Source organism: Paraburkholderia sediminicola, from assembly GCF_046026855.1.
GTDB classification, from domain to species: domain Bacteria; phylum Pseudomonadota; class Gammaproteobacteria; order Burkholderiales; family Burkholderiaceae; genus Paraburkholderia; species Paraburkholderia sediminicola_A.
In genome coordinates this window covers 1-115,343 of sequence record NZ_JAQQET010000014.1, presented here as the reverse complement: position 1 = coordinate 115,343, position 115,343 = coordinate 1, and the positions used below count along the sequence as shown (strand labels likewise).

Here is a 115,343-nt window from a genome sequence, read left to right as displayed (position 1 = left end):
GGGTCGAGCCGGAATTGCGCGTCGAAATAGCCGATGTCGACGTCGATCAGATGCACATGGTTCACGGTGACGTCGCACGACACCGGCAAGCCCTCGGCCTTGGCCTCGCGCATCAACGCAATGCCCGCCGCCGACGACACATGCGACAGATGCACCCGCGCGCCCGTCACACGGACCAGTTCGAAGATCGTGTGCAGTGCGATCGTCTCAGCCGACACCGGTACGCCAGACAAACCGAGCCGCGATGCCAGTGCACCGCTCGCGGCCACGCCGCCCTTGCCGAGATACGCATCGACCGGACGCAGCCACACGGTATAGTCATAGGTCTTCGCGTACTGCAACGCGCGCATCAATATCTGCGTGTCCACTACCGGCACGTCGGCCTGCGAAAAACCGATACAGCCCGCTTCGGTCAGCTCGACCATCTCGGTGATGACCTGGCCTTTCAGGCCAACAGTCAACGCGCCGAGCGGATACACATGCGCCTGGTTCAGATTGCGCGCACGGAACTTGAGCATCTCGACGAGGCCCGGTTCATCGAGCGTCGGATCGGTATCCGGCGGACAGACCAAACTCGTCACGCCGCCCGCAAGCGCCGCGGCCATTTCGGATTCGAGCGTCGCCTTGTGTTCGTAGCCTGGTTCGCGCAGGCGCGCGGACAGGTCGACCAGGCCTGGCGCGATATGCAGGCCTTTAGCGTCGATCGTCTTCGCTGCGTTGAAATCAGCGGGCGCGTTGCCGATGGCGACGATCTTGCCCGCTGCGATAAAAATGTCCTGCTGTTGTTCGGTGCCCGCTGCCGGATCGATCAGCGTGCCGCCTTGAATATGAATCTTCATGCGCTGCCTTATTGTGTAGCCAAGCGTGTGTAGCCAAGCGGTTTAGTCGTGATTGCCCGCGACGATCCCCATCACCGCCATGCGCACCGCGATACCGAACGTGACCTGGTTCAGAATCACCGATTGCGGACCGTCGGCCACCTGCGAATCGATTTCGACGCCACGATTCATCGGGCCCGGGTGCATCACGATCGCATCAGGTTTGGCGAGCGCGAGGCGCTCCGGCGTCAAACCCCAGCTCTTGAAGTACTCCTGCGCCGACGGCAGCAGCGCGCCGCTCATCCGCTCGTTTTGCAGACGCAGCATGATGATCACGTCGACGTCTTTCAGGCCTTCGTCGAGGTTATGAAATACGCGTACGCCCATTTGCTCGAGACCGCCTGGCAGCAGCGTGCGCGGACCGATCGCGCGCACCTCCGGCACACCGAGCGTGGTCAGTGCATGAATGTCCGAGCGCGCGACCCGCGAATGCAGAATGTCGCCGACGATCGCCACGCGCAGATTCGTGAAGTCCTTCTTGTAGTGGCGGATCGTGTACATGTCGAGCAGACCCTGGGTCGGGTGTGCGTGACGGCCGTCGCCGGCATTGATCACGTGCACATGCGGCGCGCAGTGCTGGGCGATCAGATACGGTGCGCCGCTCGATGCATGGCGCACGACGAACATATCGGCATGCATCGCCGAGAGATTGTTGATCGTGTCGAGCAGCGACTCACCCTTGCTCGTCGACGAAGCATTGATGTTCAGATTCAGCACGTCCGCCGAAAGACGCGTCGCGGCAATTTCGAAAGTGGTACGGGTGCGCGTCGAGTTCTCGAAGAACAGGTTGAACACCGACTTGCCGCGCAACAGCGGCACCTTCTTCACTTCGCGATCGGTCACGCTGACGAACTGGTCGGCGGTATCGAGAATGTGATTGACGATCGCCTTCGGCAAGCCCTCGATCGACAACAGATGTTTGAGCTCGCCGTTTTTCGTGAGCTGCGGATTGCCCTTCAGGAAGCCATAACGGAAGCGCTCGGTGGCACTGTCGGCTGAATCCTGGGAGGCCTGGGTGGCGGTGTTCATGGTGTACCTGCTTCAAATACGGGCTTCAACGTGTACGGCGTCGATGCTGACTGCGTGTGACGGCTCAATCTGCGCGTTCAGTGCCGCAGCGCGTGAACCCGCTTTGCTGGATATGCGGAGTCGCGTTCAATCAACGCGTGCTTCAGTGTGGAACGTGAAATGCGGGTTGCCATCGACTCCACCTTGTTCGCGGGCAAGAACAAGCGTCGCATCGGCGGGCACCTGCACCACGCCGCCGACGAATCGCGCCGCCACCGGCAGTTCGCGTCCACCGCGATCGGCCAGCACCGCCAGTTCGACCGATGCCGGACGGCCGTAGTCGTACAGTTCGTTCAACGCCGCGCGAATCGTGCGGCCGGTGTACAGCACGTCGTCCACCAGCACGATGCGGCGCTTGTCCACGGAAAACGGCAACGAGGTTGGGCTCGCCTGCGAGTGCAGGCCTTTTTTCGCGTAGTCGTCGCGATGCAGCGCGACATTCACCACGCCGAAGCTCGGAACCTGCAGGTCGCGCGCGAGGCGCTCGGCAAGCCACGCACCGCCGCTGTAGATACCGGCCAGCACAGCGCCTTCGGCATCGTCTTGCCCGGCGCAGAGTTTGTCACCATAAGCGGCACGAATCTGTTCGAGCAAAGCGCCGTAGAGCGCTTCGGCATCAATGGAACTCATGATCGTCGGAAAGTCCGTCTAGATATTGCTGGAGGATAATGCTGGCGGCCTGGGCGTCGAGCATGTCGGCGCGGCCGTTGCCGGCGCGGATTTCCGCCTTTGCCTCGACCGACGAGTAGCGCTCGTCGATCCACGTAACCGGCAAATTGAAGCGGCCATTCAGCTGATTACCGAAGCGCTTCGCGAGTTGGGTCATTTCGTGCGGCGTACCGTCTGGATGCATCGGCAAGCCGACAATCAGCGCGTCCGGCTTCCACTCAGCAATCAACTTGCCGACCGCCTCGAAGCGGTATTCGCGGCTGCGGTTCTGCACGATCACGAGCGGCCGTGCGCTACGGGTGAGCGAATTGCCCACCGCCACGCCGATCCGCTTTTCACCATAGTCGAACGCAAGCAGCGTCGCCTCACGTCCGGCCGGCAGGCTCATGCGTGACCTGCTTCGCCCGACAGCATCGACAGTGAAATGCCGAGCAGCGCGAGCGCCGCTTCCAGGCGCTCTTCCGCGGGCACGTCGAAAACGATTTTCGGGTCGGCTTCAACGGTGAGCCAGCCGTTCTTCGAAATCTCTTCTTCGAGCTGACCCGCGCCCCAGCCGGCATGGCCAAGCGTGAGCAGGAAGCGCTCCGGACCGGTGCCGCTCGCGACGGCTTCGAGCACGTCTTTCGACGTGGTCATCTCAAGCCCGCCTGGCACCGACATTGACGACGTATAGGCATTGCCGTCTTTCGGATCGTGCAGCACGAAGCCACGCTCGGTTTGCACCGGGCCGCCGAAATACACGGGCACATGAAGAAGGGGTTCGATCTCGAGCTTGAGATCGATGCGACTGAAGAGCGCTTCCAGGTCGATATCGGTCGGCCGGTTGATCACGAGGCCGAGCGCGCCGCGCTCACTATGATCGCAAAGGTAGACCACCGTTCCTGAAAACGTGGGATCGGCCATGCTCGGCATGGCGATCAGGAACTGGTTAGTCAGATTGATGCGATCGGTACTCTTGGACATAGTTCGGATTTTAGCAAAGACGATGCAGGATGGCGGGCTTTGAGCGCGGGACCGCGATGTGTGCGATGAAGTGCGCCGCGAGCCATCGACGGCGAATCAAGTTCCACTCTATCACGCACGCAGGCCTTGTCCACGGTGCGGGTTAGCGGTGTTTTACGACACGCATATCGCGTGCCTCCGGATTCCATCGTTGCTGCTCCTTGCTGCCGGCATGAGGATGCTTACCGGCGCATAGGACGTGATGCTGATATCGCAGCGGCTCAGGCGCCGCCCTCTTCGATCGAACGCGTCAATGCGGCCAGCGCAGCGCTGCTGCCTGTCGGCGCGACGCCCGCAGCCACTTTGTGCAGCATCGCACGCAAAGCTTCGGCAGCCTGCTCGAGCGTGCTCGCCGCCGGCGCGCCCACGATGACGTGGGAACGCACCGCCGGCGTGAATACGCCGGCGTGTGCGCGGCGGCGCCACGCAAGCCCCAGCGCATCGGCGACCAGCGCGATGTGACCGAGGCCCAGCGCGCATGCGGAGGCACCGAGCCGGTAAGCGGCGTCGCCCGCCTGCAGCGCCTCGCTCGGATCGGCTTTCTCGGGCTGATCGGCCGCGCGGGCATGCTCGGTCAGCGCCGAAATCGAGGCATCCGCCGTCTGCAGGAAATCTTCATACGCGTGCGCGTTGACGGTCAACACGCCCAGCTCGCGCGTCAGCGCGCTGCGGGTTGCACTGATCGCCTGTGCCTGCACGGCGCCAGCTTCCCAGAGCATTTCCGATGCCTGGGTGCCCGCCACGTGCCAATCGACCGTCAGGCCGTAGTCGTGCAGCACTTCGACATGATCGGCGTCTTCCGCCGCAGCGCCGAACAACGCGTAATCGCGCCACAGCAACGCCAGCGTCGCGCGCACCAGCGAACGCGGCGCGCGCTCGATACCGCGCGCGTGATCGGCCAGCGCGAGGTTGCAGCGCGCATAGAAACGCCGTGCGTCGGCTTCTCCGCTGGCGCGGCCGCCAACGCGCAGCGCCTTGGCACAGGCTTTGGCGAGACGCCAGAAATCGTAGGGGTCCGGACCGGTGAGTTCCGTGAGGACCGCGTCCAGTTCGTCGAGCGCCGCGTTTGTGAAAGCGAGCGCTGCGCCGCTGCTATCGGGCTGCGAGCGCAACACGGGCAGCAGCGCGCGTTCATAGCGCGCCCGCAAATGGGCCAGTTGATCCGCCGACTGGGCGTGCAGCGATGCAGGCGGCACGGGGCGCGCGCTCAGCGCGAGATCTTCGAAAGCGACAGTCGAACCGGGCGTGTGCTCCGACAAATGGGTACAGAGCCCGCGATAGTGATTGAACAGTGTGGGCGAGCAGGACAGCTCGCGCAGATTGTGGCGCTCAAGCGCTGCGCGGAAATCGTGCAACGCGGCGCCGAACACGGCCCGTGCGCTGTCCGCATCAGCCAGATCGCCCTCGCTCTCGGCCAAAGGCGAAAGCCGCACCAGCGCGTCTGCGAAACGTTGCGCGCTCAGCCAGCCGGCTTCGCGCAATGCGTGCGACGCACACAGCAGCGCCGAGGTGCTTTCGCTGTGTTGTTCGAACGCTAGCAACGCCTCGGCCAGCGCCAACTCGGCGGAACGGACTGCGCCGCCGCGCGGATTCGGCAAGGCATCGAAGGAATCGGGTGCAGCGGATCGAAGAGTCATGGGCAGGCGACAGAAAGCTGACGGGCCGCCGCTCAGCGTCGCACGAGAGACTGATCGGCTAACGCGCGAACTGGCGACAGGACAATGACAGACTACCGCTGCGACACGGTGCAACCGGAGACATTCCGCGTCGACGCGTTGGGGCTATGTTCCGAGCGCGTGAACCGCGTTCGATCCGGCCGACGCTGCCTGCAAAACGCCGCGCCGCAGTCACGCGGCGTGGCACTCCGCCGGACACCGCCACTTGCCCCGGACCTCAGATCTGGACCATCTCGAAGTCCTCCTTGCGCGCTCCGCATTCCGGGCAGGTCCAGTTGATGGGAACGTCCTCCCAGCGGGTGCCCGGCGCAATGCCTTCGTCCGGCAAACCGGCTTCTTCGTCGTAAATCCAGCCGCAAATCAGGCACATCCAGCTTTGATATTCCATTCTTGTGTCGCGTCGTAGAGTCCGTGGAAACGGGAGCCATGATGGTACCGTGTTGCCGCCCCAATGCCTAGCAATCAGAAACGCCCAATCGCAGTGTGCGACGGCCTTTGGCTAGAGGTTTGCGTCGGTTCGCTCCGCGCTTGCGGCGTAGTGTCGCTGCGTGGCTGCCGCTTACATCGCCTCCTGCTTGCCACAACATGCCGAAGAATGCGAAAAACCGCCTTCACAACGGTTTAGGCCGCATAATTGAGTCGATTGCGCACTCTCTGCGCCTAAATACAGCTCCTTTTGTAAATTTTCATGCCCAGCGACACACCCCCGATCGTCCTCACCTTCGGCCTTTCCGATCCCACCGGTGGCTCCGGACTGCAAGCCGACCTGATGACCCTTGCAAGCATGGGCTGCCATGGTGTTTCCGTGCTCACGGGCTATACCGTACGCGACTCGGCAAGCTGCGATGAAGTCACCGGGCTCGACCCCGAAGTAGTCGCGACCCAGGCCCGGATGCTGCTCGAAGACATGCCGATTGCCGCGTTCAAGGTCGGCGCATGTACGCGCGCGGAAGTCGTAAGCGCAATTGCGGAGGTCGTGGCCGATTACGACGACATCCCGCTGATCCTCGCACCCGACTTCACGCTCGACGACGAACATGTGCTCGCCGCCGACGAACTACGCGAAGCGATCGCCGACCTGCTGGCGCCGCAAACCACCTTGCTGGTCGCCGATTCGGCCACGCTGCTCGCCCTCGCCCAGCCGGACGGCGACGCCGAAGCGCCGAGCCTCGATGCGGCGATCTCGCATCTGCTGTCGCAGGGCTGCGAGTACATTCTGTCGACGGAAACCGGCACGCACCGGCTCGTCAACACGCTGTTCAGCGAAGACGGCCAGCTGCGTCAGGATATGTGGGACCGCGGCAGCCACCGGATCATGGGCATCACGGATACTCTCGGTGCTGCGATTGCCGCCTTGCTGGCCAACGGCCAGGAGCCGGCGGAGGCCGTGCGCGAGGCGCAGGAGTATCTGTATCAGGCGATGCGCAATGCATTCCGGCCAGGAATGGGCGCGTATCTGCCGGACCGCTTCTTCTGGGCCCGCAGCAGCGACGACGAAACGCCACCCGCGGCCGGTAAGGACGCGGCGCCGGGCGAAGCACGGCATTAAGAACCGACGCGAAGCGTCTGCTGCATGAGCGGCGGGCGCCCAGCAAGTTGTTCCGCGTTGGCCTTAGCAAGGTTTCAGCAGAACAGCACCCATAAAAAAACCCGCATCTCTGCGGGTTTTTTCATTTGGGAAGCACGCCTCACGGCGCACTTCCCCATGTGTTTCCAACTGAGCCTCAAACGAGGCCCAATGGAAATTACATGTCCATGCCCATACCGCCCATGCCGCCGGGCATACCACCGCCCATCGGACCATCTTCCTTCGGCAGTTCGCAAACAGCTGCGTCGGTGGTCAACAGCAGGCCAGCGACCGAAGCTGCGTTTTGCAGCGCCGTGCGCGTCACCTTCGTCGGGTCCACGACACCTGCGTCAACCAGGTCGACGTACTCGCCGGTTGCTGCGTTGTAGCCGTAGTTGCCCGTGCCGGCTGCAACAGCTGCCACCACGACGCTGGCTTCTTCGCCACCGTTCGTGACGATCTGGCGCAGCGGCTCTTCCATCGCGCGCAGCACGATCTTGATACCTGCGTCCTGATCAGCGTTAGCGCCCTTCAGACCAACGATAGCCGAACGTGCGCGGATCAACGCGACGCCGCCGCCAGCAACGATGCCTTCTTCCACAGCTGCGCGCGTTGCGTGCAGTGCGTCTTCGACACGCGCCTTCTTTTCCTTCATTTCGACTTCGGTCGCAGCACCGACCTTGATCACTGCAACACCGCCAGCCAGCTTGGCGACGCGTTCCTGCAGCTTTTCACGGTCGTAGTCCGACGTAGCTTCTTCGATTTGCGTGCGAACTTGCTTCACACGTGCTTCGATGGTTGCAGCTTCGCCAGCGCCGTCGATGATCGTCGTGTTTTCCTTGCCCACTTCGATACGCTTCGCTTGACCCAGTTCAGCCAGCGATGCCTTTTCGAGCGTCAGGCCAGTTTCTTCAGCGATGACTTGACCGCCGGTCAGGACAGCGATGTCTTCCAGCATGGCCTTACGACGATCGCCGAAGCCCGGAGCCTTGACAGCAACAGTCTTCAGGATGCCGCGGATGTTGTTCACAACCAGCGTAGCCAGCGCTTCGCCTTCGACGTCTTCTGCGATGATCAGCAGCGGACGGCCAGCCTTGGCAACTTGTTCCAGTACCGGCAGCAGATCACGGATGTTCGAAACCTTCTTGTCGTGCAGCAGCACGAACGGGTTTTCGAGCACAGCAACTTGCTTGTCCGGATTGTTGATGAAGTACGGCGACAGGTAGCCGCGGTCGAATTGCATACCTTCGACAACGTCCAGCTCGTCTTGCAGCGACTTGCCGTCTTCAACCGTGATCACGCCTTCCTTGCCGACCTTGTCCATCGCTTCAGCGATGCGGTCGCCGATCGACGAGTCGCTGTTTGCCGAAATCGCGCCAACTTGAGCGATTTCCTTGTTGGTAGTGCACGGCTTGCTGATCTTGCGCAGTTCTTCGATAGCGGCCGTCACAGCCTTGTCGATACCGCGCTTCAGGTCCATCGGGTTCATGCCCGATGCAACGTACTTCATGCCTTCGCGGACGATCGACTGAGCCAGAACCGTTGCGGTCGTGGTGCCGTCACCTGCGTTGTCGCTGGTCCTGGAAGCCACTTCCTTGACCATTTGCGCGCCCATGTTCTGGAGCTTGTCTTTCAGTTCGATCTCTTTCGCGACCGAAACACCGTCCTTCGTGATCGTCGGGCCGCCGAAGCTGCGCTCCAGGACAACGTTGCGACCCTTCGGGCCCAGCGTGACCTTCACAGCGTTCGCGAGGATGTTCACGCCTTCAACCATCTTGGCACGGGCGGAATCACCGAATACGACGTCTTTAGCTGCCATCTTCTAACTCCTTGAATTCTTGGGATATAGCCGGGGAAGTAGCGACCAGCGCTTACTTCTGCACCACGGCCATGATGTCTTCTTCACGCATCACGAGCAGTTCGTTGCCGTCGACCTTGACGGTCTGGCCTGCGTATTTGCCGAACAGGACGCGGTCACCAACTTTCACGTCGAGTGCGATTTGTGCACCCTTGTCGTCGCGCTTGCCCGGGCCGACTGCCAGAATTTCGCCTTGATCCGGCTTTTCTGCTGCGGCTTCGGGGATCACGATGCCCGACGCAGTCTTGGTTTCTTGATCCAGACGTTTGACGATCACGCGATCATGCAAAGGACGAAGGTTCATACATACTCCTCTCTTGATTGAGACTGAAGAACGCTGAGAAAACCCGGCTGGCTGAGCCAACCGGCGATGTTGTTAGCACTCTCGTGCAGCGAGTGCTAATTATATGGACGGGTGGTGACAAATTCAAGAAGGGATGTCGAGATGTCGAGATTCGCTTAACTTTGAACTTTGTTCACTTAAGTCTGAACCTTGCACGGCAGCAGCCCCCTGACGGATTGCAATAATCCCCTTTCAAAACAGAGGTCTACCCTAGATCCTTGGCGCCGCCAAACGGACATCGATTACTCGCAAACAGGCTGCTTGACGACCGAATCGCTCAAATTTTTCTTTGCGATCGTTCGCCCCAGGGAAATCCCTTAACCCGCTGGCAGACGAGAATACTCCGTCCAACTTGGACACGATGGCCTACGGTTGGAAGAAGGAGAAGACCATGACTCTGAGCCGTGACGGCTTCCTATCCACGCACATTAACGCCCTCCCGGATGAGGCGTTGCGGGACTACTGCCCCTGCCACGCGGCGCTCGTAGAGCAGATCAACCGCTTCGCCATCGCCCTGCTGATCGTGCCGCGCGACATCCAACAGCGTGACGCCGACCTGTTCGCCGTCACCCTTTTGGGGCGAGCCGTTCAGGACTTCGAGGGCGCTGTGCTCCTGGGCGCCAGGGGACTGCGTGCGCAGTCGCGCGCCATGGTGCGATCGACCTTCGAAACTGCGCTGTACTGCGTGGCCGCCTCGCACGACATGGTGCTGTCGCAGGGCGCCAAAATCAAGCCCAAGAAGGGCGAAGCGCCTACGACGCGATTCGTCGACGCGTTCGATGCCGGGCACCAGCGATTCCGCGGACAGGTCGCGGCCGAGTTGCGGGATATGCCAGAGGTGCCAGCCGAAACGGAAGCGGCGCTCGACGCGTTGCTCGACGAGATCGGCACGCCGGGGAAGCACCAGGACATTGACCTTCACGGCTTGGCAGAGGACCTAGGCCTGTCCAATCTTTATACAGTCGTCTATCGATCTCTCTCTCAGGACGCCCACCCGTCCGCCACATCTCTTCAGCACCACGTTGAGGTGAGCGCCAAAGGGAAGATAACCGGTCTGCACATCGGCCCCGACTACTTACAGTTTGCCGATACCTTGGCTCTCGCGGCCTGCTCCTTGTTGGTCGCGTTAGACGGGTTTGTGGACCGCTTCGGCACACCGGAAGAGCAGGAGGCCCTGCCGGCGCTTGTGAATGCCTATCGAAAACTCCACGAGCCCCTTGGCGTCCAACCTGATAGTCCAATCGCAACCGCCGTGTAGGTCGCATTTCAAGCACCGCATCAATGCCGTGACGACCGTGGGGCGGGACCTGAACGCCGGAGAGGAGACGGTCTCGACCGACCGGTCATGAGCGAACTCGGTCCGACATCGAATTAGCGAAGTAAGCCGTCACGATCGGTCTCCGCAGGACAGAAGTCGACCCGGGCATTCGCTATGCCGCCACAAATGTCCGGTTTGCAGTGATGCTGTTGAAAAGGTCGCTATTCGTCTCTGTCGCGAGGTTTTCGGGGGGGTCTTACCCTTGACGACTGTTCGCGAGCGGTTTGCAGGCCGATCTGAGAAGTCGATTTTCTTGCGAGCGAATTGAAAAAGCGACGCAGCGACTTTTTCAACAGTATCCAGTGCTAGCAGCCATTGCGCAGGCCGGTCGCGTAGGATGGGTCAGGATTCCGTGCAAATCAACAGATGGGGGCCTAATTTGGGCCACAGATGAACGCCGTCGTTTCTCGGCCCTTTGCGCGGAATTTAGAACTTGGTCCGCAAGCCAATGCGCAAGGCGAGTTGATTCTGACTCGTCGAATACCCCACATTGGTCGCTGGATTCACAATCAGAAAGAGCCCCGCCGGTTGAGCGGCGGAGTTACTGTGAGCAAAATTGGCACTGACGTAGACGTCAGTTCGCTTCGACAACAGGTAGTGCAGCGCCGCGCTCATCTGCCCAAACTGGACTTTCGGATAGTGGTCGTACATGCACGCAATACCTCCGTACAGATCCGGCGCGAAGAAATAATCGAAACCGCCCTCCACCACACTGACTAACAGTTTGCCCGTGCCTGGCACGCCGCTCACGCGATTGTTCGTATAGTTGCCGAATATCGTCAACGATCCAAACCGATAGCGCGCACCCACGCCGATGTTACGAATGGATGTGCCGAGCAACGCGGCTTCGGCCACCGAGGCGCCCGTGCCATTGGCGTTGGTATAAGCCGCACCGATCGCAAACGGACCACCGTTGTCGTAATTCAGGCCGAAACTCGTGAAGCGTGGCGCACCGGACGTTCCACCAAACGAACCTGCCACGTTGCTAAAGCCATACATCGCCCCAGCACTGAAGCCGGCCACATTACCGGTCACGTACTTCACCGAATTGTTGACCTGTTCTCCTGCAAGGCGGTCGATGTCCAGCAGGTGCGTAGCGTACACGCCACCGAATCGCGCGATAGCCGTGTCGAATACGATGTTATCAAGCATGAAATCGTACTGACGTCCCAGCGTCAATGTGCCGAACCGTCCAGTCAGTCCAACGGCAGCCGTGCGTCCGAACATTGCGCCGCCCTGACCGAGCGTGCCGTTGCCGAGCGTGAAACCGTTCTCCAGCGTGAAGATCGCTTTCATGCCGCCACCGAGATCTTCGGATCCAAGCAAGCCCCAGCGATTCGCCTGGGCGATACCCGTATCTTCGATGACGGCACTGTGGCCTCTCTGATTGCTCACGTAGGTAATGCCCGCATCGAGAATACCGTACAGCGTGACCGAACTTTGTGCGTGAACGGACGAAATGCAGGCTATCGCGAGCGCGATATCCGTCAGTACTTTTTTCATGGCGTCTCCAGACCAGTCTGTATTTTTTTTGTTTGTGCAGCGGCGATTTGATTCGCTAACGTGCGTCGGCCAAACGATCGACGCACCAGTCCGCCGTGTGTCGCATCGCTTTGCGCGCTAGCGGCGTGTCGAATTTAGTGAAACCGTGTGGCATGGTTTCGTAGAGATTCAGCGCGACGCGTGCACCAGCGCGTTCTGCGTGATCGGCGAAACGCTCGACGTCGCTCAACATCACTTCGTTCGCGCCCACGCACAGCAGCACGTTCGCGTTCGCGTCATAGGGCGTGTTCAACGGTGCCGCGAGTGGATCGCTCTTGTCCGCGTCGTCGATATAGAGATCGAGCATGCGTTCGCCCATTTCACGCGTGGCGATATCGCGCGCGGCATTCACGTGCCATGAGGCACCGTGCATCCGCAAATCGGCCATGGGACACAGGCCTGCCATGCCGGCTGGCAACGGACATTCGCCGCGCATGACGCGCGTCGGCAGGGTCAGCGCGAGACACCCGCCCGCCGATTCGCCGACGAACACGATCGCCCGGCTCTCGTGACCTTGCGCGAGCAATGCGCGATAGACGTGGAGAACGTCCAGACTTGCTGCGGGAAAGCGATGCTCAGGCGCCTGCCGGAAGCCGATCGCGAGCACCGGGCGCTTTGATAACGCCGCCAGTTCGATCGCGCTTCGGCGGCCCAGTTCGAGACTGCCACGCACGAAGCCGCCACCGTGCAGAAACACAATGAGCCCGTTGGCGTCTGCATCGCTCGTGGAAATTTTTTCGCACGGCACGCCGGCGACTTCGCAAGACGTGACGACAACGCCCGGCGCATCGACTGCATATGCCGTCGATTGCAGGATGGACCGCGTTGCATCGCGCATATCGCCTGCCGACTGCGGGCTCGCGTAGACCTGTGTAAACCCACCGTCGCCAAGCAATGCGGCGGCGAAGCGGCGATCTTCATCGCTCGCGGAGAAGTATTGGATGTTCATCAGGCAATATCGGTGGAGTGGGAAATCGGAAGGGACGCCGGCGCGGTCTCGCGAACCAGCTGTCTGAGTGCGCGTTTCATTGAAAAGTAAGCTGCACACGCGCAGACGAGCAGTACGACGGCGAGCGACACGGAGAGCGCATGCGCGTCGACGGGACCAACGGCGAGACGGTCACTCGCCGCACCTACCAGGAGCGGTCCAGCGCCGGTACCGATAACATTGACGCCAAAGATGAAGAGGCCGATCACGCGGCCGCGCATGCGGTTGGGTACGCCCACCTGCAGCGGAATCGGCATGAGGGACGTCAACATACTGATCACGAAGATCGTCACCGCGTAACCGGCTGCGGACCATACAAGCGCCCTGCCAAATGCCATTAGCACTATCGCAGGAATCAGCATCAGACTGAATCGCGCCGCCAGGCGAATTACACGACCGACGATTTCCGTGTCCGCAACACGCCCAACGAATCCCTGGCCACTCAGCGAACCGGCCAGTCCACACACCAGAAACACGACGCCGAGCACAGGTCCGAGCGACACCGCAGTTCCGAACTGGCTGCGAATCGCGAAGGTCGGATACCACGTAATCAGCGAGAAAAAGGCCGCGAGAATGCACGCGTAGCCGCAAAAGTAGCCACGCAGATGGGCTGCATCGCGAGTTATGAAGCGCATTACGTCACGCAGGCTGGCGCTATCTTTCTTCTGTTCAGCGTTCTCGCCGCGTTGGGGTTCGCGCACGCCGAACAGGATGAGCAACGCGAGCAACAAGCCAGGCACGCCGACAACTACAAAGACCGCCTGCCAAGGTTGCAAATGTCCGATCCAGGGCACGTTCATGCCCCCCGTGCGGCCGAAGTAATTCAATAGATAGCCGCCCGCGACGAGCGATGCACTTCCGCCGATGTACGGTGCCGCGGTATAGATTGCCGTTGCGCGTGGCAGCATCCGGGGTGGAAAAAGATCTGCGAAGATCGACAGAGCGGCCGGCGAACAACCAGCCTCTGACAACGCCGTGACCGAGCGCACGGCCAACAGTTGCGCGTATCCGGCCGCGAGTCCCGATGACGCCGTTGCGATACTCCACAGTGCGACACAACTCGACGCAACCCGCACACGATTGCGGTTATCGACCAGCCAGCCGAGCGGCAAACCGCCGATCGCGAAACATAGCGCGAACGCCAGACCCTGCAGCAATCCCACCTGTGTATCGTTCAAGCCTAGGCTATGCTGGATCGGATCGATCAGCAGTGTGAGAACCTGGCGGTCGAGGTAAGCGAGCGCGAAGGCCGCCGCAAATACTATGACGACCATCCAACGGTGAGCGCGGCCGCGCGGCTCGCGGTTCGGTACATCGGTTGAATCCATGACATCTCCTGAAGAGAAGCTTGGTTACGCTTCTCATTTGGTTTCATTTGAAACTAGTATCGCTTTGTTTGAAACTATTTTCAACGGCGATTCGCTCGGGGTTTACGCGCGCTGTCTACCCAAGCGGGCCGTCTGCGCAGACAGCAGAGCCTGATGGCCGACGGCTATACTGTCGGTCGAGGACATCGGGAGTGAGATTTTGAAGACACGGGTGCAAAGCGAGGAATTACGCCAGGCACGGGCGTTCCTGAATCGGCTGTCGGGTGAAAAAAGCGCGGCGGAGGGTGGGCCGTTTCCGCAAGAACGCTACCGGTATGATCTGTCGCAGGTGCAGATCCTGTCGACGCTGCTGGAGCGCCTCTACACGAAACAAATGCTGCCCTTGCACGAATTGCCGCTGCTGGAGTGGCGTCTGCTCGAGGCAATCGGAAACTCGCCTGGCATTACGGCGGCGGAATTCTCGCGCTACTGGGTCTACGACAAGGTCACGGTGAGCCGCGCGCTGCGCACGCTAAAAGCCCGCGACCTGGTTGAATCGGCTCCCCATGCAACCGACGGTCGCCGTGCCGAGTTGCGTCTCACAACAGCAGGGTACGGTGCTTTCAATGATCAGCTGGGCGCCAAACATCGTCTTCTCGAAGCACTGTCTTCCGTGCTGAGCGACAAGGAGATGACGGAATTTACGCGCGTCTCGCACAAACTCATTGATCATTTCAGGCGAGTGGACGAAGAGACTCGTCCTTAGAATTGGCTGTCGTAACTGCATTCGGTGAAGTCAGTAACGGATGCTCGCTAGCGCCATTCAGTGAATGGCCGGCCTAAACCAACTAGCGAGTTCGCCCACGTCGATACACGGACATCGACTCAGGCCGATGAAGTGATGTGTCTCGTTGAAACAATGAGTCGTGGTTTTATGAGCGAAGCTGGCGTTTGAATGTCCGAGCCACGGTTCAGATGAATGACGCCTCGTGGCCGGACAGTGTCCCCTTACTGTCCGGCCGATCGTGGCTTAAGCCTCCGTCTGTTCTGCCATCTTGAGCGCATCGTTGACCTCGATACCGAGATATAACACCGTACTTTCCAATTTCGTGTGGCCAAGTAGCAGCTGTACCGCCCGCAAGTTTTTCGTGCGGCGGTAAATCAGCGACGCTTTGGTTCGCCGCATGGTGTGCGTCCCGTATGCCGTATCGTCAAGCCCGATCGACCCTATCCAGCGATGCACCATGCGAGCGTATTGACGCGTCGAAAGGTGCGGCGATCCGTGAATGCGACTCGGGAACAGAAAATCGGAAGGCGACAGTCTCGCTAACTTGATCCAAACTTCGGCGCTATCTCGGGATAGCTCGGTGATTTCGAACTGAACCGGCCGTTGCGTCTTCTGCTGCATGACCGTTGCCCGCGAAGCAACGCGCTGACCAAGGCAGATATCACGCACTCGCAGTTTGGTCAGATCGCACGCTCTCATGTCCGCGTGGGTCCTGAAGACGACCTGTATTACGGACCAGGAGAGTTCGCGACCAACGTGCAGTTGGTCGAGCGGATCGCACGTCTCGTGCGCGAAATGGGTTACGAGCCTGCCACACCGGCCGAAGCACGAGAGATCATGTGGCTATCGCGAAAGGGCTGTCCGCGTCCTGACTTTGCACTAGGATAGCCGTTACTCGGAGGGCGGATATGTAGCAATGGCAACTGCTCGTGCCAGGCAGGCGACAGGCTTATAGGCTGATCAGTTGACTCCGCCTGCGCCACGATCGCGCGATGAGCGGAGCCAAACATACCCCCGATCGCCGGTGAGAATTTCGCTCGAGCATGCAGTCGCCCCCTGGACTGGTCCGCAACCGGGGGAAACTGCCTTCGCCATCTCGAACGGTTACGCTGGCGTAACGGGTTCGTCCGCCCGCCCTGCGCGCACAGAATTATGACGTCGCGTTCAATTGCTTAAGCAAACCCAAAGTGTCTGCAACGGCCCAGTGGCTGATATATTTACCATCGCGCAACGTGATTATTTCAATGACCTCAAAGCTGACTACCTTGCCAGTGGCAGGAATTCCCATAAACTCTCCCTTATGGGTACCTTCGTAACTTTTTCGCGTAACAACCTTATCGCCCTCCGCAACTTGATCATGAATGATCACCTTTGCATCTGGAAACGCGGGGCGGAATATTTTAGTAAAGAAAAAATATGGATCTGGCCCTGCGCCTCCGCCACTGCCATCGTGGAATTCGGTCGAAACCAGTTCTTCATATATGGAGTCGTTTTTATTTTCAATGAATTCCCTGTTAAATTTTTTAACCACTAACTTATTTTCTTCCTGGAGGTTATGCATATTCGGCATCCTTTTCATGTCACATCGATTCTGTTTTCTGGAGCACAAGGGGCACCTGTTCAGATTGTGATTCTGCCAGGAGCGGCGGTAAACTTGCCCGACGTTAAACCTTGCAAACTCGCATGGCGCACCGCAATTATTTTCGTGCTTTATGTCTTGAAATTTTTCACATCTCCTTGATTTAAAAAATGAGGCAGCAAGTAAAGACGTTTACTCAAACGCTCTTCGCGAATTAGTCGAGCCTGAACAATTCGTTTTTCGTGCCACCGGTGTCACACTGCCACGTTGGCGACAACGCAGCGGTTGAGCAAAGCAGCGAGAACAAAGACGCAAAAAAACCGCAGCTTCCTCAGGATCATCCTGAGGTTGTGGCCAGCGCCGCACAACACCGCGTGCATCGCATCGCCCAGCGCACCTTTGAGCCAGTTCCTGCCGAGTTTTCCGTCTGTCTTCATGTGACCGATGGCTGGTTCGATCGCGCTGCGCCGTCTGATCATTGCGCGTAGTCCGCGTGTGATACCTCGGCGCAACCCCGGGTGGTAGATCTTCACGCCGTCGACGGCGACACCCTTGTAGCCGCGGTCGACGATGGCGACTTCCGGCGTGGCGTCGCACAGGATTGCCGCCTGCTCCAGCGCTTCAGCGAGCGTGTGACCGTCGTACGGATTGCCCGGCATCGAGCGCATCCCAACCACGAGGCCTTCCTTGTGGGTCGTCGTGATCGACACCTTCACGCCGAATTCGTATGGTGTGCGGACTTTGCCCTTCGCCAGACATTCAACTTCCGGTGCGTGCAGCGCGTAGAGCTTGTTCTTGTCCTTCGGCTTTTGCGCCAGGATGCGCTTCGTGCGGCTAATCAACTCCATTAATGCCGCGCGGCCTGGGTCTGCTACCTGGGCGACCTGCCGCTCCACATCGCGCATCACCCGTCCAACGCGCGAGCGTAGCGTGCGCAATGCCTTCCTCATGCGTTTGTACTGCTTCGCGTGAGCGTAGCGGCCAATCTGCAGCCCCAGACGTGGCGCCTCGCGGTTGTAGTTCTGCCTCAGCTTCAGCCCGTGCCGCGCCGCGGCCTTCACCAGATGTTCGCGACACCGCTCCAGCAATCGCGAATCGGTTGGATGGGCGATCGCCTTCTCCATGACGGTGGTGTCTACAATCACGCGCTTCATGCTCGAGGCCTTGATCACGCCGGCACGCTTTGCTGCTTCGATCGTCTCGGCCAGCAACTCTTCAACGCCGGCTTCGCCCAGTCGCTTACGCCAGCGTGTCAGGCTCGACGGGTCGATCGGCGGCTCGGTCTGCAGGTACGTTTCGCCCGTGAAGATCTGCCAGTACGGGTTCTCCACCCATTGCCAGACGACCTCTTCGTCGGACAGATCGAACGCATGCTGCAAATACAGCAGCCCCGCAATCAGGCGCGGCGACGTCGCTGGCCGACCCTTGCGTGATACGAAACTCTCGCTCATCGATGCGCCCAATCGATCCCAGTTGATCAGGTCGGCCAAACCGACCAACGGGTGCCTCAGGTTGATCTGTTCGCGCAGCGGTTGCCGGAAGAAATCTCCCTCCGTCACAGGCGTCTTCGGACCCATCTGCACCTCGTCGAAAAATGCAGGATTCACGCCTCAATATGCCAGGTCCCTGCAATTCCCACAACCGCATTTCCGGCTCAAAACCTTACACCGAAAGGCTTTGAAGATTGTTCAGGCTCGACGAATTAGCCGGTTGAGGTTTCGGTTAAACCGTTCCGTGTTGGTGACCGGGCGCAATGCAGTGGTATCCGAAAACGTGCACTTCAATCCACTGTCCACGCCTACGCTTTCGATCGACCAGACAAATCCGTTAATCGAGATCGGAAGTCGCCGAATCGAATTGTATTGAACTCCGAAGCATCTCCAGCATAACGAGGATGAGTTAGATTGTCAGGCGCTACAGCATGGACAACTGTTGTGCTGTTTTATATATTCGGCTGGTGTTGACGCCGTGAGATTCTGCATTCCTATGTGCGCTCGACAACTGTTGTAGATTCAGTGGCACCGGGGGAGATATGCTGGTCAGATCCGGCCCAAGCTATTGTGCTCAGTGAGCTATTCAATGCTGCCCGAATCGCCAACACCTGGGGCAATGGATGAGATTACGATGCGCGAGCGTTACAACCTGCTGAAATCGAATCTCACCTTGACCACTTGCAGTCCGGCGCGATTTGTCCGGGAGCGCAGGTTGAGGAGTGAAGGCGCAACTCGCCGCCTTGGCGATGAGCCGGGATGATGTCGAAGATGTTTCAGGCGTCAGGCCTCGTCGAGGCTGCTGTGATGCCCAACGGTAGCCTGCGAGGCGCATATATGATGCTGGTTCTCGGTATACCCTCGCAGCCCCGCTTTCCATACGGGTTCATTTCGAAATGGCGGACACGGCTAGCTCGGAATCCGCAATCGGTAACACATTTTCGCATCGGCGTGGATCGTCGATCAATCGTTCAATCGATCGGCGACTGGTCCAAAAGCGCGCGGCGCCGTGTAGTCCGCGGCCGGAATGCTGAGCAATCTCGGCGCGTTGAAGGTCGCCGGTACATTGAGCACTGAGAAAGTCTATGAGCAATCTGACAGCTGGCAGCAAACCATGACGCGAAGGATACACGGCTTGGAGTTCGGTGACTGGAGCGGTGAATTCCGGTAAAACAACATCAAGTGCACCGCCACGAATATCATCGAGACATAATGACAACGGAAGTAACGCGACTCCTACACCTTGCAACGCGGCTTGTCGGATAACCACAAAATCTTCGGCGGTCAGTATTGGTTGATGTCTAACCTGTATCTCGCATTTTTCGGGACTTATCAATGTCCATACATGTGGCCCCTGCGGGGAGGAGTAACTAACAGTAGGCATTTGCAAGAGTTCTTCCAGCGACTTGGGCCGCCCAAAGAGGTCAAGAAATTCCCGACTAGCGAGTAGAACCGGCTGAAATATCCCAAGAGGCCGAGCCATCAAACTGGAGTCTTCGTACGGTAAAAACCGGATGCGGATTGAGAGATCAAAATTTTCTTCGAGACTGACATCTCTCTCAGTTGTATCAACGCTAATACGAATATTCGGATTATTTTTTAAGAACAGGGGGAGTAGAGGGCCAATTACGAATTGAGCTAGCATGGTGGGACAGCTCATTCGAACGAGGCCAGCCGGCTTCTCTTGCGCCTGGACAGTCTTTTCTACGGCGGCGTCCGCCTCTGCGATCATCTTCAGGCAATGTCGATTAAACTCCATTCCGAGTTCAGTTACGGCGAAATGACGAGTTGACCGTTGAATCAACCGGACGTTCAAGCTCGTTTCCAGTGCCGCAACGCGCCTCGAAATTCGAGAATGCACCATTCCCAGCGCTTTGGCCGCCCCACTGATTCCTTTGTGCTCAACGACTTTAGAAAATAAAAACATATCGTTGAAATTAACCATGTCCCCTCCTTCTCTGCCTAGCTCGCTAGTACTCGGGCGAATAAGTAAAGTATACGGGGATTGTCAACTTGTTGATGTTAGGACAAACGAGACAATCGTTCAGCCCGTGGCCACGCCTTACGCGGCACGGGCCCATATTACCGGGTGGGTACTGTCGTTTCCAAACATCGAGAACTTGGGTGCCCGCCTCTCGTTTCTCTTGGGTGTTCGGATCGTAGCGGCAATCCATGAGCACGTTCTGGACCTTGCGCACACCCTGAAGAAAGTCCCTCCGGAAGCACAGTTTGTGCTTTGTGCCATTGATCGCGACGACGACTTCGTTGCGCTCCTATTTGCCCCAACGGGTCCACGCGATGGAGCGGGTGCGCCGGGCAATCCTCAGCCCGAACGTCAGCGGCCGGCGCCGCACACTCCCATCCGCGGGCGGGTTTTCGGAGTGTACGTCACGTCGATGCAGCGCGCGGCCAGCTATTCTTCGAGCGTCCGCAGGCTCAGCAGAAAGCGGTAGGACAGCCAGATCGCGAAACCGATCACGTCAGGTAGAAAGCGCTACCCGATATAGGAAATCTCCCCGTGCTGGTTGCAGATACGTTGGGCTGAACGGCGAGCGATTTCACGATCGCCGTTCTCGGTCGCCGACAGGTTGGCAATACGAGGCTGTTCATGCCGCGCGAACGTACAAAATGGCACAACAGTTTTCCATCTCATGTCGGCTGACGAGCTAATCCACCCATCGTTACTGATGGCGCTGGGCGTCAAGACCTCGGAGGCCCGGCGGATCGCCACGCAGGCTGTCGATTTCGACGCCTTGTGCCGCGTGCTTGCAGAGACGTAAGGCGCGCATCCTCGCTTGGCTTGAAATTCTGTTGCTCCCCTCGCCCACGATGGGCTCAGGGCGGATGCATATCCCGCAGTGTCATGCCCCGATGGAAGCGTGGACCGTGGGCAATTTTCCTCTGAACGCCTTGGGAGGGCAGTGGTTATATGGCCCCTCCCAATACGTCGCACCTGTGTGTTCCGCGGTCTTTTCATATTGACGAACAAGGTCAATTTGACATTATCGTTCAATTGACGGTATCGTCCACCCTGTATGTGAGAAAACTATCGCGAATAGCATGAGAGGAGGATGAGATGGAAGCACTTCGCAACATTTGGTACGTGGCCGCGTGGCCCTCTGAGATCGGGACCACTCCGCTGCGGCGTACCCTGCTCGAGGAACAGATCGTGTTCTTCCGCCAAACGGATGGAACGCCGGTGGCTTTGGGAAACATCTGTCCGCACCGCTTCGCTCCGCTCCACCGCGGCAAGATTGTCGAAGACACCATTGAATGCCCTTATCACGGGCTTCGCTTCAATGGGCAAGGTCACTGTGTATTCAATCCCGATCTCAATGGCGCGGTTCCAGCCACCGCACGTGTGCGCAGCTACCCACTGGTTGAGCGAGGTGGTCTGTGCTGGATCTGGATGGGCGATCCGACGCTGGCCGACGAAGGCTTGATAGTGGACTTCCCCTTCTTTCAAAGCGGCAGTGGTTATCGTCCCGTCACCGGTTATCTGCATGTACGCGCCAACTATCGCTATATGATCGATAATCTGGTCGATGTATCCCATGTTCTGATCGTGCATCACGACATGCTGGCTTGCCCAGGGCTGGCCACCGGCAAGCAGACCATCGAACGCGATGGCAACGGCATCTGGGTCAAGCGCTTCGCTGAGCAGACCACTCCGCCGAAGATTTTCGACATGATGTGGCGGCGCAGCCGCGGCGATTACGATGCGCCTATGGATCATTGGGCTGAGTCCAAGTGGAACCCACCATCCCTGATCTCTCAGAATACGGGGGTCCAACTGAGCGGCCTCCCGCGTGATGGAGGGTTGGAGACTAAGAATTTCCATTTGGTGACACCGGAGTCTGAGACCTCTTCTCATTACTTCTGGGCCATCTGCCGCAACTTCGAAACCGACAACGACGCGCTGGATGTGGACGTGCGCGCCGGCACCGAGTACGCCTTCGTCGAGCAAGACGAAAAGCTCTTGGAGGCCCTGCAGGAGAACATGAACGGTCGGGAGTTCTGGTCCATGAAACCAGCGCTGCTGGTGGGCGATGTCGGCGCGGTGCAGGTACGCCGGGAGACTGATCGCCTGCTCGCAGCGGAGCAGGCCGCCCACGCCCCGGTTCCAGTCAACCCATCCTCATCGGCGGTCGCCTAAACCTGCGGATACTTGTCTCGTCACACACGTGCACCCAGATTCCGAGCGTTATGCGCGGGGGCGCGTAGGAGACCCATGTCGCCACAGGCGCAGCTCTTTGTCTGGAAGACCGCCTCCCCAGACTTAACCTGGGAATTCGGCGTGACAAAGCGTGATGACATTTGTCGACGTCACGCCTTTGCTAGTCACAAACCGGAACCTTCTCGGTTTCTGTGCCTTGGGTACCACCTAAATATAGAACAGGTAATCGCATGTCAATTGACAGTCCTGACGTTACCGAATATCCGTCAGTCCCCGATCAAGGTGTTGTAACCGGCATCGGTTATGTCCGAATCCCTGCTCCTGACCTTCATGGGCTCGCGGAATTCTATAAATCGACATTCGGCATGCAGCAGATTGGCGCCCTTCTCGATCATGCCATCATACTCAACGTCGGAAAAACTCTCGAAGAGGCGATCGCCAACCGCGCGCCTCGTCTTATCCTCGACAGACGTATGAAGTCCAACCAGCAATATGCCCCCAATGATAATAATTGCTGGACATTCATGACGAGAGGGATAGAACACGTTGTTCAGCGGGCGCAAAAAAATGGAGCCACGATCACGATGCAGCCCTATTCGACAGTCCCACAAACGGGAATGGTGGCGGGAAAGTTTCGTGATCCGGCCGGAAACCACATCGACCTAATCGAAATAGGCACCGACACGCCGGAAAGACTCAACCTCACGGCGCCCGGCAAGTAACTGCGGCCAACTGCGCCGTTCGAAGGTTAGTGTGCGTAGTCACCCAACAACACATCCTGCGCTTTCCTGGCCAGCGGTAACTGGTGAGGCTCGTCTGTGCCATTAGTCCTGTCGCCAGGCGAAAGAGAGTGCACAAAGAATTGAGAGGATCATGCGAATGTCAGTTGGAAGTTTCACGGAAAATTCTGAAGAACAAACTTTCGAAGTGATCGTTGTTGGAGCCGGACCAGTGGGCTTGGTGTCGGCGATCCAGTTGGGTCGTGCTGGCATCAAGACGCTGTTGCTCGAAAGACGCGCGAAATTTTCAACGCATCCCAAGGCGGGCGGTATACACGCCAGGACGATGGAGATCTATCGGGAACTTGGTCTGTCCAAGCTGATTTTGGAGAGTGGCGTAAACCGCAACGGCGCGTTAACCATCGGTTGGATGACGAGCTTGACAGGAATAGAGATTGGTACGATCTCCATCGGAGCGACCGAGGAAGAAAGGGAGAGATTCCACTTGTGGTCGCCTGAAACGATGGTCTCTTGCAGTCAGGATATCTACGAGCCCCTCCTCGCGGAGGCAGTGAGGCAATACCCATCGGTTGAGTTGCGCTTGGCCTGCGAAGCCACATCTATAGAGCAAAGCGATGATTGGGTTGATATTGGATATTCGAGCGCGGGTGGTCAGAAAGCCGCCCGGGCCCGGTACCTGATTGGAACAGACGGAGTGCGCAGCCCGACACGTCAGCGGCTGGGGATAGATGAGTCCGGGGTAGAACCGTTCGGCAACTCTATCAACGTTCTTTTCAATGCTGAACTCGAACCCTATCGCGCCGGACGTGACTATGGCCTGTTTTGGGTTCTGAACGCGAAGACGCAAGGGGCTTTCGCTTGGAAGCGCGGAAATTACTGGTCGTACAATTTCACGGTCCCTCCAGGGGAGGATCCGGCGAGCTATTCACCGGAACGATGCATCGAACTCATTCGAGCGGGTGTCGGTGTGCCCGACGTCTCTATCAATGTTGTCAGCATCTTGCATTGGAAGCTGGAACAGGCCGTGACCGACCAGTGGCGAGCAGGCCGCGTCTTTTTGGCCGGGGACGCTTCGCACCGCTTTCCCCCTCATGGGGGATTTGGAATGAATAGCGGCGTTCAGGATAGCCAAAATCTGATCTGGAAGCTCGTCGCACGGCTGCGCTGGAGCGCGGGAGACAAACTCCTCGACAGCTATGAGCCTGAACGCAAGCCGATTGCGCAATACAATGGCGAGCAATGTTTGCTTAATACGCGACGCATGGCCGCGATGGGCGGCCCGCAGAAGAACCTTAGCGAGCTTGCAAAGATCGAGACTCCCGAAGGAGAGGCGCTTCGCGAAAAGATTCGCAGTTCGGTGCCAGCGCAGCGGGAACAGATCCTTTCGCAGGGACAGCAATTTGGTCAGATGTATAGTTCGAGCGCGATGATCGACGACGGCACACCGAGCGAAGAGTCCACCGTCTCGGTCTATCGGCCGACGGGTCACCCGGGTGCTCGCGCCCCGCATGTGTGGCTGGAAGACGGAGAGAACGGTCGCCGTTCGACTATCGACTTCTACAATGGCGGCTTTATTTTGTTGGTGGCGCGTGACGGGGATCGGTGGCTTGCGGCGGCGGATTCTGCAGCCGAATCGACCGATGCCCCGCTGTCGGCCTTTCGCATCGGCGGACCAGACTGCATGCAGCGGTCCGGAGACCCGCGATGGGAAGAAATAGTCGGAGTTGATCCTACTGGTGCCTTGCTGATTCGGCCAGACGGATACGTCGCGGCGCGGTGGCGCTCTCTGCCGGAGAGCCCCGTTTCCGCATTGACGCACGCACTACAAACCGTTCTCGATATCCAGATCAGCTGATGCTGATGTTGGACAATGGTTGAAACAGGGCGTTTCGGAAACGACGCCTTGAGTGCGAGCGCCGACCCTCGCGCATAAACAGCAGTATCGTGCTGACGAGTGCAGCCATCACGATACTGCTGTGCGGGCCGTGAAATCTGGGGTGGGACTAGGCTTGCGGCACAGCCTCAATTGTCGTCGGCAACGAGGAGTTCGTCCAGACTGGTGTCAAGATCAGCCAGTTGCGACTCCGAGACCCCCGTTCTGAATTGGATCATCTGGCGGGCGATGCGAACGTCTTGCGGGCGATTGACGGCCAGCGCGGCGGTCACGCGACCATCGCGCAGGAAGAACGCAGAGAAAGCTCGTTCGGCCAGGTCGCCGCGTACCACAAGATGTCCACTCGGATCGGGAAGCCCGACAACCTGAAGATTGTGCTCATACTGGTCGGACCACACCCAGGGAACTTCATGAAACGGCTTGGCTTGACCCAGCATGTTGCGCGCTGCAGCGGCGCCCTGATGCTGAGCGTTTTGCCAATGCTCGACCCTAATATGGCGTCCGAGGAAGCGATTGGGGTGATGGGCGATGTCGCCCGCGGCAAAGATGTCGGCGGCCTCGGTTCGGCATAGTTCGTCGACCTCGATTCCATTGTGGGCAGGAATTCCAGACCGCAAGGCGAGGCCTATATCGGGGACTTGCCCGATCCCAATGACTACTACCGCTGCTTCGTGGATCTGGCCGTCACTGGCTACGACCCGCTGGACGCGCCCATTGCCCTCAATACGGTCGACGCCAATGCCGGTCCTCAGGATTACGCCACGCTCCCGGTGCAGATCGGCGTAGACCTGGCCGATCCTGGGACCGAGAACGCGCCCCAGCGGAATTGGCGAAGTCTCCAGTATCGTCACCTGGCAGCCAAGCTTGCGGACACTCGCAGCGACTTCCGCGCCGATGAACCCGGCCCCGATCACAACGACTGGGGTCCCGGGCATGAGGAGATCGTGGAGCGCCACCGATTCTTCAAGTTTGGTCAGAAAGAACACGCCGGGAAGATTCACTCCGGGAATGTCCAAAGTCCGAGGTATTCCGCCGGTCGCGATCAGCAGCTTGTCGTAGGTAAGGCGCTCGCCGTTCGCCATCTCGACCTCGTGCGCGCCAGGGTCGACGGCGACCGCTCGAACGCCGAGTTGAAGCTCGATTTCTTTGCTTGCATACCATTCAGGCGGCCGCAGCCACGTCTGCTTCGGAGTCTTTTCGCCGCGAAGCACATCCTTGGACAGAGGCGGGCGCGAATAGGGCGGATGGCGCTCATCGCCGACAATCACCACTCGTCCGTCGAAGCCCTCCGCTCGCAACGTCGCGGCGGCCGTCGCGCTTGCAAGCCCCCCTCCTAAAAGCATGAATATGGGCTTTCTCAAACGTATCCTCTCTCTTTGTCGCCCCCAGGAGGAACCGCTTTGACCGGGATTCTCCTGGGCGTCATCAGAAACCTGAATTGTCTTGGGCTTTGTTGGAAGTCAGTCAGTCGTTGGGCAGGACTTCGCCCACGTAGATCGCCTTTTCGGGACAGGCCGCAGCGCCCTCCCGCGCCTTGGCCTCGAGGCCTGCTGGCACGACATCGCTTTCAACAAAGGCAAACCCCTGTGCGTCGAGCTTATACAGCTCCGGGCAGACATCTGCACAGGTTGTGTAGCCGCAGCACTTTGCGGCATTCACCCTCACATAGAGAGGCTTACTTTGGTCACTCATAGGCCACCCTACATGAACACGTTGATGTAGACGGTACCCAGCGCACTTTGGTCGACCTGGATGAGGCGGCGAGCGAGCTTGAGCGTGCCATTGGCCTCTCGGCGAATGATGTCTTCGCGCTTCGCCGTCAGCATGTCGTAACTGGGGGCCTCAAAGCGATTACGCATCAGGAGCAGGTAGGTCGTCGCTGCATATTCGTCCGGAACACCAGTTTCATGCACCACCAGATTTGTCACTAACCGCTTGATTCTAGGCGCAGGATCGCGATCGGGCGCTGAGGGGACCTCAAGCGTGCGCTGGACGCGCATCGCGAGAGTCTGGCGGTTGTCGTTCAAGTGATAACCCTGCTCGTCGAAGCCCTTGCCATCGCGACGACGCAAAGTCTTGCGAACCGGCATCGTGTAAACGACGTCGTCCGCAAGGCTGTTCAGCCACTCGGCATGGCGATCATCGTCGAGCATGGCCGCATCGTCGATCAGAAAGTCGAGAATGTCGCCATAGATGGGGGTGGATGCCTTCACCCGGGCCCCCGTCTTTGCTGGTATTTCCATGGTAGTTGTACTCATCGTTTGAATCCGTCCATTCAGGAGGCACGCTTGCCGCCGCTAATTACGACGGAACGGCAACAAGTCGAACTTATTCGTCAGCCGATAGGATCAAGCCTGGCGAAGGTCGTCGGTCATAAGCTGGAACCATCGGCGCCAGAAATACCACTGGCCATCATCCTTCAAGGGCGCGGCAAAGACAGCGCCCGGACCAGGCCAATCCTTCCGCTTCAAATGCTCCCCTTTGGCAAAATAGCGCATCGGTTGTTGCTGGCCGACCCCGCCGCTGGAACATCGTTGCTGTGAAGCGTTAGCTTCGAAGTCGTCAAGCGCGATGATGTTGCCAGCGGTTTGCGCCCGCTCCAACTCAAACGCCTCTTCGGGAGCGTCGCGATCGATCAAGTACTGCGTCGAGAATATGTACGAGTCAGGCCCATTGGGGACAATCTGCGTAAGGGTGCCAGTGGTGTAGCTCGTACCGTTCGGCAGGGTCTTGGCAATCAGACCCCACACAACGGTTTGCGGAAACACCGACGTCACGAAGACACGGTTCTTGAAGGCAAGGAAGCCTTCCGAATTCACATCGAAACTCTTAATGTGCGGGAAGCCTTCCGCGAACGCCAAGGTGTTGTTGCCCTGGTCGTTGGTGGCCAGGACATTGTTCATGCTGGCCAGCGTGGAACGGTTTCCAGGCGAACCCGGTAGACTGACGAGCCCCATCTCGGCTACGCCGCGGTGCAGGGTCACCGGGTGGTAGTCATCCCCGGCGGCGGTGTCCATGAAAGTCTTCCAGTTCGCATTCACATAGAACCGGGTTGGTGGACCGAGGGGGACCCGCTTATCGTTGCCACAAAGATCGAGATACCATCCCGCCGATCCCAGCCAATCATCCAGGGTGGCGTCCGACGTGTCGAAGGTAGCGTAGATGATGCCATCGCGCACCTCGACCCGAGCACGTCGCAGGCCGTATTGGGACTTGTCCCAGTCACCATAAAACTCCTTGTCGAGCGGCGCACCCAGTAGTTTCCCGCAGGTGTCGAAAGCCCAGCCGTGATAAGGACATTTGAACGAGGTAGCGTTGCCTTGGTCGGCCTGGCAAACCTCGAAGCCGCGGTGCGAGCAGACATTGAGCAGGACCGCGATCTCGCCCTCCGGTGTCCGGGTGACGATAACCCGATCCTCGCCCATATGCCGTAGAACGAAGTCCCCGCTGTTGGGAATTTCGCCAATGTGGGCGATCCCCATCCATGCTCGGCCGAAGATTTGTTGCATCTCCAGACGGTGGATTTCCGGATCTGACAGCACTCGCATGGCCACTTCCCGGCGCTCCAGGTCGACCAGGTCGCCGATAGTCGCGCCGTCACGCAGAACCGGGCCGACCCGGCCAGTCAGGACGTCATGCGCCATCTCGTTCATTTTCACTCCTCCTATTTATCGTGGGCTGAGCCCAGCCTTTGCACTTGTCGAGTGTCGATTGTCTTTAATCATTTTGTACAGGTCAAGTCAAAATGACTATACCGTATAAAATGAATTAAGGCGAGGCGAGGCGAGGCGAGGCGAGGCGAGGCGAGGCGAGGCGAGGCGAGATGAGATGAGATGAGGGGTTGGGTTGCAGTCCATTCCATGGCACGACACACCGTGGATCACATGAATTCGACCCTCGTGGGCGCCTGCCACGTGCCGCCGGCCAAGGCAATCTACGTCCCGGAGTCTTGCCTGGAGTCTGAATCACACTCGACGATCGTCGCCTCCGTGTCGAAGAGGATGTCTCTCTTGGGCTGCGCGAGCTTCCACATGGCGACCGCAGACGCGCCTATAGAATTGAATTAATGCGGACGATCAAGCTGCCATATCGGTGGCCACCCCACGGAGCTACGTTCGAGCCGTGGTCTCGGCGAGCAAGCGGGACAAGGCGTCGAAATCAACAGGCTGCCTGGCGATCCGCCGGGCCTCGGAGGTCTTGACGCCGAGCGCCATCAGCAGCGTCTCAGCGGCCTCGGCAATGTGATCATCGTCGCACTTGGTGGTCACCGCCCGGCGGATCGTCATCATCAGCATGCCGAAAGCAAGGTCCGCCAGAATCGTCGGTGAAACGGCGCGAAAGCGGCCCGCCTCCACTCCCTCGGCGAACTCCTGCTCGACGCGCTCGCGCATCTGCGCGTTGGCCAAGCCGGTCAGCGGCATGGTGCGCAACAAGATCCATCCGCGGCTCTCGTCGCTGACGGCGAAATGGATAAAGATGCGAAAGGACAGCGCCGCGCGCACAGCGGGATCAGGCTCGTTGCTCAGCAAGGGCATCACCATTCGGTTGATCCCGGTGGCGATGTCGTCCGCGACGGCCTTAAAGACGTCGTCCCGGGTCTGGAAGTGGTTGTAGAAGCTGCCGCGCGCAACTCCAGCGGCTTCGATGACGTCGTCTATGGTCGACACCTCTGCTCCGCGCATGGCGAACAACTTATAAGCCGCGGATAGGATCTTCGCCCGGGTGAGCATCCTGCGCTCCTCCCCAATCTCCGACCGCCGCTGCAGCTGTTCTGGACTGAGTCTGGTCTGTGCTCGCTTTCTCATGGTTGGGTTCTCTGCGTAGTTTTCCACTTACTTACTTGCTCCATTTTCACTCGAAATGACGAAAACGTCGTATTGACAAGTATGTCCATATTGGAATAGGGTTTAAATAAGGCTGCGGAGAGAAGCCGCGGCGTGAGGTTCTCAAGAGACTACTGGAGGAGCGGAATGAAGGCACTAAAAAACGGTTGGTACGTGGCAGCCTGGTCGAATGAAATCACTGCGGCGCCACGCAAGCGCGTCATCCTCGAGCAGTCGATTGTATTTTATCGCACCGCCGACGGCTCACCGGTCGCGCTGTCCAGTACGTGCCCCCACCGGTTTGCACCGTTGGATTACGGCAAGGTCGTCGAGGACACGATCCAATGCCCGTATCACGGGCTACGCTTCGACAAGACGGGTGCCTGCGTGGCGAATCCCGACGGCGCCGGCATCGTGCCCAAGGCGGCGCGGATCAGGAGCTATCCATTGACTGAGCGCTATGGCGCGACCTGGATCTGGATGGGCGATACCGAGCGCGCTGACGTGTCCCTGATCCCTAATTATCCATTCATGGAACCCGGCGGAAACTGGCGCCTGGTGTCGGGATACCTGACGGTCGGGGCCAATTATCGTTACATTATCGACAACCTCGTTGATGTCGCCCATGTGGGTATCCTTCATGGTGACCTGTTCAACTGTCCGGCGATGTCGAAGGCCGAGACGGTGGTTGAGCGTGAAGATAATGCCATCTGGGCTAAGCGGGAGGCGCTTGATACACCGCCTCCAGGGTTGTTCGACATAATGTGGCGTCAGTCGCGCGGCGACTATGAAGGCACCATGCACACATGGGCCGATTCGCGCTGGGACGCGCCGTCGCTGATTTCGCAAAACACCGGCGCGGCTTTGACCGGGATGCCGCGGGAAACCGGGTTGGAAACCAAGAACTGTCATTGGGTGACACCCGAAACCGGGACGTCGTCGCATTATTTCTGGGTGATCGCCCGCAATTTCCTGCTCGACAATGATGCGCTCGACAATGAGATTCGTGTCCAGTCGGAACGCCTGTTTGTGGAGCAAGATCAGTGGCTGCTCGAAGCGCTGCAGGCAACCGTCGGTGATCGGGAATTCTGGTCGATGAAACCGATGCTGCTGCAAGGCGATGCCGGTACTGTGACGGTGCGGCGCGCTTACGATCGGTTGCTTGCTGATGAGGAGGTTGCGGCCAATGCGCCGTCCGCAACGAACGCTTAGATAAATCCGTTTGCTAGACACGGCTTAATGGAGCGTCAGGCTGGAAGATCTGCTCCGATCGATTAGTGGAAAGACTAAGCACAGGAGACCCAATGATCGTACGCGCACGCAGTGCTGCTTCACGCGTGCTGGGTGGCGCTGGATCTTCGCGCTCGCGTGATCTCCCTTGTGTCCGGAGCGAATTCCATCAATCGCGGCGAAGGTTTTCTTCTACGGTATGCAAGTGCGCGTCAAAGAGCGCCAAGACGAGGGCTTCCTTGCGATCCTTCAGTGCATTGATAATCTCATCGTGCTCACCTACACCCTCGCTACGATACCGCGCGCGGACGGCCGTTCTTCGAGCATGCGCAGGCTCAGCAGAAAGCGGTAGGACAGCCACATCGCGAAACCGATCACATCAGGGAGAAAGCGCCACCCGATATAGGAAATCTCCCCGTGCTGGTTGCAGATACATTGGGCTGAACGGCGGGCGATTTCACGATCGCCGTTCTCGGTCGCCGACAGGTTGGCAATACCCAGGCTGTTCATGCCGCGTGAATGTACAAAATGGCACAACAGTTTTCCATCTCATGGCGACTGACAAGCTAATCCACCCTCGTTATGCTTGCGATGCCTCAGAGTTCAATTCAATGCGATGCGAGAGCATCCAGATCGGGTTGATGAATTGTATGGGCGGTCCAATTTCGACCCGGCGCCTGTGGCTTGGCCCCGTTCACAGTCAATCGGTTCGATGAGTTTACGCCTAGAAAAAAAGGAAGTTTCAACTAGAGATAATTTGTAGGACACCATAATAATAACGATGGCTGATTGAAAGGGAGCCAATTAATGCTCCCGCCTAGAGGCCAGACGGCTTGCATCGAATCGACACGCAAAGAATCATATAACGGAGACGATTTATCAAGCTGTCGAAGTCCCTCGTCAAATGCAGACGCCGAGTCCTTCATTCTTGATGATGGAAACAGGCATAGCTGCCATAAACATATAAGACAAATTGGAGATGACATGAGGTATGCCAAGTTCAGACTCGCCACGCTTGTCGGTGTCGCGATCCCACTATCTATTTCTTGCACCGCGTTCGCTCAATCCCAGGAGGCGCAAGCCGGTTCTAACGTCGCCCAGGCGCAGAGCACGACGCCACCGGTGGCACCATCGGGTTCACCGTCGCCGATGCCGCCCGGGATGTCGTCGTTCACGCCTGACTGCCTGGCATTCGACAACCTTAACCCACGCTCCGAACCGGCTGCCTTGCCTCCGTCATCGTGCGAAACGCTCTCGCCGCATCTCGGTGGTGTACGGGACGCCCTTGCCGACAACGGAATCGGCTTTGGCGCGCAGGCGAGGGTTATGTTCTCATACGACCTTTTCCGGCGCAACGCGAATCCCCAGCTATATGCCGGTCAAGATCCGACATGGGGTATCACCACGGCCGCGTTCGTTACCTATGACCTAAACAGAATCGGATTCACGCCTGGCGCCCAGTTGACTGTGGATGGGGAGTGGCAGAACTCTAATTTCCCGGAGTCAATGCCGAATCTGGCAACGGTGGTCATCCTGGCGGTTAATCAGCCGCTCCTGAACGGGCAACTCGAACTTCAGTATGGATATTACCCGCTCCTGACGGAGTTCTACGGCCTGTTCTTCGGGGGGACCCCTTCAAAGAGCACGCTTGGCCCAGTCAGCATTATCCCATCCGAAGTGGGTATGAGCCTGGAGGAGCCCACGCCCTCGTTTGATGTGACCGTGCGTAGCCCAAATCATCACTTTTACAACCACTTCGCCGTCGCGAGAAGCCAGAGTCCAGAGGGTTTTGCCGCCGATGTCGCCGAGAATCCGACTGGACTCCGGCTGACTGTTCCTGGTGCGCGGGCTGTATTCGTCGATGAACTCGGCTATAAGACTGAGGCATCCGAAGGACGAGCAATTAACCTTCGCGTCGGTGGCATATACAACACCAGCCACTATTCGAGATTTACTTCGCTGGAGTCAGCGACGAGCAACTACGGAGCCTACGTCGCCGGGACCTACCAATTGACGCAACCCCACCCTGGTATGCCGAACGGTTTGTATCTGGACATCAAGGCCGACTATGCACCGCCTGACCGCAACCTGTTTACCTCTGACTTTCAAATCTCTCTGTTCGATATCGGTCCAATCTATGGGCGTCCGCTGGACATGATATCTGTCGGTTTTTCGAAAACCTTCTTTAGTTCGGACGCGCGAGCCGTATCCGCGGCCTTCGCGTCCACGGCGGCCGCCGCCAACTCGACTGGTTACTCCATTTCATACGCGGCAAGGATCATGCGCGGGGTGTATTGGATCAATTCTTTAACGTACACCCAAAACCCAACATTCGCACCGAAGAGCGCCGATTCCCTGATTTTTAATTCGGGACTCAGTCTGGCATTTTGATGTTTTGGTGGTGTTTCGAAGCCCGGTATTGTGTCCCGGGTTTCGATAGCCACTGATCCCGTCCTTATCGAACCCGTCCGTCGCCTACCGTGACAGAGGCAACGTACAGTTTGACGTTTACCCATGCTCACGAAGCTGCGATTTTAGAGTTGCACAGTTTCGACGAGTGCCGATTTACGTCCGCGGACGGCGACACGCGTCGCACTTGAAGCCGTTTCTTAGGCGGCGAGGCGATCGCTCGGTACGTCACGCTACCTGATATCGAGGACTTGTTGCAGGGCGACCTTGAGAGCACCAGGCGCATTGTCGGGGAGTGCATCCCAACGGACGCTCACATGCCCATCGGGTCTCACGAGCACTGCACCGGTATGACCGACCCCGACCATTGTTTCCCACGGTGTGTCGCCGGGACGCTGGACATAACCGGGACTTCCCAGGCGAAACGCAGTCAACGGAACGCTCAAGACTCCAGCGACGTCCGAAGCTGCGGAAAGCCACGCGCCGCCATCCGATGCGGCGAACAGGACGAAACCACCATCATAAAGATCGATTGTCGAGAAGGACTGTCCGTCGTCGCCTTGTAGCCAGACATGGGGCGCGCGCGCGCCCGGATGCCCGGTCGGCCTGTAGGTCGAGATGTCGGATTCCTCGACCGGTGTGTCGTCGTCAATGACCGCAGTCGACTGATAGATGCGGCCGAATTGCTGTCCCTGCGAGAACAGTTGCTCTCGTTGTTTGGGGATGCCAGCGATGATCTTTTGTCGAAGCGCCTCTCCTTCGGGAGTTTCTATGGCCGCTAGCCCCCGCGCATCTTTAAGCAGCCAGCCGGTTTCGGCCATGCGCCGCGTATTGAGGACACACTGGTCACCATTGAACTGGGCGACCGGTTTACGTTCCGCCTGATAGCTGTCGAGCAGACGATTGCCGGCTCCCCAACGCAGGCACGCGATCAGTTTCCAAGCCAGATTCTGACTGTCCTGCACACCGCTGTTCATGCCGAAGCCACCATGCGGCGGAAAGCGATGGGCGGCATCGCCCGCCAGAAACACGCGGCCAGAGCGCCATTCGTTGGTTACCGATTGATCGTGCTGCCAATGCAGTATGCTGACAATGTTCACGACGAGATCCGGCACGCCTGCCGCAGCCCGAATCACTTGGGTGCAATGTTCAGCCGTATATATCGAAGGGTCTTCGCCCTCCGCCACTTCGAAGTTGTACGACCACAGATTGCCGCGCCGTCGCCATCCGAACGCGCCTTGCGTATCGCCATTGATGATCCAGAAAAGACCATACTCGCGGCCGGCGCGATAAGGTTCCATGTCTGCCTCGAACAGGACGTTGAGGGAGGAGCCAAATGACGGAATGGCATCCTCAGTAATGCCGAGCCAATTTCGGGTGTGACTTCTGACGCCATCCGCGCCGATAACGTATTGAGCCCTGACTTTACCTGGACCCCGTTCACCCGATGTATATGCTACCGTCACACCGCTTTCGTCCTGAGCAATACTTGTGGCGGGCGAATTTAAACGCAGTTCGACGGACGGATAGTCCTTGAGCACTTCTGCGAATAGTGGCTCGTAAATGTCCTGACTGCAAAGCGTCATCGTTTCCGGTGACCAGCTGGAAAACAGATCTCTCTCAGCCTGAGTGGCTCCAAGTGTGAGCTTGCCGAGCTCAATCCCGTTCATCCGTGTCATCCAGCCGAACGAAAAGGCATTTCCCGATGTCTCGCCCTGTTGTCGGACGATGGTGGCCAGCCCGAGTTGCCGATAGATTTCCATGGTGCGGGCATGGATGCCGGAAGCCTTGGTGTGGACGGAAAAGGTTAAACGCCGTTCCAATAGAAGCGTTTTGATCCCCGCTCGGCCGAGCTGAATGGCAGAGACGAGACCGACCGGCCCTCCACCGATGATAAGAACTTCAACGTCCGTAATATCGGATGACATGTGTACCTCTGAGTAATGCTGAAAAAATCAAAACTGATGTAGGAGAAGCGTCAAAGAAAGCACGCGTGCACGGTTCCGGGGTGGTACAAAGCGCGACGTGGGGCTACATGCTGACGCATGGCCGCAGCCGGAACATGTCATACCAGGCCCGCAGGCGCCCACAGCGTTCAGGGAGTTCATAGCCGAAGCCTGGATAAATCGCCTCCATCAAGGCAAAGAGCGTGCAATCCGCGATCGTTGGCGTTGCACCTGCCAGGAATGTCTGATCGCCTATGCGTTGTTCCAACTGGTCGAGCAACTGATCGAGCAGGGGCTGCAGGGCGGTGCCAACATCTGGCATCTGACGGAGGCCAGGATGTATCTGCAGTGCGACCGGCGAGGTATGCATCAATATTTGACTGAGCAGGACGAATACCTCGCTTGCGACCCTATCCGTGGCGCGAACCTGGGCTCGCTCTTCGGCCGTGCGGCCTATCATCGGCGGTGTTGGGTATAGCTCTTCGAGATACTCGATGATCGCTGCAGACTCCGGCAGGTAACTGTCGTTATCGAGTTCAAGGAGAGGAACTTTTCCGGCCGGATTTTTCGCCCGGAATTCAGGGCTTTGGTTCTCCAGGCGATGCAGATCAACTTCCTGCCTGTCTAAGGTGATTCCTTTCTCATTCAGATATAGCGTAACGCGTCGCGGATAGGGGGCCATGCTGGTAAGGAAAAGCTTCATCTATGTCTCCGCTGATTTTGTATCATCGGTTGGCCGTCGAGCGTCACGCTCTTTTAGTTGAAACTTGCCGATTTCATCGGTCAGGCGGCTGTCGCAGTCGCCGCATTCATCTAAGCCTTTCTTATAACAACCTGAGAGAATCTCATGAAGACCTTCATTGACAGATTCCTGCCGCATTGAATTTTTCAGGCTACCGATATTTCTGATTTCGATCTTGACGCGGTTAACAGAGCGAAATTGCACCCTGCACGCTCAGCGGAAGCATAAGTTCGTTCTGGAGCATTTTGAATCTTTGGGTATAGAAAACACATTTGCAAATTTAGACGCCTGGACGGGGCTTGGGCATCATTTAGCGGGCGAGTATTTCACGCTGGGCGGTCAATCCCGTCACGCCTTTCGGCACATGTCTGAACAAGGTTGCTTTGCGTCCATGATGGACCAAGGGGGAACCCCGCTATCTTGCGCAGGGAAGCCGAACGCTACGCCGCCATACAGTATTCATGAAGGGAGCCCACCTCGGTCCCTGAGGCAATTTCCCCTGCCGCAGTGCTAAAAAAGCACGACAGTTGTGCGGGATTGCACGCTCCCAATGCCTCGCCGGGCCGTTACAGTTGACAACAACTTCAAATCGCTTCAGCAATGCCGGTTTGCTCCGGTCGAGGGCAAAGGGCGCAATAGATATATTCGGAGACGAATTGAGATGAAAAATGTGCTTGTGATCGAGAGCAGCCCGCGTCTGACGGAGTCTGTTAGTCGCGCGTTGACAGAGCGTGCGGTTCAGATGCTGGAGTCGCGGTATCCCGGAGTCAGCGTCGTTCGCCGGGACCTCGGGCGGAACCCGGTGGGTCATCTGGATGAGCCTACTATCGTGGCTTTGCGAACGCCGACAGAACTCCTTACGAGTGAGCAGTCGGCACAGTTGCAACTATCGGACAGTCTCGTCGATGAGGTCTTGTCTGCGGACCAGCTGGTGATCGGTGTCCCGATGTACAACTTCGGCATTCCTTCGGGACTGAAAGCCTATGTAGACCATATAGCCCGGGCGGGCAGGACATTCCGCTATGGCGCAGACGGTCGGCCGGAGGGGGTACTCGGCGGTAAGCCGGCGTTGATCCTCGGTGCCCGAGGCGGCGTCTACACTGAGGGACCGTTGCAGTCGTTCGATTTTCAGGAACGTTATTTGGGCGCGGTCTTGACCTTCCTTGGGATGGAGTGCGAGTTCGTTCGGGTCGAGGGAGTGGCCTTTGGACCGGAGTTTCTCGCCGCGGCGCAGAAGAAAGCCGACGTGGCCCTGCTCGAGACGGCCGCCTTGCGCGGCGCGACGATCAACCTTCAGGAATAGAAAAGGCAAGTTGATGGAACAGACAATTGACGCTTTAGCATTCGCACGGCAACTGGAGCCGGAGGTCGTCGGGTTAAGTTATGTGCGCATCGCCTCGCCGGACCTCGCTCGACAAACTGCCTTCTATCGCCAGACTTTCGGACTGGAACAAATCGGCGGCATCCTTGAGCATGCCGTCATGCTGAACGTCGGTGCGAGTGTCGAGCAGGCGAGGTCCAACCCTGCAGTTCGGGTGATTCTCGACAGCAGGATGCATCCCAATGCTGAAAACCCCTTTGTTTTTACCGTTCGCGGAATATTCGGCATCATGCAGCGGGCAGTGAACAACGGCGCGGGAACGAAAATGGAACCGCTGATTGCGCGCAATGGTTTCATAGTCGCAAAATTCACCGATCCGGCAGGAAACCTGATTGAACTCCTCGAGGAGGGAACGGATCGTCCAGAAGGTTTATTGCTGCGCGATGATTCTGCATCGACACATCCGTCGCCGGGACCGGCTGGGTAAGGTAATTAATCTGTTGCCCGCAAGCTCATTAGGGTTTCGGCGCAATTTGTGCAACAGGTTGTTGCACAAGGATTTCCCTCTGGAGAATGAAAGGCCCCCCATCTCGCTGGTGTTGATGAGCGTTCAAAACTTCATCGTGGCATGTCGACGCCGACTCGTGGCTTCCGCCGCAGCCTTGGAACGGGGAAGTTCATTTCTTTCTCCAGAGATAAGCACGGCCGACCCGAAGGATACCCATCGACCGAGATCGACTTGATCGCCGAGAGCTGATCGGCTGCTGACGATCCGCACCAGACACTGCGCATCGTGAATACGTCGAAGACGGTCGTGATAGATCTGTGGATCATCTACGTGCTGCTCTCCAGGCATGTGGATATGATGCTGGCTCCGGAACTTCGACAACCAACGGCCCAATCGGCGGTTGGATGGAATCGCCGGCGGATCGTCAAGAAAGTTCAAAGTTAAATGAACTAGACGTCGGATAGTTCAAACTTAAGTGACCCAAGGGTTCAGAGTTACCTGAGCAGCAAGTTCGGGGAGCCTTATCGTAGCGGCATGCTCAGTTCAAAGTTAAATGAATCTCGACAGTAATGCTTTGCGGCTTGCTCGTCCACGAGACGACAGACGTCCGTAGCGGACGTCTATTGCGCAATGATCGGATTCCCCATCAAGCTAGAACACGAATCGACCAGGCGAAACGATGCCGTCAAAGACCCGATCGGACCTGCTGAAGCGGAACTTGCACTGATGCTCCTGCATCCAGGATGCAGGAGCATCAGTACTTGCGATCAAGTTCCGTGAATATCGATGTCGAAGTACTTCTGCTCAATGCGCTTGTACGTGCCGTCTTTCAGCATCGAATCAATTGCCTGATCGACTTTCTGGCGCAGTGCAGAGTCGCCCTTGCGAAAGCCAATACCCGCCCCTTTGCCGAGTGTTTTCGGATCGCTAACACCTTGACCGGCAAAACCGTAACCGCTGCCCTGCGGTGTCTTTAGAAAGCCGTTGATGCCTGCAAGCGCATCCGTGAAGGTCGCATCGATGCGACCGGAGCGCAGATCCGGATATACCTGTTCCTGATTCGCGTACGACACCACGTTGATGCCCACTGTCGCCCAGTTCGCCTTCGCGTACGCTTCCTGTGTCGAACCTTGAGCGACGCCAACGGCCTTGCCCCGTAACGACTGAACGGTTGGTTGCAAACCGGAACCATCTTTAGCAATCAGGCGGCTCGGCGTGTTGAAAAGCGGCTGGGAGAAAGCAACCTGCTCTTCGCGCCTCGGCGTAATCGACATCGCCGACAGGATTGCGTCGAATTTTCTGCCTTGCAGAGCAGGAATGATGCCGTCGAAGCCTGTTTCAACCCATACGCAATGCATCTGCAAGCGCTTGCAGATTTCGTTGCCCAGGTCGATCTCAAAGCCGACGAGTTGCCCAGAAGGCGATTTCGATTCAAACGGTGCATAGGTCGGGTCGACGCCAAAGCGTAACTCCGTCATATCCTTCGCCTGTGTGGCCAGCGCGGCAATTGCCAGCACGGCACCCAGAATGATGCGTCTCATATGCGCTCCCGTTCGTGTGTTACACCGTGGACGTTTGCCGCCGGTGGGTAGGGTGAAAGAACCGTGTCGCGCGAAAGTCTTCGCGGACTACATCTTCGTCAGTGCGTCGAGTGCCCGCTGCCAGATCTGCCGCGTGCGCAGCGCGATCAAGTCGCGCCAGTCGGCGTCAGCGGGATAGAAGTGTTCTAGCAGCGCGGCCTTGATCCGGCGCCCCGTCGCATCGAAAGGATCGCCGTGCAGATGCAGCCAGTGGTCGTCGCGCAGCAAGGTGTGTCCGCGCGCGCCGTCGTATGTACCGCATTCGATCACGAGTGGCATGAGATCCACGTCGGTAAGCTGGTCGATCAGTGCCTGCGAGGTATAACCGGTCGCCGTCGCTGCGACGCCGCTATCAGACGACGCGTCCGCCGCAGTGAGGATCGTGTACAGCCAGGGCCCATACAGCGATTGCGCGGTGTCGTGCGCGGACACCTTGCGCTCGGCAATTGTCATCAGCATCGGATGTCCGTACGCGCCCGCACCGGTGTGCAGATCGAAGGCAATGGCAGTTCGCGCACCCGCGACATGTGCCTGCATGATCTGACGCACCGTGCGGTTCGTCCACGTCTGCTGTGTGCCGCCAAAGAAGATGCCGTCCGGATGCCGGTACTGTCCCGCTTCGATGATATTGCGCACGCGTGCTTCCCCGAGATTGCGCATGTGCAAGGCGAGTTGCTCATCCGCGCGCTGACGCTGCGGTCCGTCGAGATCGCGGCATAGATAGATCTCGTGCAGCGTTTCATATGCCGTATTCGCCGGTGGTGCGTGCGTAAAGTCGATGTAGTTGCGGTTGACGTCAGCGTTGTCTTCATTCACCCGACGCAGCCACGCCGTGCCCCACGGGTTGACGAGATGCACGAGCACGACACAGGTGTCTTCAGGTAAGGCGCGATCTTGCAGATTTTCGAGCAACGCGATCTGACTGTCGGAGCCGTAATAACCCTCCACGCCATGAGTTCCCGACAGCAGCACGAGGCGCTTTTGCGCACCGGCGGGGCCGACGATAGCGACGTCCGTGGAGAGCGCCTCGCCGCGCGGCCCGTACATCGGGTGAGGATAGGCGACATGAGTGGCCTTGACGCGCGCAGCGGCCTCAAGAAAGCGCTCGCGCTGATTGGCGAAATTCGTCGAGAGATTCATCGCATCACCTCGCCTGTTGATCTGTTGCCGGAGTTGGCAAGCGCACAAGCGGCGCAGGTTCCGACGCCACATGCTCGGCATCGATTAACCGCTGCACACCGCGACGGAACCTGAGTGGACCAGCGTCGATTCCAAGGTCGAGATTCGGCGTGCGCCGGTTTGCCATGCCTTCATGCACGGCTTCAAGGATGGCGCGGTCCTCGTCGAACGCGTGGCGCACGTCCTCATTGAATTGTCGCGATACCGCTTCGTCTTGCTGATCGAAATTGCGCATCTGAAACCAGAAGTAGCGCGTATGCGATTCGTCGATCGGCGTCATGAAATTGTATGAGTTCATCAGGAACACGTGATCGTGCTGCGAGCCGTCGTCGGTACCCGTACCCGCCGGCGTGAAGACCGCCTTGATGATCGCGTGCGAGGGAAACCGAACCTCATAGTGCTGCTTGCGGTCGCAGCGTCCGGAGAATTTGACGAACTTCGCATAAAACGGTGCGACATCGACGTCATGCATCCAGCGTGAAACGGTCACGCCGCCATCGTTTGCAACGGTTTTCAAGGGCTCGGCTTCGCACGCGGCGTTGCCGAACGAGCCCGGATGTACCCACGCGACGTGTGACGGATCAAGCAGGTTGTCCGTCACGTAGAGATAGTTGCAAGCTACCGTCATCGCGTCGCCTTCGTTCACGCCCCATGCCGGATCGCCCCATTCTGGAACATCGAAAATCTGGGCCGTATCGGCGAGTCTGGCCTCGCCCATCCAGATCCAGACGAGACCATAACGCTCCTCGATAGGATAGCTGCGTACCTGCGCCGCCCGCGGAATGCGCGACAGGGCCGGTGCGCGCACGCATGCCCCGGCGCAGTCAAAGGTCAGGCCGTGATATCCGCATTCGATTCGATCGCCAAGCAATCGACCCATCGACAACGGCAGCTTGCGATGCGGACACGCGTCTTCGAGCGCGACCACCGCCCCATCCGGGGTGCGAAATAGCACGACCCGTTCGCCGAGCAGTTTCAACGGCATGAGGCACTGCTGGACTTCGGCGCTGCGCGCCGCGACGTACCACGCGTTTCTGACGAACATCGCTGCTTCCTCTGTTTTCATTGCCACCGGCCCTGCGCGCTATCCCACACAGCCTTTGCATCGACTGTAGAAAGTCAAAATAGAAAAGAACAGCACTTGGAAAGTGCGATTTACTTTAGAATTTCTAAACTGTCTTTGTCGGCCAAACTCGATATGAACACGCTCGCACCGCTTCGCGCGATCCAGATTTTCGAAACACTTGGCCGCTGCGACGGCCTTGTCGAGACTGCGCGCAGACTCGATATCTCTCCCGGTGCGGTCAGTCAGCAAATCAAGCTGCTCGAAAACGCGCTCGGCGTGAAGCTCGTCACTAAAGAAGGCAAGCGGATGCGCTTGACCGCCACGGGCCGCCGATATCATGAGAGTTGCCTCGCGGCGTTCGAAACTTTGCGCATCGCGCAGGACGACATCGAGCGCTCAAAGAACATGCGCAGCCTCAATGTCAGCGCCTTGCCTTCGCTGCTATCGAAGTGGCTCGCGCCGCGCATCAATGCCTGGCAAAAGGCGCATCCAGACATCAGCGTCTACCTGGATGGCTCGCATGCGGAGCCGTCGCCGGATGTCTACGAGATCGACTTTCGAATCAGCTACGGCGATCGTATCGACGACGCAGGCACCTCCATCGAACTGTTCCGCGATAGCGTCGTGCCGGTATGCAGCCCGCAGATCCTGCCACGCAAGGGCAAAGTCGCGCTTAAGCCTGCTGATCTCGCCGCGTTCGAGTTGATCGCGGTTGACTGGCTGCCAAAGTTCGCTTCGCCGCCGTCCTGGCGCGACTGGTTCGCCGCGAACGGTGTCGAGACAGTCACACTGCGCGAACCGCATCAGGTGCATTCCCTGTCGAGCGTGGCGATTCAGGCTGCGATCGACGGCCATGGTTTCGTGCTCGCCCAGTGCTCGATGGTCGCAGACGATCTGGCGGCGGGGCGGCTCTCGATGCCCGTTGTTTCGGCCATTCCGTTGCCGTGGCCGTATTTTCTTACCTGGCGCGAAAGTACGTTCGATCGTCCTCAGTGCCGCGCCTTCCATCGCTGGTTGCTCGCGAGGGCAAGGGAACAGCAGCGCAGTATCGATCTGTTAGCGCTTTCTTTCCGCCAAGTCCAACAGCCTGCGAATTAACTTGCATTCCGGCCGAATACTGTATAAATTTACAGTACTGTTTTTATATACAGGATCGGTCATGAACCAACTCATCCGCATCTTGAACGACGGTGATCGCGAAACGCTTGCGTGGTTGCGCAAGCACGTCGGAGACGTGCGTGTGGCTGTCGCTGCGCGGCATCTGGGCGGCAACGGCAAACCATATTTGTCCGCGGTGTGCCGCTATCTCGGCGTACGTCCGCCAACGCCTCATCAACATATCCGACCTGTTGGCGACTGTACGGTTGGCGATAACTACCTTGCCCAGATCCGCCAGTTGTTGGCACAGCGAAGCCAAACGTTGTTGAAGCATCAACTTTGATGCTGGGAATTGCCGCGAGTCTTCAGGAAGATAACCGTATGACTAACAACTCCGCTCTTGATATGGATGTCCACGATATCAATCCTGTCAGCCTCGAACGCGCACTTCGCAGCGCGTCGCTCGACCTCCAGCAGATCATTGCCACGGTCGCAGGTCGTTACCTTGCCAATGGCCGTCGCCGTTACTCAAGCAGCGCACAATTGCCGACCTGGCGCACGCTGCTGACAATCGACGAACAGGTCTTTGAGAATCGGGGCTTCCTGGCGAAGCACGATGAGACAGTACGCTCGACGTTTGTCCGGTTTGAGGAAAGTCGTTTGTCCGGGATGGATCTCGACGAACCTGTCGACTGGCGACGTGACGACGACAACTTGCCAGCCGTGTATTTGCTCGTGCGCGCACTGGTACAGGCCGACGCCACCGATGTGGCCACTCGGGACTAATACGCCGATATCGGTCGCTGACCCTTGGAGTTTTGGAAGCGCTCCAGAAAGTTCAAAGTTAAGCGAACCGCTGGTTCAGAGTTGGCTGAGCAGCACGCCCCGAGAACCTCATCCAAGCGGCATGACCAGTTCAAAGTTAAATGAGCCTCGACACCTGGCGTCACATACCCAGGATGCCCTCTATCTCCGCAACAGCTGTCGCCGTTCCGGTTTCCTGCGCCATTTGTTTTCCTAATGCCGCAGCCCGCTGTCTGGTCTCAGCACGCTGCGCAAATCTGATCGCCTGTTTAAGCTTGTCCCGGTCCAGCTTGCGCGTTGACACTGCACGGTCCGCTACGCCCAGGCGGTTCAGTTGATGCGCCCAGAACGACTGGTCTCCGGCAAAAGGCAACACGACCGATGGCACGCCAGCACGGCACGCAGAATGGGTCGTGCCACTACCGCCGTGATGTATAACCAGCGACGTGCGTGGAAATAGCCATTGATGTGGTGTTTCTTCGACGATGAAGAAATTTTCGGGCAGCACCATGTCTGGAATACCGGACCAGCCCGGGTACAAGAGCACCCGGAGCCCTTCTGCTGCACCTATGAAAATGTTAAGCACTGCTTCCCGGTCGAATCCAACCATGCTACCGAATCCCAGATAAACCGGTGGTTCGCCCGCATCCAGAAATGTTTTAAGTGCAGCCGGCGGTGCCCAGGAATCCGCTGGGGCCAGCCATTGCCCGCACAGCCTGGTGTGCGCGGGCCAATCCCGCGGTTCGGGCACCAGAGCTGGCGAAAGGCCATACAGCATAGGGTGCGCCGTCCATTGCTTCTGGCGCGGTGGCAGCCCTAGCACGCTCCGTCTTGCCTGATTTGTCGCTTTACGGAAGGCGTGCCATAGCAGCCCATTCACAGCCTGATGGCTTGTCCGGTTTAACACTGCGGGGACCCAGCGAGGAGGAAGGAACGGCGAGGGGAATGCATGTGTCGGGGAGATGGGTATCAGACCCGCGCCGATCACTCGTATGCCAAGATACTCGGCCACCGATAAGCCCACGAAAGCGGCCAGGCCCGATACGATCAGCCCGTCGCAGCCGGCCGCAGCTTCGGCGGTCTGTTGCATCCAGCTGTGCGCCTGGGCGTTTGCGATACGCGCCAAACCCGCCGCCGTGGCGTTAACGCCTTTACCGCTGGACACCAGGACAGCCAACTCGTCTCTCATGTTTCCGCTCAACGCCGCATAGGGAACCCCCAGGGCGCTAGCGCTCCCGAGCGTTGCCCCATCGGCAAGCAGCGTCACTTCGTGTCCTGCATCCATCAAGGCGCGGCACAACACAGCCAGAGGTCGCGTGTCACCTTCGGTGCCGTAGGTCAATGCCAGGAGTTTCATCTGGGTCCCTCTTATTGTCGGTTCGGCATCCGCGCGCTGCCCTGCAGGAAGACATCGATCGCCAAAGCGAACTCATGGCGCAATTCAAGATCGGGCAGTGCGAGCCAACGCATCAGCGCGCCCGGGCCGCGCGCGCTGATCGGAAGTGACCACACAGAAGGCTCCGCTGAACGAAGCTAGGATGCGCCTCTGGCGCACGCATTCATGCCAACGAAGTCGAGCCCGCTTAATGAGCGTGTGATCTCCGTGGGCAACCATGCATTATTTTAATTCATTGCCTCACGCGCAAAGCGAGATTAAATTGCTACTTAATGAGTGCCTGGAATCAAGATGCGCAAGTTCAAGATACCTAACATGGGCGCGTTGCTCGCGTTCGAAGCAGCCGCCCGCCACGAAAGTTTCACGCACGCGGCAAAGGAACTCTTCCTGACGGAGAGCGCAGTGTCGCGCCAGATCGCAACGCTCGAAGCGAATCTCGGCGTACATCTATTCGTGCGCGCGAAGCAGCGCGTCGTGCTCACGCGAGCCGGCCGCATCTACGGAACGCAGGTACGCCGCTCGCTTGAACATCTGGACCGTGACACGCTGTCGATCATCGCGCACGGCGGCGGGGGTGGCTACCTGGAACTGGCCGTGCTGCCCACGTTCGCGTCGCAATGGCTCATCCCGCGCCTGAAAAATTTCTACGACCGCACACCGGATGTCCGCGTGAACATGGGCGTGCGAACCGACACCTTTTCGTTCGAGGAATCGCACTTCGAAGCCGCGATCCATTACGGCAAGCCCACCTGGCCGGGCACGTCGTGGGACTATCTGTTCGGCGAGGAAGTCGTGCCGGTCTGCGCGCCATCGCTGCTCGACAAGCCCATCGAGAAAGCACACGAACTGCTCGCCTATCCATTGCTGCATTCCACCACGCGCCCCGACGGCTGGGCACACTGGTTTTCGAGTCTCGGCGTCGAGGACAGCAGCACCATGCAGGGCGTGCGCTACGAATTGCACAGCATGCTGATCAGCGCTGCGGCGGCAGGGCTCGGCATCGCACTGGTGCCGAAATTCTTCGTCGGCAACCAGTTGAAGCAGCTCGGCCTCGTGATCCCGTTCGATAGCGCCACCACGGTCGATTCCGCGTACTACCTCGTCTACCCCACCGAACTGAGCCATGGCAAACCGCTGGAGCTTTTCCGGACATGGCTGCTCGAACAGGCGAGCGCGTATAGCGCGGAAACGGCCTGACCACACTGCTGAAAGCGTTGTGAGCGTAAGCGGCTACGACGCGGTGTCAAGCCGCCCTTGCCGACGTCTATACGCGCGCTGTACAAACCGTTCCAGACGGCAACCGCCGGATAACGTCGACAAGCAAAACCAAACTCGGGGCCTTCCCCCGCGACAACTATTATTCGAAACAAAACGCAAAGCCTTAACGCCCATGCTCTGCCAGACGCGCAACCCTGCGCACCTGACGCGGCAATACGACGTACATTCCCCAGACAACGAAGAGCAGCACGCGAAGCACATCGGCGACACGATCGGGGAAAGGAACGACTACGCTGGCGATCATGAGGCTGCCGGGCAAAGACCACACAAACGTGGTCAAGCCGAGCAGCGTCGCGCGGCTGACATTAAACCGCTTAGGCCCGGGCAGTGCGTGCGAGGCAAGTCCACTCTGTACCGCGTATCCCACGAACGGCAGGCTCAGCAGCATGTAGATCAAAGCGGCCAGGATGATCGGCATCGCTCCGATCGCAAGAGCCAGCATGACCGAAATCATTCCCGCGCCTGGTTTGATCAGGCCCGCCGACAGTTTCACGATAGGCGCGGCTGCTTTCCGATATAGAAACAGGAAAGCCATGAGACCGATGATGGCGAGCAGAATATTCGCAAGGCACTGCCGCCAGGCGCAGGACCACCATACATACAGACGCTGCCCGAAAGTCATTCGTATAGCGAACCTGAAGACAGCCCAGCGATCACGGAAAGCAGCGACGCATACCAGCACCACGAACAGAGCAACGGGAAGAACGAACGCGTAGGGATTCCACAAGAAAATTGCCAGGTGATGCCCAGCAGCGATCGAGGTGGAGGCTGGAGCCGGCGAGGACGGGGCGAAATTCTGCAAATGCTGCGCGACGTAGTCCGAAGGATTCATCGCACCCGAAGGTGCATGCGTTGCCGTATCCACTGAGTAAGGCCCTATCGCCACGAATGCTCAACAGAAACTCGCAAAAGAAGAAATGCAGTCTAGGCGATTATTTTCTGTTTCGCGAGCACGGATGGCACACCCGGGCCGAAGAGCAGATTGCCTCTCCAGTCGTGCAACAACTAACGCCGGGCATCGATGAGTTCGGCGGCGGACTCGCGGTGCACAGTGTGGGAATCCTTCATGCGAGCGGCGTCTCCTGGTCGCCTATAGAACGCCCCGGGCTATGACGGGCGCGTTGGTGGCTGATGTAGGGCAGCGCAAACAGGTAGAGCCCCGTGAGCAGCAAGAGGGCCAGCGGCAGCAGCGGCGCGTAGGTGATCCAGGGCGGCGGCGGGCCGCTTCTCAGGGCCATGGCGACGAAGTTGGCGATAACCGTCAGCGTGAACGCGATGGATACCCACCGGTGAAATCGGCGAATCCAGGTGCTGGTGTTCATGCCGTGCTCTTTGACGCCTGGATCATCTTCCAGCCGTTGCCGGCAGGGTCCCGAAAACCGGCATCGACGCTGCCGAAGCGGTCTATCGGCTCCTGGGTGAATTCCACGCCGCGGGCTTTCAGCTCGGCGTAGCTGGCACGACAGTCGGTCACGGAGAGGACCAGAGGCGGCATGGCCCCCTTGGCGACCATAGCGCGCAGGGTTTGCGCGGTAGCCTCGTCGTGGATGGGCGGGCCGGGTGTGAACAGGCCGAGCTGGAACGAGGGCTGATCCGGATGCTGGACGGTGAGCCAGCGGTAGGGACCGTTGCGCACATCTGTGTGGACGCGGAATCCGAGCTTGTCGACGTAGAAGCTGAGCGCCTCGTCCTGGTTATCGACGTACAAGCCCACCACATTGATACCCTGGTTCATGACACCTCCTTGGTTGATGGCCGGAATTTATCCTTGGCCACGCGGCGGCGCTTCTCCAAAACTGCGATGTTGAGATCGGGGCGCTGTGCGGCCTTCAGGACGCAGGCCGGCACGCGATCGAGTTGAGGCATGTTGGCCTGGGCCTCACGGCGCATGGCGGTGGGGCTTTGCCCGGTGATGTCGCGGAAGATGCGGCCGAAGGTGCCCAGGCTCTCCCAGCCGGTGGCGAAGGCAATTTCCGTGACGCCGAGCTCGGTGTCGCGCAGCAGAGTGGTGGCCTGCTCGATGCGCCGTGTCAGCAGGTAGCGGTGCGGTGGCAGGCCGAAGGCCCGTTTGAAGGAGCGCGCGAAATGGGCTTCGGAGACGCCACTGACTTCGGCCAGGCGCTTGACCGGCCAGGCCTCGTGCGAGGCGGCGTCCATGCGGTCTTTGGCGCGTAGCAGGCGGCGCAGCAGGGCTGGGTCTTGCAATGCCTCGGCGCCGACCGGCGTGGAGGACGAGGCAAGCGGCTGACCTTTATGGTCTTCGCGAGGGGGCATAAAATCCCAAGGGACTGGCAATATGCGGGTAGTTTAGGCTCAACACCGTTACCCGCATAGCGGCGCACTGGCGCTCACCGAAGTGATAGTACGTGTTCGCTAACAGCCAGATCCGGCGCCCATCCTTCCTGATGGAGGCCTCAGGAAGGACGGGAAACTGCGGGTACTTTCGTTACCTTAAGCCGTAGTCGACACCAGGCTCCCAACCGTTTGCATATGCGAGTGCCCCTTAAGATTATTCGCGAGCGTCTGCACAAACGACTGCAACGACGTCCCCGAACTGCTATCGCCGAGTGAGCTCAACAGCGCCTGGAAATCCGTCTGCAGCGTCGACGTCTGCGAAGAAGACGAAGAAGCATCGCTACTTGTTCCCGCAGTAGCGGACGCCGCACTCGAACTCGTCGTGCTGCCGGACCCGAGTTCCTGTGCGAGCGCATTCAGCGCCCCGCCAATATCTCCATAGGAAGACGTCGCGACCGAATTCGTCGAACCGCTCGTGCTAGTAGACGTGGAGGCGTCACTGTTGCCCGATTGCTGAAGCGACCCTAGCGTCTGAAACAGCGCCCCGAGAAAAGCCTGCAGCGCTCCGGATACCGAACTGGTTGACGACGAATCGCCCGTGGACGAGGTGGAAGAGACCGCGGTGCTGGACGAGCTCGAAGAAGCCGCCGTGCCCGACGTACCCGACGCAGCCGTGGTCGACGCCGTGCTGCCAATCCCAAGCGCCGACAGCGCCGCCTCAAGTGCCGACAACAGCGGGTTCGCGTCCGTCGAACTGGTCGACGAAGACGACGAGGACGATGAAGACGCAGCTTTTTCGCAGCCGCCACCGCCCGAGCGGCGAGTGGCGCCGACAGAAAGCAGGTCAGTGCCGGTTTGCGAACCGCTTACACTTTGTATGCTCATGATGCTTGATCTCCTTACGGGTTGAGCATTCAGCGTAAGCGATGAAAACATTTCCAAATGCCTGGTAAGGGGTGGATTTCCCACCCATCTCGGCTATCGGTAAGGCACGGAAAGTTTTCGCGCAAAAAGGGACTGGGCAATCCGCAGTCCGCCGCGCGGCGTTCAGGGAATCCCCCTATGCTTTCGCGCCCTTTCACACTATTTCCCGCCCTCTCACACCAAGGTGGCTTGATTCGACTGCAGGATGGCGTTTTCGCGCGCTATGCGGCGCCTTCCGTCGAGAGTGCCAGGTGTTACGCTGAAGAGAGCAGCCTTCGCGGCAGTGAGCCGCCGTTCAGCGGCAGAATCAGCAACCACGAGAACGTACCGCGAAGCGCGATTGCCGGCGAACGGCGAAACATCGCTGCGGGAGCGACTGCGATGGGAATCAGAATATATACGGCCTTGACGCTATGGGTGTTTAGCAGTGCTGCCTTCGCATGGCAGCCGCTCACCTATCCAATCCGAAGTCAAAGCGCCTATCAGCGCAGCATCGACACCGCGATGTGCTATGCCACGGCCAACAAGCAGACCAAGGTCAACATCGCGCACGAATCGCAGCTTCCGCCGCGCAAACCGGCGGCAACCAAGACTTCGTCGACCGGTGTGCCGTCGCGGCCACCTTTACCCCCCAGCAGTTTTTCAGCGGCGCCTCCGGGCGCAAGCATGCCCGCAGCCGCGGCCGCGCCTGCTGCAAGTGAGCCCGGTGTGAGCACAGCAACAGCTAACGCAACGACCGCTGCGGCGACGAAGACAGCCAGTTCAACCACGGCGACAACCGCAAAGGCGGCCACCGCAATGGCGGCAAGCGCGACTACCGCGGCCGCCACGCCTGCATCGGCAACCCTCGCGGATAACGGCGCCTCGGAGACAGCAGCAGCGGGCGCGGCATCCGGCGTGAAGCTGCCGCCGCTGCCGGCACCCGAACCGCCTATGACACAGTATTGGGCCGCGTATGGCGCGTGCATGCAGGCACGGGGTTACGTCGTCACACAGTAATCCCGCTTGCAAGCCTCGTTGCGGTGCCTTGTTCTTCCTGATTGTGGCGCCGGCATTCGACGCCCATTTGCGACACGGCAATGCTTAGCGACGCTACTTCCGATCAGCATGATTACTTCCAATGCGAGCACTGCGGTGCGCCGCTAGCCGGTCGCTTTACGCCGTGCACCGAGTGCAATGCGCGTCCGGTCGATTCGTTCGGCGCGCGCGCCACGCGGCCCTCTTCCCTGAACATGCCGTTCGGCGACACCAAGCCGATGCTGGTAACCCGGCTGACGACACCGCGAATCTGGCGCCCGTCCTCACGGGATCTAACCGATCCGTACGCCGTCATTCTTGAGCCGCAGGTCACCACCCCCGTCTTGCAGAGACTGCGCCAACCGATAGCACTCGGCGTGTCGGTGTTGGTCGTGGCATCCGCGGTGTACCTGGGCTTCCTACACAGCAACGACTCGGTCGACGGCACTCCCATCGCGGTATCCGGCAAAGTGAAGACCCAGAACGTCAGGCCGCCGGTTGCCGTCGCCCAGCGGTCAGCGCCCGTGTTCGTCGCTCAAAGGCCGGCGAGACCCGCGCTCGTGCGATCTCCCCCTACTCCGCCGCTTGCTGCTACGCCGCCGGCGTCACGGCGCATGATCGTGGCATCGACTGAGGCGAAGCCCAAGCCAGTCGGCCAGACCAGCAACCCGCCCGATAGACCGCGCGTGAATACCTCGAAGCAGATCAGAGCCGCCCGCGCCAATCTGGAGCAGAACAATCTGTCGGCGACGAAAGTGCGGTTGGCGGCGGCCATCGCGGCACAGCCGGACAACCCCGACGCACTGCGCATGCGAGCAACCGTGGCCGCACGCGAACAGCAGCGGGATGCTCTGCTGAGCGTGGCACGAGGTTGCGGCTATATGGCACGATGGGCATGCGTCTGGCACAAGGCCGACGACGCGCTGCTGGTCGATTCGAGCAGCAAGGAAGCCCAGCGCCTGCTGACAATCGCGATGCACGAATCCGAGCTGGCGAGCGCATGGCAACCGACACCTGCGCCCGAGGCGACACCCGACGAACGCGGTCTCGCCATCAGCCACCATTGAACTCGACGTGTCACGTGCAAGAGGCGCTGCCTGGGCGAGCTAGCTGATCGATACGGCCAGACGACTAGCGCTGACTTGATGCGCGATTGCCCGATAGCGGGCCGCTGTATCCCTGAGCGTCAGGCCGGCAAGCGAGCGTTGCGCCCGCGCCTGCCCTAATGCCTCGACAACGGCATCCGCATAGCACGGCACATTGTCGGTATCGACCAACTGCACGCCGGGAAATCCGCTAGCGAATGCAAACGGCTGAATCTTGCTCGCGACGATCGGGATACCGGAGGCCAACGCTTCGAGAAACGCCACGCTGTGTCCCTCGAAGCGCGAAGGCATAACGAACACATTCGACTCCGACAACACGCTCGCCACATCGGTGCGCGGACCGGCCACCACGACCTGGTCCGCCAGCCCCAATTCCCGCACGAGGTCCATGACCGCGCGCTGGTAATCCGGATCTTCGATCACGCCGTAGAGCACGAGGCGTGCGTCTCTCACTCGCTCGAGCACCGCGCCGAAAGCGCGCACCGTCAGAAGCTGATTCTTCACCGACGTATATCGCCCAATCTGCACAACCTGAGGCGCACGGCCGCTATGCGCCGCGCCGTCGGTAAACGCGAAGCGCCCGAGGTCGACACCATTTGGCACCACGGTCATTGAAGGATGTGGCCCAACGGCCTGCACATAGTCGGTCACGCCTTGTTGCGATACGCCGATCACCATCCGGGCACGTCCCGACAGGATGTGCTCGACGCGCCGGAACAGCGGCCGCTCGAAATCGTTGGTCGCCGAATGCATGACGTAGACGACCGGCACGCGCAGCGGCAACGCGCGCGCATAGAACGAAGGAATCGTCGCATGCGCGAAAATCACGTCTGGGCGAAAACGCCGCACTACGAGGAACAGGTTCCACAATTTGCCTGCAAGGCGGTGACGCCGCAGCGGAAACCAGCACTGCACGCCGTGCTTCTGCAGATCGTCCTGCAAAGGCATGAATTCGGCATGTACGGGCAACAGCGAAGCCACGCACACAGCCATACCCTCCGCGCTTTGATCGATAGCGAGGTCCCTGGCGAGGATTTCGGCACCCGACAAACGCGGCGCCAGAACCAGATGTAAAACACGAATCATGGCGTCCTTGCGGTCAGCGTCCTGAACAGCATCCACGCCGCGGCGCAGCCAAGGCCAAGGGTCATGGACCAGGCAATGCCCGTCACGCCCCACCAGTGAACCGCCGCAGGCGCACTGACCAGCAGCACGACGACCTGAATCAGCGACGCATGCACGGTCGCCTTCGCATCACCCACCGCGCGCAGATAAGCAACCAGCACGGCGATCAATGCGCCGATCGCCATGTTGATCACCAGAATTCTGAACAGCGGCACCGCAGGCAACCAGGCTGCACCGAGAATCAGCGAGAAGAGCGGCTCGGCGACCAGTCTCAGCACCTCGACGAATCCCGCCAGCCCGATCGCGATCACGAGAAGATAAATCTTGATGAGCCGCGACGCCGATTGCGGATTGCGGCGATGACGCGCCGCGAAGGTAGGGAAGAGATATTGCGACATGGCGATCGCGGCATCGGCGAGCAGCATCTGCGCGAGCCGCGACGACATCTGATAAGCGCCGAGTTGCGCCGGGCCAAGCAGCTTGCCGACTACAACCTTGTCGAACTGGTTGAGCAGCAGATTGATCACGCTGCTCGCCCAGATCCAGCGGCTGAAGCCCACGTAGTGACCGATGCCCGACCACACGGCGCGGATCGGCGGCCGCGGGTTCATCGTTGCCCAGGTCAGGGTACTTTTCAGACTTTCGCCGGCTACGAGGCCGATCAGCACCGAGGCCGCACCGGCGCCGAAATACGCGAGCCCCAGCCCCACCGAACAATCGACGAATGCCGCCGCAATCTCAACGCCGGCAATATGCTGGAAGCGCCGCTCGCGCTGCACGAGGTAGTACGTTGGCGATGCCAGTCCGCGCAAAAGCGGCAGCAGCGCGGCAAGCTGAATCAGCACCAGCGAACCGCTCAGATGAAACTGACTGCTCAGCAATGGCGCGAGCGCGACCAGCAGCAGTGAGATGAGCACGCCGCGCGCGGTCAGCGTCGTCCATAGCGCGCCGAGTTGCGAACGTGTCGGCGGATGTTCGCCCTGAATAACCGCTTGCGCGAGACCTGTATCCGATAGCGCCTCGGCAATCGCCACTGCGAGCAAGGCCACGCTCACGCTGCCGATCGCGGCCGGCCCGAGCATCCGGCCAATCGCCAGAAACTTGACCGCTACGAGTCCACGCACGGCGAACTGCTGCAATAGCACCCAGGTCGCCGCGCTCGCGCCGAAGCTGGACGCCATGGAGAGCGCCGGAAGCCTGATCGCCCGCAAGCTGTATCTCCGTCGAATCGGAACGCCGTTGAATCGGCCACACACAGCGATTGAATGCATCGCTGCGAAACGCCGCCGGCGCATAAGTAGTTAGGTCGCACCAGCGAACTGGCGAGCTTTTTCATCGAACGCTATATACGACCTTACCGCGAGACAATCGGCAACAACCGCCATCAGCTAGGCCGGTTCAGCCGAAGCTATTGCGCACTAGTACGTTTACCCACAGAACGGGTCAAATAGACGGGTCCCCTCACGTCGCCGATGCTAACGTTGTTCAGTTAGCGCTCCAGACAACCGGCGCGAGGTTGCTTTTCCACAACGCATTCGACCACCGAGGACCACTGAATCGATGGAACAAGACTACGTTCTGATTGTGGAACCCAACCTCACCGGCCATCGCTGGCGCTATGTCGAATGGACCATGCAGGCCTGCACGGAAGCAGGCTATCCGTGCATCCTCGCGACTGAATCCGCCAACGAAGACCATCGGCTCGCCAGACAGATCGTCGCCGCGAACCGTGCGGATCTGCAGATCGCGTTCGTCGATCCCGAGGAGCGGCCACGCGGGCTGCTGCGCCAGTCGAACCAATACTCGCGCTTTCACCGCTATTTCAAGCGCGTCTGCCGGATCGTCGGCCGCGCGCAACCGGTCAGGCTGGTGGTCGTGCCTTACGTCGATTACTTCTTCTACGCGTTGCCGTTTCTCGGCTCACCGTTCGGCAAGACACCGTGGATCGGCATCACGATGCGTTCGACCTTCCATCATCACAAGGTCGGCATCAAGTCGCCTGATCGACCGATCGTGAATGCGGTCAAGGCGTTGCTTTTCAAGCGCGCGATCCGGACCGCCGGACTGCGCACACTCCTGACGATCGACCCCACCTTGCCGGAGTGGGCGGCACGCAGCGCCTCGAAGACCAGCGCGGCCATCGCCTATGTGGCCGATCCATTTCCCGACGAGCGTGCGGAAAACCCGGTACAGGCCCGCGAACGACTCGGACTGGACCCCACACAGCGTTATCTGCTGGTGTACGGCGCGATCACCGAACGCAAAGGGATCTATGAACTGGTCCACGCATTGACCCGTCTGGAGCATGCGCCTACGCTGATCGTCGCGGGTGAGCAGGACGCGGGCACGCGCCATTTCATGCGCAATCATGTACGTAGCCTGACGCCCGCGCCGCTGGTACTCGATTCGTTCATTGCGAACGATGTCGAGCGCGATCTGTTCTCCGCCTGCGACGCAGTCTGGCTGGGCTACAAAGGACATTACGGAATGAGCGGCGTGCTTGTGCAAGCCTACCGTTTCGGCAAACCCGTGATTGCAACAGAAGACGGACTGATCGGCTGGTTCAGCCGGCGCTGCGAACTGGGGCCGATTCTCAGCGACCTCAGCTCCGCCTCGATCGGCAAGGCGATCAACGAGACGATGACCTCCTGGCCGCACGCGCCGCAAGCCACTCCTTCGACCCGCGAAGATCTGCTCTCACGGCACACGCTCGGGCAATTCAAGCAGACCTTGCTTCAGCAGATGGCCTGATCCGGCACATCACAAGGTCAGGATAACTGGCCGCCTGTTACGGGCACCTTAGGTACTTCCGGCGCTTCCGCTACTTCCGGCACTTCCGGCACCTCCTCGCGCACCGAACTGTTGCGCTTGGCCGGGAACAGCGCGTTGCGCATCAGCAGGAACGGATACTCGATCGCGCGCGTGGTCACATAGCCGATCGCAATCGCGAAAGCGAACTGCGCGGTAAGCGCCGCCACCCAGATTACGCTCGGTGCAAGACCCATGGCGGTCGCTTTTCGAATCAGCATGTCGCCTGGCGCGAGCGCAAGCGAATGCCAGAGATAAATACCGTACGAATAGAGACCGATCCAGGCAATCCCGCGATACACCCACGACGAACGCACCGATCCGGAATACTCCAGCACGAACACGATCAGCGCGGCGAAACCGATCGCCTGAATCGTATAACCAATGCTTTCGTCGAGCGCCAGGTTTTTCGTCGCAAAAGCGAGCCATGCGCACAGCAGCACGATGCTAACGATCAGCAGCCACTTGCGTTTCGCGATCTGCTGATAGACACCCGGTTTCATCCAGTAGATCGCAGACAGAATCACGCCGACCAGCAAACTGTCGATACGGTACTGCGTGTACGCGAAAGCGCCTTCCAGGTCGCCGCCCGCCACCGCGAAACAGCGCGCAGTGAGCACCACCGCGCAGATGGCGGTCAGCACGCCGACGATCGTCCACGCGCCAAGACGCCAGCGCGCGAATAGCAATAGCAGCGCCGGTAGAACGAGATAAAAGTGTTCTTCGACCGCGAGACTCCAGGTCTGGGTAATCGAGGTGCCCAGATAGTTCTGCAGGTGGGTCAAATTCTGAATCAGAAACGTATTCCACGGATGGCGTCCGGCCAGCACATGAAACGCGATCAGCACGTAATACGCCGGCCATATGCGGAAAATCCGCCGGATGATAAAGCGCTTTGCGTCGACGTTCCCTTTTTCGGCGTACTGTCGAAGCAGAAGGCCGCCAACCAGAAAACCGCTGAGTGTAAAGAACAGATTGACGCCTTCGCGCCCGAAACTCTTCAGGGGGTACTCGATGATCTGGATCAGGAAGTTGTCGGTATGAACGGCATGAAAGTGAAAGCCCATCACCATGATAATGGCAATACCGCGCACGAAATCCAGTTCGATGGCCCGTCCGGCTGTTACGGATCTCGCCCCGCCGAATAATTTCATGTTGTTCTCCCCTATCGCCATTCACGGGCGCATGTCCCTTTTTGCATCTTCGGTGGGCTCACGCGTGCGTGCGCGCCAACATCAAGACATTGGCCGACAACATGAAAGTGTGCGCGCGTCTTGCAGGGGCCGCCCTTGCCACTATCGCCAGAACCCAGGCAATGGGCGACGAAACTGGGCGCGCGGAATTGGCAGGCGGGGATATTCCCGCACAATGACCCGATGCGAGACTGTCCGCTACAGACCGACGGCGGATCGACAGCACGGGGAGGATCAGCAATGCGCCATCAGTATGCGACGCTCTGGATATGGTTTTTTCTGTTACCGCTTGCGCTGGACTATAAGGCGACCAACGCCAACGTAGGCCATTTCGCGCAGTCCGGACTGGTGATCCCGGTAATCGCCGCGGGACTCGCCCTCGTGTTGATTGCACCACGCTTTCGCGACCACTCGCGCTTGCGCTCGATCGTCACCTTCAGCGTGCTGCTGTGCGTGCTCGGCAGCATCGTCGCCCAGTTTGTTCAGGACAACGACGCCGGCAATTATCTGCGCGTTCTGCTCCCCTTCGTACTGTTCGCGCTGGGCTATCTCGTGGCCTGCCGCCCATGGAGCGAATACAGAATTTCGCAGTTCGAGAAAGCGCTGTTCTTCGCCAACGTGGTCAGTCTCGTGTTTACCTTCGTCTATGGCATGGCGACGGGGGGCGATCTCGAGGACGTCCGTTACCGCATCATCTCTGTGACGTTGCTCGGGCTGCAAGCCGTGCTGCTGCACGAATTCATCGTCGCCAGGCGCTTTTCCTTTTTCACCGTCGCGGTGTTCGCCGGCAGCGTCATCATCGAGTTGCTGAGCGTCACGCGTAGTTTGCTGGTCGGCACCGTATTGCTATTCCTGATCGCCATGGCGCTATCCGCGCCCTCGATCCAGCAGGTCTGGCGCGCGGCCGCGCGCACGCTGATCGTGAGCGCCGTACTGGCTGGCGTAGCCGGCATCGCGGCGCTGAGCTTTCCGACCGTCGCGGAGCACTGGACGCAGCGCATTTTCGCGTCGGAGGAAACCGTCACTGGTAAAGATCCGACCACCATTACCCGCCTCGCCGAGATGCGCGATCAGTATGACCAGGTGACAGCGTCGCCGGAAACGCTGCTGTTTGGCGCAGGCTACGGGCACTACTATCGCTATTCCCCTGCATATCTGCCGGACCTCGCCGGCCAGATCAGCGAGAAAGACTTCTACGCCATCAATGAATGGGCTGCGGGTCACAACTTCTGGATCTATCAACTTTTCGCGGGCGGACTGTTGTTCGGTATCGCCATGCCTTTGGCTACCCTGGCTGCGCTGGCGATCTGCTTCTTCTCGTATCGCTACTGGCGCTCGGTGGTTCCCGACGCGCCCATGCTGCCGGTGCTAGGACGCGCCATCATGCTGTTTGCCGCGTTGCCGGCCACATCGATCGGTGGCAATCCGCTCGGGCCGCGTTTCTCAGGGCTGATATTCGGCATTGCTCTCGGCTTGATGATCGCCACGCACGCGCGATTGCAGCGGGCATTGCCGGCGCGGGTGAGGCGCGCGCCCACGCCACCGCATTTGCGCCCGGCCGCCATGCCTGAATTGCCTGGCAGAATCCGGCCCGGCATGGGCCGCGCCGATCTCGCGACAACCCTCGGCATGTCACGTGCGGCAACTGCTGCGCCCGGCTCCAGTCACTTCGGCGCCCTCGTGTCGCGCACTACGTCGACGCGGCGCGCCAATCGATCGAATATCGTCCGATGAAAATTCTCCATCTGCTTGCCAGCATCGATCCACGCGCCGGCGGCCCAGTTGAAGGCGTTCGCCGCAGCGGCGTGGCGATGCAGGATGCCGGACACGAAATTGAAGTGGCCACGTGCGATGCCCCCGGCGACGCCTACCTCGCTGCCTTCCCGTTTCCGGTGCATGCGTTCGGTCCCGTCAACAGCCGCTACAGCTATAGCGCGCAACTCGCGCCGTGGCTCGCCGCCAACGCGAACCGGTTCGATGCGGTCATCGTGCACGGTTTGTGGCAGTACCACGGCTTCGCGGCATGGAAAGCGCTGCGCCAAAGCGGCGTGCCCTACTACGTGTACGTGCACGGCATGCTCGACCCGTGGTTCAAACAGGCTTACCCGCTCAAGCATCTGAAGAAGTGGTTGTACTGGCCGTGGGCCGAATACCGCGTGCTGCGCGACGCACGCGCTGTCATCTTTACGACCGAGGAAGAGCGCATGCGCGCCCGTCAATCGTTCTGGCTATACCGGGCACATGAGCGGATCGTGCCGTACGGGACGACCGTGCCACCACTCGAGGCCGAGCCCTTACGCGAAGCGTTCCTGCAAGCCGTGCCCGGTTTGCGCGGCAAACGCATCGTGCTGTTTCTCGGCCGCGTGCATGCGAAGAAAGGTTGCGATCTGCTGATCGATGCGTTCGCGCGCGTCGCGAGCCGCGATCAGTCGCTGCATCTCATGATCGCGGGTCCCGACGAGACCGGCTGGGTGGCAAGTCTGCGCGCCCAGGCCCAGGCAGCCGGCATCGCGCATCGCATCAGTCTGCCGGGCATGCTGCAGGGCGATCTCAAGTGGGGCGCGTTTCATGCAAGCGACGTGTTCGTTCTGCCCTCGCATCAGGAGAACTTCGGCGTGGCGGTTGCCGAGGCGCTCGGCTGCGGACTGCCCGCGCTGATCTCCGATAAGGTCAATGTGTGGCGCGAGATCGAAGCCGACGGCGCGGGGATGGTCGCCGCCGACACGGTGGACGGTACGGAAAAGAATCTCGTGCGCTGGCTCGAACTCGACGATACCGCTCGCGCGGCCATGCGCGCTCAGGCGGTCCGCACGTTTGAAGCACGCTTCCGGATTGAAACCATGGTCAGCGCGTTGACGGCGCTGCTGGAAACGAAGGGCAACACCGGCGAAACACGTGAAAACACGCTCGCCACGCTGCGTGGGGCTACTCAACCGAGCACTCAACCGAGCCGGTGACAGCGCGCCGCCTGCGCGCACCATCACCGGCTGTTCTTCATTACTCCTTCATCACGGCGCCAAGGTCAAGGCTGCGATCGGCAAGGTTGCGGCTACTAGGAAACTGGCCGCAGGTTGCCGTCGAACCTCGCGGTGCCGTTCGCGGGTATCACGACCGCTCGCGAAGCGTTACTGTAGAACAGGTTCGTCCGCGTCCCGCCCACGCTGGTGAGCTTGACGGAAGACAACGCCCCGCTGGTCCACGCGAGGTCCACCGCAAACCCGCCTTTCGCCCGCAGCCCCTTGACGCTTCCCGTGCCCCATTGCGACGGCAAAGCGGGCAGCAGCGTGATGCGATCCATCCTGCTTTGCAGCAGCATTTCCAGTATCGCCGCCGGCCCACCGAAGTTCGCATCGATCTGGAATGCAGAAGAATTGCTCGACAACGCGTAGGCATCGAACATGTTGGCAAACGTGCCGTTCACGCCGTCGTTGCCTGCCGAGTAGTTCGGCAGCTTCGGAATCATCGAATAGCAGGTGGCGGCATCGTGGAAATGCGCCCAGCAGGCAATGCGCCATGCCAGCCCCCAACCGAACGAGTTGAAGCCGCGCGCGGTCAGCAGCGCCTTCACGCCGGCTACGAGCTTCGGATCGCTGTCGAGCGTAATGCGTTCACCTTCGAACCAGCCGATCAGGGGCGACAGATGCCGGTGTCCCGTTTCGCCGACAACGCTGTCGCTCATCCATTCCTGAAGCTGCCCGGTCGTCGGACTCACCTTCGGCAGATACAGCTGCGCCTTCATAGCCGCGATCGTCTGCGCGAACTCGGCATCCCTGCCAAGCAACTGGCTCGCCGCGACCGTGTTGGTGAACAGATCCCAGACGAGTTCCTGCGCGTAGGTAATGCCAAGCTGCTGGTGAGGCCCCTGCTCCGGCGACCAGTCCTTGTCGTCGATGAGCAGCCCCGTCGCGGGGTCTCGAATCAGGCGCGTCTGCCAGAACTCGCTGGCGGACTTCATCACGGGGTAGATGTTCGCCAGATAGCGCTTGTCCAGGGTGTACTGATAGTGATTCCACAGCGTGCGGCAATACCACGCGCTCGCGGGCGGACTCCAGTCCCAGCCGATGGAGCCATAGATGCCGGTCGAAATCGCCACCGTCCAGCCCGCCACCTTGCCGTTCGAATTGCTGTAATTCACGTTGGCGGCATCGTTAAAATGATTCCGGGTGGACTGGACCCACGACGGAAACTGCCCGGTGACGTAGTCGGCAAACGGCTGCTGGCACTCCGGCAAGCCTGCGCGGTCGGCGAGCCAGTAGTTCATCTGCACGTTGATGTCGGTGTGGTAATCGGCCATCCAAGGCGGGTTGTTCGTGGTGCTCCACAAGCCTTGCAGATTCGCGGGCATCGAACCGCGCGACGACGAGATCGTGAGGTAGCGTCCGAACTGCACGTACATCGCTTCGAGTTCGGGATCGGCCACGGCGGCGTTCGCCCCGCGCGCCTGCAAGCGGGCCGGGATCGTCATCGCCTTCTGCGCGGCGCTCGAGGTGCCGAGGTTCAGCTCCATACGCCCGAAGAGACCGCGATAGTCCCGCACATGGCGCCACAACAGATCCCAATAGCCCCGAGCCGCAGCGTTCGTCACGTCGGCGATCGTGGCGCTGCGCGGATTGATGCCCGTCAGGTAACTGTCGACGTAGCGACCGGTGTAGTCGGTGCGCGCTGCGAAGATGATCGTAAGCGCCGGACAGTTCTGCAATATGATCTGCGCATTAGCGGAGTCGAACCGCGCGACGCCCGCATCCGGAATGACCGAAAGGTACGAGGCGTATAGCTCTCCGCTACCGCTGACCGAACCCGAAAACGACAGCGCGTGATTTGACTCGCCGATCGTCTGAGTGCCTTGCCCGTCGATCAGTGACACGGTGCCGTTATACGTGCCGCCATCCGAGGTGAGCCGCACGACGATCACATTGTCGGGAAAGCTGCTGAAGATCTCGCGCCGGTAGGTTCTGCCGCCGACGCTGTACTGCGTGCGCACAAGCGCATTGCTGATGTCGAGCGAACGCTGGTAGTTCGTGGCGCCGGCATGACCGGGCAGATCGACATAGAGCTTGCCGAGCGACAGATAGGTGCCCATGCCAGTCGTCGTATAGGACAGGTCGACGACGTCCTTGCTGCCCGACCACAGCGTGATCTCGTTCAGATAAAGCGCTTCCCTCTCACTCGCCCCGCCAGCCAGCGCGCCCAGACGACCGTTTCCGACTGGCAGGCCCTGAAACTGGATGTTGGATTCGACGGCGGGCTGATCGTATTGGAACAGCAGCGCCTGATCGGCGGAGGTGAGCGGTGAAGCGCCCTGTGCGGAAGCGGAGAGTGAATCGGTGGTTGGGGAGGGGCCGGTCTCGCTGGCCTGTGCGGAACGTATCGCGGCATGATTGCCCGCACCTGCCACTGGCAGGATGGCGGCTACACCGCCGAGCTTGAGGAGCCTGCGACGCTTCTGGTTTACAGACGTTTTCATCCTGTTTCCTGGTTCGCGAAGTTTCCCCGAAAATCCACCTATGAATAGTTTGTGCAAATATGCACTTCACCGGGATTCTCCAGACATTAGGTCTTTCCCTCGGTACGCGCGCAGCAAAGCGACGTCAGGATTTGACTATTTGTCTGGCACGCAGACGCATGGGATACGCCCGGCGAGCGTTTTGTGCATCTGCAAATCGGTGGGCGGGGGCGCGGGAGGGGACGCAGAAATAACGGAGAGGAGTGCGGGAACGTCATGCGGTATTTCCCGCTATGTGAGCGGGACGGCCATGCGCGTGTGCTCGTGCGCGAGACACCCGGGCATCGAGCCGATAACGGCGCGCCTTCGCGCGCACCGTCACCGGCTGTTCTTCATTGCTCCTTCATCAACGGCGTCAAGGTCGCGGCTGCGATTGGCAGGGTTTCGACTTGAGGCTGCTGCGGCTGCATCGATATCAGCGAACTGTTGGCTGCGTCGCCCCGCATATGGCCAACGATATCCGCGACATCGAGTTGCCGCACCAGATGGCCGGCGAGGCGTAGCGCAAGCGCGGCAATCGTGATGGTCGGAAAGTTGGCGCCGACAGTCGGAAACACCGAACTGCCCGCCACGTAGAGATTGCTTATCCCATGCACCTTGCAATCGCGATCCACCACGCCTTCACCTGGCGAATCGTGCATGCGCGTGGTGCCCATGTGGTGCCACGTGCCCTCCAGTTTCGCCGGCCAGCGCCGGCCTTCGAGCGGCGCATCGAGTTCGACGTCCGCGATGCCGGCCATCTGCAACTCCTGCGCGAGCAACGCGAACGTTCTGTCGAAGGTGCGTTGCACCTGTTCGCCCAGACGCCACTCCACCTTCACGCGCGGCATGCCGAACCGGTCGCGTTTATCCGTCGACAACGTCACCCGGCTATCGGGATCGGGCACCGCCTCGACGATCGCCTGCAACGTTACGTCGGTGATCAGCGCCGGCCATTGCAAGAGTCGCGTTAAGCCATAGCCCACGGTATGCAGCGGGTGCGCGATCATCGTCGCGAGATCGGTTTTCAGGCTGCGCCCCGGCTGGTCTTTCTGCAACAGCGCTTCCTTGCAATGGATCAGTGCCTCGGATCCTGCGGTGCCTTCACCGTACCAGCGCGAATAGAGCCACACGCGCGAATTCAGCAACTTCTCGCGCTCCATCAACTCCTGCTTCGGTGCGAACTGTGAGGATATCTTCGTACCGTGCGCCGACACCGCGGCATTCTGATAGTGATACTTGATGTCATACAGTTTATTGCGAGCGTTGCCCGGCCGAAAACGCACTTTGCCGGACATCATCCGCGGATGATCCATGAAGTAGCGGCCCACCAGATCGTTGGCATTACCAAGGCCCGCCGCGTGCACGTTATTCGAGGCGAGCAGGAGGCGCGCATTCTCGATGCCGCCCGTGGCCAGCACGAAAATCCTGGCGGTCACCGTCATCTTGCGTCCACTGATGGTCGCCACCTGGAGCCGCGAAATGGACGTGCCCTGGGCGTCGGCGTCGATATTCTGGACATTCGCATACAGAAACACGCGCACCCGCGATGAGCGCGACAGCTCGTCGCGATAGGCCTTGCCGAAACGTACAGGGGGGCTGAACTGCGCGACGGTATCGCGCATATCGCCAGTTGCAAGTGGTATGCGGCGCACGTCGTGGCGCCCAATCTCGCGCTCCCAGTAGGCGGGGTCGAAATTCTGCGGACCGAGCTTCAGCAGTTCATGCGTGCGCGCGTAGTACGGCGCCAGTTCTTCGAGGCCGAACGGCCAGCCGCTGTGCGGAATCCAGTCGCGTTTCTCGAAGTCCCACGGATCGAGCGGACGGCACCAGCCGCCCCAGCAGTTGCTGCTGCCGCCAAAGTAGCGGCTGCGCGAGCCGTCCGCGAACGAATAGGGAAGCCCGGCGTTCTCGCCGCGATAGAGGTCGCGGGTTTCGTCATCAGGCCCGAAGCCCCCGCTTTCGAGCATGCAGGTATCGACCCCCGCCCTCGACATCTCCAGCGCAAGCGTAATGCCGGCGACACCTCCGCCGATAATGCAGACCGTCGTTTCAACGGCCGTGTTGTGTTCAACAGTGCGAGTATCGATGAACATCCCTACTCCCCATCTTCTTCATGCATCTCTGGGTGCGTCAATCCGGCTACTCATCCAACCGGGGCTGGCAAGCAAACCACGCACGCGTCGTTACCGAACACCTCATCGGCATCGCCGCGAGTGTCGATCAAAGAATCGGTCGACAATCCCATTGCGGCCGCCGACATTCCGGCTTGTCAACAACCTGGCCTCCCCAGCGTATAAACGCTGCGGTTTTCTCTCTGTGCTTCAGGTCACGGAATCGAAACGGTTCCGGATAAAACGACATGGGTTGCCGCCGTATACGCCCTCTGGATCGAGTGAACGATGCACGACGGACAATGGCGTCACCACGGCTGACCGGCCGATCGTCACACCCATCTGCACAACACATTTCGAGGTGATCCAGACACCGTCCTCGATGACGATCGGCGCGACGCGCAGATCCATCGTGGTGCTCATATCGTGGGACCCGGCGCTCAGAAACGTGCCTTGGGAAATACAGACGTTCGAGCCGATGCGGATCAACGCCTGGTTGTAGATCCAGACGTCGACACCGAACCAGCAGTTATCACCCACTTCCAGATTCCACGGCGACTTCACACGCAATGGATGCATGAAGCGGCAACCCATGCCGATCTTCGCGCCAAACAGACGCAATAGCCCAACCCGTACTGACGAGAGAGGCAGCAGCTTGTTGTTGATCACGCAGGCTTCAATGACAAACCAGATGAGCTCGATCAGGGCGCCGCGTTTCGCGCGATAGTTTCCCTTTCCAGCCAGGCTGAGATCGATAACGCGGCTATCCCCGCGGACGCCTTCGACTTTCGGCGTGCGCCCGATCTGCGGATCGTCGGCAACATTACCCATCAGCTTTCTCCAGACCACGAACGTGAGTCACTGTCTCCACGCATCACGCTTACATTATGTTTCGACTCCTTACTGAAGCCGGCTTCATGGCCGTACGGGCTAGCGTTTTGGCGGCTACCCACGTGCTGGTTGGCGCACGATAGCTCTATTGAGACCGCATCTCCCCGGGGCATACGATGACCATCTCGTTTCGGCATACGCCACGCTCGCTGCTTCTCGCCATCGCCACGTGCGCCGTACCGGCGCTCGCGCAGAACGCGCCACCCGCGGCCGCTGCACCGACTCTTGCCGCTACGGCTGCGACCGCCTACGGCACCCCCACCCCAGCGGCGCGCGCCAACCCGGGCGCCGCGCATCGCAACAGCGAAGCGCAGTTGCTCGGCGCCCCGCACGAATACGGTTCGCCAGACGCGCAGCAAGGCAATACCGCCGACGCCCAGCAGGCGGCGCTGCTCGACGAACAACGCATGACCGTGTTGGGCGGAGGGCAAGGCGGGCAGCCGGCTGTGGGCAAGGGCCAGCGCAACAAGGCGCAGGCCGCCGCCAACGGCAAGGTCCGCGTGGCCGGTCAGCCAGGCGGTCCGAATGCGGCCGACGGCTTGATGCCCGAAGGCGCAGCACGAGCCACTTACGCCGATCCGTACGATCCGGGCAAACACGCCGTCTATCGATCCCCGTGGTGATATTGCATTCATGAGATGGCCGCGTACCGGATCAATCCGGCGCGGCTTTCTCCGTTGTAGCCGGCTTGCGCTGCCGCGGGGCCGTAGCAGTCGAGGGCCTCGGGCCGCCGAAATACGGCACCTCCGCCTTCGCACGCTTGCCATGTGACTCGCGAACCAGCGCCGCGAGCCGCGCTTCAAAAGTGGCGATCGTCGACTCCGGCGACAGGGCGCGCTCCGCATAACTGCGTGCGGCCTTGCCGAGCGCCGCGCGGCGTTCCCGGTCGCTTGCCAGCACCGTGATCGCCGCCGCCAAAGCCTTGACGTTGTCCGGCGGTACCACTACGCCGCGTGGCGACACCGCCTCGTAGAGACCCGTGCCACGCCGCGCCATGGCCACCACCGCACGCCCGCTTGCGAACATGCCGGTGAGCTTCGAAGGCATCACCAGATCCGCGGCATCGCCACGTTGCGGCAGAACGTGAATGTCAGCGAGGTTGAGCAGTTCGTTCAGACGATCCGCCGGTTGCAGCGGAATAAAAACGCAGTTCGTCAATCCCGCGCAACGCTCCAGCAAACTCTCTTTCGCGGCGCCACTGCCACAGAAAACGAAAGTGACATCGGCACGTGCGACAAGCGAAGCTGCCGCATCCGCGAGCGTTTCGATGCCCTGTTTCGCGCCCATGTTGCCGGAGTACAGCACCACCTTCTGGTCAGCCGGAATGCCCAGCAGACGCCGGTAGTCGCTCGCGCGCGTCAACGGGAAGATGGTCGACACATCGACCCAGTTGGGCAGGCACACGACCCGCGAAGGCTCGACACCCTTGGCCACCAGACGCGCGCTCATCTGCTGTGTGATCGACGACACGGTATCGAAGCGCCGCAACAACGTGCTTTCGATCCAGCGTGCCACGCGGGCTGCGCGCGAGCTTTTCAGAAGACCCAGATCGAAAGCGGCATCGACTTCGAAATCCTGAATATGCACCCAGGCTCGGGCACGCGCGATACGCGCGAGCGCCAGCGCAGCAGGCGCGCACATCAGGGTCGGTGCGATCAGCATTGCGGCATCGGGGCGCCATAGCACCTGCCGGGCAAGCAGCGGCAACGAGCTCACCGCAAAGCTTGCGAGATGCAGCATTCGCTTCAGGCCGCTGGGACGCGCCGGCACCCATAGCGGCGCCCGCCAGATCGTCACACCGTCGTGCATCTCGCGCTGATACCACCAGGACACATAGCCCGTAGCAACACGCCACTCAGGGTAATAGGGTGGCGCACACACCACACGAACCTCGTGGCCGCGGCTGGCCAGAAGCGCGGCCATTTCCGCCGTGTACTTACCCACCCCCGTCAGTTCAGGTGCGTAATTGAGACCGTAGATCAGGATCTTCATTGTGACTGCCAGAACATGTTAGAGCTTCGCAGGCGCGGCGGGCCGTGAGGCGCGTCAGTCGCTCAGCATCAGCGCGCAGCCACGAGCGATATTGGCGGCGGCAGAAGGCGGGTCGAAACGACGGATCACATCCATACAACGGTGCGCCGTGCCGCCGGCGTCGGCGAAAGCCTCCATCGCCTTGAGCATCGTGCGCTGCAATCCGGCGACATCTCCCGCCGTGAATGCGTAGCCGCTCACGCCGTCGATCACCAGCTCAGGCACACAGCCGCAGCTTTCGCTGACCACCGCGGGGCAGCCGTGCGCGAGCGCCTCGTTGACGACGAGTCCCCACGGCTCGCTATAGCTCGGCAGCACCATGCAGGTCGCGCCGTAGTATTCCTGCGTGAGCGGCTCATCCTGCAAACTGCCGGCAAAGGTCACCGCCTCGCCCAGTTCGAGTTCAGCCACCTTCGCGTGCAGCATCTCCGACATCGGCCCTGTGCCGACAATGCGCAGCTTCGCGGCTGGAATACGCCGCCGCAAACCGGCGAACGCCTCGATCAGTGTGCCGATGCCCTTCTCTTCCGAGAGACGTCCCACGTAGAGAAACACCGGCGGATTGCCGGCGCGTGCGGCGATCCTCTCGACCAGTGCGCGCTCCGGCGAAAACGATCCAGGCATTGCCGCGGCCTGGCACGGCACGAAAATCTTGTCGCGCTTCGCGCCGAGTGAAAGCAGGTACTCCCGGCTGCGCTCGCCGAAACCGAAATAGCCGTCGCAGAGCGAGAAGAACACGCGCTTCGGAATCGATGTCAGCAGCTTCTTGGGCCGGTCGCGCGCGGTCGAATCGCAGAACACCGCGCGCCGCTTGCCGGTCACGATGCACGCCGCCAGCATCGCCCAGTATTCCGGACGGTGGTAGCCCGGCAGAACGATCAGATCCGACTTGGTGCGCAACACTTCCCAGGTGAGCCGCGCGATCATCTTCATGGTCGGCACATCTTCGTAGCAGCCGTCGAACAGTTTCTGCATCGGATAACGATGGTACGAATAGTCGACATCCGAAAAGCCGACACGGTCGTGCTCGGTATCCGCAATCTGCACCATCGAGTAGCGAATCGCGCCGGACGACGAAATGTTATGCAAAGCGGAGAACACGACACCCTTGTGACGCGACCATACGACGTTGTGGAAGATCGTGACTGACGCGGTCATTTTTATGCCACTCCTCGAAAAATCGTCCCTGTGTGCGTTGCACGTCACTCGCGCGCAAGCGCCTCACGCATTCCCTCAATTCCAGAACCGCGCTCAACGGCCCTTCAGTGCACGCCTATGCATGCAGGGCGGCGACCGAGGTCGAGCCGGCGTGTAATTCAACGAATTCCCGATACGTGGACGCGATGCCCTCCTCGAGGCCAGTAGTCGCGTGCCAACCCATTTGCGCGAGCCGCGATACGTCGAGCAACTTACGCGGCGTGCCGTCGGGTTTGGACGCGTCGAATACGAGCTCACCCTCGAAACCGGCCACCTTGCAGATGCATTCGGCCAGCTCGCGAATCGACAGGTCCTCACCGATCCCGACGTTGAACAGACCTTCTGTCACGTTGTGCTCGAGCACGAACAGCGTTGCGGCGGCGAGATCGTCGACATGCAGAAACTCGCGGCGCGGCGTGCCCGATCCCCACACCGTCAAGGTTGCGGAGCCGTTCACCTTCGCTTCGTGTGCCTTGCGCAGCAGAGCCGGCAAAACATGGCTGCTGTTCAGGTCGTAGTTGTCGTTAGGGCCATACAGATTGGTCGGCATCAACGAGACGTACTGTGTGTTGTACTCGCGGTTGTACGCCTCGCACAGCTTGAGACCGGCGATCTTCGCAATCGCATAGGCGTCGTTGGTCGACTCGAGCGGCGAGGTCAGCAGATACTCCTCACGGATCGGCTGCGGGCACTGCTTCGGATAAATGCATGACGAACCGAAGAACACCAGCCGCTCGACTTGCGCGCGATACGCGGCATGAATCACGTTGGTTTCGATCACGAGGTTTTCATAGATGAACTCACCCGGCTGCGACGCATTGGCGAGAATGCCGCCCACGCGTGCGGCCGCGAGCAGCACCACGTCGATGTTTTCCCGCTCGAAGAAGCCGTTCACGGCGGCCTGATCCGTCAGGTCGACCTCCGCCCTCGAACGCGTGACGACATTGTGGTAACCCTCGGCATTCAGCCGCCGGACCAGTGCGGAGCCCACCATGCCACGGTGGCCCGCAACAAAGATGCGTGCTTGTTTGTTCATCGCCGTTACTCGTGATGTTCCAACGCCGTGAAACCAGCCAGCGTGACAAGTGCGTCACGTCGTGCAATCTGATAATCCGCCCGCACCATTTCCTTGACGAGCGCGCTGAACGGCGTGGTCGGCTGCCAGCCGAGCCTGGCATGGGCTTTCGAAGGATCGCCCAGCAACGTCTCGACTTCGGCAGGCCGGAAATAGCGCGGGTCGACGCGCACGATCACATCCCCGGGCGACATCTTGACCTCGCGCCCTTCCACCTTCTCGACGACGCCGATTTCATCCACGCCAGTACCTTCGAAACGCACGGTGACACCCAGTTCGGCCGCGGCATGCCGGACGAAGTCACGCACGCTGTACTGCACGCCGGTGGCGATGACGTAATCCTCCGGTTGCTCCTGTTGCAGCATGCGCCATTGCATCTCCACGTAGTCGCGCGCATGGCCCCAATCGCGCAGCGCCGACAGATTGCCGAGATACAGTATTTTCTGCATGCCCACCGCAATGCGCGCCACCGCGCGCGTGATCTTGCGCGTTACGAAGGTCTCGCCGCGCACCGGCGATTCGTGATTGAACAGAATTCCGTTGCAGGCATAGAGCCCGTAGGCTTCGCGATAATTGACCGTGGTCCAGTACGCAAACAGCTTGGCCACCGCGTACGGGCTGCGCGGGTAGAACGGCGTGGTTTCCGACTGCGGAATCTGTTGCACAAGGCCGTACAGCTCCGAGGTCGATGCCTGATAGAAACGCGTTTTGTGCTGAAGCCCCAGAATCCGGATCGCTTCGAGAATCCGCAGCGCGCCGAGCCCGTCCGCATTAGCCGTGTATTCCGGTTCCTCGAACGAAACCGCCACGTGGCTCTGTGCCGCGAGGTTGTAGATCTCATCCGGCTCCACACGCTGGATCACGCGCAGAATGCTGGTCGAGTCAGTCAGGTCGGCATGATGCAGAAAGAGTCGCTGATCCGGGTCGTGTGGGTCGCGATAGAGATGATCGATCCGGTCTGTATTGAACAGCGATGACCTGCGTTTGATGCCATGTACGTCGTAATCCTTGCCGAGCAACAGCTCAGCGAGATACGACCCGTCCTGTCCAGTGATGCCGGTGATCAGCGCGACCTTGCGTTTCATGGAACTTTCCCCCTCGTTAATCTTCAATGCCAGCGCACCAGCACGATCTGGTGACCGGCCCGTCATGGAGCCGGTCACCTCAACCGGCGATGCTGTCATATCCGTAATAACCGCCTTGATAGCCCGAACCGAGGAAGGCGCCTTCCTGCGGCACATCGGTGAGCAAGACACCTCTGAGCGATACGCCGCCGTTGAGCAGCCGCTTGGCCGTCTCGGCGATCTCGTTCAGCGGATGGCGGCCGTGGCGCACCACCAGCAGCGTCGTGGCGGCGTACTTGCCGATCACCGTCGAATCGGTGACGGCGAGCACCGGCGGCGTGTCGACGATCACGATGTCGTAGTGCGATTTCAATTCGTCGAGCATCGTTTCGAAACGCTTGCTCATCAGCAATTCAGACGGATGCGAGGGCAGCGTGCCCTTGGCGAGCACGTCGAGTCCGGGCAGCACATCGCGCTGGATCATCGCCGCGAGATCGCCGCCGCTCAGCACGTCCGAGAGGCCCGGCTGATGACCGATGCCGAAATGCGAATGAACATCGCCGCGCCGCATGTCGCCGTCGATAATCAGCACCCGCTTGTTCGCCGACGCCACCAGCGCCGCCAGATTCACCGACAGGAACGACTTGCCGGTGTCGGGCCGCGAACCCGTGATCATCACGATGTTGTTCTCAGCGTGATCGAGCGATAGTTGCAGCGAGGTCCGCAGATTACGCACGCCTTCCACGGCGATATCTTCCGGCGCCTGCTGTGCGAGCACGTGAAGCCCGCGACGGCGCAGCATGACGTTTTCCTGCAAACGCAACTGCGTCTGGCTGCGCGGCACGATCGCGAACACCGGTACGCCGAGCACCGCTTCGAGTTCGTCCGGACGTTCCACGCCACCGTACATCGCACGCTTGAAGAAGGTCAGCATGATGCCGATCAGCAAGCCGCCACCGAGCGCGATCAGGATCGCCAGCACACGCTTCGGACGCACCGGTTCGTCAGGCGTTTCGGCGAAGTCCACCACCCGCACGTTGCCCACCTGGCCGGCTTTCGCCACCCGGAGTTGCTGCGCGCTATTCAGCAGATTGGTATAGAGCTCCGTATCGACGTGCACGTCGCGCAGCAGACGCAATGCGGTCTGCTCGGTATCCGGCATCACGGCGACGCTGCGGTTCATGCTGGCCGCCGCACCTTGCAACGCAGCGATCTGTGCATCGAGGGCAGCTACCGCCGGGTGATTCGCCGTGAAACGCTGCGACATCTCCGCGCGTTGCTGCTGCAGATCGAGCAGCTTGGTCTTGTTGTCGACGACCTGCTGGAGCAGCAGGCGGCTTTCTTCACCGAGATCGACCGTACCGTGCGCATTGCGGAATTTGTTATAGCGTTGCTCGGCGTCGTCGAGTTCCTTGCGCAAGCCGGGCAGTTGCTGATCGAGGAAGGCCAGCATGTGCTCCGCTTCGGTCGAGCGGCTTTCCACATCCTGGCGCACGAACTCGCGCGCCATGCTATTGACGATCGCTGCGGTCAGCGCAGGGTCGCCGCCTTCGAGACTCGTGCGAATCACGCCGGACTGCAGCGTGGTCTCCGCGACCACGAGCGCCTTTTGCAAGCGGTCCACGGTGCCCAGCGTCGAGGCCCGCTGCAGCTCGAAACGCGAGCCGGGTGCACCGACCAGCTTATCGACGTGCAACGCGATCGGGCCGTCGGCAGTGTCGGTTTCCACGGTCTCGCCAACATGTCCGGAGAGAATCGCGATACCGTTCTTGTCGCGCAGCACGTACGAACCTGCGTCACCCGCAATCAGCGTGAAGCTCGTGTCGTAGAAATCCTTCGACGTATCGAAACGCGACACGGCAATGCTCTCGTCACCCCATGCGTAGCCCGACAGATTGATGAACGACGGCAACTTGAAACCCCATTGCCCATTCACCAGGCCGGCGATCATCCCACCGATCAGAGGTATGGTGCGCGGCGCCGCTGAAATGTCGAGATGCAGGTTCTTGACCGTTTCCTCGGTGACGAGACGCGACTTCAGCAACTCGATCTCGGCCGCCGTCGAGGGCTTGGTGTCGAACATGCCGGTGAGCGGCGGCAAGGAATCCTTGCCGTTCCCGTTGGCGTTGGCCGTCTTGTCCTCGACGTGGAACAGCACGTCCGCGCGATACGTCGGCGGGGCGAGGAAGGCATACGCGCACCCCAGCGCGAGTGCGATCAGCGTCACCATCGCGATCGTGCGCCAGCCCCTCACGATCGTGCGCAGATAGTCCGACAGATGCAGCTCGTCCGGTCCGGACACGTCGGTATAGCGGTTTTCGAAGTTAATTGCCATTTTCTTCACCCAACAAAGCCCGGCGGTTCAAGGTCACGTTGCACGGTTGTTATTTCGCAAGAACGGCACCCGTCACAGCCGCATTGATCGCCGGCAGCAGCAGGTTCAGCACACGGTTGAAGCGAACCAGACCGCCTTGCCCGACATACACGACGTCCTTCGGCTGAAGCTCGAACTGATTGGCAAGGATCATGGACACCGGCGAGGTCGCATCGAGGTGGTAGACCTGCGGTGAGGCACTTGTCGAATTGCGGATCACGAACAACTGTCTGGCCGCCGCCGTGTTCGAGTCGAAGCTGCCGCTGTCGGAAATCGCCTGCGAAAGCGTCAGCGAGCCGTTACGCATCGGCATGATGGTCGCGGGCTTGTTGACCTCGCCCATCACATACACGCCGCTGTCTTCACGCGACGCCACGCGCACCATGTCGCCCGGTTGCAGGTAAATATCCGAAGGATTGCGGCCGCGCTTGATCAGATCGTCCACGTTGAGCGGATAGGTGACGCCGTTGCGGATCAGGTCCACACGGCTGCGGTCCGCGTTCGCGCTGAAGCCGCCGCCCTGGTTGATCGCACTCGTCAACGTCATTGGAATGTCGTTGAGCGACTGGGCGCCTGGCGTGCGCACTTCGCCGTCGATATAGATTTGTGCCGCCCGGAACGAAGCCACCCGCACCGTCACTTCAGGCTTCTGGTACACGTTGCTTAGACGCCTATGCAGTTCCTTCTGGATCGATGCAACATCTTTGCCAGCCACATGCACCGTGCCCGCGTACGGGAATTGCACGTCGCCGTTTTCGTCGATCAGAAAACCGGGCGCGGCGTCTGACGTCTTCGCGTTCTGCGCGGGCTGGCCGAGCGCGGCGGCGAGTTCAGGGTGGTCCCACACGACGATCTGCAGCACGTCGCCAGGACCGACCTTGTAAGCCGCCGGTTTGCCGAACAACGCGGTCGTCTCCGGCGGCAGCGTCATCGACGTCTGCGCCGCGTTCATCTTGCGCAGCAGCGCGAGGTTGATATCGGTAATCGGTATCTGCTGTTGCTGCGATGCTTCAGTGCTGTAATCCCCACCCGTGTCCTGAATCGCGGCTGGCGTAATCATCTGCTGGCCCGGTACGATCCCGCAGCCGGATAGCAGTGTTGTCAGTGCTGTAACAGTGAAAATCACGAGACTTCCCGTGCGTATACCAAGCGAGCTCATGGTGTTTCCTCCTTGTGCCAGGAAACTGTCCTCGGGGGAGGGAGCGCCTAGCGTGCTTGTTAACTACTTAGTAAGCGTTTCGATGCACCAGTCCGGCAACGATCGTCGCGCAGATAATCCGCATATCGAGTGCGAACGACCAATGCCCCAGGTAGTACAGGTCATGTTCGACGCGACGCTCCATCTTCTCGATGCGGTCGGTTTCGCCACGAAAGCCGTTGATCTGCGCCCAGCCCGTAATGCCCGGCTTGATCCGATAGCGATTGATGTAGCCGGCGACCACTTTCTGATAGAGGTCGTCATGCTCGAGTGCATGGGGACGCGGTCCGACGACCGACATGTCGCCACGCAACACGTTGAAGAACTGAGGCAGTTCGTCGAGGCTCGTGCGGCGCAGAAATGCGCCGACTCGCGTGACGCGCGCATCGTTGCGCGTCGCTTGCCTGAGCGTGCCTTTTTGCTCGATATGCAATCGCATCGAGCGGAATTTGTAGATCGTGAAGACGCGGCCATCCGCGCCTTTACGCTTCTGCTTGAAGAGAACCGGGCCGCGCGACGAGAGCTTCACCGCGACGGCAATGCCGAGCAGAATCGGTGCAAGACCGATCAACGCCGTAGCGGCGAACAGGCGGTCGAAGATTTCCTTCTTCAGCATCGAACTGGCCGACAGGGGTGACGCGACGAGGTTGATCGCCGGCACGCCGAGCAGATCGATCACACCGCTGCCATCGAACAATGCAATGCTGCGCACGTCCGGCATGAAGCGAATATTCACCAGATCGTCGCGAAACTCGCTGATCAGCTTGCAGATCAGGGGCTCTTCGGCAAGCGACAACATGAGCCAAAGCTCGTGCACATCGTTGCTTCGAATGTAGTCCGCAAGCGCATCCACCGTATCGCACACGGGCACCCGCGCGCTGGTCACAGCAGACACGTCCGGGCGCGTGTTGTAGACGGCCGTGGCGCGAAAGCCTGTGCCGGGCGCCGAATCGATCCGGCGGATGATGGCGTCGCATTGCGAGCCGCTGCCGACGATCGCGACCTGATGCAGATTCAGGCCGGCACTACGCGCACGCGCGAGCACCGCATGCGTGATCAGCCGGTAAGCGATCAGCAGGCCGCCCGTCACGGCAGTCCAGTACGAGAACCACAGCCGCGACACGAAGTCGATACGGTGCAGCGAATACATCAGCACAAGCGCACTGCCCTGCACCATCAGCCACGCGAGCGACACCTGCCCGGCCAGCGAGAGCTTGGAGCGGCCGCGCCATGATTCGTAAACGCCGAACGCGGGAAAGATAGCCAGCGCAAAGGCGGCGGAAAACATCACGAGCGCCCAATAGAACCCGGATTGAGCGAGGTAATCGAAGCGGATCTGCGACGCCACCGCCGCCCCCGCGAGCACCAACGCGACGTCGAAAACTCGCGCGAGCAAATCCTGAAACTTGCGCATTTTGCTTACCTCGTTCTTGCCGTTCGTTCTTTTTCCGCAAATGATTCCGGGCACGCGGTTAGGAGCAGCGCCCGTAGTTGTCGTTGAACCTCACAATGTCGTCTTCACCGAGATAGGTGCCTGACTGGATTTCAATGATTTCGAGCGGCACTTTCCCAGGGTTCTCGAGCCGGTGACGTGTGCCGAGCGGGATGTAGGTCGATTCGTTCTCGCTTAGCAGGAACTGTTCTTCACCGCGCGTGACGAGTGCCGTGCCGCGCACGACAACCCAGTGTTCGGCACGGTGGTGATGGAGTTGCAGCGAGAGCTTCGCGCCCGGCGTGACGACGATGCGCTTCACCTGGAAGCGTTCGCCGCGATCGATGGAATCGTAGAAACCCCATGGGCGGCGCACCTTGCGATGCGCATCGGCCTCGGGAGCGTGCTGCGCCTTGATGCGGGACACCAGGCCCTTGACGTCCTGCACATGCGAACGGTCGACCACCAGCACGGCGTCTGCCGTTTCGACCACCACCACATTAGTCGTGCCGACACAGGCGACGAGCCGGCCTTCGGAATGCGCGTAGCTCGACACCGCGCCTTCGAACGTCACGCGGCCGCGCCCGGCGTTACCGTTGGCGTCCTTCTCCATCGCAGCCCAGACGGCGTCCCAGGAACCGAGATCCGACCAGCCCGCGTCGAGCCGCACGACAACGCCGGACGGATTCGCGCCGATCACTTGCGGGTCCGCGCCGGGGGTCGCGGGCGTCTCGCCCGTGGCGCTCGGGTCGCCCGCGTCACCCACGTTGTCCGCGTCAGTAAGACGCTCCATCACCGCATAGTCGATCGAGTCCGCAGGCGAACTCAGGAAAGCGTCCACCAGCGGACGGAAATACGTGCCTTCGGAGCAGCCGTTCGCGAATGCGCGTTCGCAGGCCGCGTGCATCTCGGGCTGCAGGCGCTTCAGCGTATCGAGCCACACACGCGCCCGCACGACAAAGATCCCGGCGTTCCACCAGTACGTGCCCGCGGCGACGTACTGCGCGGCGATTTCCTCGGCCGGCTTCTCGACGAAGCCGTCGATCGCATGGCCGCCATCAGACAATTGCCCGCCGATGCGGATATAACCGAAGCCCGTATCCGGGCGCGTGGGCGGCACACCCAGCGTCGCGATCGAGCCTCGTTCCGCGTATCTCGCGGCACGTTCCAGCGCGCCTTGCAGCGCGGGCACATCCGCAATCGAATGGTCGGCCGGCATCACAACGAGAATCGGGTCGTCGCCGTTCGCGCATGCGAGCGACGCCGCGAGCGTCAAAGCCGGCGCCGTATCGCGCCGCGCAGGCTCAACGATCAGACGCGCTTCCACGCCATTTTCAAGAAGCTGCTCGGCAATCACAAACCGGTGTTCTTCGCCGCACACGATGATCGGCGACACGTCCACGTTCCAGCCGGCGGGAAAACCGTCCATCCGTCGCGCGGTTGCCTGCAGCAGCGAGTCGGAGCCGACGACGTCGATCAGTTGCTTGGGATAGTTTTCACGCGACACCGGCCACAGCCGCGTGCCCGAGCCACCGGCAAGAATGACCGGGACGATGCGCGCGCAATGCGCACCGGCTGTCCCGGCGCTCGCGCTGTCCGGGTTCACCGATGCGGCGCTCACAGTTCCCTTGGTCAACATATTCGCATTCCTTACAGTTTTCTGAAGTCGACGAAATACTTACCGAAGTACTGCACGAAAATATTGCGTAGCGAGCGCGCTCAGCCGGCTCGCGGCGTACGCTATCCGCCGACCATACGGCGGCTTTGAATCCGGAACTCTGTCGGGGAAATTCTCATCCGTTTGCGAAAGACCTTTGCGAGACGGTCACCGTTACCCATGCCGGTGCGCCGGGCAATCTTGTCCACCGGCAATTCGGATTCGGTCAGCAGGCTGCAGGTCACCGCAAGGCGCTCATGCAACAGGAAACTCGAGGGCGTGATACCCATTTCCATCTTGAAGCGGCGCAGGAAGTTGCGCTCGCTCATCGCGGCAAACTGAGCCGCGTCGGCGATCGAAATCGACTGCTGACAATTCTCTTGCAGCCAGCGAGCCGCCGCGCGCACTTTGTCGCCAGGGCTCAAACCGCCGTCTTCGCCAAGCAGCGGTGCGAGGTTCGAGCATGAATCGGCGAGCAGGCGCTCGGCCACTGTGCGAGCGGCCGCACCGCCGAGATCGCGCTTGATCATGGCGAGCGCGCTTCTCATCGATTCGAGCCGGTCACCCGCATCGCCGTTCTGCTCAGTCTGGCGCGATGACATCGGCTGCTGCTGGTGGAAATCGCTGCCATCCCTGCCATCCGGCACATAGGCCGCCTCGAGCAGCGCGCGCCCTTCCGCGATCGGCCGGATCATGCCGGTATTGCGGCGAACGCGCCGTAACCAGGCGATCAGCCGCTCGTCGCCGGATGCGGCGAATGCGCCTTTGCCACCGGCGACATACAACGCGTCGAAGCCGCCGTAATGCCGCGCGTCGAGTCCGTCTGTCCAGACCCGCAGCGCCGATGACGAGGTCACCATGCCGCCGTCGGCGGACAGGAACGAAACGTCATACAACCAGCCGCCCGAACCGGACGATGCCAGTTCGTTCGCAGCCTGGAATACTTCGGCAACCACGCCCGCGCCCTGCAGCGAGCAGTCGTTGAACATCAGTATTGCGATGCGCCGCATTCCCTTATTCGGTGCGTGCACCCAGCGCAACATTGCAGACTCGAGACTCGCGCAGGTCATAGTCATCCTCTCTCACCAGAAAACGGATCTACTTTTAAACCTTGAACGCCCACACAGAGGAATGCTCTGTGCAGTGCATCATAGCCATCCGCAATCAAGCATTTAGCCGCCATGACCGAAAGTGCAGACATGTTGGCGCTTCGATATGGTGGCCAGCCAGTTATTCCCGGAACAATTGTTCCACTACTATTTTTCCAAAGAATTAAATACCGATTCTGCATATGAATGAATTTACGTTTCGCGAATTTCAATACAGATTAATACGATTTTTTGTGTGTTGGCGCACATACAATCGCCACTCGAAATGCTTGAGTTGCAATTTGATCCGGCCGCCGTTCCGTGGATTTTAAGTGACTTCTTCCTGTCACGTTGTCAGAATGAGGGCAGCCGCCTTACTTGCACCAGCCATTGTTCTAATGGATTCCAGCAGGACTTTCTTCTGACGATATATCCGGCGAGCCAGGATATGAAAAGCAGTTACCAATATAATCACTTTCGCACGTAGCAAAATTATTTAATTCGTTGTTATTGGATCGCGAGAATATAAACAGAACGATTAATGTTTCAAACGTGAAACACAGCAATAAGACACTTTTAGTTCGCCCGGCAATAGACGGGCCAATGGCGGATTCTGTCGGATGAGAGCCGGTGCAATTCCGCCATCGAATTGCGGAAATGGCCTATGCGGTTTCCGCAACAGATTGCGATACGAGGTAGCCTGAGGCGGGTCTGGCCTGGTCAACTAGCAATTCAGCGACGCGTTGTCGCCGGAACATGTACGTCGAACGACACGGGAACCGCATGTCGAATGTACGGGAATATCGCGCACGGCGAACACCAGCCAGCACCTTTGCCGCTCATGGATTAGTCGTGCGCGCCGCTGCCTCAACGGCGGCATTTATCCTGCTGGGCTTCGCGACCTCGCCGTGCAGCGCGGCGGGGGCTTCAGCCGGCTCTGATAGCGCGAGCAGTGCCGATCTGACAGTCGACGGCAGAAAGTGGACACCGTGCGCAGCGGAATATGGCACTTGCCGCTTCAGCGGCACGCGTGACGTGCTGTACGGCACAGCAGAACAGCATGTCGTAAAGACGTTCTCGAACAGTGCCGATTGCAACAACGGTGTGTTTGGCGATCCGGCACCCGGAGTGGAGAAGCGCTGTGCCGTTGCGATCATCGCGATCTCCGCAGCCGATGCAGGCACAGCAGCGAAGGCGCCCCCGGCTGCCTCGGATAACAAAGACACCGCGCCGGAATCGGCAGCCGCCGTGCCCACTGCATTGAAGGCGCCGCCCGGGCAGGGGCTGCGTTGCGCTGCGCCCTCTTCACAGGTGCGCGCGGCCGCGAACGGCGACCTGCTGGAAGCCGACACGCCGAGCGACGGCACGCGCCTATTCGCAGTAGAGAAGCCGTTCGCGCTCGTCTTCACAACACGTCCGACGCAAAACGACACGCTCAACTGGCAGATCCGCGACGGCTGGAATGCCGTGCGCGCCAGCGGACGTTTCCCCGTTGCGGCGGGCGCCACGCTATCGACGCTCAGTTGCGCGTCGAGCGTTGCCGGCTACTTCGCCGTCTCCGCTTCGCTGGAACGCGCACACGGCCAACTCGAATCACGCGGCACACGTCCCGCGGGCATCGCCACCTTCGGCGTATTGCCCGACACGTCCACTGCTTTACCAGCCGTACGCTTTCCCTACGAAGACCTGCATCGATTCGGCGGACAGGGCACGGCCTATCTTGCGCCCGGACAGCATTGCTGCGACGGCGACGGCTACCGGCCGGTCTATACGGCGCTCGGCCTTTCGTGGGCCAACGACAACCGTAACTGGTACATGGAAGAGCCAAAAAACTCGGGCACGTTCGATCCCGCGAGCAAACAGTTGCTCCCTTATTTCCGGCGCGGCGACATCATGCGTTTGATCCAGCTCGACGGCATTCCCCAGTGGGCCAGCCCGACCGGCAAAGAGACGCACAGCTATGCACCAACTTCGCTCGCGCAAATGAGGGACTACATGGCCAAAGTTGGCGCCGAGTCCAATCGTACGCGGACGACCTACTTCCCCAAACAGCGCGACAACTACTATCAGGTGACATGGGAACCGGACGCCGATGGCGGGCTGCCCTGGCGCGACTCCGACGCGAATTTCATCGCGATGTATAAGGCCGTGTGGGAGGGCATTCATCAGACGGACCCGCATGCCGTGGTGATGGGTCTGACGTACGCGTCGGTGCAGGCCAACGTCACGTGGATGCGCCGTCTCGGTCCGCTCGGCATCGGCCGCTATATGGACGGCATGACCATTCACGGTTATTACGACATCGGCACGACACCGTCGCATCCCCCCGAGCGCGTCGCCGACCCAGGAAATCCTGGCACGGTGCCAGGCGCGCTGCCTGCCGCGATGCGCGCGCTGCGCCATGAGATGCGTCAGTACCTGAAACCCGGCGCGCCGCTGTTCGTCACCGAAACCGGTATCAGCTACGACATCGGGCAGGCGTACGGCAAGAACTATCCGGGCGCGAACGTGCTGTACGCACAGGCCGCAGTCGTCGCGCGCACGCATCTCATCCTGCTCGGGGAAGGCGCGGACATGACCTACGTGTTCTACCTCGCGGACATGCCGGACGCCGCGCCCGGCTACGGCATCTTCTTCGAACTCGATCATCCGGACGGCGCCTACGGCGCCGTCCGCATCAGCCCCAAGCCTGCCGCGCTCGCCGTGGCGGCGATGACGCGGATCATCGACGGAACGGATACGCTCGGGCCACTCAAGGGTTTGCCCAAAGGCGTCTACGCGTATGCATTCCGCCGGCTCGGCGGCGGCAAGATCGTCACCGCACTGTGGACGCATGATAACGACGCATGGAATGCCAAAACCGGCTTCAGCGCGAGCCAGAGTGCGGACTATCGTCTGCGGGTCGATGCACCCGGCGCGTCAGGCGACGTCACGGTGTTCGACATGATGGGCAACGCATCGAGCCAGCCGTATCGCGACGGCGTGGCGAGCCTCAAGCTGTCTCCGACGCCGATCTATGTCGTCTCCTCTAACGCCGGCGTGTTCAAGGATGCGGTCACGACCCCGGAGGCTTATGTTCCCCGTTAGATTTGCCGTAGATGATGCGCGTAATGATGGCTGCAGGCGCTTCCTTCGATAGACACCGCTCGCTGTCGCGATGTGCCGATACTTCGGCGTGATGTGACAGGGCAGCTCGTGGTTTGCCCACGTAGAATCCAGGCGGGTGCTGGTTTGCGTTCATATCAACGCGCGGGAGCCGGGAAATGAACGGCCTCGCATGGACGATGCTGGTGCTAGCCGCGATGGTCGGCGCGTTTCTCTTCGCCACGCTCGGCGCGATTCTGGTCGCGCTGCTGCTAGCTTCTGTCTCCGAGCGCCTCACCCGGGACGATGAGCACGATCACGACTATTAGCGCCCTCAGGAAGACCTCACGATCACCCCGCGCTCACCCGGTGCACGCCCCGCAGGAGAAGACATGCTGACCGAGATTGATTTCCTGGACGTGGTGCGCCTGACGCCGCTGGTCGCGATCGATCTGATCGTCAGCGACGCCGAAGGCCGCGTCTTGATCGGCCATCGGCGCAATCGCCCCGCTCGCGGCACATGGTTCGTTCCTGGCGGGCGCATTCATAAAGACGAAACACTCGACACCGCGTTCGCACGCATTGCCGACGCCGAATTGGGCATTGCGAGGCTAACGCGCTCGGCCGCACGCTTCGAAGGCATATTCGAGCATCACTACACAGACAACTTCGCCGCCGAGCCTGACGTGTCGACGCACTACATCGTGCTCGCCTATGCGCTGCAGTTCACCAGCACCGTCTCAGTCGGCCGGCTCGACCAGCACAGTGAATATCTCTGGCTCGCACCTTCGGCACTGCTCGCGCGCGCCGATGTTCACGAGAACACCAAGGCGTATTTCCGCTAGGGCCCGCCTCAGCGCTAGCGCCAAAGCTGCCATTAGCGCCAACAGATCCGGCGCCTGCATGACTCGTTGCCGGCACGCAAAGTGACGCCTACTGTGAGTTCGCCAACGTGGCGGCTCACGCCCGTACAGTATGATCGAGCTCACCGTCAGGGTTCGAATCAACATGCGATCATCGGCAGCCAGGCTCGTTCGCGATTCATCCATTGCTTTTCTAGCACTACTTTTCTTCGCTCTCCTGCCCGGTTCGGCGCGAGCGGCGAATTGCGGCGCAGGTACACTGGTCACGGTCGTCGCTCACCTCGATGACGATCTGCTCTTCGTGGACCCTGCCATCAGCGAGCGGCTCGACGCCGGCTGGTGCATCACTACCGTGCATCTGATCGGTGGCGCCAACGGTGCGGATTTCGCTTACGTGCAGACTCGCGAGCGGGCTTCGCGGCTCGCCTATGCGCGCATGGCGGGAGTGCCTGACGAATGGATCGAAACGAATATTCCGATCGCCGGCAAGCTCGTGCATCAGATGGTGTTGAAGGCGAAGCCGCAGGTCCGTCTGCTCGAACTCCGGCTGCCCGGCGGCGCCGTGCGCGGCGGCCGCGTGCCGCTCGGCCTCCTGTGGGAACAACACGCCACGCTCTCCACCTATCCGATGAACGCCGACGGCTCAGTGCGCGTGCAATACGATCGGGCCGCATTGTCGGCTACGCTGAAAGCGATACTCGCCGAGGCCTCGCAGATCTACACGCTCAATCCGGACACGGTGCCGTTTCTCGAGCATCCCGATCACATCTACGCCGCGCGCATCACGCGCCACGTCGCCCAGACGCTGAACAAAAGCGTGCCGATCGAATACCACATCACCTATCCGACCGGCGACTGGCCCGCCAACGTTCCGGCTGCTGAAGTTCAGCGCAAGCGCGATATCGTCGCCAGCTATTTTTCTGTCGACGGCAATGAGTTTGCGCATGTATTCGGCGAGTTTCAGTGGGATGGCAATTGGGTCGCGCGCCGCTATGCATTCGCCGATCGCAGCGATCATCGCGTCGCGGATTTCCAGTCGCGTCCCATTCAGCTATTCAATGCAGCGACGAGCCGCTGTCTGACTGCCGCGGGCAGCGACCGGACGCCGACACTCGCCGCGTGTACGGGCTCCTCCGCGCAACAATGGCGCTGGGACCCGCTGACCGTCTATCCGGGCAACACGCGCAACGCCGCGCTTGTCAGCGTCGCGACTTCGCAATGCATCGCCGAACGCGACGGTTATCTGACCTCCGAGACCTGCGATCAATGGGACATAGCGCAGCGCTGGACACCGTGGGATTTCGGCCTCGTTTATACGCCGCTGCGGCACTGCCTCGGTGAAAACGACGGCAAGCTCACCGTGCGCGGCTGCACGCAACTCACCACGCGCTACCGTTGGGCGACTATGCAACACACTCAGGCAACCGATCTTAGGCTCGCTACTGCAATGTTTGGCGACATCGACGGCACGGGTGAGCAAGCCGCAGTCTATGTGCAGCGACAACACGATGGGCCTGGGTTCAATGTGTATGCGGCGTCGCTCGTGAAAGCGTCGCGTCCTGCGCTTTGGTATGCGAACATCGTCCCATTCGATCCGCGCGCCATGGCGCCGAGTTGCGCGAATGACAAACTATGCTTCGACAGCGCCCGCTTCCTGCTCGGCGACTTCGACGGTGACGGCAAAGCGGACTTGATGGTCATCACCGCACGCCGCGGCGGCACGGCGTTCTGGTTGCTTCGCAGTACAGGCGATCACTTCGAGGCGCCGCGCCTCTGGTTCCAGACCGGCAGTGCGTTCAAGCCTGAGTTGACGCAACAATATGTGGCGGCGGACTTTAGCAGAACGGGACGTGCCGGTGTGCTGATCGCGCAGAAGCGAACCGATAGCGGGCTCGACCTCTGGATAGCGTCTTCCACAGGCTCATCCGGCTCAGCGCCGACGCTCATGGCACAGGCTAAAAATCTGCGGCAAAACGCAAATCTTCTACCGGTCCAGGTGCCAGGGTCACGCGCGTCACTGGTCGCGCTGGATAGCACGGACGGCCGGCTCGCGCTCACGCAAGTCGCCAACGACGGCACGCGCATGAGCATCGGCGAACGCAAGCTGTTGCCGGCGAGTTTCCTACCTGATTTCGTCAAAGTGACAGTGGGAGCCGTGCACGGCAACACGAGCAATACGCTGATTCTTTTGACACCGCATCTCGAAGAAACGAATGAGGATGCGGCCATCGACATTGCCACGCTCGACACAGCGGACGCGACAGGCGTACCGGTCCACGCGGCGACATTGCATGGCACGTCGTGGTCGGATGTTTTCCCTGCGTTCGTGCGTGACAAGCGCAACGCGGAGCTCGTGCTTTATCGAAGAACCGACGCGACACTCGGCGATTTCTATTTCACTGGCGGCGCCCCGGCACTGACACGCTACCCGGTAGGCGACGGTTTCGCCTTGGGCGCAGCTCAGGGCCTCGGTGAGCTGCCGGGCCTGTTCTCGGAGACGGTGCGAATCGACCGATTGGCGCAGTAGCGCGAGCCGGCCGATCCGCTGTAGTTCATGCCGAAACCTGCATCGGCCGGACGAATTGACGCGCGATCGTCATATAACGATCTGCCGTGTCATGCAACGTGTATCCCGCCAGTTGCCGGTTCGCACGCGGCATATCGAGTGCCCCGAGCAACGCACGGCCATAAGCTTCAGGATCGGCCGTATCGACGAGATTGACGCCGGCAAATCCACTGGCAAAGCCGAACGACGGAATCCGGCTCGCCACGACCGGAATGCCCGAGGCGAGCGCCTCCAGAAAACCAATGCTCTGTGCTTCGAATCGCGAAGGCATGGCAAAGACGCGCGAGGAGCGAAGGATCGCGGCGACATCCGAGCGCGGCCCGCACACCGTCACGCGGCTGTCCAACCCAAGCTGATCAACGAGCGACAGCACGGCCTGGTGATAGGGAGCATCTTCAACGACACCACACAGCAGCAAACTCGCCTCGGGCTCGCTCTGCACGACACGCTCGAACGCGCGGACCGTGTCCAACTGGCTTTTCCCTTCTATATAGCGGCCCAGTTGAACAATCTGCTTGGCAGGCACTTCGACATCCGGTGACGACGTGCCGTTGTTTTCCGCAAACAGCGACGCGTCCACGCCATTCGGGATCACGACCATCGCCGGATGCTTGCCGATCTCTCGCAGGTAGTCGTCGATATTTTGCTGCGACACACCGATGATCGCTCTCGCCCGCCTGGACAGCAGGCGTTCGGCCTGCTTGAGCGCACCGTTCTCGAAGTCGTTGACGCCGGAGTGCATCACCCAGGCGATTGGCGTATGCACGGGCAGAAGACGCACATAGAGTGCGGCGAGTGTGGCATGAGCCACGATGAAGTCGGGGCGGAACTGACGTACCACGCGATACAGGTGCAGCAGTTTGCCCGCCCTGCCGTAGTGGATGCTCGGGAACAGGCAGGTGACGCCCGCCGCCTGAAGTTCAGCGCGAATGTCGAGAAAATCGTCCTGCTGTGGAAGCAGCGATGTAATACAGACCTCATGGCCGCCGCGCTGATGATGAATCGCGAGCCCCTTTACAAGCACCTCGGCCCCGGACAGTCGCGGTGCGTGAACCAACTGAAGAATTCTCACGATTTATCTCTCTGGACAACCGCCTTTTTTGCGCAGCGGATAAACATTCCAACCTGCAGGTACCGGCCCCAAAAACCATCGGCCCGTCGTCATCGTTTATCTGGCGCGCCCCTTTCGCGGGGCACACCTCATCTCCGTAAAACAGCGACAGTTCCGCCGCGAAGTCACTATCGCGAGGAAACCTTACACCGAAGGCCCAGCACTTTTCCGCCATCTCCAAGTCTCTATCGGCTGTGGAATGAGCGCTATCGCCCATTACGCTGCGGTTTACACCAATTCGTATAGTTAGGCATCCATTGCAAATCTTTTCGACCCCACTTCTATTTGGCGGATAAAGACTGGGCTCGCCTTACGTATGGCTTGGTGTTATCAATGCAATTAGTACTGCGTTATTGTTCATACGTAACGACTCGTTACTTCTTTTAAACATACTAATGCGTATTGTTGCGGTCGATTCTTCCCATTTGAGCCTGCTTTACTTACAGAACAGAAAATAGTTCATCGGCTTGCGCCATGAATTCACGTACTGCGATGTGAACCGCGCTGTTCCCCGAAATTTTTGTTGTTTTCGTCGTACGTTCCCCGGTCGTTCGATTCCGCCAACCTGCCAATACGAGCGGCACGGATTCGCATGACATGTATTTCTCTGCAGAGAAATGCGTTTGGGGCCGACAACCCGGGAAGGCATCACCCTCGCGCAACGAACCCGTTGCGCACACAGGATGGCCAGTGCCGAGGCCTCACTCATCGGCTGGCCTGCAATTGAACCCGGATGTTCGTTCCGCCTCCGGACGCGCTTTGCGCGAAGAGGTGGACGAATGTTCAGCTAACGCATTGGTTACAGATTGATGAAATCGCAACTACTCGTACTCTCAACACTTTCTCTGGCACTAGCAGGTTGCGGCGGCGGCGGTGGCAGCTCCGGCAGCACCGCAGCAACCCAGGCCAACGGAACCGCCAGTTCGTCCAGCTCGACTGCGGCGGGAAACAGTAGCACCGGCGGCACCGCCACGGTGAACGGCGCAGGCAATGCCGTCGCAACACTCAGCTGTGCATCGCCGGCCATCTCGGCAGGCTCCGGCAGCGCCACCATTTCTGCCGATACGCCCAGCTCGGACGGCACACGCATCTTTGCCGCCGGCAGCACTTTTCAGCTTGCCTTCACCACCAACGTGCCGAACGCCGACACGCTGAACTGGGCCGTCACGGACACCTTCGGCAGAGTAGCGGCGAGCGGCAGCACGGCCGTACCGAGCGGTTCGAAGACCATCACGCTCAACTGCACGTCGACGCTCGCCGGCTATTTCGCCGCGACCGGCACGCTCGCGCAGAACGGTGGCCAGTTGCCGCAAGCGGGCACGCGCCCGGTCGGCATCGCGACCTTCGGCGTGACGCCGAACCTGTCGGCCGTCATTCCCGCTGTCACCTATGCGCATCAGGAACAGCACCGCTTCGGCATGCAGGGCGCGAACGACAACGGTCCGCTGCTTGCGGATCTGGGCATCTCGTCGACGATCGACGACCGCCAGCTCTCGACGATGGAACCGAGCGGAGCGAACACGTTCAACCCCTCGGCAAACAATCTCGATCCGTTCTACAAGAGCGGCAACGTGATGCGCCTGATCCGTCTCGATGGCATCCCAGCCTGGGCGAGCAGCACCGGTGCGTTCCAGGACGACACGAGCGTGCCGACGAGCCTTTCGTATTACCAGAACTACATGAGCCGCGTCGGCACGGAATCGAATGCGATTCGCTCGGCGTACTTCCCGACCCAGTCGGCGAACTACTATCAGGTGACGTGGGAGCCCAACGAGTTCTGGACCGACACCGACGCCAACTTCATCGCGCTGTATCAGTCCGTCTATCAAGGCATCCACTCGACTGATCCGAACGCGGTGGTGATGGGTCCGACCGACGCGTTCCCGAGCCTGACCACGACGCGTCTGAAGCGCCTCGCGCCGCTCGGTTTCGGGCAGTACATCGACGCCGTCTCCACGCATGGTTACTACGACGCGGGCACGTCGCCGTCGCATCCGCCGGAGCGCTACGACAGCGACCCGTCGACCGCCGACGGTTCGTTGCGCGGCCAGATGCGCGATCTGCGCGCGGAAATGGCCGCCGATTACCGTCCGGGCATGAAGCTGTTTTCGACGGAAGCCGGCATCAGCTACGATCTCGGCACCTCGTACGGTCCGAACTACCCGACCGCGAACGTGCTATATGCGCAAGCCGCGGTCGCGGCGCGCATGCACATCATCACGCTCGGCGAAGGCGCGGATCAGACCTACGTGTTCTACGGTGCGGACTATCCGGGTGAAGTCGGCTACGGCACGTTCTTCGACCTGAGCGACGCGCAAGGCGCATTCGGTGCGACGAACATCAGCCCGAAGCCGGTTGCCATGGCGATCAGCGCGATGACGCACACGCTCGACGGAACCCATACGCTCGGACCGGTGAACGGCACGCCAACCGGCGTCTACGCCTACGCCTTCCAGCAGGTTGGCAATGGCGCCGTGATCACCGCCTTGTGGGCGCACAACAACAGCGTGTGGGACGCGAGCGTCGGCTTCAGCTCGACTTATAGCGCGCCGTATAGCCTCACGGTGGATGCACCCGGCACGAGCGGCACGGTGAAGGTCATCGACATGATGGGCAATGCGTCGAGCGCGAACTACACCAACGGTACGCTGACACTCAACCTGACCGAATCGCCGGTGTATGTGGTGTCGAACAACGCCTCGGTCGCCAAGGGTAATGCGACAGTTCCGGTGGGATACACCGGTATCTAACTGACGAACGCCACGTCACGCGGCAGATGTAAAAACGTCAGCCGGCTCCAGGGCCGGCTGATGTCATTTTTTTGTGAGTGGCGGCAACTGCCCGCACACCCGCAGAGACTCAGCTTTCCCCCAGTTGCCCCTCCATTCCGCTCAGTTCCTGTTCGCGCTCCTTCGACACCTTGCCGATCGGCGGGCCCGCAAAGCTCTTGCGTACGCCTGCGCCGTACCAGATCGCCAGCAACACCGCGAGCAGACCGACAATCACGTACACCACTTTCTGATTCGGCGGCTGCATGCCGACATAGGCGAGCACGAGTGCGCCGAACACCGCCGCCACCGCGAACGGCTTCGACAGCATGCCTAACTGGAACGGGCCCTTTTCTTTCCACGTACGGCCCTCGGCAAAAATGCCGGCCGCAATCGGCATGGCGTACGAAATGAACAGGAACACTGCGCTACCTGCACTCAGCACCGTGAACGCATCGCCGTACAACGTCACCACGATCGCCAGCACTGCCGAGGTCCAGATCGCAGCGCCAGGCGTGCGGTGTGCAGCATTCACTTTGCGCAGCCACTTCGAGCCGGGCAAGCCGCCATCGCGGGCAAAGGCGAACATCATGCGCGAGGTCGACGTGACGGCCGCGAGACCGCATACGTAGTTAATAAAGAACATCAGCAATTCGATCAGGATACGCAGCGGTCCCGGAATCGGCGCAAGAATCGCTTCGAAGAACCCGGTGCCCTGCTTCACCCCCGCCGTGATATCCGGCATCACCAGCACGAACGCGCACACCATCACGTAGCCGAAGGTCGTCGACCAGAACACGGAGCCAACAATGCCGCGCGGCACATTACGCGCCGCCTGATGCGTCTCCTCCGAGGTATGCGCGGAAGCGTCGAAGCCCGTGATCGTATAAGCGGTCAGCAGCAGGCCGGACAGAAACGCCATGGCGATGGTTTGCTTCGGCCACGCGCCGCCGTCGACACCCGTGAAGTTGGTGAAGGTATAGAGCCGCGACAGGTCGATCTTGACCGGCGAATACACCAGCAGGGAAACCACCAGCATGACCGTCACCACAAAGATCAGATAGCCAGACAGGTCCGTGATCTTGCTGGTAATGCGAATGCCGCGATGATTCAGGAACGCTTGCGAAGCGGTGATGACGGTCAGAAAGAGCGTCTGCTGCCACCAGCCGAGCGAATCGGGATTCACACCGAACATCGGTGCGATCAGCGTGCGAAAGAACGGATCATAGGTACCGTAATTAATCGCGGCGACCACGAACACGAGACCGAGCAGATTCATCCACGCGGTGAGCCAGCCCCACAATTTGCCGCCGAGAATCGAACTCCAGTGATAGAGGCCACCGGCCGTCGGATACGACGACGCGATCTGCGCCATCGCCGCCGCCACGACTAGCGCGAACAGCGAGCCGAGCGGCCAGCCGAGTCCGATCGACGCCCCGCCCGCGGCCGACAAGCCCATCTGGAACGACGTGATGCCGCCCGACAGAATGCAGATCAGCGAGAACGACACCGCGAAGTTCGAGAACGCCCCCATGCGCCGGGACAGTTCTTGCGCATAGCCCATCTTGTGCAACAGCTTGACGTCGTTGTCGGCTGGGTCTGCCGACGGCACGGCCGTGTTGATGTCCATGACACGATCCTTTGAACAGGGTTATGACGAAGCGGCTAAGCGATGCAGAGGCGTGACCGCGCGACGGAGGACCGGCTCACGCAGCCGTAAAGCAGTTGTCGACGTACAGGTGCGCGCCGTTGACGAAACTGGCGTCGTCGCTGGCGAGAAAGAGCGCGGCGCGCGCGACTTCTTCCGGCGCGCACAGACGGCCCTGCTGCACCGACAGCGCCGCTTCGCTCGCATCGAAGCCATACTTCGCGAGCGCACTGATTTCGCGACGCCCATGCGGCGTATCGATGAAACCGGGGCATACGGCATTGCAGCGAATGCCGCGGTCGCGATACTCCACGGCAATTGAGCGCGCGAACATGGCGCACGCACCTTTGGTCGTGCAGTACAGCACTTCGAGCGGTGTGGCCGCGACCGACGAAATCGACGCCGTGCACACGATCGAGCCGCCGCCCACGGCGAGCATGTGCGGCAGCACGGCGCGCGTCATCATGAACATGCTTTTCACGTTGACGTTCATGAGCCAGTCGTAGTCGTCGTCGGTGGTATCCAGGAACGGCTTCACGACGATGCTGCCGGCATGGTTGAACAGCACGTCGATGCGCCCGAAGCGAGCGATGACGTTCGCCACGGCGGCGTCCACGGCTTCGCGCTTCGATACGTCAGCGGCAAACAGTTCGGCTGTGCCGCCTGCCGCGCGAATGCGCGTCACGACTTCCTCGCCCGCATCGGTGTTGATATCGACCACGGCGACCTGCGCGCCTTCCTGCGCGAACAGCAGCGACGCCGCGCCGCCCGCGCCAGTTGCGCCGCCTGACACGATTGCGATCTTGCCTTCCAGCCTGCCTGCCGATCTGCTCATGCGCGACTCCCGTTCCAGTGTCTAGTGCAATACGTTGCGTTGTGCACAACGTAGGGGCGGCAAAAAGCGGCGACTATCCAAAATTGGCAAAAACGTAAAAAACCCGTAAAAATCCAGCATGCTGACAAATTGATTACATCTGGGCCTGAATGCTTGCCGTATCTGGCAGCCGTCGTGTTCGCGATCTGTGCGGACAAGGGCCAGGAAGCCGCATGTGTGCCTCGGATGGGTCGCTCCAACACTGCGACGTAATTTTTTTTTCGCATACACTGATCCGCACGAGGCTTTCGGGGAGCGCCAACAGAATCGGGAGAAGCTATGCAGCCGGTCAATCAGACAAGCAGCGCCGTCGAGATTCACTGTTGCCGGAACATCGACGAGCAGGCGATGTTGCTCGACGCGTGGAACCAGAGCTATTGCCAGATTTCACGCGGCGCCTTCGACGGCTCGGTGAGTTCGTTCGTCGCGGGCGGCGTGCGGGTGTTGGTGGAACGCCTGAACCGCACGGTCTATCAACGCGGCCAGGTGGCGCTATCCAAGCTGGCGGTGGGCATTCCATTTCAGCTTGAAGGGCATGCACTGCTGTGCGGACAGACGAGTCATCGTGACGGACTGCATGTGTTTTCCGGCGACGGCGGGTTCGAGTTTTTATCGCCCGACAAACACGTCGTGGTGAATCTGGAGATCGAGCCTGGTGCGATTGCCGATGAACTGGTCCGCGCGCAGCTCGATGGAATTACGTCGCTACTGGGCGCGAGGCCTGGCGTATTGAATGTCGATCCTGCGAGATTGCAGGGTTTTCGCGAAGTACTCAAACAATTGCTCGACGCAGTGGCTGCAACGCCGACTTTGCTCGATGACGTTGGCGTGGCGGCGTCGTTCGAGAAGTCGGTGATATTCGGTCTTGCCGAGGCATTGCAGGGGATGCGAAGTGCCGATCCGCACGGGAATGTCGAGGCACGTACGGCGCGGAACTGGCAACTCGTGCGCGGGGTTCGCGAGCTGGTTGAAGAGTCGCCCGATTGCCCGCTGTCCGTGGCGGAATTGTGTGCCCGGTTTCGCGCGAGCCGGCGCACATTGCAATATGCATTTGAGGATACGCTTGGGGTGAATCCTTCGGCGTATATGCGAGCTGTTCGGCTCGATCATGTGCGGCGGGAATTGCGGGGTTCCGGGTCTGTTACCGAAGTCGCTACGCGGTGGGGGTTCTGGCATTTTGGGAATTTCTCCAATGAGTATCGGGGGCAGTTTGGGGAGTTGCCATCGGAAACTTGGCGGCGTAGCAGAAGCCGCGCAGGTTGAAGTTTGGTTTGTGCCTGCGCGGCGCTTGTTCACCTGTGCGCTTACGGCTTTGGCCGTTCCTTGAATTGTTAGTTTAGTGGTCTATTAGCGTCGCCCCTGTGCAGGGCAATGCTCTCAACTGATATGACTTTCCGTGTCAATCGGGATCGGTTTTCGTTTTCCATCCATAGGCGCGTAAATTTCCTGAGGGCGACGTAGCAGTAAGTCTCGACGGTGAATCACACTGATATCCGCGGGTTAGTCACCGCATTACAGAGGTCCGTCTCATGAGCCTGCCGCTTTCTTAAGTCGCAAATCGGGCGGCGCCCGTTGCGAAGTTGAGCCGCGGGTTACTCGGGTACCGGGCTACGCCGCCTTCAGGAAACTCCTCCAGATGTTCTTCAGCCGTTCAATGATCGCGCGCTTACGCTGCCTGTGGGGTCCGCGGTATGGCGAGCGACATGGCCAGCCTGTTGATGTCCCACATGAAACCGGCCAGTTCCCGGGTAGCGCGGTGCATCACGACGGGCCGTCAAACCCGCGCCGTTTTGTGTAACGGCAGGAACAATGTAAATCACCTGTTTTTGGGGACGATCAACCAAACAGGCTAGACACGCGAACTATAACCAATCTTTACATTTTCCCCGCGGACGGTGTGCGCCTGCGCGGGTCGAGCAAATCGCCAAACGCATCTTCGATACTGAGTATGTGTTCCTGCGTCCCTTTTTCCCGGCCACAAAAACCAGAGCAAACGCACCTTTAATCGGGTTTACAACAATCCCGCCACCATCTGTAACGTTTCATGCAATTGCTCATGCGCCCTGAATCGCATTGTTATCTTTTCGGATCTGTCTTATGGCAGTCGCGTTCAAACGCAGCGAGTCTCGGCAAATTGGTCTTGTTCAACCACTAGCAGGAGACAGCACATGAAAGATAAGCAGAGCAAAGAAATCAAATATCTGTTTGCGACGATTGGTTCGTTAACCGCCCGCGGAGGACGTGTGACCACAGCGACAGGCGGGGCGTCTTACTGCGGCCTTGGCCTAGCTTGTGTCGGCGATATTGTGACATACGCCGACGGCAGCGAGGCGGTGATTGTGGACGGCGCGGGTTTTATGTGTGTGATGGATGGTCGCCCCGCTGCATTGGTCGGAAGTAGTCTGAGCAATGGTGACCGCATCATTGAGACGCTATGGGAAAACGCCTATTTCACAGTACCCGAAGGCGAAACCATCGCAGGTCTGTTCGATAGCGACTATGTTCCGTCACCTGATACCGCACCACTCTGGCGCTTTGCAGTCACAGGAGCAACAACGCGTCGAGGCGGTGTGCTGCGCGAGGTAACTAGCACGTTTGAAGTCCGCGATACCAGCCGCAAGGCGGCATGTACGGGTGACTTCATCGAATACTCCGATGGCACTCGCGCGCAGATTATCACGGGTGTCGGCTTACCGGACACGCCTCACTTTCGACCGCTCGCAGTAGTGGGAAGCATGCTGGACAACGGCGACGTGATTACTGACAGCCCGCACCGCGACGGGCACGCGACCAGCTTCGTGCCGATGTACGCAGACGTCGTCGCCGCCACTCACTACCCGGTCACCGGAGAGACCGGCTTGTTCGTAGGCTACAGAGCGGAGGTTTAACAATGCCCATCTATTACGCGGTAGTCGAAGGCGATCCACTTGATAACGGCGGCAGCAGTTATGTGGTTACGGGCAAAGACAATTGCACGATCACGGACGACAACGGACGATCCAGGCGCGTGACCTACATTGGACATGAGGCCTGGTGCGACAAATGTAAAAGTGCGGGGAGGATCGTTCCGGGCGTGTTCCCTGTTTCAGTCAGGCGTCCATACAGCAGCGAACTAGGGCAAGACATGGCCCTTGGTGGCGACCATGTGCTGTGCAAATGCATGCCGCATCCCCGTATCGTTTCCGTTTACGGACGGCGCTCCCGACTCATCGACGAAGGAAGGCCCGATCTTACAGGCGTTGCGCGCTCAGAAGAAAACGGCAGCGCATGCACCGGCCACCATGACGAACAGTTCGTGCTGAAGGATACGCACGGCCAGCCTTTGCCAGAGACCTACTACTCGATCCGTCTTCCGTCTGGCGAGTTCCAGCATGGAGTAACCGACTCGCAAGGGCGAACGGCGCGCTATCGGACAGACCACGCAAGGAATATCTCTATCCATCTCGGCCATTTGCAAGGTGCTCAATGACTCAACCACTTGCAACTGTAGTGACGAACACAAACCCAAGCTCGTCTGTCACGGTCTACACCCAGCGACTGGGCAAGCCATGGGTAGTGTCCGATGACGGGCTTTCCTTTATGGCAGTGTGGGAGTCCGGCATACTGAATGGTACAAATTTTCAGGGGCACCACGTTACAGATGGATTTATTCTAAAGGCGTACCGCGACAACGTTGGCATTCCAACGGTCGCCTGCGGGCATCGCATCGTGCCATCGGACCATATCGAGGTCGGGCAGACAATTTCGCTTGAGCGCGCGCGAGACTTCAAGAAACACGATGTAGCGCGAATGGAGCGTCGTTTGAACGACGACGTGCGTGTACCCCTCTTTCAATTCGAGTATGACGCTCTGGTAAGCATCGTTTATAACTGCGGGCCAAATTCTGGAGCCGATGAGATAATTAGGAAGATCAACACAGGAAATTACAGTGGAATGTTCGATTTCATTCTAACGTATCGCATCGGCAGCAATCCGGGGCTTCCTCCGCGCCGTTATTCGGAAGCGCGCCTTTTCGCATCGGGGATCTATGATGCATCTCACTAGGCAACTCTCCGCAGTTATTGTCCTCGCCATATCTTCTCACTGGGCATTGGCGAAGACAGACCCAGAATGTTTGAAGCACTTGGGCGGTGGCTTTTCCGATGCGCAATGCTTCGCCGGTTTGCAAGCGGATATGATTGAGGAAAACAAACTGTTGTACAAAAAAATACGTTCAAAAATCCCGGCCGGCAACGGGCACGCAGAAGTGCTTGACGCCTATATGGCGGCGCAGGATGACGGGGTGAAATTCTGCGAGTTGCAGCGCGACGCGGGCGCAGGATGGGAGACTAACCCAGACGGTTCCATGTATCCCGCGTTATACCAACAGTGCGTATTCGACCTGCGCAAAGTTCAAAACAAGTTCCTCACGGATCTGCTAACAATGGCAAATTGGTAGCAGAATTTACCCCGCTTCGACCAGACGAAAGCGCCGCACAGGCAAAAAAACCAAAATCCCTCCCATAAACACAAAATTCAGCGCAGACTATCCTACTGCTCCCTCTCGGAGCGATAAAAGCCTATTGAGGAGCCCATCATGGCAAAAGGTCAAATGCGCAGTAACCGCGAAGTAAAGAAACCGAAGCAGGCCAAGAAACCTACACCGGCCACGACGCCGTCGGGCGCGCCGCCGATCCGCGTGGCGCCGACCGTTTCGGCAACGCCCAAGAAGCATTAAACGAGCAGGCCCGCCCCGCCAGGCGGGCATCATCCATCCGCAAAGCACTACCTGGAAATATCCTCCAACGCGACACCCCGCGTCTTCGGCCCAAGCGTTCCGATAGCCAGCATCACCACCACCATTGCGCCTGAAATAAACACAAACACCCCGTTCACGCCAAAGCGGCTCAAACATCCCGCAATCACAAACGCGGACAACATCGCCGAAATCCGGCTCCACGAATAAACAAATCCCACTGCTCTCGCCCGGATACTCGTCGGAAATAGTTCGGCCTGATATGCGTGATAGCTATACGAAATAATATTGCCCGCCAACACAAGACATACTCCCAGGCTCACCAGCAGTACCGTCTCCCTCGCCTGGCTGAACAGCAACCCGCACACCACGTTCACCGCCGCCATGCAGATAATCACCGTCTTACGCTCGAAGCGGTCGGCAATCAGCATCCCCAGCAACGGTCCAAGCGGCGCCGCGATCGCAATGATGCTCGCGTACATCAAACTCGTCGTGACGGTAATACCCTGCTTGATCAGCAACGTCGGAATCCAGTTCGCGAAGCCGTAATAACCCATCGTCTGGAACACGTGGAAAATGATCAACATCAGCGTGCGTTTTCGATACGGCGGCACCAGCAAGTCGCGAAACGCCGCGCGCGCACGCACCGGTTCGGGCAACGCCGGCTCCGGCAAAGGCCGTCCATATTCGCGTTCCACACGCGCTTCGAGTCGCTTCATCACGGCGTCGGCTTCTTCGATGCGGCCTTTCTGTGCGAGCCAGCGTGGACTCTCCGGCAAACGCAAACGAATCCACCACACCACGATCGCGCCCGTCACGCCGGTCAGCACGACCAGACGCCAGCCATCGAGGCCGAAATAACGGTGCGGCACCAGCAAATAGGACAGAAACGCGACGATCGGCACCGCGCAGAAACCGACTGCTTGCGAAAAGGCCGACGCGCGGCCGCGCACGTGCTTCGGTACGAGTTCGGAGATGTACGTACCGATCGTCACGATCTCCACGCCGATACCGATCCCCGCGATGAACCGCCAGAGATTGAGCCCAAGCGCCGTGTCCTGGAACGCCATGATGATGTTGGCCGCGGTGTACCACAGCAGCGACCATGTGAAGATTGCGCGCCGGCCGAAGCGGTCGGCGAGAAAACCGCATGCCGCCGTGCCGATAAAGAGGCCCGCGAATAACGCCGCGATGAAACTCGCCACGCCGCTGGTGCCGAACAGACCATGCGTCGTCGCGGTGAGAATGCCGCTGCGCACGAGGCCCGGCGCGATGTAGCCAGAGAACATCAGGTCGTACAGTTCGAAGAACAGGCCGAGGCTCAACAGCATCACCAGTTGCCAGATGGAACGCGTGGCGGGCAAGCGGTCGAGCCGCGCGGAAATGCGTGCACCCTCCAGCGCGATTTCATCAGCGCGGGCGCCTGCCGGTACATCGACGCCCGAGGGTACATCCCCCAGCGTGCCTGCATCGCCGACCGCTGTCGCATATACCGCATGATTCGACGATTTCATCGTCAGTCTCCGTTGTCGATCGGAGTTAGCGCTTTAGCGCTTACTCCGATCCCATGCAAAATGGTTGCTGAATTCCGGTCTGACGCCGGATGAGATTTGATTAACTACGTTCGACACATCGGGCCCCTGCGACGCAATGGCGCTACGCCCAATCATTCGCGCGGGCGCTTTATGGGCCGCTGCTTCACGACTCTTCGGCCGCTACAGACATGCAGCTTTGGGTGCCGCCCCAAGAATTGCTACCCTCACGCCGCTTCCCGCGGCGTTTGCGCCACGCCGCCGCCCAACTCCGCGATCTGCGCTTCGTCGTAGCCCAGACCACGCAGCACGTCGGCGGTGTGCTCGCCGATCTTTGCGATCGGCTGGCGCGGTTGCAGGCGAGCGCCATCCATCGAAATCGGCAGCAAGGGCATCGCGGTTTCGCTTCCGTCGTCCAGGGTCAATCGCGCAAGGCCACCGCTCTCGTTCAGATGCGGATCGTCGAACAGGTCTTCGGGTTTCGTGATCGACGCGAACGGAATGTGGTCGCGTTCGAACAGCGGCACGAGCGCCGCACCTTCGCGGCGGCTCAAGGTTTCGCCAAGCGTCTTCAGCAACCATTCGCGCGCCAGTACGCGCTCGTTGTTGGTCGCGAGGCGCGGGTCGGCCAGCAGATCGGCACGATCGAGAATCGCGCACAGCGCGCGCCACTGGCCGTCGCCGGTCGCGGCGATAAACATCTGCTCGTCGTTGGCAAGCTGGAACACGTCGTAGACAGCCCATGCGCTGATGCGCTCAGGCATCGGCGCAGCGGGCACGCCGGTCGCGGCGAACTGCTGCATGTGTTGCGCGGAGAGCAGCACGCAGTTTTCGAACAGAGCGCTCTGCACTTCCTTGCCGCGTCCGCTCGTATGCCGTTCGTGCAACGCGGCAAGCACACCGATCGCGCCGAACATGCCGCCCATGATGTCGTTGACCGAACTGCCCGCGCGCAACGGACGGCCTACCGGTCCCGTCATGTAGGCGAGGCCGGCCATCATCTGCACGACTTCGTCGAGCGCGAGACGATGTTCGTATGGACCGTTCAGAAAGCCTTTGTGCGAGACATAGATCAGCCTGGGATTGCGTTCGTGCAGCGACGCGTAATCGAGACCCAGGCTCGCCATGCGTCCCGGCTTGAAGTTCTCGACGAATACATCCGCGGTGTCGACCAGCTTGTGCAGCGCTGCCAGCCCGGCTTCGCTATCGAGATCGAGCGCGACACTCTTCTTGTTGCGGTTGAAGGTGCGAAAGAATCCTGCACCTGTGCCGAGCAAACGGCGCGTACCGTCGCCGCGCGGCGGCTCGACCTTGATCACTTCAGCGCCGAGGTCGCCAAGAATCATCCCGCACGTCGGCCCCATCACCATATGCGACAACTCGACCACGCGAATGCCAGCGAGCGGCAACGCGCCCTGCTGTTCCGCCGACGAAGCAGGTGCGGACGAAGTTGACGTAGAAGAAGCAGGTGTCGAAGGAGCAGACGTAGAAGAAACCGGATTCATTGCAGCACCTGTGATTCGGAAGATTCAAAACGTTGAGCAGCGGCACTGAACTGCTTCGGCAAACCGGCACGCGCCAGATAGCCGTACAGCGGTTCGCCAGGCAATCCATCGGCGAGGACGTCGCGCGACGCGATGAGTCTGGTGAGGTCGATGCCGGTGTCGTAGCCCATGCTGTCGAGCATGAACACGAGGTCTTCGGTGTTCACGTTGCCGGTCGCGCCCGGCGCATGCGGACAGCCACCGAGGCCGGCCAGCGATGCGTCGAATTCGCGGATGCCGTGCTGCAGCGCCATCAGCGTATTCGCGAGACCGAGGCCGCGCGTGTCGTGGAAATGCAGCGAGCGCAGCTTGCTGCCCGCGACCTCCCGCACCAGTTCGATGATTTCGCCGACCTGGCGCGGCGTTGCTTCGCCGGTGGTGTCGCCGAGGGCGATGACATCGGCGCCCGCCTGCAACGCGGCACGCGCAATCGCGGCGATGTCGGCATAAGGCACCCCGCCTTGCAGCGTGCAGCCGAACACCGTCGACAGACCGGCGATCAATTCGACGCGCCGCGTGTTCGCGCTAGCAGCGCAATCGATCAGCTCGCGCATCGCGGCAAATGCCTCGATCATCTCCGCGGGCGTCTTACGAACATTGGCAAGGCTATGCGCCCTGCTCACCGAAATCGGCGCGACGATCCGATGCACGCCGGAGTCGAGCGCACGTTGTGCGCCCTTCAGGTTCGGCACCAGGGCCGTCACGATCAGATCGTCGTAGGTGAGCGCGTGGGCGATCACATCGTCGGCGTCGGCCATTTGCGGCAGCAGCTTCGCCGGCACGAACGACGCGACCTCCATATGTCGCACGCCGGCAGCATATGCGGCGTCGATCCAGCGCCGTTTGAACTCGGTGGGCATCGTGCGAGCGATGCTTTGCAGGCCATCGCGCATGCCGACTTCGGTCACGACGACGCGTTCCTGGGTGTCACTCATGGTCTTGAATCCCGGTCTCGAATCTTGCGTGGAATGCGGAAAATGAAGCAGATGAGTGACAGCGTGCCCGCGTGCGGCCGCGCAGCAAAGTCTGCGTTGACGACGCACTCCATCGCCACTCGCGATGGCGGCAGAGGCAAGCGGGACGGGCGTGCGCCGTCGCAAAGGGGAAACCCTTACGGGCTTGTCAGAAGGTGCCGGGAAGACGTTGTGAGAGCGTGCAGAGAATGGCGGGGAACGTTAGGGCGTGCCTGGGAGGGACGCTGGAAGAGCGCTCAGCATGCATTCAGAGGGCGTCCCGGCTGCGTCCAGAAAACAAACCGCAGCCGGCATTCAGACCGAGCGCAGCAAGTGATCGAGTAAATGCGACGCCGTCAACGTCAGCGCATTGCGATCGCGCATGCAGATCACGAAGCGGCGCTCTGCCCATGCTTCCTGCAAGGGCACGGCGACGATGCCGTATTCGTCGGCGGCATGCCTGGGCAACGCTTCGCTTGGCAGGATCGCGACGGCAAGGCCTGCCTGGATAAACCGATAGGCGGCATCGAAGGTCGATACATAGGTTCGATAGTTGAGCTCGCTGCCTTTTTCCACCGCAATGCGCTGCATGAGCGCGTTCACCGACGCGTTCGATGCGAGCCCGAGATGATCGAATGCCAGGGTTTGATCGAAACCGATTGCTGCCTCACCGGCCAATGGATGATCGCGCGGCACAATCAGCGCGAGATGATCGGAGCGATACTGCAGCACATCGAGACTGCCCATCGGCACCACATCGCGGCAGATGCCGAGATCGGCCACTCCCTCTTCCAGACCGCGTACGATCTCGGCGCTGACGCGCTCCTCGACATCGACGCGAATCTGCGGATTGGCCTTCAGAAATACCGACAGTGCCTCGGGCAAAAACTCGACCATCGACGACACATTCGCCAGCACCCGTACATGACCGCGTGCGCCGGCCGCGTATTCGCTGAGCTCCGCCTGCAAACGCTCGTGGCCGCGCATGATGAGCCGCGCGTGCCTGAGCAGCGCCTCGCCGGCCGCGGTCGCGCGCACGCCGCGCTGGCTGCGCGAGAGCAGCGCAACGTCGACCAGCGCTTCGAGATCCGCCAGGCGCTTGCTGACCGCGGAGGGTGCGATGAACTCGCGTTCAGCCGCGCGCGCGATCGTGCCTTCTTCGCAGACAGCGATAAAGAGGCGCAACGTCACCTGATCGATTTGCCACATGAACGGACGTGCCCCGGGTGTTTGAAGTGGGAAAATTATGCCCGAGGAAGGCGTCGGCCGAGCCCGCCCCAGGGTATCCACGGCCCGCACGCTGGTTTGTCCCGTCGATCGCGTGCTGAGTTGCGAAGGTCGATCATGTGCCGAACGGCGTAGTTCGCAGTTGTGCCAGGGTGCGCTGCCTGATCCTCGCAGCCTTGCCCAGGATTTTCGGTCTGGCTATGCTTGAGGGCACGTCGGCCTGATGCCCGCCGGCAAGCATGCGAAAGCGCAGAACGCGCGACTATACCCACGAAGCAGAACAACCGATAAAGGCTGTCCCATGTCCACCACCAGTCTCTTCGTCACCTCAGCGGGTGTCGGCCTCGCGATTGCCGCGCCGGTCGGACCAATGGGCATGCTTTGCATCCGCCGCACGCTGACCGGCGGTCCGCGTGCGGGGCTGGCGATCGGGTTCGGCATCGCGAGCGGCGATGCATTCTATGGTCTGATCGCGGCACTCGGTCTGGTCGGCATTTCGCAGTTCATGCTCGCCTACGACCGGCCCTTGCATCTGATCGCCGGCCTGTTTCTGCTTTATCTCGGCGTGCGCACGCTGCTGCAGAAACCGCCCGCCGACGCCGCAAACGGCAACGGCGACGGCGACGGCGACGGCAAGCTCGCACAGGTGGGCCGCGCCGGCGCACTGCGCGCGTATGCCAGTTCGTTGCTGCTCACGTTGACCAACCCACAAACCGTCATCATGTTCGCCGCGCTGTTCACGACGCTCGCGCCGCGTGGCGCGTTTTCGTCGAGCATCGCGTTGACCACCGTAGGCGGCGTGTTTTGCGGTTCGATCGCGTGGTGGTGTTTTCTCGTGACCGTGGTGTCGCTCGCGCGTCATGCGATCGGCAGCAAGCTGCGCGTTGCGATCGACCGGATCGTCGGGATCACGCTGGCGGCCTTCGGCATCGTCGAGATTCGCCGCGCGCTTTGAGTGGGATTCAGACGCTTGCGTACGCAAGCTCGGCAGTTTTGCGACAATAGCGGCTTTCGCCGCGCCGCCGCGGGCGTCGTCGACATTCGCCGACGCCCGAAGGCAAGCGCGCGCCGGCCTTGCCGCCTAACCTGTCCAACCCACCCGACCGTCAGCGGTCTGCTCAATGGCTCTTCCCCACATCGATCTGCTGTACTCCGTCTCCGGCCTGTTCGTCGGCTTTCTGGTCGGACTGACAGGCGTTGGCGGCGGCTCGCTGATGACGCCGATCCTCGTCCTGTTGTTCAACGTGCATCCGGCCACCGCGGTCGGCACCGATCTGCTGTACGCAGCCGCCACCAAGGCGACCGGCACCCTCGTGCACGGGCTGAAAGGCTCCGTCGACTGGCAGATCACACTGCGCCTCGCGGCCGGCAGCGTACCTGCGGCGACGATCACCTTGATCCTGCTGCATCGTTACGGAATGGACACCCCGGGCACGAGCCGGCTGATCCAGATCGTGCTCGGCGCGGCTCTGCTGGTGACAGCCGTGGCACTCATATTCCGTCCGCAACTCGCGGCGCTCGGCACGCGCCGTCAACGCGCTCCCAGCCAGGGGCGCACGCTCGCACTCACCATGCTGACCGGCGCGGTGCTGGGCGTGCTGGTGTCGCTGACGTCGGTGGGTGCGGGTGCCATCGGCGTGACGGTGTTGTTGCTGCTGTATCCGCTGCTGCCGACCACGCGCATCGTCGGCTCCGATATCGCACATGCGGTGCCGCTCACGCTGCTGGCGGGCGCGGGTCACTGGCTGCTGGGCTCGGTCGACTGGTCGATGCTTCTGTCGCTGCTGGTGGGATCATTGCCGGGCATCGCGATCGGCAGTTATCTGTCGTCGCGCGCGCCGGACGCGCTGCTGCGCAATGTGCTCGCCGCCACGCTCACGCTGGTCGGCGTGCGCCTCGTGCTGGCGTGAAGCGGGAGTCCTGACCGTCGGTCCTGACAGGCGCCCTTGGCAGGTGGTTTGCGTTGGCGGCTTGAAGTACCAGCCTGAGGCACGGACAAAACCGCCAGCACACCCAGACCACGTCTATTTGAAAAACCTGCAGGTCAGATCAGTCTCGAACTGTCTGACCCATTGGCCGTGATGGTCGTGATAGCACTGCGCCCAGCCGCCGCGTCGAATCGTGACAAGGCGCTCGTGCGCGGCGTCGCCCGGGTCCGGGCAGGCGCTGATGTCGAAATGCGCCGGCGCAAAACCGTGCCGCGCGCACACCAGTTCGAAAGCCGCCCGATCGCCGATCGGCAGATCGGTATAGCGCAAAAGCGTGGTTTCCATGGCGTTGACTCCGGTTCCACTTGCATCACAGTACGCTTCGCGACGCGTCAATTGTGTGTCACAGCGTACAGACGGACCGTTGCGGTGCAGGGGTTCAGCACGGAACGGGTCTGAACCATCATCATCGCTTCAAAAATCACCGCCACGAAAAATAAAGCGAAAAAAAAGGGCTCTGGCTATTCGCCGGAACCCTCACGCTGGCATGCATCACGATGGCGCATAGCGATATGCGTGATGCATGCACCTTCCGATACAGCCCTGAGCGCCTGCAGGCGCCTCACGCGCTCTGGCAAGCGGCTTAATGGCAGACCGCTTATCGCGGCCTGCTCACTGCTGCCGTTTTACTGCTGAACAACGGTCAGCTTGTTCGTCACCGACGTCACGCCAGCAACGCCCTTGGCCGCTTGACCGGCAGCGTCGATCTGACCTTGGTCAGGCACCGAGCCTGTCAGCGTCACCGCACCGCCACGAGCACGCACGGCGATGTTCGAGACGTCGATGCCTTGCGCCTTGGCAAGCGCGCTGCGCACCTTGCGACCCAGTTGGCTATTGGCCTTCTTGCCGGCCTTGGCGCTTGCAGCCGGCGTTGCGGTCGTGCCCGTCGCCGTTGCATCGCTTGCCTGAGCGTACACATTGCACGCCACCACCATCGCCACGACCGAGCCCAGCGTTTTCAGAAAACCGACCGATTTCATAGTTTCTCCTTAGCTACACATTGGACCGCATGTACAAGCGGTTTCGTTACGACTACGGGCGACCATGCTGCGGACGCGGCAAAACGCGGCCCAGCGACGGCCAACTATGGCTGCAACACGGTGTGCGAGAGGCGAGAGAGGCCGGCCGCCGTTAGTCGCACGATGCCACGCATGCGATGCGGTACGAGAGCCGGCAAGCCGCGAAGTCCGCCAGCGCGCCCGGTTCTTGTCTGTCTTGCCGGGTCACGCCGCGCAAACGTCTGATCGCGGCAGCGATCCACAATTTAATCTAGCCGCGCCAGAAGCGCAAAGGGTTTAGTCATACAGCGGTGTTGACTGCTGCTTGCCGTGGGGGCCTGGATCGTGTTTTTCATGCGCCGTTCATATTTGGGTCCGTGGCGGGTTCATCCGCCGTTCATGGGCCGTTCACGAATTGTTACGGGTTTGACAGCGCCCGCCCAGGCCGGACACTGCGCCGCCGCGCGATTCTCAGGTACCATCGGCGCGACATGCCCTGCCGCGCGGCTTGTGCGTCTTATGCGTATTTTGCCGCGACCTGCCCGGCACGGCGCAGAGGCCTTGCCCCGGTTCGCGCGCCGCAGAGCGCCGCCCCCCTGTTCACTTTCGACCGTAGCCGTCACGTCACCCGATGAAGCCAGCCACCGGCCGCAAACGCCCTCCCCGTCTCGTCGCCCGTTTCGTGGCGATCTCCTGGCGCGATCTGGCGGTCTCATTCGGACCGATCCTGCTGATCGCCGTCGCGGCGATCTGGGTCGCCGTGCGTCTGATCCAGCCCGCCCCGCCCAGTACGCTGACGATCAGCGCCGGCCCCGAAGGCAGCACCTTCTGGAATGCGGCGCAGAAGTACAAGACGATTCTGGCGCGCAACCGTATCACGCTGAACGTGTTGTCCTCGGAAGGCTCGCTGCAGAATCTCAAACGGCTCTCAGACCCGAACTCGAACGTTGACGTCGGCTTCGTGCAGGATGGCGTCGCGCCCGGCCCGGTGAACGAGGGCTTGATGTCGCTCGGCAGCGTGGCCTATGTACCGCTGGCGATCTTCTATCACGGACCGACGGTCGCGCGCCTCTCCGAATTCAAGGGCTTGCGGCTTGCCGTCGGCGCCGAGGGCAGCGGCACACGTGAGCTGGCGCTCGCGCTGCTCAAGGCAAACGGCATCGTGCCGGGCGGCCCGACCAAACTGCTGCCGCTCTCGGGCGACGACGCCGCCCAGGCACTCGTCGCCGGCAAAATCGACGCGGCTTTTCTGGCCGGCGATTCGGCGCAACCGGCGGTGATGGGCAAGCTGTATCGCACGCCGAATGTGCAGTTCTACGACTTCACCCAGGCCGATGCCTACACGCGCCGTTTTCCGTATCTAACGCAGCTCGAGATGCCGATGGGCGCGTTCGACCTCGGCAAGAATCTGCCGTCCGCACCGATTCATATGGTGGCGCCGACCGCCGAACTGGTGGCGCGCGACTCGCTGCATCCCGCGCTTTCCGATCTGCTGATCGAAGCGGCGCGCGAGGTCCACGGCAAGGCGAACGTCATGCAGCGTGCCGGCGAATTCCCCGCGCCGCTCGCGCACGATTTCCCGATCAGCGACGACGCTGCCCGTTACTACAAGTCAGGCAAGAGCTTCCTCTACCGGGTCCTGCCGTTCTGGCTGGCAAGTCTCGCGGACCGGTTGCTGGTGGTCGTGGTGCCGTTGATCGTGCTGCTGATTCCGGCGCTGCGTCTCGTGCCGGCGCTATATGCATGGCGGGTGAAATCGCGTATCTACCGCTGGTACGGCGCGCTGATCGCGATCGAACGAAGCGCGCTCAGCGAGCACTCGGCCGCCGAACGCGCGTCGCTGATCGAGCGGCTCGATACGATTGAAGAGTCGGTGAACGGTCTGAAAATGCCGCTTGCCTATGCGGATCAGTTCTACGTGCTGCGCGAGCATATCGGTTTCGTGCGCGAGCGGCTCACGCATAACCGCGAGGCCCAGCGCGAGGCAGCAGCCGAACCCGGCGACGGGCCGCAGCCGCCCGAGGCCGGGCGCGCATCAGAAGACGATGACGCCGCTGAATCACCTGAGGCGCGCGGAGCCGCCGAAGCAGACGAGCCTCCGGCCGGCCGCCCCGCCTAGGGACTCAATCGACGCGCACAGTCGGATTCCACGTCTAGCTGGAGTGGCTGCGCCCAGCCTGATTTGACATCGGCCGCCACGAAGGCGCCGCAACCGGGTTCGACGTCCGCCGTACCGGCCGTCGTCGGCCAGAAACCAAACGGTGCAAGCGGCGGCCGCACCGCGTAAGATCATTACAATTCCGACGGTCCAGCAGACGGCACCGGTCGGAACGGGCAATTCGGGAGACATTTATGACCGTTGGCATCGACGCCAGGCAACCGCAGTGGTTTTACGACTTTGTCTCGCCGTTCACCTACCTGTTGCTCGAGCAACACGACAAATGGCCGGGCTTCGACTTCGCGTTTACGCCGGTCGTGCTGAACGACCTCTATCACCACTGGGGCCAGCGGCCCGCTTACAGCGTGCCCGCCAAACGCACCTTTCTGTATCGCCACGCGCTGTTTCGCGCGGAGCAACTCGGCATTCCGTTCAAGATGCCGCCGGCCCATCCGTTCGAATCGATGAAGCCGCTCCTGCTCGCCACCGCGGCGAAGGGCGACATCAGCTTCGTGCGCGAGATTTTCCGTTTCATCTGGCGCGAAGGCCGCGATCCGTCGAGCGATGCAGCGTTCGCCGAGCTGTGCGAGCGCGTCGGTATGCCGGATGGCCCGGAACTCATCAAGAACGAAGAAGTGAAGGCGCAATTGCAGCGCAACACTGCGGATGCAATCGATCTGGGCGTCTACGGCGTGCCGACCTTCCGTCTGAACGACCAGTTGTTCTGGGGCGAGGACGCGTTGCCGATGGTGCTGTATTGCGCACGCACGCCGAACTGGCTCGACTCGAAGGAAGTGAAGCGGATCAGTTCGCTGCCGTCGGGTCTCACGGATAATTAACGAAGGCAAACCGTAAGATTCGTGCAAGCACGCATGCCTCGCTTGCGTCTTCGCATGTCTTTTCAGACGTGATTGCGTCAAAAAGGGCGTCCTGATGCCGGCCATACCGTGCCCGCTATGCCGCCACACTGCAAACGGGCCTAAGGTTATAACCTTTGCGCCCCACACTCGCGATCTGACTCGCGGGCGGCTCCGACCGACGCTTCATCCGGGCCCGACCTGCTTGCATCGCCTCGCCTAAACCATGGACGATTCCGCCGCCTCCCTCGATATCTGGCTCGTGCGCGTGCTGCGCACGCTGATCGTCGAGCGCAGCGTCACGCAAACCGCACTGCGTCTGAATCAGACCCAGCCCGCCATCAGCACCGCGCTGCGCAAACTGCGCGAGACGCTGAACGACCCGATCCTCGTGCGCGGCAAATCGGGCATGGTGCCGACCGAATACGGCGAATCGTTGCTGGCCTCGGCGCAACGTGTGCTGCGCGAAGTCGATTTCGTTGCGACGCCGCACGGCGACTTCGATCCCGGCCGCTCGCGCCGCACCTTCCGCGTGGCCGCGCCGGATTATCTGAACGACTTCTTCATGCCCACCGTAATCGCGCAGTTTCGCGAAGCGGCGCCGCATGCGCGTCTGGAGATCGATTCGCTAAGCCCGATGCTCGACCATTCGGCCGCGCTCGATGCCGGCGAACTCGATCTGGTGATCGGTAACTGGCCGAAGCCGGATCTGCGTTTCGAGCGCAGCGACCTGTTCTCCGACACGGTGGTGTGCCTGATGCGCGCCGACCATCCGCTCGCACGCACGCCGATGACGCGCGAAGCGTATCTCGCCGCGCCACATCTCGCGCCCACGCCTTATAGCGGCGCGAGCGGCGGCGCCGTCGACATCGGATTCGCACGGGCCCGCGCCGAGCGGCGCATCGTCGCCACGCTGCCCTACTTCGGCCTCGTACCACAAACGCTGCTGCAGTCGGATCTGATCTTCACGACCACACGCCGTTTCGCGATGCACTATGCGAGCATCCTGCCGCTTGCGGTCGTCGAAGTGCCGATTCCCTTTCCCCGCATCAAGTGTTATCAGCTATGGCATCCGCAGCCGGACCGGCCGAGCGATGTTGGCTGGCTGCGCACGTTGATGTCTCAAGTGTCGGACGGATTGGTCGCGCAGAAGATCCGGCGCGCGAAACGGCCGGCGAAAAAGGAAACGTCAGCCGCGACGGGCTGACGTTATGGTTCGAAGTCTGGCAGGGTGAGCGCTCTACGTGGCGCGCCTTTATCTTGAGCAATTCAGGTTACGGTCCTGACGTCGAACTCCTTGCGCCAGGCGCCTCGCTCTATCTACTCACACGCTCGCGTAAAGCTTCTGCGTCACTGCCTGCGCCGCGGCCTGCCGCGTACGAATCTGCAGTAATTCGGCGCACACCGCAACCGCGATTGCCGCTGGCGCTTTATCGACAATGCCGGTCACGCCGATCGGGCAAGTCATCTCCACCAGCCGATCCAGATCCACGCCGCGATCCAGCAAACGACGCTCGAATTTCACGCGTTTGGTCTTCGAACCGATCATGCCGAAGTAGGTGAAATCGCGCCGCCGCATGATGCGTGCGGCGAGCGAAAAATCGAGCGCGTGGTTATGCGTCATCACGAGGAAATACGCGCCGGGCGGCGCCGTGTCGACGATTGCATCGGGCGTGTCGGTTGCTTCGACCTGCACGTTGGCCGGCGTTTCGTCGGGGAACAGTTCGTCGCGCTCATCGACCCACTGAACCACGCACGGCAAGCTGCCGAGCAGCGTGACGAGCGCATGGCCGACATGCCCCGCACCGAACAGCACGATGTGCATCGGCGCTGGTCGCGGTGCTTCCACGGCGCTGCGCCGGCCGATCTGAACGGAAGAGAAGTCGTTCATCGCGATCATTCCAGTTGGTTTCGATATTTGCACGCAACGCCTACTGCCGCGCCGCCGCGACGGCCGCCCGTACTGCGCCGACTGCCTTCAAGATTTCCTCGCTGGTCGCGGGCGCATTCAGCGGCGGATTGACCTTGTGGTCACCCACGGCCGACACGGCATCGCGCACGGCAAAGAACACCGAGAACGGCAGCAGCAGCGGCGGCTCGCCGGTCGCCTTCGAACGATGGATGCTGTCCTCCGCATTGCGGTTCTTGAACAGGCGCACACGGAAATCGGGCGGCGTATCGTTGACGGTCGGAATCTTGTAGGTGGACGGGGCGTGCGTCATCAACTTGCCGCCGGTGTTCCACCACAGTTCTTCGGTCGTGAGCCAACCCATGCCCTGAATGAACGCGCCTTCCACCTGACCGACGTCGAGCGCCGGATTCAGCGATGCGCCCACGTCATGCAATGCGTCCGCGCGCAGCACGCGCATTTCGCCGGTCAGCGTATCGATCACCACTTCCGATACGGCCGCGCCGTACGAGTAGTAGTAGAACGGCCGGCCTTGCAGCTTCGATTGATCCCAGTAGAGCTTCGGCGTCGCGTAGAAGCCGTCCGACCACAACTGGACGCGCGCAACGTAGGCCTTCGCGATCACTTCTTCGAACGGCACAATCATCTCGCCGACCACCACGCGGTCGTGCACGAAACGCACTTCCGAGGCGCTCACCTGCCCCGCGCCGAAACGCTCGGCGGCAAAGGCCGACAGACGTTCGCGCAACTGGCGCGCAGCATCTTGCGCCGCCTTGCCGTTCAGGTCCGAACCGGTCGATGCAGCGGTCGCCGACGTATTGGCGATCTTGCTCGTGTCCGTTGCCGTGACGCGGATGCGGTTAAAGCCGATGCCCAGTTCATGCGCAACAACCTGCGCGACCTTCGTGTTCAAGCCCTGGCCCATTTCGGTGCCGCCGTGGTTCACCAGCACCGAACCGTCGGTGTAGATGTGCACCAGCGCGCCGGCCTGGTTGAAGTGGGTCACGTTGAACGCGATGCCGAACTTGACCGGCGTCAGCGCCAGTCCCTTCTTCAGTACTTCATTGTTCGCGTTGAACTCGTTGATCTCCGCACGGCGCGCGCGATATTCGCTGGTGGCTTCGAGCTCGTCGATCAGTTCGTGAATCACGTTGTCTTCGACCACCTGACCGTACGGCGTCTGGTTGCGCTCGGTCTTGCCGTACAGATTGCGACGGCGCACGTCGAGCGAATCCTCGCCCACCGAACGCGCGACGTTGTCCATGATGTACTCGATCGCGAACGCGCCTTGCGGGCCACCGAAGCCGCGGAACGCGGTATTCGACTGCGTGTTGGTCTTGCCGCAGAAGCCGTCGATCGTCACGTCGGACAACCAGTACGCGTTGTCGAAGTGGCACAGCGCACGTGTCATCACCGGACCAGACAGGTCGGCGGAAAAGCCGCAACGCGAGGTCATGTCGACCGTCACGCCGTCGATCACGCCCGTGTCGTCGTAGCCCACTTCATACGTGTAGTGGAAGTCGTGACGCTTGCCGGTGACCATCATGTCGTCATCGCGGTCCGGGCGCAGCTTGACCGGGCACAACAGCTTCCATGCGGCCAGCGCCGCGCAGCACGCGAACAGACCCGATTGCGATTCCTTGCCGCCAAAGCCACCGCCCATGCGGCGGCATTCGATCAGCACGTTGTGCGACGCCACGCCCAATGCGTGCGCAACCATGTGCTGCATTTCGGTCGGGTGCTGCGTCGAACAGTAGACGTGCATGCCGTCGTCGTCCTTCGGCACCGCGTACGAAATCTGGCCTTCCAGATAGAACTGTTCCTGGCCGCCGAGCAGCATCTCGCCAGCTTCGCGACGCGCCGCACGCGCGATCTTCGTGCCGGCTTCGCCACGCGCGAGTTTCATCGGCGGCAAGACGTGCTGATTCGCGGCGCGGGCCTGTTGTGCGGTGAGAATCGCAGGCAACTCTTCGTAGACAACTTCAGCGCGGCGCGCAGCCAGACGCGCGGTTTCATGCGAAATGGCGACCACGATGAACATCGGCTGGCCGACGTATTGCACGAGGCCGTCCGCGAGAATCGGATCGTCGCCATGGATGATCGGGCCGACGTCGTTGACGCCGGGGAAATCCTCGGCGGTGAAGATCGCGACCACGCCAGGCGTGGCGCGCACTTTGTCGAGCGACATCGAGACGATCTTCGCGTGCGCTTTCGGTGACAGGCCAAGCGCGGCGTGCAGCGTGCCGGCGAGCGTCGGGATGTCGTCGGTGTAAGTGGCGCGGCCGCTCACGTGCAAATGTGCGGACTCGTGCGGACGCGAGACGTGGACCTGGGTAAAGTCGTCGAGGTCCTGAAGGTCTTTCAGGAACGGTTCGGCTTGCTGATTCATTCTGGTGTTCTCCGTATTCGTGGCGTCTCAGGCGCTCGCGCCAGCCGGGGCGCAGGCAGCGGCAACTGCACGAACATCCAGCGCGCTCCTGGGCAGCGGATTGTTCGGACGCGTTTCGAGCCAGAAGCGGTACAACGTGTTCTTTGCCGCTTCAAGGCGGTAGTTGCTGGTCGCGCGCATATCGCTAAGCGGCGCGTAGTCGTTGCCGAGCGCGAGCATCGCGGCCTGCGCCGTAGCTTCGTGCCATTCGGCGTCGCGCAGCACGGCTTCGGCGTGCGTCGCACGCTTCGACGTCGCGGCCATGCCGCCGAACGCGATGCGAGGCTCGCGGACCATGTTGCCGTCGGCGATAAAGGAGAACGCGGCGCACACCGCCGAGATATCCGAATCGAAACGCTTCGACAGCTTGTAGGTGCGGAACTGCAGGTTCTTACGCACACCGGTGCGGGTCGGCACCTTGAGGCCGACAACGAACTCATGCTCCGCCATGTCCTTCTTCTGATACGCGAGGTACAGGTCCTCGAGCGGCATTTCGCGTTCGATCTCGCCGCCGCGCACGATCACATGCGCGCCGATCGCGATCAGGCCAGGCATCGAATCGCCGATCGGCGAGCCATTCGCGATGTTGCCGCCGAGCGTGCCAGCATTGCGGATCGGCAACGACGCGAAGCGTTGCCACATTTCGTTGAGTTCCGGGTATTGCTTCGCGATTTCCGCGTACGCCTTTTCCACGCTGACGCCCGCACCGATCTCGATCCAGTCGTCATTGGTTTCGAGCTTTTGCAACTCGGCGATCTGGCCGACGTAGACGATGTTGCCCAACTCACGCATCAGCTTGGTGACCCACAGGCCGATGTCCGTGCTGCCAGCAAGAATACGGGTGGCCGGTGCGGCCTCCTTGATCTTCGCGAGTGCGTCGACGGTGCGCGGCGCGGCGAACTGCTGGCCTGCGTGCTGGTAGTTGAACGTGTCCTTGCGTTCGAGCGTGGCGAGCGTTTTCGACAACGCTTCGACGTTGACCGGCGCTTTCGGCGCGGGGGCTTCGAACATGCGAACGGCCGCGTCGACGATCGGACGATAGCCGGTGCAGCGGCACAGATTGCCGGTCAGCGCATTGCTGATGTCGTCACGCGACGGCACAGTCTTGTTCGCGCAGCTATGTTCGTGACCGTGCTTCTCGTACAGCGACCACATCGACATCACGAAACCGGGCGTGCAGAAGCCGCACTGCGAACCGTGACACTCCACCATCGCTTCCTGCACCGGATGCAGCGAGCCGTCCGGCTGACGCAGGTCTTCGACGGTGAAGAGCGCCTTGCCGTCCAACGTCGGCACGAACTGGATGCAGGCGTTGACCGCCTTGAAGTCGACGCCGCCCGCCTCGTTGCGCTCGCCGATCACGACCGTGCACGCGCCGCAGTCGCCTTCGGCACACCCTTCCTTGGTGCCGGTGCAATGCACGTCCTCGCGCAGATACTGCAAGACGGTGCGGGTGACGGGCGCATCCTTGATCTCACGGATCGCGTTGCGGTGGTAGAAGCGAATCGGCTCAGTCATGTCTCGTTACTCTCAATGTTCTGTGTCCGTGGGGACGTGCTGCGATGATGGTTCGAAAACTATCACCGTCAATAAATACAACCCATAGCAGGGATCGCATGCGGGACATATCCGCGAAACGATATAGAGATAGTTTTGAGGACCGGTTGGCTTATGTTGATTCGTCCGTTTTGCCATATTTTTATATAAATTGAAGCTTTATAGCCATAAACAATCAGGGTCATTTCACCCGAGGTGCATCAAACGGCCGCCCGCAAAGGGTAAAAACCGACCACTATAAAGATCCGGCACCTTTATTTGGGCACCAAAACTATTAAGCGACTCCTGCAAGAGAATCGGTTCCATGGGAAAATCACGCCTTTCCGCCGTTTTCAAGTCTCGTTTTCCCCATGTCCACCGACTCAGCGACACCTCGCAGCGAATTTTCGACGACCATGCAGATCATTCCGGTCGTTTTTTTCACGTTTCTTTGCTATCTGACGATCGGGATTCCGCTCGCCGTGTTGCCTGGCTACGTGCATGACGATCTGGGTTATAGCGCGGTGCTGGCCGGCGCGGCGATCAGCGTGCAGTACCTGGCGACGCTGGCATCGCGGCCGCTGGCCGGCCGTTCGGCCGACACGTTGGGGCCAAAGCGAACGGTATCGATCGGTCTGCTGGGTTGCGGCGCGAGTGGGATTTTGTTGCTGCTGGCCGTATTGTGCGAGCGCTGGCCGGTGTTGAGCCTGGGATTGCTGGTGTGCAGCCGTCTCGTGCTCGGCTTCGGTGAAAGCTTGTGCGGCACCGGCGCAATTTTGTGGGGTATTGGCCGGGTGGGCACGAGCAACAATGCCCGGGTGATTTCGTGGAACGGTATCGCGACCTATGGCGCGCTCGCGGTCGGCGCGCCGCTCGGCGTGGCGATCGCGCACACAATCGGGTTCGCCGCACTGGGCATTCTGGTGATTCTGCTGGCGGCACTCGGTTTTTATCTGGCGCGACCAATCGCCCCTGTGCCGATCGTGCATGGCGAGCGGATGTCGTACCGGAGCGTGTTCACACGGGTGCTGCCGCACGGCATCGGGCTGGCGCTAGGCTCGGCCGGTTTTGGGTCGATTGCAACGTTCATTACGCTGTTTTATGCCGCGCGTCATTGGCCCAATGCAGCTTTGTCGTTGACTGTTTTCGGCACGCTGTTCATCGGCGCGCGCCTGTTGTTCGCCAACACGATCAAGGCTTACGGTGGGTTCCGGGTCGCGATTGCTTCGTTTTCGTTTGAATGCGCCGGGCTGTTGTTGTTGTGGCTGGCGCCTGAGCCGCATATCGCCCTTGCGGGGGCGGCTTTGACCGGATTTGGGTTTGCTCTGGTGTTCCCTGCCCTGGGCGTTGAAGCCGTGGGGCTCGTGCCGCCCGCCAGCCGTGGCGCAGCCTTGTCGGCCTATTCGGTGTTTCTCGATCTGTCGCTGGGGATTACCGGGCCGTTGGCCGGGTATATCGCTGGGGAGTTCGGCTACGCGCAGGTGTTTCTTTTTGCAGCGGTAGCTTCCGCGCTGGCAGTCGTGCTGTCGACGATGATGTATCTGCGCAATTCGCGAGCGCCGACTGCACCTGCTGCGCTGTGACTTTTTTTTGCCCGCCAGGCGGGTTGTTTGTCTGTTTGCCTACGGCGGTGGCCTTTCCTGTATCTGACTTTTGGGCCTTTCCCTGAATTCTTAGTGGTCTATTAGTGTTCGCCCCTGTGCGGGGCGGCACTTACTTCTCTTTGCCGCCGCCGCAAAGAAAGATAAGCAAAGAAAGCGGCTCACCCCGCTAATTCTTAAGCGGGTCCCCCGCGCAGTTGCGGTAGTGGCGCATCTGGAATCTGTGTTCTCGCACATTCCGCGTGAGTGACAAGGGCGTCATACTTCCGGCGGCGCTGCGCGCGCCGACGCGCACCTCTCAAAACCGATTGCTGTGTTTTCGCACTCGTGCCTCATCGGCATTTTGCCGAGACGAAGCCGATGGCTTCCTCCGTGCTGAAACGAAGCCCAGGTTTCTCACACAACTCCGTCGTGGCCGAGGCGAAGCCGATGGCCCCCACCACGCTCAAACGAAGCCCTTGGGTTTCCCATGCACACCCATCCGCGACGCACGCGGTGCGGAGTGGGAGCGGATGACGGCTTGGTCACTGACGCGGAGTGTGCGAGGGCACGGATTCCAGATGTACCACTACCGCAACTGTGCGGGGGACCCGCTTAAAAATTGGCGGTTTGAGCTGCTTTCTTTTGCC

General features: G+C 60.4%; 98 protein-coding genes and 2 pseudogenes (1 of these 100 running past the window's edge). 38 read left to right on the top strand and 62 right to left on the bottom strand.

Annotated elements, in window-relative coordinates:
* From PQR40_RS17350 to PQR40_RS17320, 7 genes are all read right to left on the bottom strand, one after another.
* Positions 1-839: the 5' portion of a dihydroorotase gene (locus PQR40_RS17350; protein WP_408509456.1), read on the bottom strand. The gene continues 442 nt to the left of window position 1, outside the view; the window shows 839 of its 1,281 coding nt (coding positions 1-839); its start codon is at positions 837-839; its stop codon lies off the left edge, out of view.
* A gap of 42 nt (positions 840-881) precedes the next feature.
* Positions 882-1,907 carry an aspartate carbamoyltransferase catalytic subunit gene (locus PQR40_RS17345; protein ID WP_120346234.1) on the bottom strand — a complete coding sequence of 342 codons (1,026 nt, stop codon included), beginning with the start codon at positions 1,905-1,907 and terminating at the stop codon, positions 882-884.
* A gap of 126 nt (positions 1,908-2,033) precedes the next feature.
* Complete coding sequence (gene pyrR, locus PQR40_RS17340; RefSeq protein WP_408509455.1) at positions 2,034-2,576, bottom strand: bifunctional pyr operon transcriptional regulator/uracil phosphoribosyltransferase PyrR; 543 nt, start codon at positions 2,574-2,576, stop codon at positions 2,034-2,036.
* Complete coding sequence (ruvX, locus tag PQR40_RS17335) at positions 2,563-3,003, bottom strand: Holliday junction resolvase RuvX (RefSeq protein WP_408332982.1); 441 nt, start codon at positions 3,001-3,003, stop codon at positions 2,563-2,565. Before ruvX ends, pyrR begins: the two co-directional genes overlap by 14 nt.
* A complete protein-coding gene (locus PQR40_RS17330; RefSeq protein WP_054041678.1) occupies positions 3,000-3,578 on the bottom strand; it encodes a YqgE/AlgH family protein in 579 nt (192 codons plus the stop codon). The genes ruvX and PQR40_RS17330 overlap by 4 nt, the downstream gene beginning before the upstream one ends.
* A gap of 260 nt (positions 3,579-3,838) precedes the next feature.
* Entirely contained in the window at positions 3,839-5,254 is a 1,416-nt protein-coding gene (locus PQR40_RS17325) for a FimL-related protein (protein WP_408509454.1), read from the bottom strand.
* 256 nt (positions 5,255-5,510) lie between these two features.
* Entirely contained in the window at positions 5,511-5,681 is a 171-nt protein-coding gene (locus PQR40_RS17320) for a rubredoxin (protein ID WP_006047743.1), read from the bottom strand.
* A gap of 300 nt (positions 5,682-5,981) precedes the next feature.
* On the opposite strand from PQR40_RS17320, the gene PQR40_RS17315 reads away from it, so the two are divergent.
* Entirely contained in the window at positions 5,982-6,842 is an 861-nt protein-coding gene (locus PQR40_RS17315; protein WP_408216363.1) for a hydroxymethylpyrimidine/phosphomethylpyrimidine kinase, read from the top strand.
* Between the two features lie 196 nt (positions 6,843-7,038).
* Here PQR40_RS17315 and groL read toward each other — a convergent pair whose 3' ends face one another.
* Positions 7,039-8,679 (bottom strand): chaperonin GroEL, encoded by a 1,641-nt coding sequence (groL, locus tag PQR40_RS17310; RefSeq protein WP_408225805.1) that lies wholly within the window; start codon positions 8,677-8,679, stop codon positions 7,039-7,041.
* A gap of 52 nt (positions 8,680-8,731) precedes the next feature.
* Positions 8,732-9,022, bottom strand: a complete 291-nt coding sequence (groES, locus tag PQR40_RS17305) for a co-chaperone GroES (protein ID WP_007178996.1) — start codon at positions 9,020-9,022, stop codon at positions 8,732-8,734.
* A gap of 430 nt (positions 9,023-9,452) precedes the next feature.
* Here groES and PQR40_RS17300 point away from each other — a divergent pair, with 430 nt between their 5' ends.
* A complete protein-coding gene (locus PQR40_RS17300; protein WP_408509453.1) occupies positions 9,453-10,319 on the top strand; it encodes a DUF5677 domain-containing protein in 867 nt (288 codons plus the stop codon).
* A gap of 486 nt (positions 10,320-10,805) precedes the next feature.
* Here the strand turns inward: PQR40_RS17300 and PQR40_RS17295 are convergent, their stop codons facing one another.
* Genes PQR40_RS17295 through PQR40_RS17285 form a run of 3 tightly spaced genes read right to left on the bottom strand, consistent with a single transcriptional unit; the run spans position 10,806 to position 14,237 of the window.
* Positions 10,806-11,882, bottom strand: coding sequence for a porin (locus PQR40_RS17295; protein ID WP_408509452.1), 1,077 nt, complete (start codon positions 11,880-11,882; stop codon positions 10,806-10,808).
* A gap of 55 nt (positions 11,883-11,937) precedes the next feature.
* Positions 11,938-12,870: an alpha/beta hydrolase gene (locus PQR40_RS17290; protein WP_408225796.1), complete on the bottom strand. Its 933-nt coding sequence runs from the start codon at positions 12,868-12,870 to the stop codon at positions 11,938-11,940.
* A complete protein-coding gene (locus PQR40_RS17285) occupies positions 12,870-14,237 on the bottom strand; it encodes an MFS transporter (protein WP_408509451.1) in 1,368 nt (455 codons plus the stop codon). Before PQR40_RS17285 ends, PQR40_RS17290 begins: the two co-directional genes overlap by 1 nt.
* A gap of 211 nt (positions 14,238-14,448) precedes the next feature.
* Between PQR40_RS17285 and PQR40_RS17280 the strand changes: the two genes are divergently transcribed.
* A complete protein-coding gene (locus tag PQR40_RS17280; protein WP_408225790.1) occupies positions 14,449-14,982 on the top strand; it encodes a MarR family winged helix-turn-helix transcriptional regulator in 534 nt (177 codons plus the stop codon).
* 264 nt (positions 14,983-15,246) lie between these two features.
* Here PQR40_RS17280 and PQR40_RS17275 read toward each other — a convergent pair.
* A pseudogene (locus PQR40_RS17275) lies at positions 15,247-15,702 on the bottom strand (tyrosine-type recombinase/integrase); the annotation flags it as partial.
* On the opposite strand from PQR40_RS17275, the pseudogene PQR40_RS17270 reads away from it, so the two are divergent.
* A pseudogene (locus tag PQR40_RS17270) lies at positions 15,700-15,891 on the top strand (3-keto-5-aminohexanoate cleavage protein); the annotation flags it as partial. The pseudogenes PQR40_RS17275 and PQR40_RS17270 sit on opposite strands and share 3 nt — an antisense overlap.
* A 262-nt stretch (positions 15,892-16,153) precedes the next feature.
* On the opposite strand, the gene PQR40_RS17265 reads toward PQR40_RS17270, so the two are convergent.
* The 3 genes from PQR40_RS17265 to PQR40_RS17255 form a co-directional block, all read right to left on the bottom strand.
* Positions 16,154-16,564, bottom strand: coding sequence for an ester cyclase (locus PQR40_RS17265; protein WP_408225787.1), 411 nt, complete (start codon positions 16,562-16,564; stop codon positions 16,154-16,156).
* Positions 16,565-16,836: 272 nt separating this feature from the next.
* Positions 16,837-18,159 (bottom strand): IS5 family transposase, encoded by a 1,323-nt coding sequence (locus PQR40_RS17260; RefSeq protein ID WP_408509493.1) that lies wholly within the window; start codon positions 18,157-18,159, stop codon positions 16,837-16,839.
* A gap of 799 nt (positions 18,160-18,958) precedes the next feature.
* Complete coding sequence (locus tag PQR40_RS17255; protein WP_408225784.1) at positions 18,959-20,017, bottom strand: LysR family transcriptional regulator; 1,059 nt, start codon at positions 20,015-20,017, stop codon at positions 18,959-18,961.
* Positions 20,018-21,148: 1,131 nt separating this feature from the next.
* Here PQR40_RS17255 and PQR40_RS17250 point away from each other — a divergent pair.
* From PQR40_RS17250 to PQR40_RS17240, 3 genes are all read left to right on the top strand, one after another.
* On the top strand, positions 21,149-22,228 hold the full coding sequence (locus tag PQR40_RS17250) for a Rieske 2Fe-2S domain-containing protein (RefSeq protein WP_408225778.1): 1,080 nt from the start codon (positions 21,149-21,151) through the stop codon (positions 22,226-22,228).
* A 251-nt stretch (positions 22,229-22,479) separates the two neighbouring features.
* Positions 22,480-22,971, top strand: a complete 492-nt coding sequence (locus tag PQR40_RS17245; RefSeq protein ID WP_408225775.1) for a VOC family protein — start codon at positions 22,480-22,482, stop codon at positions 22,969-22,971.
* Between the two features lie 157 nt (positions 22,972-23,128).
* Entirely contained in the window at positions 23,129-24,844 is a 1,716-nt protein-coding gene (locus PQR40_RS17240; protein WP_408225772.1) for an FAD-dependent monooxygenase, read from the top strand.
* 167 nt (positions 24,845-25,011) lie between these two features.
* Here PQR40_RS17240 and PQR40_RS17235 read toward each other — a convergent pair whose 3' ends face one another.
* The 5 genes from PQR40_RS17235 to PQR40_RS17215 all read right to left on the bottom strand — a co-directional run bounded on the left by PQR40_RS17235 (position 25,012) and on the right by PQR40_RS17215 (position 29,613).
* On the bottom strand, positions 25,012-26,244 hold the full coding sequence (locus tag PQR40_RS17235) for an NAD(P)/FAD-dependent oxidoreductase (protein ID WP_408390561.1): 1,233 nt from the start codon (positions 26,242-26,244) through the stop codon (positions 25,012-25,014).
* A 103-nt stretch (positions 26,245-26,347) separates the two neighbouring features.
* Positions 26,348-26,575 carry a ferredoxin gene (locus tag PQR40_RS17230; protein WP_408225766.1) on the bottom strand — a complete coding sequence of 76 codons (228 nt, stop codon included), beginning with the start codon at positions 26,573-26,575 and terminating at the stop codon, positions 26,348-26,350.
* 8 nt (positions 26,576-26,583) lie between these two features.
* Positions 26,584-27,141: an aromatic-ring-hydroxylating dioxygenase subunit beta gene (locus PQR40_RS17225; protein ID WP_408225763.1), complete on the bottom strand. Its 558-nt coding sequence runs from the start codon at positions 27,139-27,141 to the stop codon at positions 26,584-26,586.
* A 90-nt stretch (positions 27,142-27,231) separates the two neighbouring features.
* Positions 27,232-28,536 (bottom strand): aromatic ring-hydroxylating oxygenase subunit alpha, encoded by a 1,305-nt coding sequence (locus PQR40_RS17220; protein WP_408509450.1) that lies wholly within the window; start codon positions 28,534-28,536, stop codon positions 27,232-27,234.
* Positions 28,537-28,992: 456 nt separating this feature from the next.
* Positions 28,993-29,613: a TetR/AcrR family transcriptional regulator gene (locus PQR40_RS17215; protein WP_408225757.1), complete on the bottom strand. Its 621-nt coding sequence runs from the start codon at positions 29,611-29,613 to the stop codon at positions 28,993-28,995.
* Positions 29,614-29,853: 240 nt separating this feature from the next.
* Between PQR40_RS17215 and PQR40_RS17210 the strand changes: the two genes are divergently transcribed.
* Positions 29,854-30,918, top strand: coding sequence for a Rieske 2Fe-2S domain-containing protein (locus tag PQR40_RS17210; RefSeq protein WP_408225754.1), 1,065 nt, complete (start codon positions 29,854-29,856; stop codon positions 30,916-30,918).
* 297 nt (positions 30,919-31,215) lie between these two features.
* Here the strand turns inward: PQR40_RS17210 and PQR40_RS17205 are convergent, their stop codons facing one another.
* Positions 31,216-31,446, bottom strand: a complete 231-nt coding sequence (locus PQR40_RS17205) for a hypothetical protein (protein WP_408225751.1) — start codon at positions 31,444-31,446, stop codon at positions 31,216-31,218.
* A 474-nt stretch (positions 31,447-31,920) separates the two neighbouring features.
* Here PQR40_RS17205 and PQR40_RS17200 point away from each other — a divergent pair, with 474 nt between their 5' ends.
* Positions 31,921-33,327: a carbohydrate porin gene (locus tag PQR40_RS17200; protein WP_408225748.1), complete on the top strand. Its 1,407-nt coding sequence runs from the start codon at positions 31,921-31,923 to the stop codon at positions 33,325-33,327.
* A gap of 251 nt (positions 33,328-33,578) precedes the next feature.
* On the opposite strand, the gene PQR40_RS17195 is transcribed toward PQR40_RS17200, so the two are convergent.
* The 3 genes from PQR40_RS17195 to PQR40_RS17185 all read right to left on the bottom strand — a co-directional run bounded on the left by PQR40_RS17195 (position 33,579) and on the right by PQR40_RS17185 (position 36,237).
* Positions 33,579-35,273 (bottom strand): FAD-dependent monooxygenase, encoded by a 1,695-nt coding sequence (locus PQR40_RS17195; RefSeq protein ID WP_408225745.1) that lies wholly within the window; start codon positions 35,271-35,273, stop codon positions 33,579-33,581.
* A 103-nt stretch (positions 35,274-35,376) separates the two neighbouring features.
* A complete protein-coding gene (locus PQR40_RS17190; RefSeq protein WP_408390570.1) occupies positions 35,377-35,994 on the bottom strand; it encodes a glutathione S-transferase family protein in 618 nt (205 codons plus the stop codon).
* Positions 35,995-36,237, bottom strand: a complete 243-nt coding sequence (locus PQR40_RS17185; RefSeq protein WP_408225736.1) for a hypothetical protein — start codon at positions 36,235-36,237, stop codon at positions 35,995-35,997. It lies immediately after the preceding gene.
* A gap of 457 nt (positions 36,238-36,694) precedes the next feature.
* Between PQR40_RS17185 and PQR40_RS17180 the strand changes: the two genes are divergently transcribed.
* Together PQR40_RS17180 and PQR40_RS17175 are read left to right on the top strand one after the other, a co-directional pair.
* On the top strand, positions 36,695-37,336 hold the full coding sequence (locus PQR40_RS17180) for an FMN-dependent NADH-azoreductase (RefSeq protein ID WP_408225733.1): 642 nt from the start codon (positions 36,695-36,697) through the stop codon (positions 37,334-37,336).
* A gap of 13 nt (positions 37,337-37,349) precedes the next feature.
* Positions 37,350-37,841, top strand: a complete 492-nt coding sequence (locus PQR40_RS17175) for a VOC family protein (protein WP_408225730.1) — start codon at positions 37,350-37,352, stop codon at positions 37,839-37,841.
* A gap of 788 nt (positions 37,842-38,629) precedes the next feature.
* Here the strand turns inward: PQR40_RS17175 and PQR40_RS17170 are convergent.
* The 3 genes from PQR40_RS17170 to PQR40_RS17160 all read right to left on the bottom strand — a co-directional run bounded on the left by PQR40_RS17170 (position 38,630) and on the right by PQR40_RS17160 (position 41,666).
* Positions 38,630-39,403 (bottom strand): ABC transporter substrate-binding protein, encoded by a 774-nt coding sequence (locus PQR40_RS17170; protein WP_408225727.1) that lies wholly within the window; start codon positions 39,401-39,403, stop codon positions 38,630-38,632.
* Between the two features lie 87 nt (positions 39,404-39,490).
* Complete coding sequence (locus PQR40_RS17165; protein ID WP_408225724.1) at positions 39,491-40,582, bottom strand: DUF2817 domain-containing protein; 1,092 nt, start codon at positions 40,580-40,582, stop codon at positions 39,491-39,493.
* Positions 40,583-40,586: 4 nt separating this feature from the next.
* Positions 40,587-41,666 (bottom strand): aromatic ring-hydroxylating dioxygenase subunit alpha, encoded by a 1,080-nt coding sequence (locus PQR40_RS17160; protein ID WP_408225721.1) that lies wholly within the window; start codon positions 41,664-41,666, stop codon positions 40,587-40,589.
* A gap of 153 nt (positions 41,667-41,819) precedes the next feature.
* On the opposite strand from PQR40_RS17160, the gene PQR40_RS17155 reads away from it, so the two are divergent.
* The 3 genes from PQR40_RS17155 (at position 41,820) to PQR40_RS17145 (ending at position 43,571) form a co-directional block, all read left to right on the top strand.
* A complete protein-coding gene (locus tag PQR40_RS17155) occupies positions 41,820-42,785 on the top strand; it encodes a LysR substrate-binding domain-containing protein (protein WP_408225718.1) in 966 nt (321 codons plus the stop codon).
* A gap of 61 nt (positions 42,786-42,846) precedes the next feature.
* On the top strand, positions 42,847-43,128 hold the full coding sequence (locus PQR40_RS17150; protein ID WP_408225715.1) for a CppA family protein: 282 nt from the start codon (positions 42,847-42,849) through the stop codon (positions 43,126-43,128).
* A 38-nt stretch (positions 43,129-43,166) separates the two neighbouring features.
* The gene (locus PQR40_RS17145; RefSeq protein WP_408509449.1) at positions 43,167-43,571 is read left to right on the top strand and encodes a DUF2471 domain-containing protein; all 405 of its coding nucleotides are present in this window, start codon (positions 43,167-43,169) and stop codon (positions 43,569-43,571) included.
* Positions 43,572-43,731: 160 nt separating this feature from the next.
* Here the strand turns inward: PQR40_RS17145 and PQR40_RS17140 are convergent, their stop codons facing one another.
* Both PQR40_RS17140 and PQR40_RS17135 read right to left on the bottom strand, forming a co-directional pair.
* Entirely contained in the window at positions 43,732-44,946 is a 1,215-nt protein-coding gene (locus PQR40_RS17140; protein ID WP_408225709.1) for a glycosyltransferase, read from the bottom strand.
* Between the two features lie 11 nt (positions 44,947-44,957).
* The gene (locus PQR40_RS17135; RefSeq protein WP_408225706.1) at positions 44,958-45,101 is read right to left on the bottom strand and encodes a hypothetical protein; all 144 of its coding nucleotides are present in this window, start codon (positions 45,099-45,101) and stop codon (positions 44,958-44,960) included.
* Between the two features lie 175 nt (positions 45,102-45,276).
* Here PQR40_RS17135 and PQR40_RS17130 point away from each other — a divergent pair, with 175 nt between their 5' ends.
* Positions 45,277-46,182 (top strand): LysR family transcriptional regulator, encoded by a 906-nt coding sequence (locus tag PQR40_RS17130; protein WP_408225703.1) that lies wholly within the window; start codon positions 45,277-45,279, stop codon positions 46,180-46,182.
* A 184-nt stretch (positions 46,183-46,366) separates the two neighbouring features.
* Here the strand turns inward: PQR40_RS17130 and PQR40_RS17125 are convergent, their stop codons facing one another.
* The 5 genes from PQR40_RS17125 to PQR40_RS17105 all read right to left on the bottom strand — a co-directional run bounded on the left by PQR40_RS17125 (position 46,367) and on the right by PQR40_RS17105 (position 49,443).
* Entirely contained in the window at positions 46,367-47,095 is a 729-nt protein-coding gene (locus PQR40_RS17125; protein ID WP_408225701.1) for a hypothetical protein, read from the bottom strand.
* 232 nt (positions 47,096-47,327) lie between these two features.
* The gene (locus PQR40_RS17120; RefSeq protein ID WP_408333003.1) at positions 47,328-47,585 is read right to left on the bottom strand and encodes a hypothetical protein; all 258 of its coding nucleotides are present in this window, start codon (positions 47,583-47,585) and stop codon (positions 47,328-47,330) included.
* A complete protein-coding gene (locus PQR40_RS17115) occupies positions 47,582-47,998 on the bottom strand; it encodes a VOC family protein (RefSeq protein WP_408225695.1) in 417 nt (138 codons plus the stop codon). The genes PQR40_RS17120 and PQR40_RS17115 overlap by 4 nt, the downstream gene beginning before the upstream one ends.
* Positions 47,995-48,537, bottom strand: a complete 543-nt coding sequence (locus tag PQR40_RS17110) for a helix-turn-helix domain-containing protein (RefSeq protein WP_408225692.1) — start codon at positions 48,535-48,537, stop codon at positions 47,995-47,997. Before PQR40_RS17110 ends, PQR40_RS17115 begins: the two co-directional genes overlap by 4 nt.
* 177 nt (positions 48,538-48,714) lie before the next feature.
* Positions 48,715-49,443, bottom strand: coding sequence for a hypothetical protein (locus PQR40_RS17105; RefSeq protein WP_408225689.1), 729 nt, complete (start codon positions 49,441-49,443; stop codon positions 48,715-48,717).
* 420 nt (positions 49,444-49,863) lie between these two features.
* On the opposite strand from PQR40_RS17105, the gene PQR40_RS17100 reads away from it, so the two are divergent.
* Complete coding sequence (locus PQR40_RS17100) at positions 49,864-50,481, top strand: hypothetical protein (RefSeq protein WP_408390633.1); 618 nt, start codon at positions 49,864-49,866, stop codon at positions 50,479-50,481.
* A gap of 80 nt (positions 50,482-50,561) precedes the next feature.
* Positions 50,562-51,566 carry a hypothetical protein gene (locus PQR40_RS17095; RefSeq protein WP_408225683.1) on the top strand — a complete coding sequence of 335 codons (1,005 nt, stop codon included), beginning with the start codon at positions 50,562-50,564 and terminating at the stop codon, positions 51,564-51,566.
* 39 nt (positions 51,567-51,605) lie between these two features.
* On the opposite strand, the gene PQR40_RS17090 is transcribed toward PQR40_RS17095, so the two are convergent.
* Positions 51,606-52,691 (bottom strand): glycosyltransferase family 4 protein, encoded by a 1,086-nt coding sequence (locus PQR40_RS17090; RefSeq protein WP_408333018.1) that lies wholly within the window; start codon positions 52,689-52,691, stop codon positions 51,606-51,608.
* Positions 52,688-53,941: an oligosaccharide flippase family protein gene (locus PQR40_RS17085; protein ID WP_408390635.1), complete on the bottom strand. Its 1,254-nt coding sequence runs from the start codon at positions 53,939-53,941 to the stop codon at positions 52,688-52,690. The genes PQR40_RS17090 and PQR40_RS17085 overlap by 4 nt, the downstream gene beginning before the upstream one ends.
* Before the next feature lie 349 nt (positions 53,942-54,290).
* Between PQR40_RS17085 and PQR40_RS17080 the strand changes: the two genes are divergently transcribed.
* Positions 54,291-55,481, top strand: a complete 1,191-nt coding sequence (locus PQR40_RS17080) for a glycosyltransferase (RefSeq protein WP_408225675.1) — start codon at positions 54,291-54,293, stop codon at positions 55,479-55,481.
* A gap of 17 nt (positions 55,482-55,498) precedes the next feature.
* Here the strand turns inward: PQR40_RS17080 and PQR40_RS17075 are convergent, their stop codons facing one another.
* On the bottom strand, positions 55,499-56,692 hold the full coding sequence (locus PQR40_RS17075; protein WP_408225672.1) for an acyltransferase family protein: 1,194 nt from the start codon (positions 56,690-56,692) through the stop codon (positions 55,499-55,501).
* A 279-nt stretch (positions 56,693-56,971) separates the two neighbouring features.
* Here PQR40_RS17075 and PQR40_RS17070 point away from each other — a divergent pair, with 279 nt between their 5' ends.
* Both PQR40_RS17070 and PQR40_RS17065 read left to right on the top strand, forming a co-directional pair.
* A complete protein-coding gene (locus PQR40_RS17070; protein ID WP_408509448.1) occupies positions 56,972-58,465 on the top strand; it encodes an O-antigen ligase family protein in 1,494 nt (497 codons plus the stop codon).
* Positions 58,462-59,688 carry a glycosyltransferase gene (locus PQR40_RS17065; protein ID WP_408509447.1) on the top strand — a complete coding sequence of 409 codons (1,227 nt, stop codon included), beginning with the start codon at positions 58,462-58,464 and terminating at the stop codon, positions 59,686-59,688. Before PQR40_RS17070 ends, PQR40_RS17065 begins: the two co-directional genes overlap by 4 nt.
* Before the next feature lie 95 nt (positions 59,689-59,783).
* Here the strand turns inward: PQR40_RS17065 and PQR40_RS17060 are convergent, their stop codons facing one another.
* From PQR40_RS17060 to PQR40_RS17050, 3 genes are all read right to left on the bottom strand, one after another.
* Entirely contained in the window at positions 59,784-62,195 is a 2,412-nt protein-coding gene (locus PQR40_RS17060) for a glycosyl hydrolase family 95 catalytic domain-containing protein (protein WP_408509446.1), read from the bottom strand.
* 371 nt (positions 62,196-62,566) lie between these two features.
* Positions 62,567-64,309, bottom strand: coding sequence for an FAD-dependent oxidoreductase (locus PQR40_RS17055; RefSeq protein ID WP_408225659.1), 1,743 nt, complete (start codon positions 64,307-64,309; stop codon positions 62,567-62,569).
* Between the two features lie 228 nt (positions 64,310-64,537).
* Complete coding sequence (locus tag PQR40_RS17050) at positions 64,538-65,158, bottom strand: LbetaH domain-containing protein (protein WP_408225656.1); 621 nt, start codon at positions 65,156-65,158, stop codon at positions 64,538-64,540.
* 176 nt (positions 65,159-65,334) lie between these two features.
* On the opposite strand from PQR40_RS17050, the gene PQR40_RS17045 reads away from it, so the two are divergent.
* Complete coding sequence (locus PQR40_RS17045) at positions 65,335-65,841, top strand: hypothetical protein (protein WP_408390643.1); 507 nt, start codon at positions 65,335-65,337, stop codon at positions 65,839-65,841.
* 31 nt (positions 65,842-65,872) lie between these two features.
* On the opposite strand, the gene PQR40_RS17040 is transcribed toward PQR40_RS17045, so the two are convergent.
* The 9 genes from PQR40_RS17040 to PQR40_RS17000 all read right to left on the bottom strand — a co-directional run bounded on the left by PQR40_RS17040 (position 65,873) and on the right by PQR40_RS17000 (position 78,316).
* Positions 65,873-67,210, bottom strand: a complete 1,338-nt coding sequence (locus PQR40_RS17040; RefSeq protein ID WP_408390645.1) for a glycosyltransferase WbuB — start codon at positions 67,208-67,210, stop codon at positions 65,873-65,875.
* 54 nt (positions 67,211-67,264) lie between these two features.
* Positions 67,265-68,407 carry a glycosyltransferase family 4 protein gene (locus PQR40_RS17035; protein WP_408225647.1) on the bottom strand — a complete coding sequence of 381 codons (1,143 nt, stop codon included), beginning with the start codon at positions 68,405-68,407 and terminating at the stop codon, positions 67,265-67,267.
* Positions 68,408-68,522: 115 nt separating this feature from the next.
* Positions 68,523-69,482 carry a GDP-L-fucose synthase family protein gene (locus PQR40_RS17030; protein WP_408390647.1) on the bottom strand — a complete coding sequence of 320 codons (960 nt, stop codon included), beginning with the start codon at positions 69,480-69,482 and terminating at the stop codon, positions 68,523-68,525.
* Between the two features lie 5 nt (positions 69,483-69,487).
* Positions 69,488-70,606, bottom strand: coding sequence for a GDP-mannose 4,6-dehydratase (gene gmd, locus PQR40_RS17025; RefSeq protein WP_408225641.1), 1,119 nt, complete (start codon positions 70,604-70,606; stop codon positions 69,488-69,490).
* Between the two features lie 79 nt (positions 70,607-70,685).
* Entirely contained in the window at positions 70,686-72,920 is a 2,235-nt protein-coding gene (locus PQR40_RS17020; protein ID WP_408225638.1) for a succinoglycan biosynthesis protein ExoP, read from the bottom strand.
* A 49-nt stretch (positions 72,921-72,969) separates the two neighbouring features.
* A complete protein-coding gene (locus PQR40_RS17015) occupies positions 72,970-74,118 on the bottom strand; it encodes a polysaccharide biosynthesis/export family protein (protein ID WP_408225635.1) in 1,149 nt (382 codons plus the stop codon).
* Positions 74,119-74,185: 67 nt separating this feature from the next.
* Positions 74,186-75,571 carry an undecaprenyl-phosphate glucose phosphotransferase gene (locus PQR40_RS17010; protein WP_408509445.1) on the bottom strand — a complete coding sequence of 462 codons (1,386 nt, stop codon included), beginning with the start codon at positions 75,569-75,571 and terminating at the stop codon, positions 74,186-74,188.
* A 58-nt stretch (positions 75,572-75,629) separates the two neighbouring features.
* Positions 75,630-77,228, bottom strand: coding sequence for a sugar phosphate nucleotidyltransferase (locus PQR40_RS17005; protein WP_408509444.1), 1,599 nt, complete (start codon positions 77,226-77,228; stop codon positions 75,630-75,632).
* 101 nt (positions 77,229-77,329) lie between these two features.
* Complete coding sequence (locus PQR40_RS17000; protein WP_408225950.1) at positions 77,330-78,316, bottom strand: GlxA family transcriptional regulator; 987 nt, start codon at positions 78,314-78,316, stop codon at positions 77,330-77,332.
* 801 nt (positions 78,317-79,117) lie between these two features.
* Here PQR40_RS17000 and PQR40_RS16995 point away from each other — a divergent pair.
* The 4 genes from PQR40_RS16995 to PQR40_RS16980 all read left to right on the top strand — a co-directional run bounded on the left by PQR40_RS16995 (position 79,118) and on the right by PQR40_RS16980 (position 84,808).
* Positions 79,118-81,421 carry a hypothetical protein gene (locus PQR40_RS16995; protein WP_408509443.1) on the top strand — a complete coding sequence of 768 codons (2,304 nt, stop codon included), beginning with the start codon at positions 79,118-79,120 and terminating at the stop codon, positions 81,419-81,421.
* A gap of 176 nt (positions 81,422-81,597) precedes the next feature.
* Complete coding sequence (locus tag PQR40_RS16990) at positions 81,598-81,747, top strand: hypothetical protein (RefSeq protein WP_408509442.1); 150 nt, start codon at positions 81,598-81,600, stop codon at positions 81,745-81,747.
* A gap of 63 nt (positions 81,748-81,810) precedes the next feature.
* Positions 81,811-82,263, top strand: coding sequence for a GDP-mannose mannosyl hydrolase (locus PQR40_RS16985; protein ID WP_408509441.1), 453 nt, complete (start codon positions 81,811-81,813; stop codon positions 82,261-82,263).
* A gap of 163 nt (positions 82,264-82,426) precedes the next feature.
* Positions 82,427-84,808: an RICIN domain-containing protein gene (locus PQR40_RS16980; RefSeq protein WP_408509440.1), complete on the top strand. Its 2,382-nt coding sequence runs from the start codon at positions 82,427-82,429 to the stop codon at positions 84,806-84,808.
* A 25-nt stretch (positions 84,809-84,833) separates the two neighbouring features.
* On the opposite strand, the gene PQR40_RS16975 is transcribed toward PQR40_RS16980, so the two are convergent.
* Complete coding sequence (locus PQR40_RS16975; RefSeq protein ID WP_408390658.1) at positions 84,834-85,919, bottom strand: glycosyltransferase family 4 protein; 1,086 nt, start codon at positions 85,917-85,919, stop codon at positions 84,834-84,836.
* An 848-nt stretch (positions 85,920-86,767) separates the two neighbouring features.
* Here PQR40_RS16975 and PQR40_RS16970 point away from each other — a divergent pair.
* A complete protein-coding gene (locus tag PQR40_RS16970; RefSeq protein ID WP_408509439.1) occupies positions 86,768-88,708 on the top strand; it encodes a hypothetical protein in 1,941 nt (646 codons plus the stop codon).
* Between the two features lie 109 nt (positions 88,709-88,817).
* Here the strand turns inward: PQR40_RS16970 and PQR40_RS16965 are convergent, their stop codons facing one another.
* Positions 88,818-90,356 carry an amino acid permease gene (locus tag PQR40_RS16965; protein ID WP_408225608.1) on the bottom strand — a complete coding sequence of 513 codons (1,539 nt, stop codon included), beginning with the start codon at positions 90,354-90,356 and terminating at the stop codon, positions 88,818-88,820.
* Positions 90,357-90,432: 76 nt separating this feature from the next.
* Positions 90,433-91,209 (bottom strand): SDR family NAD(P)-dependent oxidoreductase, encoded by a 777-nt coding sequence (locus PQR40_RS16960; protein ID WP_408390662.1) that lies wholly within the window; start codon positions 91,207-91,209, stop codon positions 90,433-90,435.
* Positions 91,210-91,527: 318 nt separating this feature from the next.
* On the opposite strand from PQR40_RS16960, the gene PQR40_RS16955 reads away from it, so the two are divergent.
* From PQR40_RS16955 to PQR40_RS16930, 6 genes are all read left to right on the top strand, one after another.
* The gene (locus PQR40_RS16955; protein ID WP_408225602.1) at positions 91,528-92,511 is read left to right on the top strand and encodes a helix-turn-helix domain-containing protein; all 984 of its coding nucleotides are present in this window, start codon (positions 91,528-91,530) and stop codon (positions 92,509-92,511) included.
* 905 nt (positions 92,512-93,416) lie between these two features.
* Complete coding sequence (locus PQR40_RS16950; RefSeq protein WP_408225599.1) at positions 93,417-94,136, top strand: PAAR domain-containing protein; 720 nt, start codon at positions 93,417-93,419, stop codon at positions 94,134-94,136.
* A 2-nt stretch (positions 94,137-94,138) separates the two neighbouring features.
* Positions 94,139-94,717, top strand: a complete 579-nt coding sequence (locus PQR40_RS16945) for a PAAR domain-containing protein (RefSeq protein WP_408225596.1) — start codon at positions 94,139-94,141, stop codon at positions 94,715-94,717.
* Positions 94,714-95,292: a lysozyme gene (locus PQR40_RS16940; RefSeq protein ID WP_408225593.1), complete on the top strand. Its 579-nt coding sequence runs from the start codon at positions 94,714-94,716 to the stop codon at positions 95,290-95,292. The genes PQR40_RS16945 and PQR40_RS16940 overlap by 4 nt, the downstream gene beginning before the upstream one ends.
* The gene (locus PQR40_RS16935) at positions 95,276-95,686 is read left to right on the top strand and encodes a hypothetical protein (RefSeq protein WP_408509438.1); all 411 of its coding nucleotides are present in this window, start codon (positions 95,276-95,278) and stop codon (positions 95,684-95,686) included. The genes PQR40_RS16940 and PQR40_RS16935 overlap by 17 nt, the downstream gene beginning before the upstream one ends.
* A 138-nt stretch (positions 95,687-95,824) precedes the next feature.
* Positions 95,825-95,965 carry a hypothetical protein gene (locus PQR40_RS16930; RefSeq protein WP_166618355.1) on the top strand — a complete coding sequence of 47 codons (141 nt, stop codon included), beginning with the start codon at positions 95,825-95,827 and terminating at the stop codon, positions 95,963-95,965.
* A 47-nt stretch (positions 95,966-96,012) separates the two neighbouring features.
* Here the strand turns inward: PQR40_RS16930 and PQR40_RS16925 are convergent, their stop codons facing one another.
* From PQR40_RS16925 to PQR40_RS16910, 4 genes are all read right to left on the bottom strand, one after another.
* Complete coding sequence (locus PQR40_RS16925) at positions 96,013-97,497, bottom strand: MFS transporter (protein WP_408225587.1); 1,485 nt, start codon at positions 97,495-97,497, stop codon at positions 96,013-96,015.
* A gap of 245 nt (positions 97,498-97,742) precedes the next feature.
* Positions 97,743-99,020, bottom strand: a complete 1,278-nt coding sequence (locus PQR40_RS16920) for a CaiB/BaiF CoA transferase family protein (protein ID WP_408509437.1) — start codon at positions 99,018-99,020, stop codon at positions 97,743-97,745.
* Positions 99,017-99,994, bottom strand: a complete 978-nt coding sequence (locus PQR40_RS16915; protein WP_408333051.1) for a hydroxymethylglutaryl-CoA lyase — start codon at positions 99,992-99,994, stop codon at positions 99,017-99,019. Before PQR40_RS16915 ends, PQR40_RS16920 begins: the two co-directional genes overlap by 4 nt.
* 333 nt (positions 99,995-100,327) lie before the next feature.
* Positions 100,328-101,221: a LysR family transcriptional regulator gene (locus PQR40_RS16910; protein WP_408225578.1), complete on the bottom strand. Its 894-nt coding sequence runs from the start codon at positions 101,219-101,221 to the stop codon at positions 100,328-100,330.
* A 319-nt stretch (positions 101,222-101,540) separates the two neighbouring features.
* Here PQR40_RS16910 and PQR40_RS16905 point away from each other — a divergent pair, with 319 nt between their 5' ends.
* Positions 101,541-102,194 carry a LysE family translocator gene (locus PQR40_RS16905; protein ID WP_408225575.1) on the top strand — a complete coding sequence of 218 codons (654 nt, stop codon included), beginning with the start codon at positions 101,541-101,543 and terminating at the stop codon, positions 102,192-102,194.
* 166 nt (positions 102,195-102,360) lie between these two features.
* Positions 102,361-103,149, top strand: a complete 789-nt coding sequence (locus PQR40_RS16900) for a sulfite exporter TauE/SafE family protein (protein ID WP_408225572.1) — start codon at positions 102,361-102,363, stop codon at positions 103,147-103,149.
* A 114-nt stretch (positions 103,150-103,263) separates the two neighbouring features.
* Here PQR40_RS16900 and PQR40_RS16895 read toward each other — a convergent pair whose 3' ends face one another.
* Together PQR40_RS16895 and PQR40_RS16890 are read right to left on the bottom strand one after the other, a co-directional pair.
* The gene (locus PQR40_RS16895; RefSeq protein ID WP_408225570.1) at positions 103,264-103,512 is read right to left on the bottom strand and encodes a hypothetical protein; all 249 of its coding nucleotides are present in this window, start codon (positions 103,510-103,512) and stop codon (positions 103,264-103,266) included.
* 341 nt (positions 103,513-103,853) lie between these two features.
* Positions 103,854-104,207: a BON domain-containing protein gene (locus PQR40_RS16890; protein WP_408225567.1), complete on the bottom strand. Its 354-nt coding sequence runs from the start codon at positions 104,205-104,207 to the stop codon at positions 103,854-103,856.
* A 649-nt stretch (positions 104,208-104,856) separates the two neighbouring features.
* On the opposite strand from PQR40_RS16890, the gene PQR40_RS16885 reads away from it, so the two are divergent.
* From PQR40_RS16885 to PQR40_RS16875, 3 genes are all read left to right on the top strand, one after another.
* A complete protein-coding gene (locus tag PQR40_RS16885; protein WP_408225564.1) occupies positions 104,857-106,344 on the top strand; it encodes a TAXI family TRAP transporter solute-binding subunit in 1,488 nt (495 codons plus the stop codon).
* Between the two features lie 233 nt (positions 106,345-106,577).
* Positions 106,578-107,222, top strand: a complete 645-nt coding sequence (locus PQR40_RS16880) for a 2-hydroxychromene-2-carboxylate isomerase (protein ID WP_408509436.1) — start codon at positions 106,578-106,580, stop codon at positions 107,220-107,222.
* 244 nt (positions 107,223-107,466) lie between these two features.
* Positions 107,467-108,447, top strand: coding sequence for a LysR substrate-binding domain-containing protein (locus PQR40_RS16875; RefSeq protein WP_408225558.1), 981 nt, complete (start codon positions 107,467-107,469; stop codon positions 108,445-108,447).
* Positions 108,448-108,564: 117 nt separating this feature from the next.
* On the opposite strand, the gene xdhC is transcribed toward PQR40_RS16875, so the two are convergent.
* From xdhC to xdhA, 3 genes are read right to left on the bottom strand one after another with little or no spacing between them, the layout of a single operon-like run.
* Positions 108,565-109,131, bottom strand: coding sequence for a xanthine dehydrogenase accessory protein XdhC (gene xdhC, locus PQR40_RS16870; RefSeq protein WP_408390676.1), 567 nt, complete (start codon positions 109,129-109,131; stop codon positions 108,565-108,567).
* 40 nt (positions 109,132-109,171) lie between these two features.
* Positions 109,172-111,538 (bottom strand): xanthine dehydrogenase molybdopterin binding subunit, encoded by a 2,367-nt coding sequence (xdhB, locus tag PQR40_RS16865; RefSeq protein WP_408225552.1) that lies wholly within the window; start codon positions 111,536-111,538, stop codon positions 109,172-109,174.
* A 27-nt stretch (positions 111,539-111,565) separates the two neighbouring features.
* A complete protein-coding gene (gene xdhA / locus PQR40_RS16860) occupies positions 111,566-113,095 on the bottom strand; it encodes a xanthine dehydrogenase small subunit (RefSeq protein ID WP_408509435.1) in 1,530 nt (509 codons plus the stop codon).
* Positions 113,096-113,484: 389 nt separating this feature from the next.
* Here xdhA and PQR40_RS16855 point away from each other — a divergent pair, with 389 nt between their 5' ends.
* Positions 113,485-114,696 carry an MFS transporter gene (locus tag PQR40_RS16855; RefSeq protein ID WP_408225546.1) on the top strand — a complete coding sequence of 404 codons (1,212 nt, stop codon included), beginning with the start codon at positions 113,485-113,487 and terminating at the stop codon, positions 114,694-114,696.
* Positions 114,697-115,343: the final 647 nt, after the last annotated feature.

Bases quoted from the DNA above. Each gene is read 5' to 3' on its own strand.
- PQR40_RS17345 (WP_120346234.1), bottom strand. From the start codon at position 1,907: ATGAACACCGCCACCCAGGCCTCCCAGGATTCAGCCGACAGTGCCACC.
- pyrR (WP_408509455.1), bottom strand. From the start codon at position 2,576: ATGAGTTCCATTGATGCCGAAGCGCTCTACGGCGCTTTGCTCGAACAG.
- ruvX (WP_408332982.1), bottom strand. From the start codon at position 3,003: ATGAGCCTGCCGGCCGGACGTGAGGCGACGCTGCTTGCGTTCGACTAT.
- PQR40_RS17330 (WP_054041678.1), bottom strand. From the start codon at position 3,578: ATGTCCAAGAGTACCGATCGCATCAATCTGACTAACCAGTTCCTGATC.
- PQR40_RS17325 (WP_408509454.1), bottom strand. From the start codon at position 5,254: ATGACTCTTCGATCCGCTGCACCCGATTCCTTCGATGCCTTGCCGAAT.
- PQR40_RS17320 (WP_006047743.1), bottom strand. From the start codon at position 5,681: ATGGAATATCAAAGCTGGATGTGCCTGATTTGCGGCTGGATTTACGAC.
- PQR40_RS17315 (WP_408216363.1), top strand. From the start codon at position 5,982: ATGCCCAGCGACACACCCCCGATCGTCCTCACCTTCGGCCTTTCCGAT.
- groL (WP_408225805.1), bottom strand. From the start codon at position 8,679: ATGGCAGCTAAAGACGTCGTATTCGGTGATTCCGCCCGTGCCAAGATG.
- groES (WP_007178996.1), bottom strand. From the start codon at position 9,022: ATGAACCTTCGTCCTTTGCATGATCGCGTGATCGTCAAACGTCTGGAT.
- PQR40_RS17300 (WP_408509453.1), top strand. From the start codon at position 9,453: ATGACTCTGAGCCGTGACGGCTTCCTATCCACGCACATTAACGCCCTC.
- PQR40_RS17295 (WP_408509452.1), bottom strand. From the start codon at position 11,882: ATGAAAAAAGTACTGACGGATATCGCGCTCGCGATAGCCTGCATTTCG.
- PQR40_RS17290 (WP_408225796.1), bottom strand. From the start codon at position 12,870: ATGAACATCCAATACTTCTCCGCGAGCGATGAAGATCGCCGCTTCGCC.
- PQR40_RS17285 (WP_408509451.1), bottom strand. From the start codon at position 14,237: ATGGATTCAACCGATGTACCGAACCGCGAGCCGCGCGGCCGCGCTCAC.
- PQR40_RS17265 (WP_408225787.1), bottom strand. From the start codon at position 16,564: ATGCATAACCTCCAGGAAGAAAATAAGTTAGTGGTTAAAAAATTTAAC.
- PQR40_RS17260 (WP_408509493.1), bottom strand. From the start codon at position 18,159: ATGGGTCCGAAGACGCCTGTGACGGAGGGAGATTTCTTCCGGCAACCG.
- PQR40_RS17255 (WP_408225784.1), bottom strand. From the start codon at position 20,017: ATGGTTAATTTCAACGATATGTTTTTATTTTCTAAAGTCGTTGAGCAC.
- PQR40_RS17250 (WP_408225778.1), top strand. From the start codon at position 21,149: ATGGAAGCACTTCGCAACATTTGGTACGTGGCCGCGTGGCCCTCTGAG.
- PQR40_RS17245 (WP_408225775.1), top strand. From the start codon at position 22,480: ATGTCAATTGACAGTCCTGACGTTACCGAATATCCGTCAGTCCCCGAT.
- PQR40_RS17240 (WP_408225772.1), top strand. From the start codon at position 23,129: ATGTCAGTTGGAAGTTTCACGGAAAATTCTGAAGAACAAACTTTCGAA.
- PQR40_RS17230 (WP_408225766.1), bottom strand. From the start codon at position 26,575: ATGAGTGACCAAAGTAAGCCTCTCTATGTGAGGGTGAATGCCGCAAAG.
- PQR40_RS17225 (WP_408225763.1), bottom strand. From the start codon at position 27,141: ATGAGTACAACTACCATGGAAATACCAGCAAAGACGGGGGCCCGGGTG.
- PQR40_RS17220 (WP_408509450.1), bottom strand. From the start codon at position 28,536: ATGAACGAGATGGCGCATGACGTCCTGACTGGCCGGGTCGGCCCGGTT.
- PQR40_RS17215 (WP_408225757.1), bottom strand. From the start codon at position 29,613: ATGCTCACCCGGGCGAAGATCCTATCCGCGGCTTATAAGTTGTTCGCC.
- PQR40_RS17210 (WP_408225754.1), top strand. From the start codon at position 29,854: ATGAAGGCACTAAAAAACGGTTGGTACGTGGCAGCCTGGTCGAATGAA.
- PQR40_RS17205 (WP_408225751.1), bottom strand. From the start codon at position 31,446: ATGAACAGCCTGGGTATTGCCAACCTGTCGGCGACCGAGAACGGCGAT.
- PQR40_RS17200 (WP_408225748.1), top strand. From the start codon at position 31,921: ATGAGGTATGCCAAGTTCAGACTCGCCACGCTTGTCGGTGTCGCGATC.
- PQR40_RS17195 (WP_408225745.1), bottom strand. From the start codon at position 35,273: ATGTCATCCGATATTACGGACGTTGAAGTTCTTATCATCGGTGGAGGG.
- PQR40_RS17190 (WP_408390570.1), bottom strand. From the start codon at position 35,994: ATGAAGCTTTTCCTTACCAGCATGGCCCCCTATCCGCGACGCGTTACG.
- PQR40_RS17180 (WP_408225733.1), top strand. From the start codon at position 36,695: ATGAAAAATGTGCTTGTGATCGAGAGCAGCCCGCGTCTGACGGAGTCT.
- PQR40_RS17175 (WP_408225730.1), top strand. From the start codon at position 37,350: ATGGAACAGACAATTGACGCTTTAGCATTCGCACGGCAACTGGAGCCG.
- PQR40_RS17170 (WP_408225727.1), bottom strand. From the start codon at position 39,403: ATGAGACGCATCATTCTGGGTGCCGTGCTGGCAATTGCCGCGCTGGCC.
- PQR40_RS17165 (WP_408225724.1), bottom strand. From the start codon at position 40,582: ATGAATCTCTCGACGAATTTCGCCAATCAGCGCGAGCGCTTTCTTGAG.
- PQR40_RS17160 (WP_408225721.1), bottom strand. From the start codon at position 41,666: ATGTTCGTCAGAAACGCGTGGTACGTCGCGGCGCGCAGCGCCGAAGTC.
- PQR40_RS17155 (WP_408225718.1), top strand. From the start codon at position 41,820: ATGAACACGCTCGCACCGCTTCGCGCGATCCAGATTTTCGAAACACTT.
- PQR40_RS17150 (WP_408225715.1), top strand. From the start codon at position 42,847: ATGAACCAACTCATCCGCATCTTGAACGACGGTGATCGCGAAACGCTT.
- PQR40_RS17145 (WP_408509449.1), top strand. From the start codon at position 43,167: ATGACTAACAACTCCGCTCTTGATATGGATGTCCACGATATCAATCCT.
- PQR40_RS17140 (WP_408225709.1), bottom strand. From the start codon at position 44,946: ATGAAACTCCTGGCATTGACCTACGGCACCGAAGGTGACACGCGACCT.
- PQR40_RS17130 (WP_408225703.1), top strand. From the start codon at position 45,277: ATGCGCAAGTTCAAGATACCTAACATGGGCGCGTTGCTCGCGTTCGAA.
- PQR40_RS17125 (WP_408225701.1), bottom strand. From the start codon at position 47,095: ATGAATCCTTCGGACTACGTCGCGCAGCATTTGCAGAATTTCGCCCCG.
- PQR40_RS17120 (WP_408333003.1), bottom strand. From the start codon at position 47,585: ATGAACACCAGCACCTGGATTCGCCGATTTCACCGGTGGGTATCCATC.
- PQR40_RS17115 (WP_408225695.1), bottom strand. From the start codon at position 47,998: ATGAACCAGGGTATCAATGTGGTGGGCTTGTACGTCGATAACCAGGAC.
- PQR40_RS17110 (WP_408225692.1), bottom strand. From the start codon at position 48,537: ATGCCCCCTCGCGAAGACCATAAAGGTCAGCCGCTTGCCTCGTCCTCC.
- PQR40_RS17105 (WP_408225689.1), bottom strand. From the start codon at position 49,443: ATGAGCATACAAAGTGTAAGCGGTTCGCAAACCGGCACTGACCTGCTT.
- PQR40_RS17100 (WP_408390633.1), top strand. From the start codon at position 49,864: ATGGGAATCAGAATATATACGGCCTTGACGCTATGGGTGTTTAGCAGT.
- PQR40_RS17095 (WP_408225683.1), top strand. From the start codon at position 50,562: ATGCTTAGCGACGCTACTTCCGATCAGCATGATTACTTCCAATGCGAG.
- PQR40_RS17090 (WP_408333018.1), bottom strand. From the start codon at position 52,691: ATGATTCGTGTTTTACATCTGGTTCTGGCGCCGCGTTTGTCGGGTGCC.
- PQR40_RS17080 (WP_408225675.1), top strand. From the start codon at position 54,291: ATGGAACAAGACTACGTTCTGATTGTGGAACCCAACCTCACCGGCCAT.
- PQR40_RS17075 (WP_408225672.1), bottom strand. From the start codon at position 56,692: ATGAAATTATTCGGCGGGGCGAGATCCGTAACAGCCGGACGGGCCATC.
- PQR40_RS17070 (WP_408509448.1), top strand. From the start codon at position 56,972: ATGCGCCATCAGTATGCGACGCTCTGGATATGGTTTTTTCTGTTACCG.
- PQR40_RS17065 (WP_408509447.1), top strand. From the start codon at position 58,462: ATGAAAATTCTCCATCTGCTTGCCAGCATCGATCCACGCGCCGGCGGC.
- PQR40_RS17060 (WP_408509446.1), bottom strand. From the start codon at position 62,195: ATGAAAACGTCTGTAAACCAGAAGCGTCGCAGGCTCCTCAAGCTCGGC.
- PQR40_RS17055 (WP_408225659.1), bottom strand. From the start codon at position 64,309: ATGTTCATCGATACTCGCACTGTTGAACACAACACGGCCGTTGAAACG.
- PQR40_RS17050 (WP_408225656.1), bottom strand. From the start codon at position 65,158: ATGGGTAATGTTGCCGACGATCCGCAGATCGGGCGCACGCCGAAAGTC.
- PQR40_RS17045 (WP_408390643.1), top strand. From the start codon at position 65,335: ATGACCATCTCGTTTCGGCATACGCCACGCTCGCTGCTTCTCGCCATC.
- PQR40_RS17040 (WP_408390645.1), bottom strand. From the start codon at position 67,210: ATGAAGATCCTGATCTACGGTCTCAATTACGCACCTGAACTGACGGGG.
- PQR40_RS17035 (WP_408225647.1), bottom strand. From the start codon at position 68,407: ATGACCGCGTCAGTCACGATCTTCCACAACGTCGTATGGTCGCGTCAC.
- PQR40_RS17030 (WP_408390647.1), bottom strand. From the start codon at position 69,482: ATGAACAAACAAGCACGCATCTTTGTTGCGGGCCACCGTGGCATGGTG.
- gmd (WP_408225641.1), bottom strand. From the start codon at position 70,606: ATGAAACGCAAGGTCGCGCTGATCACCGGCATCACTGGACAGGACGGG.
- PQR40_RS17020 (WP_408225638.1), bottom strand. From the start codon at position 72,920: ATGGCAATTAACTTCGAAAACCGCTATACCGACGTGTCCGGACCGGAC.
- PQR40_RS17015 (WP_408225635.1), bottom strand. From the start codon at position 74,118: ATGAGCTCGCTTGGTATACGCACGGGAAGTCTCGTGATTTTCACTGTT.
- PQR40_RS17010 (WP_408509445.1), bottom strand. From the start codon at position 75,571: ATGCGCAAGTTTCAGGATTTGCTCGCGCGAGTTTTCGACGTCGCGTTG.
- PQR40_RS17005 (WP_408509444.1), bottom strand. From the start codon at position 77,228: ATGTTGACCAAGGGAACTGTGAGCGCCGCATCGGTGAACCCGGACAGC.
- PQR40_RS17000 (WP_408225950.1), bottom strand. From the start codon at position 78,316: ATGACCTGCGCGAGTCTCGAGTCTGCAATGTTGCGCTGGGTGCACGCA.
- PQR40_RS16995 (WP_408509443.1), top strand. From the start codon at position 79,118: ATGTCGAATGTACGGGAATATCGCGCACGGCGAACACCAGCCAGCACC.
- PQR40_RS16990 (WP_408509442.1), top strand. From the start codon at position 81,598: ATGAACGGCCTCGCATGGACGATGCTGGTGCTAGCCGCGATGGTCGGC.
- PQR40_RS16985 (WP_408509441.1), top strand. From the start codon at position 81,811: ATGCTGACCGAGATTGATTTCCTGGACGTGGTGCGCCTGACGCCGCTG.
- PQR40_RS16980 (WP_408509440.1), top strand. From the start codon at position 82,427: ATGCGATCATCGGCAGCCAGGCTCGTTCGCGATTCATCCATTGCTTTT.
- PQR40_RS16970 (WP_408509439.1), top strand. From the start codon at position 86,768: ATGAAATCGCAACTACTCGTACTCTCAACACTTTCTCTGGCACTAGCA.
- PQR40_RS16965 (WP_408225608.1), bottom strand. From the start codon at position 90,356: ATGGACATCAACACGGCCGTGCCGTCGGCAGACCCAGCCGACAACGAC.
- PQR40_RS16960 (WP_408390662.1), bottom strand. From the start codon at position 91,209: ATGAGCAGATCGGCAGGCAGGCTGGAAGGCAAGATCGCAATCGTGTCA.
- PQR40_RS16955 (WP_408225602.1), top strand. From the start codon at position 91,528: ATGCAGCCGGTCAATCAGACAAGCAGCGCCGTCGAGATTCACTGTTGC.
- PQR40_RS16950 (WP_408225599.1), top strand. From the start codon at position 93,417: ATGAAAGATAAGCAGAGCAAAGAAATCAAATATCTGTTTGCGACGATT.
- PQR40_RS16945 (WP_408225596.1), top strand. From the start codon at position 94,139: ATGCCCATCTATTACGCGGTAGTCGAAGGCGATCCACTTGATAACGGC.
- PQR40_RS16940 (WP_408225593.1), top strand. From the start codon at position 94,714: ATGACTCAACCACTTGCAACTGTAGTGACGAACACAAACCCAAGCTCG.
- PQR40_RS16935 (WP_408509438.1), top strand. From the start codon at position 95,276: ATGATGCATCTCACTAGGCAACTCTCCGCAGTTATTGTCCTCGCCATA.
- PQR40_RS16930 (WP_166618355.1), top strand. From the start codon at position 95,825: ATGGCAAAAGGTCAAATGCGCAGTAACCGCGAAGTAAAGAAACCGAAG.
- PQR40_RS16925 (WP_408225587.1), bottom strand. From the start codon at position 97,497: ATGAAATCGTCGAATCATGCGGTATATGCGACAGCGGTCGGCGATGCA.
- PQR40_RS16920 (WP_408509437.1), bottom strand. From the start codon at position 99,020: ATGAATCCGGTTTCTTCTACGTCTGCTCCTTCGACACCTGCTTCTTCT.
- PQR40_RS16915 (WP_408333051.1), bottom strand. From the start codon at position 99,994: ATGAGTGACACCCAGGAACGCGTCGTCGTGACCGAAGTCGGCATGCGC.
- PQR40_RS16910 (WP_408225578.1), bottom strand. From the start codon at position 101,221: ATGTGGCAAATCGATCAGGTGACGTTGCGCCTCTTTATCGCTGTCTGC.
- PQR40_RS16905 (WP_408225575.1), top strand. From the start codon at position 101,541: ATGTCCACCACCAGTCTCTTCGTCACCTCAGCGGGTGTCGGCCTCGCG.
- PQR40_RS16900 (WP_408225572.1), top strand. From the start codon at position 102,361: ATGGCTCTTCCCCACATCGATCTGCTGTACTCCGTCTCCGGCCTGTTC.
- PQR40_RS16895 (WP_408225570.1), bottom strand. From the start codon at position 103,512: ATGGAAACCACGCTTTTGCGCTATACCGATCTGCCGATCGGCGATCGG.
- PQR40_RS16890 (WP_408225567.1), bottom strand. From the start codon at position 104,207: ATGAAATCGGTCGGTTTTCTGAAAACGCTGGGCTCGGTCGTGGCGATG.
- PQR40_RS16885 (WP_408225564.1), top strand. From the start codon at position 104,857: ATGAAGCCAGCCACCGGCCGCAAACGCCCTCCCCGTCTCGTCGCCCGT.
- PQR40_RS16880 (WP_408509436.1), top strand. From the start codon at position 106,578: ATGACCGTTGGCATCGACGCCAGGCAACCGCAGTGGTTTTACGACTTT.
- PQR40_RS16875 (WP_408225558.1), top strand. From the start codon at position 107,467: ATGGACGATTCCGCCGCCTCCCTCGATATCTGGCTCGTGCGCGTGCTG.
- xdhC (WP_408390676.1), bottom strand. From the start codon at position 109,131: ATGAACGACTTCTCTTCCGTTCAGATCGGCCGGCGCAGCGCCGTGGAA.
- xdhB (WP_408225552.1), bottom strand. From the start codon at position 111,538: ATGAATCAGCAAGCCGAACCGTTCCTGAAAGACCTTCAGGACCTCGAC.
- xdhA (WP_408509435.1), bottom strand. From the start codon at position 113,095: ATGACTGAGCCGATTCGCTTCTACCACCGCAACGCGATCCGTGAGATC.
- PQR40_RS16855 (WP_408225546.1), top strand. From the start codon at position 113,485: ATGTCCACCGACTCAGCGACACCTCGCAGCGAATTTTCGACGACCATG.